The sequence below is a fragment of the Lutibacter citreus genome (genome assembly GCF_003260195.1).
Lineage (GTDB): Bacteria > Bacteroidota > Bacteroidia > Flavobacteriales > Flavobacteriaceae > Lutibacter > Lutibacter citreus.
Window position 1 is genome coordinate 576,715 of record NZ_QEIH01000003.1, and the last position, 115,343, is coordinate 692,057.

Sequence of the window (115,343 nt, forward strand, 5' to 3'; positions counted from 1 at the left end):
ACTCAGTGCTATTGTGAAGAAATACGCCACTTACTCCTTTTGGCAACTCAGGGTTTGGGGACACTTTAATGTCTTTATGATCATACATATCCCAATATTTTTTAGGAGCACAAAATGGTAAATGTGGCTTATAAAAACCAACTGCCATAAAAAAGGGTTTTTGCTTGTTAGCCAATTGCTCTAACTGATTGGTAGCTAAATTAGCTAAAATTCCATCTGGATAGCTCTCATCTTCAACATCCAATATCTCATAAGCGGGATTTGGTTTCGTGTTACGATTTCTTCCATTTGCATACGCATGCACAAGTTCCTGACCCTCCCATAAACTATTAGGATCTGTAACAAACTGATCCCAACTATATGGTAATTCTAGAACACTTTTATTTTTGAAATTAACATGTCCATTACCGCTATGGCTAATTTTCCCCATACCCACAGTAAAATAACCATTTCGCTTAAGGTGATGTACAAAAGTTTCAGGTGTTAGCGATTCAGGTTTACCCGCCAAACTTTTTTCTAAATGATGATGATTTATATCTTCAATTGCTTCAATATTTTTTCCTGTTAACATGCAAGCTCTAGATGGACCACAAGTTGGTACTTGAGCATAATGCCTAGTAAATGTTCTTCCTTCTGAAGCCAGTTTATCAAGATTAGGAGTAATCATTAGATTATTTCCATAAACTCCCAATTGAGGTCTCAAATCATCTATACAAATAAATAAAAAGTTGGGTTTAGCTGTGTTATCTTTTTTAACCTGTTGGGCATTGGCATTTATCACAAAAACCAACATTAAAATTAAATAAAGATATGTGTTTGTTTTTTTCATCTAATTTGTTCTTATTTTTAAAAATCGATTTTTCATGTTTGCAATTCTCACTTTATGTTCTAGACTAGATAGCAAATTATATTCTTCAGATTCCTCTTTATTATTTTTTAAATTGAATAAAGCAACGGTTTCAAGACTATTAAACTTATCTCTTCCTTTCGTTTTCATAATTAGTTTCCAATCACCTTCTCGGAAAGCATAATAAGCAACTTTGTTATGTATTGCCTGATGAATTAAGTAAGGATGAATTGCTTTAGTAGTGTTGCTTTTAAATATTGAAAGGAGGTTAGCCGTATCTATAACCTCTTTATTATTTATTGGAACTTTTGCTATAGCCGTAAGTGTTGGTACTATATCATTAGCTAAAATACTTACATCTGATTGACTTCCCGCTTTAATATTCCCGGGCCATACAGCGATAAATGGAACTCGATGGCCTCCCTCGTAAATATCTCCTTTTTTACCCCTCAAACCATTACTTGAATCGTGACCTAAAGATTGATCATATGCTTCACCTTCCAAACCGCCATTATCTGAAGTAAATACAATAAGCGTATTTTCATATAGTTTATTCTTTTTTAAAGCTTTTATTATTTTACCTACCTGAACATCTAGCTCCCATATCATATCACCATGCGAGCTCGCCGTTTTTCCTGCAATTTTTGTTTTACCTAGTTTTGCTGGTGGTGTATGAGGTTCGTGAACTGCAGGGGTACAATAATAAAGTAAAAATGGCTTATTGGAATTCTTTTGACTATTAATAAATTTCTCAGCTTTATCAGTTAAAATTGGTCCTGCCAATGCTGGATCCCAATTGGAATCTCCAACTCCTTCACGATGTCTGTTTCTCCACTCTTCTAGATATTTTGATTGTTCAAAACTAATCTCAACTAATTTAGACTCTGGCTTTAATTTTACCCATTTTCCATTTTCGAAATAGATATATGGATGATATTGAATACCATCTGGCATCATATGTGAATAGTCAAAACCATAATGTAATGGAGGTAAATCTAGTTTTTCATAACCAGAATAATCTTTGGGAGCTCCTTTCCACAAACCTCCTAGTCCCCATTTACCAAAAAAGGCTGTTGTATAACCTCCCTTTTTAGCTACACGACCAATGGTTGTATACTTAGCATCAATACCTGCATCAATAGCATCATCCCAAACTCCCCAAGGTGATTTTTTATTTCGAAAAGGATAATTTCCCGTCATCATTGAAAATCTACTTGGTGCACAAAGAGAAGCTGGAGAATGAGCATCAGTAAAATGCATTCCTCTTTTTGCTAACTTATCAATATTAGGCGTAGGTATAATTGATTTTTTTCCTGTTCTTAGTTTATGATAAAAGCCAATATCTCCTACACCAATATCATCGGCCATTATAATTACAACATTAGGTTTGCTTTTGGTTTGTTGCGCTAATACTACTGTTGATAGTATTGCAAACAATAACGAATAGAATAATTTCATAAATGTTATTTATATTTTATTTAATACTAGCATCAAACTCTTTCATTTTACGTTTCAACTCAGTAACTTTTTCAGGATATTTATCGAAAACATTGGCCCTTTCAATAACATCTTTATTTAGATTAAAAAGCATAGGCTTTATATCTCCAACTAATTTCGTTGGTTTTTCACCTTTATTATTTAATGTTGTAAACCTTGATCCTTTCTCTAGATATTTCCAATCACCAACACGAATACCTTCAATAGTTTTCCTATTAGCTGTATAAAAGTACACTTCCTTTCTAGGAGAAATTATTGTTTCCCCTCTGAATAAATCTGTAAGATTATAACCATCATAGATACGGTTCTGAGGTAGAGCAATACCTGTATAATGGGCTATTGTAGGTAAAATATCAAGTGTAGAAGTTATTTCATCTGATTCTGTATTTGGTTTAATGGTACCCGGCGCCCATACTATAGCAGGAACACGCTGTCCTCCTTCAAAAGTATCAAACTTTACTCCTCTCAATGGACCAGCAGAAGCCCATTCTGGATTATTATATCTATTCGCTGGCCCGTTATCAGAACAAAACAAGATAAACGTTTCTTTATCTAGCCCACTCTCTTTCAACGTTTTCACAATTTGTCCTACACTCCAATCAACTTCTTGAATGGCATCAGTATACACTCCGTTTCCACTACTACCATCAAAATCTTTAGAAACGTAAAGTGGATGATGTGGCATAGTGTGAGGTAAGTAAAGAAAGAATGGATTTTTCTTATTCCGTTTAATAAAACTTACAGCTTCTTGCGTATAACGCTTAGTCAGTTGACTTTGATCTACCGGATACTCAACTACTTCCTCATTCCGCATTAAAGGCATAATATTTTTGATAGACTTATCTTTTCGGTTTAACTCTGTTTGTTGTTGATCTGTCTTTAATTTGTTCAGCGTATAACCATTATTTAGTTTTATGTTTTTTGAAATCTGGAGCTCTTTAGCAATTGACATATCATTACTATAGGGTAATCCAAAATAATAGTCAAATCCTTGATTGGTTGGTAAAAATTGTTTTAGATGTCCCAAATGCCATTTGCCAATAACGGCTGTTTTATATCCTTTTGATTTCAATAATTCAGCAATAGTAATTTCTGTTTCAGGCAATCCTGTTTTAGAATTAGGAAACAATACTGCTGGCACACCAACTCTTTTAGGCATTCTTCCTGTTAACAAAGAAGCTCGAGAAGGAGAACAAACAGACGATGAAGTATAAAAACTAGTTAATTTCATTCCTTCCTTAGCTAATTTATCTATGTTAGGTGTATTCATTCGTTTTGAACCAAAACAACCCAAATCTTCATATCCCTGATCATCGGTCAGAATAACAATAAAATTTTTAGATTGGGAATTAGCCTGCATCATTATTAATAGTAAAAAAGGCAATATTGTACGTTTCAAAATCCTCATTATTTATTGTTTTTTAGTTACGTTAGTATATGGTGGACTATCAAAAGTACTTCCATCACCCATTACCCTAGGATCTTTTGTTTCTTTAAGTTCAGCCATTAATCTATTATGTAATTCCTCCTTTATTTTTCTGTATTTAGGATTCTGTGCAAGATTATTAATTTGGTGTGGATCATTCGAAATCTTATAAAGTTCTTCCTTTGGACGCATTCCAAAAGCATAATCAAAATATTTTTGATATTTAGGTGTCTCTCCATTCATAACAAGCCAAGCTTTTGATGGCCCCCATCCTAAATCACCAAAACAACGAATAGTCCCATTATTAATTTTTTCGAAAGTAACCTCCTTTTTTTGTTCAGCTGTTAATGCTTTCCCAACAGGTTGACGCTCTGGTTTAAAGTTATAAATGTATAAATAATCTTTAGTTCGTATTGCCCGTTTCGGATAAGGTAAATTCCCTTCTCTTGCATCAGGGTTATGTCGCTCTTGACCAGTAATTACATGGTCGCGATTTTTATCTACTACTCCAGACTTCTTCTTGCTATAAAAAACAGGTAATAAACTTTTAGCAGTCATTACTTCTGGAATTTCTACTCCCCCAAGTTCTAAAAAGGTAGGAGCTAAATCTGGTAAGCTCACAAAATCATCAACAATTCTATTGGGTTGAATAACACTAGGCCAACGAGCAGCCAAAACTACACTTGTTCCAAAATCATATAAATTTGATTTTGCATGTGCAAACCCAGGTACTCCGTGATCTCCACTAACTACAATTAAGGTATTATCTAATTCCCCTCGTTGTTCTAAAATTTGTAATACTTCACCCAACGCAGTATCAAAAGCTTGAATTTCGCCAAGGTAATCAGCAAAATCTTCTCGAATAACAGGTACATCAGGAATAAATGGTGGTAATACTCCTTTAATATCATCAGGATTAATACTCCATTGATTTTCACCAGAACCCATTTCATATGCACGATGTACATTTTTAGGCCCAAACCAATAACAAAATGGTTTATCATCTTTGTTAGTATCCAAAAAACTGGTGAAATTTTGCCTTACTTCCTCATATAAATTATCTTTTGCTTCATCTAATGATTTACCTTCTTTTACCAACTTAGCTGCATTCTGGCTAAAATTATTAAATCGCTTTCCAGCTTTTTCATACTTCGTCCTTCCTCCTCCATAACCTGCATTTGGATTTGTTCCTGGCATCCAAACTTTATAGGTATATCCGATATGATAACCTGCCTCTTCTAGTAACAAAGGGTAACTTGGAATATTCATATCCCATGTTCCCATTAAAATAGCCCCCAGTCCTGTTCTGTAAAAATGTTGCCCAGATAAAAGAGAACTTCTACAAGGCGTACAAGAAGGAGAGCTTACATAAGCATTATTAAACAAAACCCCTTCTCTTGCAATACGATCAACATTTGGAGTTTTCACTGTTTTTTGCCAAGGTTCACTTCCTTCTATTTTCGCATAACAACTTGCATATTTTCCCCAGTCATCAGCAAAAGCAAAAAGAATGTTGGGACGCTTATTTTTATTTTGAGCGTTACAAACAGTGACTGCTACAAACAATAATAAGGTTATATACTTTATTCTAATCATCTTGTGTATCTATTTTAGTTTCTTTTGAATTGTTTTCCCTTCAAATTGTATTTCAGACTTTATTCCAGTTCCTATAACTTCAACCTTAAACTTCATTTTATTCTTAGAAAAATCTAAATAGTTTCCAGCACCATTTTCAAGAGTAATAGTTTTCGTCAATTCTGAATACGATATATTTATTTCTGAATAAACACCTTTTTCATAATCGTATGATTCATTATCATCAAAATACAAGGTATATTCCGCATCTTTACCTGGATATATTTTTAAGGTTATAGGTTCATTTGTTTCTTCCGTAGCATATTGTCGTTTTGGTCCATAAGGAAGAATAGTTCCTTCTTTTACAAAAATAGGAAGAGTGTTTAAAGAAGCTGATGCAACTACCTTCTTTCCTCCTTTTGTTTTTATTCCTGTCCAGAAGTTATACCAATTTCCTTCTGGCAGATAGACTTTTCGCTCTCTTGCTTTATAAGTTGTTACCGGACAAATCATTAATGATTTACCAAAAAAGTATTGATCTTTAATCCCCCAAGTATTTTTATCATCTGGATACTGATATACCAAGGGACTCATAAGTGCCTTTCCTTTAGTAGTAACTTCCCAAGCTTCTGAATAAATGTAAGGCATTAATTGATAACGTAAATCGATGAATTTTCGAGCAACATCTTCAAATTCTTGTCCAAAATTCCAAATTTCAGTGTGAGTTCTGTATCCGTGAATTCTAAAAATAGGACTAAATGTTCCAAATTGAAACCAACGCGTAAGCAACTCTCTAAAATCTGGATCGGTATATTGATTATCATAAGCAGGGTTTCCCGAATTCTTATCACGAAAGAAACCTCCTATATCTGTTGTCCAATAAGGAAAACCTGTCATTGTGAAATTTAATCCGGCTGAAATTTGTTCAGAAAACTGCTCCCAAGTACCATTAACATCTCCAGACCATACTGCATTTCCATAACGTTGTTGACCTGCAAAAGCGGAGCGTGTTAAATTAAAAACTCTTTCGTTAGGAAATTCATTGCGTCGTCCTTCATACATTGCCTTGGTCATTAATAAAGAATAAGTGTTGGCTAACTCTTTAAATTTACCAGCAGGTGTTTGGTGTTCTGGATTGGGGGTAAATATTGGCTCACTACCATCTAACCAAATAGATTGAACTCCAATTTTAAACATATTATCGCTCAACATTTGATAGTACTTTTTATGTGTAGAACTATCATAAAAATCAATAAAGTCTGTACTTGTTAATTTTGAATTTTCTAGATCATACTTTTCACATAACTGAGGATGACTTACTGTAGGCCATACAGAAACCATTAGATTTAAATTCATTTTATCCAACTCATCTACCATTTTTTTTGGGTCTGGATATTGAGATTTATCCCATTCTGGACCTTTTACACCTTTTGGCCAATAATCCCAATCTTGAACAATATTATCAACTGGTATTTTTCTTTTACGGTATTGACGAGCACTTTCTAATAAACCTTCTTGTGTTTGATATGCTTCTCTACATTGCCAAAAACCATAAGAAGATTTAGGAAATAAAGGTGCCTTGCCTGTTAATCTACTGTATTCCGATAACACTTTAGTAGGATTTTCACCATGTATAAAGTAGTAATCAATGGCGTTGCCTTCTTTACTTGCAAAGGTAGTTTTGTTAAAATTAGGTTCGTTGTATAACAACCTACCTAACGTTTGCGCTTTTGTATCTTGAAATATAATTTCATATTCATTACCAGCTTCAAGCATAATTTCACCTGAAAAACTATCAGGATACCAATTGGTTGTATAATGGATTACTGTCTCTGAATTTACAGTGACAATTACGGGGCCTAAGCGTCTGTTTTTATTTTTTTTCTTTACACTATTAAAAGGCGTTTCACTTATTACAAAGAAATTGTAAACCCCTGATTTTTTTGGTGTAAAAACGGCCTTTCTAATATTTAATTCTTCATCAAGAGTTTCCGTAAACTGAATTTCATTTTTGGGAAGATTAAAATCTGTTACACTGTAATTATGCCAATAAATTCCATACGGTTTGGTTGAAATTAATACCGGATTTGCAATTTCTTGATTGAATTGCTGCAACCGAACAGGTACATTTTTCCAATTCATTCTACCGCTTTGAAATTGTCCCAAACCATATAGTCCTTCATCACCAGCCTTAAAAGCTTGAGATACTTTATGCGTTGCTGTTGAATCATCTTTTATATATGTACCTACTTTTAATTCACTAAGAATTTGTTCTCCTTCTTTTGAAAAATATTCAATTTCACCTTTTTTATTAATACTAATATTTAATTTAGGGGTTTCAATTATTAAATCATCTCCGTTTTCTAAGACTTTCCAATCAACCTTTTGAGTATTTAAAATGGTAACATAATCTGGTATTTTCTTAGCTGGTTTATTTTTAAGTTCTTTTTGAATATGTATAATTTCCTCATCAACAACAGTAATTTGTGTATTAATACTGTCTCCATATAAAATTACTGAATTCGCCATTTTTTTATAATTAAAATCAGACGTACACCCTATTACCAAAAATGCAATTGTATATAATAAAATTGAAAAAGTTAAGTTTTTTTTATTCATAATATTTTATAATTCTTTTTTATATAACTTCAAATATTAATTAAACTACTAGAGATGTAAATTTAAGGAAGTATATCTTTAAGCTTCAGTAAAAAAAGGGTTTAAACTGTGACGTAACTGTGAATTTCACAGTGAAATGATTAAAATTTGATTCAAAAAACAAAAGATATTTTGTAATTTTAACCCTTTATGGAAAACAAAATAGATTCGGATACAGTTAGAACTTTACTTCAAAAAATTTGTTCTTATGATGTATTTAAAAAATCGCCAAGATATACCCACTTTTTAACCTATTTAGTTGAACAAGCTCTTGTTGGAAATAACCTAAAGGAACAAACTATTGGTATAGAATTATTTGAACGAAATTATAATGAAGATAAGAATGATGGTATCGTTAGAGTTTATATGTATAATCTTCGGAAAAAATTAAAATCATATTATTCTAAAATAGGTAAAAATGATGCAATTATTTTCACCCTTGAAAAAGGTAGTTATGACCTTAAATTTATTGCTAATGAAAATATTAATGAAAGCAAAATTGAATTAAATAAATTCACAAATACAAAAAAGAAAACTTTACTAATTATAACTGGTTTATTGTTAATCTCAATTATAGCTAGTTACTATTTATTTTTCAATAAAACACTTTACTGTTGGGATGCTTTTATGAAAACAAATACAGAGAACACCTGTATTTTAGCCGACCAAGTAGTTTTAAATAAAGATAATGGTACTTCTGGAAATCTTAAGATTATTAAAGAAATAAATAGTTCTTCAGATTTTTTAGAATATGGAAAAAAGCATGCAATTGATTCTTTACAACTAGCCGATTATACATTTTTTACAAAATCAATACCATATTCTTTAATTGATTTAACTAAATGGTTTTATAGTCATAATCAAGATTTTAATCCTTTACCTGAAAGTGAATTTAGATATGAAGAAACAAAAAGAGGTAATATTATATATATAGGGCAATATAAAACAATGAGTGTTTCAAAAGAAATATTCCTTAAGAATAGTAAATCTTTTAAAGCCAATTATAACAGTTTTAACTTCTATAAAAATGGAGAAACAAAACAATATTCGGCTAGTTTTAAAGTAGGTATTAGAGATGAATACGCAATGGTTTCTTATATGCCTTTAGATAACGATCACAAGGCATTGTATTTTGTTTCAAACAACGATATTGGTACTATGGCTACAATACATAATTTTACAAAACTTGAATTTTTAAAAGAATTTTATAAAAATCTTCCTTCTACCGATTCATACTTTAATGCTTTATTTAAAGTTGAAGGAATTGGAAGAACAGAAACCAGTTGCACTTTAGTTGAACTTGAAATTATTGAATAAAAAAATCTACAACTAAAAAAAGACATTTTTTAATTGTAGATGATTTTAAAAATTAGTTTGATGAAATTAAAGAATATAATTTTATAATCTACTCAACAAATCTGCTTTTTTATTTTCAAACTCCTCTTTTGTTAGTATATCCTTAGCTTTTAAGGCTGCTAACTTTTCTATTTTAGCAAAAATATCTTCTTCATAATCACTTGTATTATTTAAATTAAATTGTGCTATTTCTTCAGCTACTGGTGAAAATTGATCTTCAACAATATTATTATTATTATTATTATTATTATTATTATTATTTGCTTGCTGTTGAGGTTTCGGAATATCCTCTCCTCCAGAAACAATAGGTAAAGTACTTAAATCTACCGTGCCATATTGACTAGTAAAAGATACAGAGTAATTACCACCTTGTTGTTGCCCAACTCCTCCTATTTGATTGTCAAGCGTATCAAATACTGTCACTTTGCCATTTTGCTGTATTGCTAAACGTCTAATATTTGAGAAAATAGCATAACTAGTATTATTTTGACTCCCAGTAGAATTCGGAAAACCTAAATCACCCCACCAATTACCGCCAGAACCCGACTGAAAACCTCCTTGGTTTTGTTGTTTAGGTAAAGGTTTGTATTGTATACCTCCTTGATTTATTAAATTTGATAATTCTACACAAAGTCCATCTACTGTAGATTTAAGCTGATTATTAAACATGTCTCCAACCATAGTCATCCCACCTTGCATCCATTGTCCTCCTCCTCCTAATTCAGGAATGTTAAATTGAGCCATAGTACCGTTACTTCTCATAAGGGCATTTGTTAAATCTGTAACAGCATTTACACTAATTCCATAACGATTGGCTATATTAGTCATGTTCTGAAAACTAGAATCTGTGAATATTGCATTCATAATATGTTCTTTTCTTAGTTAGTTTAAAAAAATGTTAGTATCACAATTTTCGGTCAAAGATAGTCTTTAGTACTATCCAATAAACTTTTTTTGTTGATAAGTTTATGTTAATCTTACTATTAGCATTTTTATTAAAAATTTTAATCACATAATTATTCAATACTTATTTTATCTATTTCCCAACTCCCCTCTTTAACTCCCAAGGCTGGAGTTATTCTCAAACGCTCTAATTGAACTTCCAATTCTGGATATTCCTCTAGATTAATCAGGTATTCTTTAAAATTAATATCATTAGCAGTTATTTCAATTTCAATATTAACTGCCTTTTCCCAATTTAAAGGTTTATTGTTTTTCCAAAATGCACCTTTAGAAGTGTAAGAAGCTAAAGAAACCATAGCTTTTGTAGCTGCACTTTTATTTTTTAAACGTAACACAAGTGTGTCATGCTTTTTTAAATCTGTTAATAACCATCTACTACTTTCAATAGTTGTATTTCCTAAGATTTCACCTTTAATGCTTTTATTTTTGTTCCATATCAGATTAGAGCCTTCAACCGAATGCCATCCCATTTCTGAAATATCAAAATCCCATTTTCTTCCGTTTGCGGGATAAGAAGTATCATCTCTTGGAATATTTAAAGTTCCATCTTCATTAAAATATAAGGGTTTTATAGATATTCCTCTATAAAATAAACTAATATCCTTGTTTTCTAGCAGTGCATAATATTGTCCTTCCCATTCAAACACATTACAATGCCCTTCTTTTAAAGAGGCTCCTTTAAATGTATATGGACCTCTTAAATTCTTTGACATTGCATATTTCTTTTCCCAAATTAAATAGTAAATATCATTACGTTTAAAAATACAAGGCTTATCTGCTGTCCACATATCTTTTCCATTTTCATCAAGTACAATAATAGATTTAGGCTTTTCAGCTAAAGAAATCATATTGTTGTTTAATGTTGCGGCAAAATAATATCCTGCTCCAAAGAAAATTGTATAAACCCCATTCTCTTCATAAATTTCAGGATCATACGGATGTAATTTCCCAATAATACCTTCAGGTAAAAGTGGTTTTCCAAGTGCATCTACAAAAGGTCCTTTTGGAGAATCGGCTACCATTACACCAGTATCTTTATTTTTGTTTGAAAAATACCAATAGTATTTTCCATCTCTTTCAATTATGTCACCTGCCCAACAATTTGGCTTATCTCCAATATAAGTGTCAGTAGGTAAAATTTCATTTTCTTTTTTCCAATTTATTAAATTATCTGTAGACCAAATTTCCCAACGATTCATTCTCCAAGTATCTTCTGTATCCCAAGATTCATCGTGTCCACAAAAAACATACAATCTACCATCTTTTATTATAGAATGAGCATCTACCAAACCTTTTTCAGGAAATACATTAAGGTTTAGTATTGCTGTGTGTTTACTTTCCTTTTTTAAAGTATTTTCTTTACAGCTAAGTAATAAAGCAGTTAGAAGTACTATTAAAATCTTTACTGTTTTCATTATTTATTCGTATTTCTAATCAAAATTGCATCAACAGAACGGTGAAAAGGATTTAAAATGTGCTTTCCTTCGTATTTAATTTCTTTTGAATATTCTCCTGTGTGGGTATTAAACCATTGATAAGTACCTTGTTTTAATCCAATTCCTTTATTGCTATATATTGAAAGTTGATAATTTTCTTTAGCCATATAATACAAGTAAATACCATCATCACTTTTTAAACAATGGCCAATGCGTCTTTCATCCCAAACTGGTTTAAATTTCTGATAATCGTATTTATCGAAAAATTCTTTTAAATACTTATAATATTCAAACTTAGGTTTTAAAAAATCATCCTCTTGCTCATATGGATTGTAAACCATTACATTCCAAGCTAATGCTTGCCAATAATAATTTGTGTAAACCCCAGCAAAATAACATTGATAATTTCGTTTTAAACATTCTTCAGCAATTATAAAATCACATGGAAATACCATATAACTAGATTCTGAATAACCAGCATTTTCAATATTTACAACAGGTTTATCATATTTTTTATATTCTTCAATCATTTTTGTGTAAAGTGTACTCCAACCACCTTGATAAGAAATAAAATCTATCGGTACTTCATCTGCTTTTCTAAAATCATGAATGGTTACCAAACGATTATAAGCATCCAACTTTTTAGCTCTCTCAATACGCTCACTCATATAAGGAATTGTTTGTCTAAATGCTTCTTTTGAAATATTCCAAACAACATTTGGAAAAGCTTGATAACGTTTCATTACATAATCGAAAAAACGATCATCTTCAAGTGAACCAGGCTTAGGCCATTTTACTTTTTTATTCCATACGTATATCATCAAATTAGCAACAATATTTTTATCGTGCATTAAACTTACAATTCTATCAAAACGTTTAAAAAAAGTTACATTTAATGAAGAATGATCTGGTTTACTATTACTACCTAAAAATGGAAAAATATCGTCTCTTGAACCAAATTCGTGTTCAGGATGTAATTTTAATCTATCATCTTTTTCCCATCTAACATCATAAGAATAAAGAGTTGTTACCACCTGATTAAATCCATTTTTAGATATCAGGTTTAACAAATGCTCTGTTTTTGGAGCTGCATTAGGGTTGTCATAATCTAAAGCAAATAACCAATCAATTTCAAAAGCTTGTAAAAAATAGGTGCTACCATCTTCATAAGCAAATTTCTTCGGATCATTTTTATTAATTACAACTGCTCCATGTTTACCCGGTTTTGCTTTTGAAACTGTAATTTTTCCTTTTTTATTATTAAGTATTTTTACTGATGAAAAAGTAGTATAATTCCAATCTCCTATTTCGTTCGCTGAAAAACGTAAAATCCATTCTCTACTATCATTGTAAAATCCTTGAACTGTTAATTCTGAACCATCTGGTTTTATGAATTTTGCTCCAAAATCTACCTCAAAAGGGCTTATAATTTGTTTTTTTGAATTAAATGAAATATCAAGTACTTCATACTTTTCCAGTTTAAATGTTTTGTTTTTATAAGACTCCTTTTTTGATTGAGAAAATGAAGTATTTGATATTAAAATATAAGCTAAAATTATTGCTAGTTGAGTTAAGCTGTTTTTCATTCTTTATAATTTGATAGAGTAATTAAGTATTTTATAAATTCCTGACGTGTTTATTTATTTTTTATTTGCATTATTGTTACACTAATTCATATTTCGTTTTTTAACAGCTTTAACTTGAGAATTTGTATTACAAGACAACCCCTTGCAAATTATACATAACCGATAAATTGAATTATTTTAAAATTGTTCTAAGAAAAACGCATTCATGAGGTAATAATTTTTTTGAATATTTTCTTTTGAAACTTCCTTCATTTTTATGTTCTACCAAATTTCTAAACTTCATTTTCCTATCTAATTTAAATTCTGAAAAATTTAACTTAATTGATGTTTGTTCTTCGTTTAAATTCAACAATAAAAAAACAAGAGAACCATCACTCATTGTTTTTCTCCAAATCTGACAACCATTTTCTTCTTTTACAATATAACCTTGTTCCAAATTATCCTGATTTACAGCTATCATTTCTTTGTTTAACAATAAATCAAGTTCTGATTTTTTCATCTTTCTTGGGTCATTCCCTAACATTAGTGGAGCACTCATAATATTCCATAAAGCAAAATGTGAAATTTCTTCAATTGGAGTTAAACCAATATCTCCAGTAACCAACATATCGGGATCATTCCAATAGCCGTTTCCGGCATATTTTGCTGATTTATTATTCAATTCAGCACATTCCATAACCGTAAAAAAATGAGGATTTTTGTCTTTTGTTTCAATAAAAACAGCGGTTTCTTTACCATTTAAAGAGGCTATGTCTCCAGTAGTTCTCGACATACTGCATACTTCTGGATTCCAGTTTCTAAATTCATAAGCACTTATACTTAACAATATTTTTCTTCTAGATTTAGCCAATAAATTAGCCCATTTTTTATATGTTTTTTCAATGCTCTCTTCAGTCCAACCTTCTCCTTTTTTACATTCGCCACAAAATTTACAACGATCTAATTTTATAAAGTCAACTCCCCAATCTGCAAACTGTTTAATTTGAATTTCTTCATTATGCATTCCTCCAACTGGATCACCACCACAATCATGAGTTCCTGGAACTGTATGCAATCCAAATTTTAATCCTTTTGAATGTGCATAATCTGCTAAAGCTTTCATTCCATTTGGAAATTTCGTTGGGTGTGCCAATAAACGTCCTGAATTATCAAGTTTTGCATCTCTCCATCCTCCATCAATTACAAAATAATTGTAACCAGCATCGCGAAGGCCGGATAAAACCATTGCATCCATTGCCTCTCGCATATTTTGCTCATTTACTTTTTTCTTTCCAAAAGTATTCCAACTATTCCAACCCATTGGAGGTGTTGGAGCAATAGATCTACTTTCTTGCGAAAATCCAATATTAGTAAATACTAAAAACAATACAATTAGAACGATTTCTTTATTCAATAATTTCTTCATTATATACTTAAAATTTAATTTTCATTTATTAACCTTATTCACAAACAACTGTTAACCAAACAGTCATTTCACTTTTAGCTCTATCACTCCAAGCGTAATAAGGTACAAAAGTAGTATTCATTGTGTACCACTTTGGGTTTCTTGATTTTTAATACAATCCTCTACTAAAATTAAATTTAATATTTTAAAAAACAAGGTATTAAATAAACAATTTTAATGCTACTTATTAAATTCATTTTACAAGTTCAATATTACTTAATAATCAACTATAAAACTACTTTTAAGCATTTAAATAAACTTTACATTTAACAATTAATACATTAACAAAAAATTCACACACCCTTATTCACTTCAACCTAAAAACACATTATAATATTCATTATCAGAATCTTAATATTTATCATTCTATAAAACGCCCCTTCAACTTTCATATTTAAAATTAAAAAATACCACGAAAAGGCTATTGATTTATTTAGTCTTAAAAATTATCCGCTATTACACCTAAATTTAATACCTTTATAGTATGAAATTATCAGAATTTTATAAATCTTTTCCAGATGAATCTACTTGCGCTCATATATTAAAATGTATTAGAGAAGCACAAGGTGTTATTTGTAAAAAGTGTGGAAACATTGAGCACTATTGGAAAAAAGATAAGAAGAGTTTTGAATGTAAAGAATGCAATTATAGAACATCATTAAAAAATGGGACTATAATTGAACACAGTAATTTACCATTAAAATATTGGTTGTCAACCATTGCTTATATAAATATTATTAATGAAAAAATATCAGCACTTCAACTTCAAAAAGAACTAGGTCATAATCGCTATGAACCAATTTGGCTTATGTTAAAAAAGATAAAAAATAGTTCAAAAACTGATAATTTACTTCATAAAATATCAGACTATATTCAAATAAATAAAACTGAAATAAGATATATAAATAAGAAGAATTTGTAACACATTAATTATTCTATTTCAAACAGTTACAAATTAAAAACAGAAAGACATTACATAACTAATAAGTCAAAAACAGTTAGGTTTTGAGTTCATATTTTATGAATTCCTTCAAAAGAATATTAAAAAAGACCTACTTTTTATAAATAAATGCCTTTCAATTAAACAGTTACTTTAAAACTTTTAAAATGGAAAAATTAAATAAAAACAGTGGAACTGGCAAAGGTAAAGGACTTGGAAATGGTGGTGGAAAAGGAAGAAATAAAGGTGGTGGATATTCTGTTAACGGATATTGTATTTGTGCTAAATGTGGCGCTAAAGTTCAACATCAACAAGGAATTAAGTGCACAACAATTAAATGTCCTAAGTGCGGACATACAATGATTAGAGAAGAATTATTGAACGATAAACGTTCTAAAGATTAACAAAATTTCACATCCTTCTATTCTAATGGTTAATTATTGTTTTCCCTTCTCATACCACTTTTCAAGTTGAAGATGATAAATGTATTACGACTAAATGCGAGAAAGGAAATATAAAATTGTAAGAATTAAACGAATTAATAGGGCTGACATCTTATTTGCATAAAGAAAAAAGCTGAAAATATCTTTGAAACCAATCATAAAATGAACCTAATTGAAAAACAAGAATCACTTGACTTTCTTAATTACCAGATTAGGACTTGTGAAAAATGCAATTTATCAGTTACCCGAAAACATGCACTTACTGGTGAAGGAAACATTGATGCCAAAGTTCTATTTGTAGCATTATCTCCAGGAGCAAAAGAAGATTTGGGCAATAAAATGTTTATTGGCCCTTCTGGTAAGGTCTTTGACAGGCTGCTACAAACAGCCGGAATTGATAGGAAATCGGTATATCTAACAAATTTAGTAAAATGCATATTACCAAAGAATCGTAAACCCACAATGGAAGAAATTGAATCATGCAGTCCTTTTTTGGATGATGAAATTTCAATTATTCAACCTCAGATCATTGTACCCTTAGGTTATTATGCAATGCATTCAATTATAACAAAATATCATGCTGATGCCTCAAGCCCAGAAATGAGTTTCAAAAATATAAATGGCAAATTATTGTTATTGGATGGAATGAAAATATTTCCGATTACACATCCATCGGCTCTATTATATAACACAACTTTTGAACCTGCAACAAGAGAAAAGTATATAAAACTTAAATCATTGTTGTAAAAAAGTACAAAAAAACCGAAATGAAATTAAATCATATCGCATTAAACATTCAGAATAAAAAAGAACTGATTGATTTTTATCAAAATATTTTTGGATTTCATCTTGAATATCAGTTTGATCTTAATCTTGATCTGGCAAAAAAAAATTTCAATATTGAAAAACAGCCAGAAGTTTACCTCTATAAAAACAACAATCTGGTTCTTGAATTATTTGTTTATCCCGAAAGCACAACACTTGGGTTTGCCCACATTTGTTTAGAGATGGTAGACCGAGAAAAAATAGCTAAAAAAGGTGAGCAGGCAGGATATCCTATAACAAGAATACAGCGAAATAACAAGCCCGATATTCTTTTTATAAAGGATAAAGCAGAAAATATTTTTGAATTAAAAAAAGTAAACTCATGAAATTACATCTTGATTGTATTCCGTGTTTTATGGAACAAGCGTTACGTGCAGGACGAATGGCTACTTCTGACGAAAAACAAATAAAACAAATTCTGGATAAAACAGGGGAAATGATAAAAACCGTTTCTATGCAATCTACAGCACCTGAAATAGGAAAAATAATTTATAGTATTGTCAGTAATGTTACTGGAAATCAAGACCCTTATAAAAGCATTAAGCAACGACATATTAAGGAAACAAAAGACATTTATCCCGAATTGGAAAAAATAGTAGCAAACTCTAAGGACAAACTACTAACTGCCATAAGAATAGCTATTGCTGGAAATGTTATTGATCTCGGAGTCAAAAAATCATTTGATATAGTAAAGGATGTGAAAAGTATTTTGAAACAGGAATTTGCTGTTTTGGATTACAGCATTTTTAAAAGCCAATTAGAAAAAACTGAAAGTATCCTTTATATTGGTGATAATGTTGGAGAATCAGTTTTTGATAAAATACTAATCAAAGAATTAAGAAAATCCGTGAAATATGCAGTCCGTTCAATTCCCATTATAAATGATGTAACCTGGGAAGATGCTATTGCTTCCGGATTGGACGAAGTTGCTGAATTAATTGACTCCGGATGTAAATCTCCTGGCGTTATTCTTGATCAAAGTACTCCTGAATTTCTTAAAATTTTCAACAAATCTGATCTTGTAATAAGCAAAGGGCAAGGAAATTTTGAAGGATTATCTGATTGTAACAGACAAGTTTTTTTCTTGTTAAAAGCAAAATGCCCAATTATCTCGAATCATCTTGAGGTAGCAGAGGGTTCTATTATTCTTAAAGAACATAAAAGTTAAAATATTAGTTATGTATAAACATCTTTTTGGTCCAGTACCATCGCGTAGATTGGGTATGTCATTGGGAATTGATTTAATACCGAAAAAAGTTTGCTCATTAAATTGTGTTTATTGCGAAGTAGGAAAAACTACTAATCTTACAACTGAAAGGTTAGAATATGTAAAATATGACAGTGTAATTGCTGAGTTAGAAAAATTCATGAGCAACAATCCTAAAATTGATTATTTCACTTTTTCAGGATCTGGAGAACCCACTTTAAATAGTAGAATTGGAGATGTCTTAAAATTTATCAAAGAAAAATACCCGAAAATTAAAACTGCTATTTTAACAAACGGAACATTGCTTTATGATAAAAACTTAAGAATGGAATTGATGGATGCCAATGTTATTCTGCCATCATTAGATGCTGCTAGTACGGATGTGTTTAGAAAAATTAACAGGCCTAGTAAAAAACTAAATATTGACTCACATATTCAAGGATTGGTAGATTTAAGAAAAGAATACAAAGGTGAAATTTGGCTTGAAATATTATTTTTAAAAGGTTATAATGATTCTAAAAAGGAACTTATTTTATTGAAGGAAGCAATTCTTAAAATTAAACCAGATAGTATACAATTAAACACCTTAGATCGTCCAGGAACAAGACAAGATTTAATTCCTTTAACTAAAATAGAATTGCACGCAATTATTGATTTTTGGAAGTTGCCAAATGCTGAAATAATAGCTTCTCCTGATAAACGATCAAATATTGAATCGTATAATGGCAATATTGAAACAGCAATTTTGGAAACAATTGCAAGACGTCCTTGTACCCTAGATGATTTACATACTTTTTTAGGCATACATATTAACGAAATAAATAAGTACTTAGCTGGATTGGAAGCTAAAAGTAAAATTAAAACTGTTAACCTTGAAAGAGGAGTATTTTATGAATTAAAACATAAATAAATTGACTTTAAAATTAGATATATAATTAAGATTCATATTAAATAATTTTATGGAAGTAATATATAAAATACTGTTACATTCTGTTATGATAACTGGGTTTGTTTTTGTCATGATGTTGGTTATTGAATATATAAATGTACAATCAAAAGGGCTGTGGCAAAAAAACCTTACTAAAAACAAATGGAGTCAATATTTAATTGCAGGTCTTTTGGGCGCAATTCCTGGTTGTCTTGGAGCATTTACAATGGTTGCAATGTTTTCTCACAGGTTGGTTTCTTTTGGAGCATTGGTTACAACAATGATTGCAACAAGTGGAGATGAAGCTTTTGTTATGTTTGCAATGTTTCCTAAAAAAGCAATATTATTAACCATAATTATTCTTGTAGTTGGAATATTAGCAGGTTATATTACAGACAAACTTTACCAACCAACAAAAGCACTTAATAAAATTTCATCTCACAAATTCCCTCTACATAACGAACCTGAATGTAAATGCTTTGAAAAAGATAAAATTTGGTTCAATTTATTTCATCCTACCTTTCACCGACTCACTATAGGAGTTATTATTCTAGTTCTTATTGCAGGTGTATCTACCGGAATGTTGGCTGGAGATTTAGAGATTTGGATGAAAGCATCAGTTTTATTGGCTTTTCTTTTTTCCTTATTTATAGTAATAACTGTTCCAAATCATTTTGTTAAGAAACATATATGGGCACATATTGTTAAAAAGCATCTTCCACGTATTTTTTTATGGGTATTTGGAACCCTTTTGTTGATGCATTTTTTAATGAATTATATTAATATTGAAGCATGGTTATCTACTAATATGTTTGTTGTATTACTTGTTGCTGTTTTAATCGGTGTCATTCCAGAATCGGGGCCTCATCTAATATTTGTAACACTTTTTGCTCAAGGAAGTATTCCTTTTAGTATTTTATTGGCAAGTTCAATATCACAAGATGGACACGGAATGTTACCTATGCTTGCAGAATCTAGAAGAACTTTTTTAGCCGTAAAAATTGTAAATATAATTTATGCTTTTATTGTAGGATTATCAACTTTTTTATTAGGTTTTTAATTTTAAAGTTAGTGTTTACTTACTCTTTTATAAATAATTAACTCTTCAATTTTTTTTCTATATTCATTTCTAGTATACCTCAAGGAAAATATGCTTTAGATTCTTCAACCTTATAATATATAGTGAGCATTCAGTAAAAATTTAATGAATTAATTTGACATTTAAATTGTACAACTCCTAACTTATATTTATATCCTATTTACTTATATTTACAAATATCATATGTGATACTTTAAAAATTACAGCATATTTATACCATAATTATATATGTGAATCTTAAAAACGGATAAATAAAAATTGATTTTAAAACAAACTATATGGAATTGTTAACTAAATTTTTAGAATTTGAAATATTAAGTATTGGGGAATATAGTTTAAAAGTTAGTGCTTTATTTTTGGCACTACTAATTGTAATTATAACAAAAGTTATTTTATGGTTAGTTAAGAAATCTTTATTTAGAAATAAGGGCTTAGAGGTCTTTAACCAAGGAAATACTTATTCTTTATACCAAATAATAAAGTACATAGTTTGGGTAATTGCAATTGGTTTTATTTTAGAATCTATTGGTATTAAGGTAACCATATTAATTGCAGGTTCAGCGGCCTTATTAGTTGGTGTTGGCCTTGGATTACAGCAAACATTTAACGATGTTATTTCTGGGGTTATTTTACTGTCTGAAAGATCAATTAGAATTGCTGATGTTTTAGAAATTGATGGAGATATTGTAAAAATTCAGGAAATTGGTTTAAGAACTTCTAAAGGATTAAATACAGATGATATTTCAATTATTATTCCCAACTCTTTAATTACAACAAATAAGGTAATTAATTGGAGTCATCAAACAAATTTAAACCGTTTTAGAATTGATGTTGGTGTTTCTTATGGAAGTGAAGTAGAAATGGTAATTAAAACTTTAGAAGAAAGCGCTAAAGAGCATCCAGAAGTTGATAATAACAAAGCAATAGAAGCTAGACTTGTTAATTTTGGAAACTCATCATTAGATTTTCAAGTTCTTTTTTATAGCAGTACAATCTTTGGTTCAGACAGAATGAAAAGTGATATTCGTAGAATAATAAACAAGAAATTTTTAGAAAAAAATATTACTATTCCTTTTCCTCAAATGGATGTACATATAAAACCCAATTTAAAAGAATAACTGTTTTAATAACTATACTCATTTAAATTTGATGGTTTTAATTTTAAATAAGTTTAATTTTACAAATACTTAACTTGTAATATGAAAAAAACCGAAGAAGGATTAATAAAAAATTCTTATGAATCAATTATTGGAGAATTACAAACAATAATATCAATTGGTTATATAACAACTGTTGCAATTGGGATGCTTTTTGCATACCAAAAGTACCACCATTTTGGAATAAATATTTTTAATTATGCTGATGTTTTTGACTTTTTAATCACTCCTTTTTCAGACTTTAAAGTATTAACTTTTTCAGTCGTATCTATTTTTATTTGTCTATCAATCATTCGTTTAGATATTTACTGGAAAAAGAAGAAACCCGAATCTTATTCAAGATTAAATTTGGGATGGGATAAGAAAGATTGGTTTGAAACCTATAGGTTTATATCATATTCTTTTTTACTTCTAGGGTATCTTTATTTATCTTCTGATTTATACGGTAAAATAGCTAAAAAACAAATTGAAAAACAAAATTTGATTGAAGTGAAATTTATAGATGGAGAAATAACCAAAGGTATAATGATTGGTAAAACTAGCGAAATACTATTTTTAAAAATAGATGAAAAAATTACCGCTATTCCAATAAAATCAGTAGTGAAAAAAATAGAAATAAAGTAATGTTGTAAATTTATAATGATAAAATTATTTCAAATTATAGTTCTTCTTTTTACTTTTATTTCTTGTAACAAAAATGATACAAACATAGTTGATCTCGAAAACAATAGTTCAACATTTATAACATCTGTAGATATTTCAAGTTATCCTGAAATACTTAAATCAAATCCTACATTTTTTAATTTAGAAGGAAATCCTAATGATTTTTTAAGCATTCTTAAACAAAACGGAATAAATACTGTTAGGTTAAGACTTTGGGTAAATCCCAATAATGAACATTCTGGATTTAATGAAGTTAAAGAGTTCTCTAAAACCTTAAAAACTAAAGGGTTTAAAACGTGGATAAGTCTACACTATTCTGATACTTGGGCAGATCCTGCTAAACAAGAAATTCCGAAAAAATGGCAAGGCTTAAATTTCACTGAACTAAAAGATAGTGTGAACCACTATACTGAAAAAGTTGTGAAAGAATTAGGTCCGGATTATATTCAAATTGGTAATGAAATAAATAATGGACTACTGCATCCTTATGGAAATATTTCAACTAATTTTCAGCAATTTAATGAGTTAATGAAAGTTGCAATTGCAGCTGTAAGAAAAAATTCAAACACTTCTAAAATAATTTTACATTTTGCAGGGATTGAAAATTCTGATTGGTTTTTTAATAAAGTAAGTGGTTTAGATTATGATATTATTGGACTATCATTTTATCCGTTATGGCACGGAAAATCTTTAATTAACCTTAAAGAAAAAATGAAACTATTAAGTAATACTTACCATAAAAAAATAGTAATTGCAGAAACAGCTTACCCATTTACGCTTCAATGGAATGATTGGACAAATAATATTGTTGGTTCAGAAGATCAATTGATATTACCTGATTACCCAGCAACAAAAGAAGGGCAGAAAAAATTCATTCGCCAAATAAAAACAATTACTAAAGATCTAGAAAATGGATTAGGCTTTTGTTATTGGGGTGCTGAACTAATTTCCTGGAAAGGAAATGAATCTATCAACGCTTCTCCATGGGAAAATCAAGCTTTATTTGACTTTAATAATACGGCCTTACCAGCCCTGAAAGAATTTGTAATTGAATAAAAACTATTACTTCGTTTTAATAAATATAGTTCTTTCAATAAATTACATTGAAATTTAAAGATGCAAAAAAGACAAATCTACTTATGCAAGGATTCGTTTTATTATTTATAGAAATCAATTATTTGCGTATATTAGTGATGGATTTTCTGGCATTAAATTATTGTAAAAAAATAAATGTATAATATAAATGAATAGCACCCTAAACCAAATCAAAATAGAAGTTTACGATAAATGTTTCTTTAAAATTTCAGACTTTAAATTAGAAATTGAAAGTAAAGATTATAATGCTTGCAATTTTAAATTAAATAATCAAATTATTATAAGCAGAAATGCCAAAATTACACCTAAAAAAGTAGGTCAATTTGTTACGTTTTGGAAACGAAATGAAAAAAGCCCAATTGAACCTTATAATGTAAATGATAAATTTGATTTTTACATTGTAAATCTACGTTTAGAAAATCGCTTAGGACAATTTGTTTTCCCTAAATCTGTTTTAATTAAAAAAGGGATAATTTCAACAGATTCTAAAGAAGGAAAAAGAGGATTTAGAGTATATCCTATTTGGGATATTACAAAAAGTAAACAAGCTATAAAAACCCAAAAATGGCAATTAAATTATTTTTATGAAATTAATAATTCTATTGATTTTAATAAAGTAAATCTATTATATAATATATAGTTTAATTTATTCATTTTTAAAAACAATTGAAAACATAAACACTATTAAATTACATTTTTACTATTTTAGTGGTTATGAATAAAATTGATATTAGAACAGTAGAAGTTGTTCAATATATACACCCTTTGCGTGAAGGAGGTTCACTACCTGCAATAGTAAAAGCTGACGATGGTTTTCTTTATGTGTTAAAATTTAGAGGTGCTGGCCAAGGAAAAAAAGCACTTATCGCTGAATTTATTGGAGGTGAACTTGCCAGAGCAATTGGTTTAAAAGTACCTGAATTAGTGTTTATGAATCTTGATGATTCATTTAGTAAAACTGAACCAGATGAAGAAATACAAGATCTCCTAAAATTTAGTGTTGGTTTAAACCTTGGATTACATTTTTTATCAAGTGCCATAACATATGATCCTTTAGTTTCAGATGTTGATGCTTTAACAGCTTCAAAAGTTGTTATTTTAGATAGCTTAATTAGTAATATAGACCGTACTGCAAAAAACACAAATTTGCTAAATTGGAATAATGAGCTTTGGGTTATAGATAACGGTGCTAGTTTTTATTTTCATCATAACTGGAAAAATTGGGAGAGTCATTTAACAAGAACTTTTCCGCTAATTAAAGACCATGTTCTCTTACAAAAAGCAACTAAATTAACAAAAGCTGCAGAAAAAATTAAACAGTTAATTACTAAGGAAAAAATTGATGAAATTATTTCAAAAATACCTGAAGACTGGTTAGAAAGTGAATCTGATGATTTTACCCCAAAAGAAATGAGAGATGCGTATATTAAATTTTTAAATACAAAAATCTTTATGATTGATTTATTAGTTAAAGAAGCTGACGATGCAAGATAAATATACATTTGAATATGCAATTATAAGAATTGTACCAAAAGTAGAGCGAGAAGAATTCTTTAATGTTGGAGTGATTTTATTTTCTAAAAGAAAAAAATTTCTTGGAATAAAATATCTAATTAATGAAATGAAATTAAAAGCTTTTGCACCTGAAATAGAACTAAACTTAATGAATGATTATTTAAATGCTTGGAAATTAGTTTGTGATGGTAACAACTCTGGAGGTGCTATAGGTAAATTAGAATTATCCGATAGATTTAGATGGTTAACAGCTTGCAGAAGTACTATTATACAAAGCTCAAAAACACATCCTGGATTAAGTAATAATCCTGAAAAAGAACTAAAAGATATTTTTGAAAAATATGTTTTATAACATTCCAATTAAACTAAAACTTCTAATTATTAATGGCTGAATTATTAAAAAATATATACAATAATAATTTTTTTGAAGAGTTTTCTAACGCCCTAAAATCAGTTGTTCCCCATTTTAATAAAGAATCTTTTATAAATCAAATTTTAGATAAAAATTGGAATGAAAAAGAGTTAAAACAACGAATGCGGCATATAACAATTGTTTTAAAACAACATTTGTATAATGATTTTAATAAAAATGTAAATGTTTTAACCGAAACAATTAACCATCTAAAAAGAAATGGAATTAATGGTGGTCTTGAATATATAATTATTCCTGATTTTATTGAAGTTTATGGACTTGATGATTACCCTACTTCAATAAAAGCAATTGAAGAAATTACTCAGTTTATAACTTGTGAATTTGCAATTAGACCTTTTATAATTAAGTATGAAAATGAACTTTTAAAACAAATGCTGCAATGGTCTAAACATAATAAAAGTGCTGTCAGACGTTTGGCTTCTGAAGGTTGCAGACCAAGATTACCTTGGGCTATGGCCTTACCTTCTTTAAAAGAAAACCCAAAACCTATTTTTCCTATTCTAGAAAACTTAAAAAATGATAATACAAAAACTGTAAGACTTAGTGTTGCCAATAACTTAAACGATATTTCTAAAGACAATCCACAAATTATAATTGATTTAGTAAAAAAATGGCTAGGAAAAACTAGTGAAACTGATTGGGTTTTAAAACACGCAAGTAGAACTTTACTTAAACAAGGAAACTTAGAAATAATGCAGTTATTTGGATTTAGCTCTATAGAAAATTTAAAGATTGAAAGTTTTAAAATCCTTACGCCTTCAGTAAAAATAGGAGAATATGTAGAGTTTTCTTTTAACCTTTTAAACACTGCTTCTTGTACTTCTAAATTACGTTTAGAATACGGACTGTATTACCAAAAAGCAAATGGATCTTTATCTAGGAAAGTCTTTAAAATTAGTGAAAAAGAATACCCTAAAAACTCTAAAACCTTAATTAAAAAAAAACAGTCTTTTAAAATAATTACCACAAGAAAATTTCATGTTGGAGAACATCAGGTTTCAATAATTTTAAATGGAGTAGAACTAGATAAAAGAAGTTTTACCTTAATTTAGTAAAAATGATTAATAAGTATTGTTTTAACAAACAATAACTTTTTCAACTTATTCTAGTATCTTCGCTCTATGATTAAAGTAGTTATACTTGGTGCAGGAAATTTAGCATTTCATTTAACTGAAAAATTGTTAAATAATAACTCCGTAGATCTGGTTCAAGTTTATAATAGAAGCATCTCTAAAATTCACTACTTAGAACATAAAACACTAATTACAAATAATTTAAATGAATTAAAAGAAGCCGATATTTATATAATTTCTGTTTCAGATAATGCAATTTCAGAGTTGTCTTCAAAGTTGAATTTAAATGATAAGTTAATAGTTCATACTTCTGGCGCAGCACATATAAACGAATTAAAATCTAATTCAAAAAAAGGTGTATTTTATCCTTTACAATCATTTTCAAAAGATAAAGAAATTGAGTTTTCTAATATTCCAATTTGTATTGAAGCAACTACCAAAAGTGATTTACTATTGTTAGGTAAATTAGCATCTTCAATTTCAACCAAATGTTATAAAATTAATTCTGAACAACGAAAAACACTTCATGTAGCAGCTGTTTTTGTTAATAATTTTGTAAACCATATGTATTTTATAGGAAATGAAATTTGCGATACAAACAACATTCCTTTTGAAATATTACATCCGTTAATTGAAGAAACAGCAAATAAAATTAAAAATTTATCGGCATTTGATGCTCAAACTGGACCAGCAATAAGAAATGACTCAAAAACAATTAAAAAACATATAGCCTCTTTAAATGAGGATCAACAAAATATTTATTCAACACTTACAAAATCAATTTTGAAAACTTATGGAGAAAAGTTATAAAGAAATAATGCCACAAATAACCACTTTTATGTTTGATGTAGATGGGGTATTAACCAATGGAATGATTCATATATCATCAACAGGCGAATTAACACGATTAATGAATACAAAAGATGGTTTCGCTATGAAAGCAGCATTAATAGCTGGTTACAATGTTTGTATAATATCAGGAGGAAATAATGAAGGTGTGCGTAAAAGGTTAGAAGGTTTAGGTATAAAAAATATTTATTTAGGCGCTCATGCCAAAATAGAATTATTTAATGATTATATTAGTAAAAATAATATAAAGCCCGAAGAAATTTTATATATGGGTGATGATCTCCCAGATTTTCCCGTTATGAAATTAGTTGCTTTGGCTACTTGTCCAAAAGATGCTGTTCCTGAAATTCAAGGTATATCTAATTATATATCTCAGAAAAAAGGCGGTTTAGGTTGTGTTAGAGATGTAATTGAGCAAGTTTTAAAAGTTCAAGGAAAATGGGGAGATAACTTTAATGCGTAAAACAATAAAATTATGATAAAACGATTAGTATTAAGTACAGCATTTATTTTTTTAATTACTTTATCAAGTAATGCACAATCTATTTTTGGTGAATGGAAAACTATCGATGATGAAACCGGAAATCCAAAATCTATAGTAGAAGTTTACGAACAAGACGGGAAAGTTTACGCAAAAGTTAAGCAATTACTTGAAAAAGGGAAAGAAGACAAACTTTGTGAAAATTGCAAAGGAAAAAACAAAAATAAACCTATTAAAGGTATGACTATTATTAATGGTTTAACTAAAGATGGGGATGAATGGAATGGTGCAAAAATATTAGATCCAAAAACGGGTAAAGAATATAAATGTTACATCACTCTTGTTGAAAATAATAAATTAAAAGTAAGAGGCTATGTTGGTTTTGCTTTAATTGGAAGAACTCAATATTGGTTAAAAAATTAAAAAGTTATCTCACATTTTAAAATAGAACATAAAAAAAGCTTGCAAATTGCAAGCTTTTTTTATGTTCTATTTTAAATAATATGATGCTATTTAGCACATCTAAATCCCATATTAAATAATGAAGTATCCTTAGAGTTTTGAGCTCTAAATGTTGTTGTATAACTATTTTCAAGTGCTTCATCAAACATAAACGATCCTCCTCTTGTAGATCTTACATTTGGATCTTGAGGCGCCAATTTATCATTAAAAGGGTAAGGTTTATGATAATTCTCACACCATTGCCAAACATTTCCTCCCATATCATACAAACCAGATTTTGAAGCTCCAAAAGTACCTACAGGAGACGTTAATAAAAAACCATCTTTAGCTTCACTATCCTGAATATTATCACCTTGCCAAACATTTGCCATATACTTTCCATTAATAACAGGTTCATTCCCCCAAGCATATTTATTAATTGAATTTTCTCCGTTTTTTGCTGCAAACTCCCATTCAAATTCTGTTGGTAATCTTTTTCCTTTCCAACCGGCATACGCTTTTGCATCATTCCAACTAACATGTGTAACAGGGTGATTATCTATAGCTTTTGGCTTATCTCTTCCTAATGGATATTCCCAATTAGCTCCTGGCATTAAACTCCAATTTCCTTGTTCAAATGAATACACTCCAGAATCTCCAAATTTATCTGCTTCGGTTACATAATTAGCTTCCAGTACAAACTCTCTAAATTCAGCAACTGTTACTAAGTTTTTATCTAAATAGAAAGGTGCTATTTCCATTTCAAAAACTGGCTTTTCATTTACTCCTCCTGTTTCTGAGCCTATTTTAATTGTACCTCCATCAAAATGAACCATATTACTTGTATCTACTTCATTTGAAGAAATTTTAGGCGTATTATTTGATAATTCAACTGATTCCTTTTCTTTATTAATTTTTGTTTCATCAATTTTCTTTGCCTCTTTGCACGAAATAACCAAAACGCAAACAAAAATAAGTAGTGTACTATATAATTTCATATAAATAAATTTTAAGCTACAAAGATTGTAAAACAAACTTAAATAAGCTAAGTTATTTTAAAAGAAAGTTAAGAATTAGTTGAACTTTTTTTAGAAGATTTGATTGTTCTTTTTTTGTCATATAGTAGTTCCAGTACCTTAATTTCTTTAGAGTTTCATTTTATAGTACTGGAATACAGTAAAATTAATTTTATTTATTGTCCGCAATTTTACATAATAGCTTTGTCACCCTGAACTTGTTTCAGTCTTAAATTAAATAAATAGCTGTAAATCAGATAGTAACGAAACAAGTTAAGCATGACCTTATGCTATATTATTACTAATTACCGATATACAATTTAATTTTTTTCCTTTAACATAGGTACAAACCTAAAATCGCCTAATTCTAATTTTTCGAAATCTTTTTCTCCTGTTCTTACAAAAAGAGTCATTGTTTGCACAGCATCACCTACAGGAATTACCAACCTTCCTCCTATTTTTAATTGACTTAATAACGGTTTTGGTACAAAAGGCGCACCGGCAGTAACAATAATACTATCAAATGGAGCATCTTCAGGCAATCCTTTATAACCATCTCCAAAAATAATTTTTTTCGGTTTGTAGTTTATTTTCGGGAAAAAAAGTTTTGTTTTTTTAAACAATTCTTTCTGGCGTTCAATGGTATATACTTTAGCTCCCATTTCAAGTAAAACTGCTGTTTGATAACCTGATCCGGTACCTATTTCTAAGACTTTACTTCCTTTTTTCACTTCTAACAATTCAGTTTGAAATGCCACAGTATATGGTTGCGAAATAGTTTGGTCTGCTGCTATTGGAAATGCTTTGTCTTGATACGCAAAATCTTCAAAACTAGAATCTATAAAAAGATGACGTGGAATATTTGAAATAGCCTTTAGTACTTCTTTGTCTTTTATTCCTTTATCAATTAATACTTTTACTAATTGATTTCTAAGTCCTTTATGTTTATTGGTATCCTTCACTAAAATAAAAATTTGAGTTGCTAAAAATAGGAATAAATGCATAAAGATTGCTATTTTTGTTAACACAATTTTAAACAAAAAACAATGCTTAAAGCGGGAGTATTAGGTGCAGGACACTTAGGAAAAATACATTTAAGACTATTAAATGAATCAAAAAAATACGAATTAGTTGGTTTTTACGACCCTATAAAAGAAAATGCAAAAAAAGTTGAAGAAGAATTTGGGTATAAATCCTTTGATACAATAGAAGAATTAATTGATGCAGTTGAAGTAATTGATATTGTTACTCCTACTCTTTCTCATTTTGATTGTGCCAAAGAAGCAATAAAAAAAGGAAAACATATTTTTATTGAAAAACCAATTACAAAAACAATTGAAGAAGCTGAAGAGATTATTGAGCTTTCACAAAAACACAATGTAAAAGGTCAAGTTGGTCATGTAGAACGTTTTAACCCTGCCTTTGCAGCTGTAAAAGATTCAATTAATAATCCTATGTTTATTGAAACACATAGACTCGCAGAATTTAACCCACGAGGAACAGATGTGCCTGTAGTTTTAGATTTAATGATTCATGATATAGATATTATATTAAGTGTTGTAAAATCTAAGGTAAAAAGCGTTCATGCAAGTGGAGTTTCAGTAATTAGTGATACTCCAGATATAGCAAATGCTCGTATAGAATTTGAAAATGGTTGCGTTGCTAATTTAACAGCAAGTAGAATTTCATTAAAAAACATGCGTAAATCAAGATTTTTCCAAAAAGATGCATATATAGCTGTAGATTTTTTCGAAAAAGCAACTGAAGTAGTAAGAATGCAAGATGCACCAAAAATTGCAGGAGATTTTGATATGATTCTTCAAAATGCTGAAGGTGTAAAAAAACAAATTTATTTTGAAAACCCTAATGTTGAAGCTAATAATGCTATTTTAGATGAATTAGAAACTTTTGCTGATGCTATTGTAAATAATACAACACCAGTTGTTAGTTTAAAACAAGGAACTGAAGCTTTAAAAGTTGCTCATATGATTATTAACGACTTTTAATTATGAATATTTTTCAGGTTGATGCTTTCACAAGTAAAATTTTTAAAGGAAATCCAGCGGCTGTTTGTCCGTTAGAAAAATGGATTTCTACTGAAATAATGCAAGCAATTGCTGAAGAAAATAATTTATCAGAAACTGTTTTCTTTGTTCAAAAAAAGCATCAATTTGAAATAAAATGGTTCACACCAACTTGTGAAATAGATTTATGTGGTCATGCAACTTTAGCTGCTGCTCATATAATTTTTTCAGAATTAAATTATAAAGAAGAGTTAATAGAATTTATATCAAATAGTGGGGTTTTAACTGTTTCTAAAAAGGATAGTTGGTATACTCTTAACTTTCCTTCTGAAGAAATTAAAAAAATTGAAACACCAAAAACTCTATTAAAAGCTTTAAATGTACTAATCATAAACACCTACCAAGGAAAATGGAAACTTTTAGTAGAATTAGAAGATGAAGAAACAATTAAAAATTTAGCTCCTAATTTTTCAAAATTATGTGAATTAGACTCTTTAGGGATTATTGTTACAGCAAAAGGAAATAAAGTAGATTTTGTTTCAAGATTTTTTGCCCCTAAAATTGGAATTAATGAGGATCCTGTTACAGGTTCTGCTCATACCCTTCTAATTCCCTTTTGGGCTCAAAAATTAAAAAAGAATAAATTGGAAGCGTCTCAACTTTCTAAAAGAACTGGATTCTTAAAATGTAAATATCTTAATAATCGAGTTGAAATGAGTGGGCAAGCCATAACCTTTTTAAAAGGGAAAGCAACTATTTAAATGAACGAGTATTTTCAATTTAGACACATTAGAAAATGACTAATTCTCAACTCTTTGTGTCTATTATTAATATAAAAATGTAGACAGATGAAAAATATAGCAGTTATAGGTGCTGGCACAATGGGTAACGGAATAGCACACATTTTCGCTCAACATAATTTTAAAGTAAATCTTATTGATATTTCAAAAGAAGCTAATGAAAAAGGAATCGCTACAATTACAAAAAACTTAGATAGATTAATTTCTAAAGAAAAAATAACTTTAGAAGTTAAAAAACAAACACTTGATAATATTACAACTTTTACTTCAATTTTGGAAGGTGTAAAAAATACAGATTTAGTAATTGAAGCAGCAACTGAAAATGAAGAGTTAAAACTTAAAATTTTTAAACAATTAGATGAGGAAGCTCCTAAAAACACCGTTTTAGCTACAAATACTTCTTCAATTTCTATAACAAAAATTGCAGCAGCAACAAACCGACCTGAAAAGGTTATTGGAATGCATTTTATGAATCCAGTTCCTATAATGAAACTTGTTGAAATTATAAATGGTTACAATACTTCTAGTGAAGTAACTAAATTAATAATGGAACTTTCTAAAAAACTTAGTAAAACACCTGTTGAAGTAAATGATTATCCTGGTTTTGTAGCTAATAGGATTTTAATGCCTATGCTAAATGAAGCCATAGAAACATTGTATAATGGAGTTGCGGGAGTTTATGAAATTGATACCGTAATGAAACTTGGTATGGCACATCCTATGGGACCTTTACAATTAGCTGATTTTATAGGATTAGATGTATGTTTATCAATTTTAAACGTATTGTATGATGGATTTAAAAACCCAAAATATGCTCCTTGCCCTTTACTTGTAAATATGGTTCAAGCAGGAAAGCTTGGAGTTAAATCTGGTGAAGGATTTTATGATTACTCAGAAAATAGAAAAGCTGAAGTAATTTCATCTCAATTCAAATAAAAATAGGCTGTTTAAAAAATATACTTAATACAAACATTTAAAATTTATCATTCTGAATGACTGAAAGAAAATGAAGAATCTCTGGGTTCTATTATTAAATTACAACATTCTCCTTCACTCATTTGAAATGCTTTTATTTCATCATTTTAAAGCTTTTAAAAAAACTTAATCAATCTGTTCTTACTAATAGGTGAGATTTTTACTATAATTCAAAATAACACATTTTTTCACTTTTTAAACAGCCTGTTTTTATTATAAATATTTCAAGAAGAAATCCATCATGGCTTCTTTTAATGCATAGTGCATTTTAACAAAAGTTTTCATTTCATCCTTCAACAACACTTGTTTTTCTAGAAATTTAGCTTCTGAATTGTTTTCGTATTTAGCCTGTTCAACTTCTCTTTTCTTCATTCTAATTCTGTGCCTTAAATGAAGGATTACCTCACGTTCCCTAATTATTTTATTTTGAAAACCTTCTACTTGCACCATAACATCTTTTCCAAGATTTCGAATCGCAACAAGTTCTAATTTTTCTTCAAAATAATCCATTTCACCTTCTTGAAATTTCAACTCTCTTTTCCACACTTCAAGATTGAAGCTTAAATCACTTAAAAATAACAACTGACTCTCCATATATTATTTGGCTTTTAAATTATATAATAAATTTCGAAATTTTTATTTAATTTTCATCTGATAAAAGTCATAAAAATTATATAAAACTTCATAAAATAAATACTTCTTCTATAAAGATAAAAAAAAAGCGTTTTAATTAAAATTAAAACACTTCTTTTATTTGATTATTTTTAACAGATAAACCTTATTCTTTATCCTCTTTGTCTTTATCTTTTTTTGAAGCTTTATTCCAAATTTTTATATCATCATCTAAAGAAACACCCGATAATATTTCAACATTAATTCCATCAGAAATTCCTAATTCAACATTTTGCTTTTTAAAATCTTGATCTCCCGTTCTAATTTCAACAAATGCACTATCTGTTTTCTTATCAAACTGCAATAATGCCTCTTTTATAGATAAAACGCTATCCTTTGATTCTAGAACTATATCAGCATTAGCACTATAACCTGCTCTTACAAAAAATTCATCATCTAAGGTAACATCTCCTTTAATCTTAAACTGTACAGCTCCATTTTCTTCAGTACCCTTAGGTGCTATAAAATTAAGTTTTGCTGGGTATTTTTTCTTTTCAATTGCCCCTAAAGAAACTTCCAAAACAGTTCCATTCTTTATTTTACCAACTTCTGCTTCATCTACTTTTCCTTCAAAAATCATTTTTGTCATATCTGCAATTGTTGCAATAGTAGTTCCTGCATTAAAGGTATTACTTTCAATTACCTGATTTCCTTTACGAACTGGAATTTCTAAAATTGTTCCTGAAATTTCTGCCTTCACATAAGTATTAGCCGTTTTCCCCATTCCAGCTGCTGATCCTTTCTTAATAATTTGTAAATTATTTTGTGCGTTTCTTAAATCTTGATTTGCGCTATTAAAACTCAATTCTGAATCCTCAAAATCTGATCTTGATTTTACACCTTTTTCATACAACCCTTTAATTCTATCATAATTAGTTTTGGCATTATCATATCGTAATTGAGCAGTTTTCACATTTCCTTGTGCACTATTTAAACTCTGCACATTTGGTACAACTCTAATTGTTGCTATTAAATCTCCAACTTCAACAATGGCACCTTCTTCAACATATATTTTTTCTATTATACCAGAAACTTTAGGCTTAATTTCAGCCTCCTCTAGAGGTACAACTTTTCCTGTTGCTACAGTTTTTCTAACAATATTTGTTTTAAATGGTTTTTCTGTTTCAAATTGAATTGGAGATTTGCTATTCTTTACTCCAAACCAAATTAAAACAGCTATTAGCGCCGCTGCAATTGATCCAAAAATTATTGTTTTTTTCATTAGTTATTGATTTTCTGTTTATTATATATGTTGAACTATTAAAACAAGATTCAACTCTTTTTCGTTTAAATTACTCTTCTCTTAATGCTTCAATAGGTCTAATACTTACTGCTGTTTGAGCAGGAATAAGGCCAATTAAAGTACCTAGTATAATTAATGTTGCCACTGCAATTAAGATAACAGGAATATCAACAGTTGGGTTAGCTAATACAGCATCTGGTCCCTGCCCTAATGTTAGATCGATTAACATTAATACTATTCCTCCAAAAATTATTCCTAATGCTCCTGCAATACTAGTTAAGAAAACCGATTCAAGAATAATTTGACGTTTAATTTCCCACGGTTTTGCTCCTAAAGCACGTCTTATACCTATTTCCTTAGTTCGTTCTTTTACAGTTATTAAAAGTATGTTTCCAATAGCAAAAACACCTGCAATTAATGTTGCAATACCAACAAACCAAGTTAAAAATTGCATCCCTGTTAAAAAGCCTGTTACTTGTGCTATTCTTTCTCCTAAATTAAAACTACCAAAAGCTCTTTCATCATTAGGATTAACTTTATGTAAGTTTTTAAGCAATAACTTAACATCTGCTTCAATTTGAGTAATATCAAATTCAGGTTTACCGGTAATCATCATCCATCCTATTTTATCTCCAATATTGTAAACTTGTTGAAATGTAGTGAACGGAATATGAATATTACCTTGTGGACCTCCAGAGCCAACTTGCCCTGATTTGTACATACCTATAACCTTATAATTAATATTGTTTACCTTAATGTATGTTCCTAATGGATTATCACCTTTATCAAATAATTGTTTATAAATTTCCTCTTCAAATACACAAACTTTTCTTTTCTTTAAGATATCTTCATGATTTATAAAACGCCCATAAACTAAATCTTTCTTTTGAACTTTATCTAATTCTGGATAATCTCCAAAAACTCCAAAAGTTCCGGTTTTAAATTTGTTCACTGCCAATGCTTGTCTTTGTAATCTTGGCACTACAAATTCTAACCCTTTTATTTCATTTTTAATGTTTTCCATGTCAGACATTTTAAGGCTTAATTGTCTTCCTTCTTGAAAACCTTTAAATGGTTCTGCTGTGCTCTGAGCCCATATAAACACACTGTTAGTTGCGAAATTTCCAAATAATTTATTAAAATTATTTTCCATACCTCTTGCTGCACCTAACAATACAACTAATAAAAATATACCCCACATTACACCAATAATGGTAATCCCTGTCCGAACTTTATTTTTCCGAATACTACTGTATATTTCTTGCCAAGTATCTTTATCTAATAAGAAATTTTTCATAATTATTCATCATTTAATGCTACAATTGGTTTGATACTCGACGCTCTTTTTGCTGGAATATAACCAGCAACTGTTCCCGCTATAATTAAAACTATTGTGGCTCCAACCACAACGTAAGTCTCAACACTTGGGTTTAAAATAAAATAATCCTCTAAACTGTCACCTAAAGACTTTAATGCAAATACTCCTAAAAGTAATCCTACATATCCCGATATAGCAGTAACAAAAATAGATTCGAGCATTATCATTCCAACTATTGATTTTGGAGTAGCTCCTAAAGCTTTTCTTATTCCAATTTCTTTGGTACGTTCTTTTACAATAAATACCATTATATTGCTGATACCAATTATCCCAGCTATTAAAGTTCCAATACCTATAAATAAAATAATAATATTTAAAACCCCCATAAACTGTTCAACGTTTTTAGTGCCTTCCGCATAATTTTGAATACGAATTGCACCTTGATCTCTAGGTTCAACACTATGTTTTTCCTTTAATAATTTTGTTAATGTATTTGTAAATGAAATTGCTTGATCAACCGATAATTCAGGATTAAAAGTAAACCCCATATAATCTAATTCATCATTTGGTTTATACATCCCTTGAAAAGTTGTAAAAGGAGCGTAAATAAAGCGTTCATCATTATCTCCTCCTGGATCACTAAAAACACCAACAACTTTGTATGAAATTCCTTCAATATTTATATTTTTACCTAAAGCGTATTTATTTCCAAATAAATCTTTTTCAACCAATCTTCCTATCGCAACTACTTTAGATTTTCTTTCAACATCCAAATAAGTTAAAAACCGACCATCTTGAATCACTGTAGACTCTAATGGTTGATAATCTGGATATACACCTCTTACGTTATATCTGTTTTGCTCACTTTTATAAATTACCTGCATATTACGTTGAATATTAGGGCTGAAAAATTGAATTTTATCTTCAAATTTTTCATTTATAAATTTCATATCATCATTTCTATACTGAATTTTTCGGCCACTTTGTAACCCTTTATATGGTTTTGTAGTTCTCCCCGACCTAACGTAAACAGAATTTGTAGCATCACCAGCAAATTGTTTTTCAAAAGTATGTTTTAATCCATTTCCTACTCCAAATAAAAGGGTAAACAACAAGATTGCAAAGGCAATAGTAAATCCTGATAAAGCCGTTCTAAGTTTATTTTTTGATAACGTTTGGAAAATTTCTTGCCACCTATCTAAATCAAACATAACTTACACTGTTGCTTTATTATTTGTTAACTCATCACTTATTATTACACCATCTTTTAAACGTACAATTCTGTCTGTTTGTTCTGCAATATCTTCTTCGTGAGTAATTACAAAAACGGTCATTCCTTCTCTATTAATTTCTTTTAGCATTTCCATAACAGCTTCAGATGTTGTTGAATCTAATGCTCCTGTTGGTTCATCTGCTAATACTACTTTTGGTTTTGTTACTAAAGCACGTGCAATGGCAACACGTTGTTTTTGCCCTCCAGACATTTCACTAGGTAAATGATTGGCCCAATCCTCTAATCCTACTTTTCTTAAATATTGCATTGCAATATCATGTCGTTCCTTTCTTCCTATACCCTGATAGTATAATGGAAGCGCAACATTTTCTACTGCTGTTTTATAATTAATTAAATTAAATGATTGAAAAACAAAACCTAAAAATTTATTTCGTAGAATTGCTGCTTTCTTTTCATCTAACTTTTCAATTAATTGTCCGTTTAAATAATAATTTCCTGAATCATGTTCGTCTAATAAACCAACAATGTTTAATAAGGTAGATTTCCCAGAACCTGAAGACCCCATAATTGCAACAAACTCGCCCTCTTTTATATGTAAATCTAATCCTTTTAAAACGTGAAGAGAATCTTTTCCTATTGGGTAAGATTTATGAAGTTTTTCAATCTTTATCATTTAGTTGTTATTTAAAACGAATTTATTAATTGCCTATGAATATTGTTACTAAATTTTTGTTAAAACAGTTCTTTTATTATTATTAACTTTACAATATGAACAATATAAAAAATAAATCAATTATTCTCTTTGATGGCGTTTGCAACCTTTGCAATTCATCGGTTAATTTTATAATTAAAAATGATGAAAAGGCGTATTTCTTATTTGCTTCTTTACAATCTGACGTTGCAAAGGAAATTTTGTTACATCATAATTCAAATAAAATAAATTTTGATACTATTATTCTTGTTGAAAATAATAAAATATTTTATAAATCTACTGCTGCTTTAAGAATTATAAAAAGATTAGATGGCCCTATTAAAATACTTTACTTTTTAATTATTGTTCCTCCTTTTATAAGGGATTCTGTTTATAACTTTATTGCCAAGAACAGATATAAATGGTATGGTAAAAAAGAAAGTTGTGTTATTCCAACTGATAATTATAAAAAAAGATTTTTAGATTTAATTTAAAAAAATCAATTACAAAGAATATATTTATTTCTTGTGATAATTGTCATCCCATTCCTTAACTTTAGGTTTATGTAATTTATTTAAAGTTTTTGCCACTATCATAGATACTGATGCATCTCCTGTTACATTTACGGTGGTTCTGCACATATCTAAAGGTCTGTCAATTGCAAAAATTAAGGCCAATCCTGCTTCTGGAATTCCTGCTTGTCCTAAAACAATCACTAACATTACCATTCCCGCCCCTGGAACAGCTGCTGAACCAATACTTGCTAAAGTTGCAGTTACAATTATACCTAATTGAACTCCTAAACTTAAATCCATACCAAATGCCTGGGCTATAAAAACAGCTGCAACGGCTTGGTACAAACTTGTACCATCCATATTAATTGTGGCACCAATTGGTAACACAAAACTACTAACTTCTTCATCTACTCCTAAATGTTCCGTTACTCTTTCCATAGTAACTGGTAAAGTTGCAGCACTACTACTTGTAGAAAATGCTAATAATTGAGCAGGTGAAATACCTTTAAAAAATGTTGAAGGATTTTTTTTAGTTACTACCCAAACTAAGAGATTATAAAAACCAATCATTAATAGTAATCCTAAAACCACTGTAAAAGCATACCAAATTAATGCTTTAAACAAATCTAAACTTGGAGACTCTACAACTAACGCTGCCAATAATGCAAACACACCATAAGGTGCTGCTAACATTATTAAATCAATCATTTTAAGGATAACTTCATTAAACCCATCAAAGAATTTTTTTACTGGTTTAGAATCTTTTTCAGGAATTAAAATTAAACCAATTCCAAAAAAGATAGCAAAAAAGATTATTTGCAACATGTTTTTATTTTCTGAAGCTGCTCCAAAAATATTATCTGGAACAATATCAACCAATGCTTGCAAAGGACCTGTTTCTTTTTGTTTTAAAGCTTCATTAGAATATTTTGCGGCATCTCCACTATAATTATTTACTAACTCTTGTCTAGTTTCTTCAGAAATAGAATTTCCCGGTTTAATAATATTTACCAATAACAAACCTATTGAAACAGCTACAACGGTTGTTACTAAATATAAACCAATGGTTCTACTTCCCATTTTTGAAAGTTTTGAAATATCTTTTAAATCTGATACTCCTTTAATTAAGGATGCCAGAATTAATGGGACAGCAATTAATTTTAATGAATTTATAAATATCTTTCCAAATGGTTTTATCCAATCTTGTACAATTTCCTTACCGTTATCAAACTGTGTCATTAATACTCCAACCAGAATTCCCAATATCATTCCAATAATAATTTGCCAGTGCAACGCTAATTTCTTCATCCATTAATTTTAATATTCGCGGAAAGATAAAAAAACAAGATAACATTGTTCAATTTAAGCCATAAAAAAAAGCACTTAAAGTGCTTTTTTTTATTATATAATTAGTTTATTAGAATTGATACCTAAGAGATAATGCTATATCTAAATCTGTATCATTTCCATAATCACCTAAAATTCCTATTTCAGGTCTAAAATCTAGAGAGATTAAAAGTGGTACTCTAAAATCGTATTCAATTCCTATATTACCATCAGCATTTAAAAACAATCCATCATCATCATGATTAATAACTTCATTATTGTAACTCCAAGAGCCTACTCCTGCTCCAAACCCAGCATACCAATTTAAACCATTATCAATATTCCAAACCCATTGATAAATACCTGATAATTTAAATGCATCATAATTTTTATGATTTCTATATCCCAAATCGATTTCAAACCTGTTATTTTCAATTAATTTTTTCTGATATGATATTTCTCCTCCAAATCCATCATTATCTCCAAATCTTATACCAATTGAATTTTCTGAAATATCTTGAGCAGAAACAAGATTCACTATACAAAACACAAACAAAATAAATAACAGTCCTTTTTTCATAATAAATATATTTTAAATATGGAGTATTAGATAACAAATCTTATACCAATATGCACAAAACGGTAAGCTTATTTTTTTATTTTATGTGACCTAATAATTTTTTAAGTGTCATAGTTTATAGAATTTTAATTATATTAGAGTATAAATTAATAAAAACATAAAAATGGCAGGAATATTAGATTTATTAAACAGTGACCTTGGAAAAACATTAATTAGTGGAGCAAGTAAACAATTTGGACAAGATGAAGGAAAAACAGCTAACGCCTTAGGCGCTGCACTCCCTTTAATTCTTGGAGCTATGAAAAACAACGCTTCTTCACCTGAAGGTGCTGCAGGTTTACTTAGCGCTTTAGGAAATGATAAACATAGTGGTGGAATATTAGACAACCTAGGAAGTATTTTAGGTGGTGGTGGTGTTGATGATGATGTATTAAAAGATGGTGCTGGAATTTTAGGCCATGTTTTTGGAGGTCGCGAACAAAACGTTGCGCAGGCAGTTAGTAAATCTAGTGGTATAGATTTAGCAAGTGCTATGAATATATTAAAAGTTGCTGGACCTTTAGTTATGGGAGCTATAGGAAAAGAATCACGACAAAAAGGAGTAGCTGATCAAAATGGTATTGGTGACTTGTTAGGTGGTATGTTAGGTGGAGCTTCTAATGAACAACAAAGTTTAGTATCTAAATTACTAGATGCTGATGGTGATGGAAGTATGATTGATGATGTTGCAGGAATGTTACTTGGAGGTAATAAAAAAAGTGGTGGTATTGGAAGCCTTTTAGGTGGTTTATTCGGAAAATAAATTCAATAATTCAAATATAATGTCAAAAGGCTTAGCAAATTGTTAAGCCTTTTTTCATGAAAAATTTTATTTCTGAAATATAAATGTACTTTTGCATCGAAATTAAGGTAAATGGAAAAATTAAAACAACGTTGGGGAATATCCTCTAATTTTCAAATTATACTAATCATTTTAGCTTTTTCGGTTAATGGTTCTTTTGCAGCTTGGATAGCAAAACCTTTAACTGAATTTATAGGTTTGGATTATGAAACTACAAACCCTTGGCTATTTTGGCCTGTTAGAATCTTTTTGATTTTTATTATTTATCAAATAACATTACCTCTAGTTGGTTTTTGTTTTGGACAGTTTAAATTCTTTTGGAATTTTTTTACTGTAAAAATGTTAAAAAGAATGGGATTTAAAAATCTTTAAAATAACCTATACTAGTTCTTCTTATCACGTTTTATTAAATATTTGTAAACCCATGTTAAAGTAAACGTAGGTAAAAAATCTGTTCCAAAAAATCCAGCTTCTTCTACAAAAGAAACTAACCCTCCTATTTTCCCTTCGGTTCCTTTATACATTTTAAAAAGTATAAAAGCTGATGCAGGTGCCCAAATAACATCAGAAAACTCTCCTATTGCAGGTATTACAAATGATAACATTCCTATCCCATCAAAGAGTAAACCAGCTAATAATAATTTGTATTTTTTTTTCATAAATCTTATACTTTCTTAAAATATAGCAATTTAAATGCCAAGATTATTTTCATTTAAATAATATATCCAACTTTAAAAAAAAATTACCTAAATATATAATCTATCATATTAAATTAAAACAGATTAAGACTATTCATGTAAAGTTTTAATTTAATGTGAATTTAACACTTAATAAGGTCTTATTTTAAACCTAAAGAGAATACTTTTTATAATTGATTAATATTTACTGTATCAAATCTTTCTTTAAAAATATTAATATACTCATTTTAAATATCCCTTATTAAGAGTTCTAAACAAATCATATTCCTAAATTCAATTAAGTTTTATAATAAAATAACCATCTAAAAAAAACACTTAGATTTCTTTTAAATACAATTAAACCCACAATTAGGAATAATTGTAGGTTTAAAATTAGTTACTTTTATATTCTAACTACTAAATATTATTTTTTTAATTTGGACTTAAAATTCTTTATAAATTTTTCCAATTTAGGGTTAATAACAGCAGTACAATAACCTTGAGTTTTATTATTGTTATAATAGTTTTGGTGATAATCTTCTGCCGAATAAAAAATATCTAATTTGGATACTTCTGTAACAATTGGTTTATTAAAAACATTTGCTTTAGTCAGTTCATCTATAAAATTTTCCGCAATATTCTTTTCTTCAATACTATTATAAAAAATTGCTGATCTATATTGTGAACCAACATCATAGCCTTGTTTATTTAATGTTGTCGGGTCATGAGTACTAAAAAAAACTTCCAACAATTCTTGATAACTTATAATATTAGAATCATATGTTATTTTAATTGCTTCTGCATGTCCTGTTTTACCAGTACATATCTCTTTATAAGTTGGGTTCTTTAACTTCCCTCCTGTGTAACCTGAAGAAACACTTTCAACTCCTTCTAACAGTTGAAATATAGCTTCTGTACACCAAAAACATCCATTTGCAAAAATTGCAGTTTCTATTTTATTTTCAGACATAGTATTTTTTTTATCAATATTAGATTTTGCAAAACTATTTGCAGATATTATAATTATAAATAGGATTAAAACTCTTTTCATTTTAAATAATTTATAATTATAGTCGATCAACAATAAAAAACTTTACACTACAACGTCTTTTTTAAATGTTCTTTAATGTAAATACTACACGTTCTAGCATTTCTTCGGTAAAATCTAAATGAGTTACAATTCTCAATTTTCCCTGTCCCATTGATATTAAATCAATATGTGCATCCCTTAACCGACTAATAAAATCTTCTTCATTTATAGTATCAACTACATTAAAAATAACTATATTAGTTTCAATTGGTTCCACTTTTTTAACCAATGAACATTTATTAAGTGCGTTTCCTATAATTTGAGCACGAGAATGGTCTTTAGCAAGTCTTTCTATATTATTATCTAAAGCATAAATCCCAGCAGCAGCCAAATAACCAGCTTGTCTCATAGCACCTCCAAATAATTTTCTAACTCTTAAAGCTTTCTCTATATGCTCTTTTGAACCCAATAAAACAGAGCCAATTGGAGCTCCTAAACCTTTAGACAAACAAATAGAAATGGTATCAAACAATTTTCCATATTGTTCAGGAGTTTCATTTTTAGCAATCAAGGCATTAAATAATCTTGCACCATCTAAATGAAAAGCCAAATCATTTTTTGAACAAATTTTTCTAATTTTTAAAAGTTCTTCAAAATCCCAACAAGTTCCACCTCCTTTATTAGTTGTATTCTCTATTGCTACAAGTTTTGAAAATGGAACGTGAATATCAGATCTACCACTTGTTACTGCTTCTTCTAACTGTTTTGCTGTAAATGTTCCTCTTTCTCCATCAATTAAATGAGATGTAACTCCAGAATTAAAAGCTGCTCCTCCTCCTTCATAATTATAAACATGTGCCCATTTATCGCAATACATTTTATCTCCTGGTTGTGTTAAAATCTTTATTGCTGTTTGATTGGCCATTGTACCAGAAGGAAAAAACAATGCATCTTCCATACCAAACATTTCTGAAATTTTTTGTTGTAATTTAGTAACTGTAGGGTCACTTTTAAAAACATCATCTCCTACTTCGGCACTCATCATTGCCTTTAACATTTCTTTTGAAGGTTTTGTAACCGTGTCACTTATTAAATCTATTCGCATTCTATATAATTGATTTTAGATGTTTTACAATTTATATTACATTATAAATTAAAAAAACATCACCTTTAATAACTCTTTTTATTCTTAAATATAAATGTAGTTACTTATTTTATTTTAAGGTTTAAAAATGAAAGTTTATTTTTGTAATTCTTAATCCACCAAATGATATCAAACGACCAATTAAATAAATTGCAAGAGCGCATTAATAACTTGAAAGTGTATCTTGATATTGATAAAAAAATAATTGAAATTTCTAACGAAGAAGAAAAAACTGTAAATCCAGATTTTTGGAATAATCCAAGGGAAGCTGAAGTTATAATGAAATTACTAAGATCCAAGAAAAAGTGGGTTGAAGATTTTAATTCTATCTGTTCTTATTATGAAGATACTTCTGTACTCCTAGATTTTTATTCTGAAGGAGAATCTACAGAAGAAGAAGTTGAGATCTCTTACAATAAAGCTATTGAAATATTAGAAAGTTTAGAATTTAAAAATATGCTTTCTGAAGAAGGTGATAATCTTAGTGCTGTTATACAAATTACAGCTGGCGCTGGTGGTACAGAAAGTTGTGATTGGGCAATAATGCTAATGCGTATGTACTTAATGTGGGCCGAAAAGCAGAATTTTAAAATTAGAGAATTAAATTACCAAGCTGGTGATGTAACGGGTATTAAAACTGTTACACTTGAAATTGAAGGAGAATATGCTTTCGGATATTTAAAAGGAGAAAACGGTGTACATCGTTTGGTAAGAATCTCTCCTTTTGATAGCAACGCTAAAAGACATACAAGTTTTGCATCCGTTTATGTGTATCCTTTAGTTGATGATAGTATTGAAATAACCATAAATCCAGCAGATATTGAAATAATAACTTCTAGATCAAGTGGTGCTGGAGGGCAAAATGTTAATAAAGTTGAAACAAAAGTTCAATTAAATCACAAACCAAGTGGTATTCAAATATCTTGTTCAGAAACTCGCTCACAGCACGAAAACAGAGATAGAGCTATGCAAATGTTAAAATCTCAATTGTACGAAATTGAACTTAGAAAACAACAAGAAGCTAGAAGTGATATTGAAGCTGGAAAAATGAAAATTGATTTTGGCTCTCAAATAAGAAATTATGTTATGCATCCATATAAATTAGTGAAAGATGTAAGAACGGCATTTGAAACAGGGAACGTAGATGCGGTTATGAACGGTGAAATTGATGGATTTATTAAAGCATATTTAATGCAACAAGGACAAAAAGATACTTCAAACGAATTATAATTATGAAAAAAATTGATACAATAATTTTTGATTTAGGTGGAGTTTTAGTAGACTGGAACCCTGAAAATCTTTATAAAAATGTATTTAAAGGTGATACGGATAAAATGAATTGGTTTTTAACCAACGTTTGTACTCCCGAATGGAATATTGAGCAAGATGCTGGAAGAACTATTGAAGAAGGCGAAAATATAAAAATTGCAGAATATCCCGAATATGCCGATTTAATTAAGCTTTTTTATAAGGACTGGGAATATATGTTTGCTGGCCCAATTAAAGAAAATGTTGAGTTGTTTAAACAATTTAAAGCTTCCAATAATTATAAAGTATATGCACTAACAAATTGGAGTGCAGAAAAATGGACCAAAGCATTGGAGTTATTTCCTTTTTTTAAAGAATTTGATGGTGTTGTAGTTTCCGGACAAGAAAAATGTAGAAAACCATTCCCTCAAATTTATAATATAATATTAAATAGATATAATATTACTTCTGAAAACGCTGTTTTTATTGATGATAATTTAGAAAATATAAAAGCTGCACAATCATTAAAATTAAATGCTATCCATTATTCTAAAAGTGTAAATTTATCATCTGAGTTAAAAAAATTAAAAATATCAATTTAATTTTACAATTTACGGATTGTCGTAATAGTAATACAAATAGTCATTTATTATCAATAAAATGTTATTTATTAGTTATATTTAGTATTTTTACAATTGAAAAAGTTGTAATTAATACTTTAAGACTATGAAAATTTAAATGTTAGTAAATGAGAAGTATATTTTTGTTTTTAATAATACTAACCCCGCTATTAAATTTTAGCCAAAATTCTAATGATGATTATTTCACTATAAAAGGTAAAATAATTGATTCAGAAACAAAAAATCCGATATCAGATGCTTCAATAGTTTTTAAAAATAATGATTCTAGTTTAATAAAATATGGAGCATTATCTAATTCTAAAGGTAACTTTAACTTAAGTATTAAAAGAGATATTTATAATGCTTACATAAGTTTTATTGGATACAAAACTAAACAACTTAATATATCTGATGTTTCTGGAAATTTAAACATTGGTACTATACAATTAGAAATTGATGATAATTTTTTTGATGAGATAGAAATTGTTGCCAAAAAAAGAGCAATTGAGTTTAAATCTAATATAATAGTATATAATGTAGAAAAAGATTTATCATCTAATGGTAGTTCTGTTTCGCAAATATTAAATAACATTCCTTCAGTATCGGTTGATTCAAATGGAGCTATAACAGTTCAAGGACAAGGAAATGTACAGGTAATGATTAACGGAAAAACATCTGCACTTTCCAATATGAGTGTTTTAAATACTTTACCTGCTGGCTCTGTAAAAAAAATAGATGTAATTACAAATCCTGGTTCAAAATATAACGCATCTGCATTAAGCATAATTAATATTGAATTAAAAAAAGGTAAAGATGAAGGCCTAAATGCCTCTACAACCCTTACTGGTGGTTATAATGATTACTATGGAGGTTTAATTAACTTTAATTATAAAACAAAAGGTATTAATTTTTTTACAAATACTTCCTACGCTCATAGCAATCCCATTGAAACTTCTGTTTCTAACACACAATACTTTGAAAACGGAATTAACTCATCCTATTTAAAAGAAAATAGTGAATTTAACAGTAAAAACAATACCTTTTATACTACTATTGGTAGTGAATTTAATTTATCAAAGAGTAGCACTTTAACAACAAGTTTTAACTATCAAAATGCCAATCACAAAAGCTCTACGCTAACAAATTCAAATATATTTAACGTTAATAATATACCTATATCGGAAAATAACCGAAACAATTCAGGAGATTTTGAAAATGAAATACTTGAATTTGTTGTTGATTTTGAACATAATTTTAAAAAAGAAGGTCAAAATCTTACTTCATACGCTTCTTACTCTTCAGATAATGATTTATTTAATACTAATATTATTAACTCCAATAACAATTTTACAAATGAAGAGTTTATAGAAGATAATAAATTAACAAATTCAATTTTTGACTTAACATTTACCAACCCGCTTGGGGAATACTCAACCTTAACAATGGGATATTATGGTGAATTTGAAAAAACCCCTTTTAAACGAATGGGAACAGAAAATAATAATGAAATTAATTATAAAGAAAACATCCACGCAGCATCTATTGAATATGAATTTCAAAACAATAAATTATATGCCAGAGCTGGGTTAAGGGGAGAGTTTTCTGAAACTGATGTTAACTATTTAAGTTTAGGCACTTTACAAAACAATCATTTTAATGATGTTCTTCCTTCCTTTTCTTTTGAATATAACCTAACAGAAAAATCAAACATTAATTTAAGTTATGGAAAATTAATTTTAAGACCTAATTATCAAAGCTTACAACCATTTGAACAAAAATATAGTGAAACATCATCTTATATTGGAAACCCTAACTTAGTACCTATCTATATGGATAATTCAAGTTTATCCTACTCTTACTTTGGAAACAAAATTACCATTGTTCCTACATTAAAATTTCAGAGATATAAAAATTATTGGCAAGATGTTACTTATGAAACCGGAGAAAAACTAGATGGAGTAAATAAAATTATTACAACTCCTGTTGGTCTTGGAAAAGTTGATTACTATGGTATTAGCACAAATATTGTTTATAAACCTAACCCTAATTTAAGTTTAACAGGAAATATTTTATTGATAAATTTCGACCAAACAGGAACATTTAAAACGGTAAACTCAGCTAATGAAACTATTGTTTTAGATTACAATCAAGCTAATTTAAATGGATCTGCAAGTTTATTAACCCAATTAAAAATTCCGAATGTTTTCAATGTTCAATTAAATACAAAACATTTTTTAAAATCTAAAGGTCCATATTCTACAAGAAAAGCATATACCTATGCTAGTGCAGCAATAAATAAAGATTTATTTAATAAAGAAGCTTCAATTAGTTTAACAATTGATGATCTATTTTTATCAAATAAAACGGATAGAGACAGATTTGATACAAACTATTTTTCAACAAGTTTGATTAAAAATAAATATAGAAAAATACTACTTTCATTTACTTATAGATTCAACCAAAGTAAAAAGGATAGAAATATTGATTTCAATAAAAAAGATATTAAACCGAATTACTAATTTTTATTACTTTTAATTATTGCTCTTATTATTTATCATTATTTTTGATAAAATTTAAGAAATGAAAATATATCACAATCCACGTTGTAGTAAAAGTAGACAAGGCTTAGCTATTTTAGAAGAAAGCAAACTTAATTTTGAAACTATCAAATATTTAGAAACTCCAGTTTCTAAAGAAGAATTAACCGAAATAATCACTCTTTTAAAAATCTCTCCTATTGATTTAGTTAGAAAAAACGAAGCTATTTGGAAAGAAAACTTCAAAGGTAAAGAATTGTCAGATGATGAAGTTATAAATGCAATGGTAGAAAACCCTAAGTTAATAGAAAGACCTATAGTTATTAATAATGGAAAAGCGGTAATTGGCCGTCCGCCAGAAATTATTAAAACAATTTTGTAGTAGTTTTAAATTATTAAAATTATTATTCCCTAAAACAAATTACTACTTCAATTAAATAAAAATATTAACAACACTTTTAAATACTGAAAAGCATCTAGAAAAAATACTTAAATACAATCTATAAAAAAAGGCAACTAATTAGCTGCCTTTTTTATTATATATATGTTGTCTATTATTCTTTTTTTGCTGGTTCACCACCTTTTCTAAATTTCCAAGCTTCTCTTGCTGCCCCAATTAACCAATAAGGAATAATAAAGCTAACCAAAAAAATCAATAACCAAAATCCCATTGTGAATATTGTTAGGAAAACTAAAAATCCTGAAAATTGAGATAAATCCATAGTACTTTTATTTATTTTTTATAATATGTTACAAAAATAATATTTATTTTGAATTAAGTGTACAAAATTTAAATTTTTTAATGATAATTCTCATATAATATTTCAAAAAAAAGACACTTGATGAACAATGTTCACAAGTGCCTTTAATTTTTAACTATTTTTTCTTCTAATTATTTAAATTCAGCAAAGAAATCATTCCCTTTATCATCTACTAATAAAAATGCTGGAAAGTCTTCTATTGTAATTTTACGAACAGCTTCCATACCTAATTCTGGAAAATCAAGAACTTCTACAGATTTAATACTATTTTTTGCTAAAATTGCAGCAGGTCCACCAATAGAACCCAGGTAAAAACCTCCGTTAGCTTTACAAGCGTCTGTTACTTGTTGCGAACGATTCCCTTTTGCTACCATTACCATACTACCACCTACTTTTTGAAAAGGATCTACATAAGGATCCATACGCCCGGCAGTTGTTGGTCCAAAACTACCTGAAGCCATTCCTTTAGGTGTTTTTGCAGGTCCTGCGTAATAAACTGGATGATCTTTAAAGTACTGAGGCATTTCTTCTCCATTAGCTAACATTTCGCTAATTCTTGCGTGTGCCATATCACGAGCAACAATTAATGTTCCTCTTAAACTGAAACGTGTTTTTACTGGATATTTTGAAAGTTCTTCACGAATTTTCTCCATTGGTTGATCTAAATCTAACTCAACAGCATCCTTTAAATGTGGTGCTTCTTTTGGTAAAAATTGCGCAGGATTTTTTTCTAACTGTTCAAGAAAAATACCTTCTTCTGTAATTTTCCCTTTTACATTACGGTCTGCACTACAACTAACTCCTAATCCTACCGGACAAGATGCTGCGTGACGTGGTAAACGAATTACACGAACATCGTGTACAAAATACTTACCTCCAAATTGAGCTCCCACTCCACTTTCTTGACAAATTTTTGTGATTTTCTCTTCCCATTCAAGATCACGAAAAGCTTGTCCGCCATCATTTCCTTCAGTTGGTAAGTGATCTAAATAACCTGCAGATGCCTTTTTTACAGTAGCTAAATTAGCTTCTGCAGAAGTACCACCAACCACAAATGCTAAGTGATAAGGAGGACAAGCAGAAGTTCCTAAATCCATAATATGTTGCTTAACAAAAGCAGTTAAGTTTTCTTCCGTTAACAAAGACTTAGTCATTTGATACAGGTAAGTTTTATTAGCTGAACCACCACCTTTAGTTATAAACAAAAATTCATATTTATTTCCTTTTTCAGCATAAATATCAATCTGCGCAGGAAGATTATTCCCCGAGTTTTTTTCTTTTAACATTGTTTGAGGAACAATTTGAGAAAAACGTAAATTATCTGTTTGGTACGTATTATAAACACCTTTTGAAATATATTCAGCATCATTAACTCCCGTGTAAACATCCTCACCTTTTTTAGCTACACAAATTGCAGTTCCAGTATCCTGACAGGTAGGTAACTCACCTTCTGCTGTTACCATTTGGTTTAGTAGCATTGTATACGCAACAAAACGATCATTATCTGTAGCTTCTGGATCTTTAAGAATACTCTCTAATTTTTTTAAATGAGCAGCACGTAAATAGAAAGACACATCATGGTATGCAGCTTGTGAAAGCAACTCAAGACCTTCTGGTGCAACTTTTAATATTTTACGTCCATCAAACTCAACCATAGAAATATGGTCTTTAGTTAATAAACGATACTCAGTAGTATCCTTTGTAATAGGAAATGGCTTTTGGTATTTAAATTCAGACATCTTATATAATTTTATTGAAATTCAATTTTTACTCTTGCAAATATACAAAATGGAAGCAAAAAATAGTTGACAAATAAAAGGTTTATTTATCCTTTTTTATTCTAGTAAACATTTTAAATATATTAGTCTTTTTAAGCTTTTTTAAACCCTTTTTTTTAATATAAATACTAGAATATTAAATTTTAGCTCTACATCTTATTTTTTTAACATATTCAATATTAATAAATTAACATCTATTTTTATTTTGTAAATTAATCAATATCTTCAAACTATTAATAGATAAAACCAATATTATGAAATATAGAATTGAAAAAGACACCATGGGAAATGTTAAAGTACCTGCAGCCAAGTATTGGGGAGCACAAACGGAACGATCACGAAACAATTTTAAAATTGGCCCTACAGCTTCAATGCCTATTGAAATAATTTATGGTTTTGTTTATCTAAAAAAGGCAGCTGCACATACAAATTGTGAGTTAGGTGTTTTATCTATAGAAAAAAGAGATTTAATTTCAAATGTTTGTAATGAAATTTTAGATGGGAAATTAGATAATCAATTTCCTCTTGTAATTTGGCAAACAGGTTCTGGCACACAAAGTAATATGAATGTAAATGAAGTAATTGCAAATAGAGCACACGAAATTGCAGGAAATATTATAGGTGAAGGAGAAAAAACGATACAGCCAAATGACGATGTAAATAAATCACAATCTAGTAACGACACCTTCCCTACTGGAATGCATATTGCATGTTATAAAATGATTATTGAAACAACAATTCCTGGTATTAAAAAATTAAGAGATACATTAAAAGCAAAATCTGAAGAATTTAAAAACGTTGTGAAAATTGGACGTACGCATTTAATGGATGCTACTCCTTTAACAATTGGACAAGAATTCTCTGGTTATGTTTCTCAATTAAATCATGGCTTAAAAGCTTTAAAAAATACATTACCTCATTTATCTGAATTAGCTTTAGGAGGAACTGCGGTCGGAACTGGATTAAATACACCTAAAGGCTATGACGTTATAGTTGCTAAAAAAATTGCTGAATTTACAGACTTACCTTTTATTACTGCTAAAAATAAGTTTGAAGCTTTAGCTTCACACGATGCTATTGTTGAAAGCCACGGAGCATTAAAACAATTAGCTGTTTCATTAAATAAAATAGCTAATGATATTAGAATGATGGCTTCTGGTCCTCGATCAGGCATTGGAGAGTTAATAATTCCAGCTAATGAACCTGGGAGTTCAATTATGCCTGGAAAAGTAAACCCTACGCAATGTGAAGCTCTAACTATGGTATGTGCACAAATTATGGGTAATGATGTTACTATTACATTTAGTGGCGCACAAGGTCATTATGAATTAAATGTATTTAAACCCCTTATGGCTGCAAACTTTTTACAATCGGCCCGTTTAATTGGTGATGCTTGTGCTAGTTTTAATAAGTATTGTGCAATTGGAATTGAACCAAATTATAAGCGTATTAATGAATTAGTAAATAATTCGTTAATGTTAGTTACTGCGTTAAATACCAAAATTGGATATTATAAAGCAGCTGAAATTGCAAATACCGCTCATAAAAATGGAACTACTTTAAAAGAAGAAGCTGTACGTTTAGGACATGTTACGGCAAAAGAATATGATAATTGGGTAAAACCAAAAGATATGATTGGTTCTTTAAAGTAAATAATAAAATTAAATAAAAATACTATTTTATCTTTTTATTAAAATACTATTTGCACTATAAAACACGCATTTTATTAATAAAAAATTACCATTTGTTTAAAATAATGTAATAACACTATTAATATAATTTAACTTTTTTTTAAGCTAAATTATTGATTTATATGACGTTAAAAAAAATATTTTTTAAAATAAAAGACTAATTAGTTTTTTTTATGAAATATATATCCCTACTTTTGTAGGGTATAACCCCATACCGATTAAAATTTTGACAAAAACCCCACATAATAAGATTATTCTTTTAATAAAATTATTTGCTTGTCTTAAAATTTACACTACAAATTTTTTAAATACTCGTAATTTTTACAACCTAATATTTATTGATTATCTAAATTTTAAATCATTATTAAATAATGATTTAAAACTAATTGATACAATAATTACATCTCGTTTTAATCATAAAAAAATAATAGCATTCAATAAATTATTACCAATTAAATCAACCCTAAAAAAAATAAATCAACCCAAAGCAAAAAATTAACCTAAAAACAAAAAATCAACCCAAAGCAAAAAACTTTTAATTATGAAAAAACAATTACTAACCCTAGCTACTATCGGAATGATAGCATTATTTTCAAACAGTGTAATGGCGCAAGCAACAGCCACAGCAACGGCAACAGCAACAATTGTGGCACCTATTTCAATTTTAAAAACTGCTGACATGAATTTTGGTAACGTTGCCGTAGCAGGAACTCTAGGTACTGTAGTTTTAACTCCTGCAGGAGCAAGATCTGTAACAGGAGGCACAACCTTACCCACTACAACTGGTCCGGTTGGAGCTGCTACATTTGAAGTTGATGGACAAGGTACTTATACCTATGCTATTACATTACCATCTTCTGCTCATACAATTAGCAATGGAGCTAATAATATGACTGTAGATAATTTTACTTGTAATACAGGTGCGGGAACACTTACAGCTGGTGAACAAACTTTTACAGTTGGGGCCACCTTAAATGTGGCAGCATCCCAAGTTTCTGGTACTTATACCAGCGGATCCGCCTTTGATGTAACTGTAAACTACAACTAACATTCCAAACAATTAAAAAAGTGCTGCAAAACACAGCACTTTCTTTTTTATTATTAAGTAACCCCCAATAACCTTATGGATATTGACTTAAAAAAAGAAAATTGCTCTGTAAACATAAATTTGTTTAGATGGCTTTTTTTTATGGTAATTAGCATATCCTTTATCAATAGCTCACTAGCACAAGGTGATTTAGTTATATTCCCAAAACGTATTGTTTTTGATGGTAAGAAAAAAGTTGAGCAATTAAATTTAGCCAATATAGGAAAAGATTCTGCTGTATATAATGTTTCATTTATTGAATACCGAATGAATGAACTTGGAGAATTTGAAGTTATAACTGAACCTGATCCAGGTCAACATTTTGCAACACCAAATTTAAGGATATATCCACGTCAGGTAACTTTAGCTCCTAATGAATCCCAAACTATAAAAATACAAGTAACCAATACCAATAATTTAGAAGATGGAGAATACCGTTCTCATCTTTATTTTAGAGCAATAAAAAACAACACCCCTCTTGGTCAAGAAAATAAAACAATTGATTCTTTGGCCATCTCTATAAAGTTGAAAGTAGTATATGGTATTTCTATAGCAACCATTATAAATAAAGGTATATCCAATACAGTAACTTCAATTTCAGGTTTAGCATATGAGAAGGATATAAATTCAAGAAGTTTTTTAAATTTTGAAATAAACCGTAAAGGAAACATGTCAGTTTATGGGGACATTACCATAAATTATATTTCCAAGGAAAACATCTTGTATGAAGTTGGAAAAGTGAGAGGTTTAGCTGTATATGCACCAGGAACAATAAGGAAAATTAAAATGCCGTTACAAAATCCAGTAGGAGTAAATTTTAGTGATGGGAAATATGTGGTTATTTATACTTTAAACAAAACTGAAAAGGTTATTGCAGAAGCAGAATTAGAAATATAAGATTTAGGTGCTATCATTCGCCCCATTTTAAGTTCAATTTTAAAATTATGAAAAAACTGAATTCAAATTTAACTTTAAAATTATTGTTTTTAACAACAATTTTATTTTCTTGTTTGAATTCTTCTTACGCACAACCTTCATTACCGCAAAGAACAATCTCAGTATTACCAACACAGCCTATAGATTTTGGCACTTTTTATGTTACAAGTGCTGGAACGATTACCGTAGATTACCAAGGAAATATTTCTACAACGGGAGGCGTAGTTATAGTATCTAGCATCAATGCAAAACCTGCTATTTTTGATGTTAAATTATGTCAAGGACGTAATGTAATAATAACTTACAGCCCTACCACAACTTTAACCAATGGAGCTCCCTCTTTAACATTAAATGTAGGAGATACTGAAAAAGGCCCCAGTGGCTCAACTTTTCCCGTAGAAAATAACTGCAACTTTATAACAACATTAAGGGTTGGAGGTACGCTCATAGTTCCTGGAGGTTCTCCATCTGGAACTTATACAGGTAGTTTTCCAATTACTTTTACCCAAGAATAATGGATATTAACAAATCATATAAACAAAAGTTTATAAGAGGTTTGTTTACATATCCTATTAAATCTATATTGTTATTAATATTAATTTTCCTATTTGCATCATTCAAATCATTTGCGGCAGAGCCAGTTAAAGAAATTAAAATAAAACCAATTATTTCGTTTGATGAAGTTCCTATTGAAATTCTTGTAAGTGGATACCTACGCTTTGAAACAGATGTTATTATTACCGATGCCAAAAGAGTTTATATAAACATAGAAGGTTTATTTAAAAACTTAGGTATTTCTTGCCAATCTTCTAATAATGGTAATATTTTATCAGGTTTTATTGAAAAAGAAAGTAGAAAATATAGTATAGATTTTAATTCGTATGAAATAAAGCTTAATCAAAATTCTATTCAATCAAAAAATGGAATTATTAAAGAATTAGGTAATATTTATATTGAATCAACCATAATTACAGAAGCCTTTGGGTTAAATATTATATTTAATTACAGGTCTCTTTCTATTAAACTAGAAGCTGATTTTGAATTGCCATTAATAAAACAAATGCGGTTGGAAAAAATGCGTAAAAACATCTCAAAATTACAAAATAAAACAACAGAGGTAGATTCAATATTAAAAAGAGACTATCATTTATTTAAAGGTGGAATGGCAGATTGGTCACTTGCCTCCTATCAAACTGAAAATGAAAAAACAAATAACCGTATTGGTTTAGGTTTAGGAGCCGAACTTTTATATGGACAGGCAAATATTTCAGCAAACTATAACGATCTATATACATTTAATAATAGGCAATTGTACTATAACTGGAGATGGGTTGATGATACTAAACAATATATAAAACAAGCTGAACTTGGTAAAATTTACAGTAATAGTATTTCTTTTTTAAGTGCTCCGCTAGTTGGTGCTAGCTTTAATAATACGCCCAATACAGTAAGAAAAGCCTCTGGTTTTCATACAATACAAGAATATACCGAGCCTAATTGGACTGTTGAATTGTATATTAATGACAACTTAGTAGATTACACGCAATCTGATGCTTCTGGATTGTACGTATTTGAAATTCCTATTGTTTATGGATATACTACTTTAAAATTGAAATTTTATGGCCCTTTAGGAGAAGAACGCATTGAAGAACGTACTATGAGCGTCCCATTCACATTTATGCCTGCCAAAGTTTTAGAGTATAAAGTTTCAGGTGGTATTATTGAAGATGGTGAACACAGTAAATATGGTCATGGAGAACTAAATTATGGTGTTAATAGTTTTATTACTATTGGCGCGGGAGCAGAATACTTATCTAGCATCCCTGATAAACCACTTATTCCCTTTGCTAAACTTTCTATTCAACCTTTTAGCAAAATGATTTTAAACTTTGAATATGCACATGATGTTCGCCTAAAAGGTTTGTTAAATTATAATTTTGGTAAAAGTGCCTATTTAGAAATTGATTACACAAATTATGTTGATGGTCAATTAGCCACAAGATTTAACGCCAATGAAGAACGAAAAATTAAAGTAACCATTCCCTTTAAAATGAATAAAATTTCAGGGTATGCTAAAATAAATTACAATCAATATTTATATAATTCATTCAATTACAATCAGTTTGATGCTGTTTTCTCTATATATTACAAAAATTATAGCGCAAATATTTCTACACTTCTAAATTGGATTGGAGATAACTCTACATTTGCATCCACCAACTTATCACTTTCATATAGAATGAGAAATGGACTGGTTTTTCGCCCATCAATAGAATCTAATATAAGTGATCATAAATTAATAAGGTATGGAGCAGAAATAGAAAAAAGAGTTTCAAAAATGTATTTTTCAGCCTCTTTTGAAAGAAATGAATTATCTAACAGTAACAATGCTTTTTTAAGCTTTAGATACGATTTACCATTTGCTCGTTTGGGTTTAAACTCTTCAAGAAGCAATAAGAAATTTTCATTCTCTGAAAATATGCAAGGTAGTTTAGCTTTTGGAGCTGATAATGGTATGGTTAAAACAAATTATAATTCAGCTTTAGCAAAAGGTGGTATTTTATGTTATCCTTTTCTTGATCTAAACCAAAATGGAAAAAGAGATAAAGGAGAACAACTTGTTTTACTTTCTAATGTTAAAGTCTCTGGTGGTAATGCTGTTATTAGTAAAAAAGATTCTATTGTTCGTATTTCAGATTTAAATGCATTTATTAATTATAATATAACATTTTCTAATGATGATTTAGATAATATTGCTTGGAAATTTAAGCATAAAACCTATCAAGTATTAGTAGACCCTAACCAATACAAAAAAGTTTTTGTTCCCGTTTTATCTTTGGGTGAAGTTAGTGGAATGGTTTATCTACAAAAAGAAAATAATACTATTGGACAAGCCCGTATTACTGTACAAATAATAGATGAAAAAGGAAATAAAGTAGCAGAAACTTTAACAGAACATGATGGGTATTTTAGTTATCTAGGATTAAAACCAGGAAAATATACCATTAAAATAGATGAAAAACAGTTAAAAAAATTGGGATATGAATCTACTCCTAATTCACAAAGCATTAAAGTAAAAACTTTAATAGATGGAGATATAATTGATGGTATTGATTTTATAATTAAGAAATTTGAAAACTCCCTAACAACTAAAATTAAAGCTGTAAAATCAACTCCAATTAAAGTAACTAAAGCCACAATAAAAGAAATAAAAAATAAAATTACAGAAACAATTGTAAAAACTACTTTAGTTAAAACACTAAACTTATTAAAGAAAGAAAATAATAGTGTAAAAAATGAATTGGAAAATAAAAAGTTACCTTTTAAAGATAAAACTTTAAAACCAAAAACCAATTATTACAGTATTGAATTGGGTGTATTTAAAAACGGTTCAATTCCTAAAAAACTTTTAAGGTTAAATCCAGTATTTACTGAGCAATTACCAAATAACTCAACAAGATATACTTATGGAATATTTTCAAATAGTTTAGATGCTAAAAATAAAAAAAATGGTTTGCTACTTAAAGGAATTAAAGGCACTAAGGTTGTTTTTTATAAACAACAAACTTCATCTAATTATACGAACTCACCATTTAAAAAGTTAACAGAAATTAAAGAACCTTTTTATAGTGTGCAAATTGGTGTATTTAAAAACCAAGTAACACCAACACAATTATTAAACCTTTCTCCAATTTTTTATGAAGAGCTACCAAATAAAACATCTAGGTATATATCAGGAAAATATAATTTAAAAAGTGAAGCCATAAATGCTAAAAACAAAATAATAAAATTAGGTATAAAAGATGCATTTGTAGTGGCATATTTAAATGGAACAAAAATTAAGGTTGAAACACTTGATCTATTAATTAAAAATTCTACCTCACCTCCTATTAAACAAGTAAAATGAAAACAGGTATAACATATAAACCGTTTAAAAACTTTAAATTATTAACTTTTATTATTATAATAGTTTTTTTGTCTAAGGTTGGATCAGCTCAACCTTTTACGGTTGACCTAGACATAAATTCACAAGCAACCGGATTATCTGCTGTTACAGCATGTGGATCAGATTGGACATTTTCATTTACACAAAGCGCGTATAACTTTTCAATTATAGAGGTATACGACAATGGCATTGGTATTACTGACACATGGGGAACAAATACGGGTTGTGTATACACGAACTGGGGTGCCGGAATTATGATAAGTCTTCTTGGAACTTATGCAGTGGATACAAAGATATATGCTACTATTACTACTTCTCCTTCAAAAACATTAACATTTTCACTCACTCCACCTACATGTACCACGCCTTTAATTACTGCTAGCACCTCAGCTTTAACTGGATTTAATTATAGTGAAGGATCTGGACCTTCTGCATCACAAAATTTCACTATCAGTGGCTCAGATTTAACGGGTACAGGGAATATTACTGTTACAGGATCAACTAATTATGAGGTGTCAACAGATAACACAACCTTTAGTTCATCTGCAGCCTATCCATATGCAAGTGGAATTATTACTGGACAACCTGCAACCGTTTATGTTAGACTAAAAAGCGGATTAACAGCAAATGATTATAACGGCGAAACAATTACATTTTCCGGAGGCGGACTAACAGCACCACCAACAGTGAGTAATAGCGGAGCAGTAACTATAAATATTACTAATCCATGTACCAATACAATCCTCGATCAGTTCAATGCGCAGGCCTTCAATCTAAACAATGGTAATGTTAATTGGGAAACAAATTGGAGTGAACTGGGAGAAAGTGATGGTGCAACACTGGGAAATGTTTTTATAGATACAGGCTCTTCATTTCTAAAATTCTACGATGCCGGATTTGGTGCATCCAGGGAAGCCAATTTAATTTCTACTTGTACAGCCACCCTTACTTTCGATTTTGAATCTGTTGACAATGGAAATGATTATTTTATAGTTGAAGCTTCATCAAATGGCGGTACAAATTATACCCAATTGGAAGAAATTCAGCCCGTGGGATCAACAGGAAATGAAACATTTAGACAAGTATCAAAATCATACCTATTAGAAAATTTCATATCTCTTACCTCAGATGTAGTAGTCCGTTTTCGCATTTCTGCTGGATATGCAAATGCAGTGGGTCAATACGCCTCCGTTGACAATGTACAAATACAATATTGTGAAAACCCAACCATTACTGATGACGCACCGTCACAAATCTGTCAAAATACTATACAGATGGTTACCCCAACAGTAAGCGGGGGAAGCGGCAATTATTCTTATTTATGGGAGGTAATAACAGCAGGCGCTTCAAGTCTCTTTGTTCCCGGATCTACAACAAATGATGTTATTTGGCTGACCAGTTATCCACTCGCGGCTGGCACTTACGAATACCAGTTAACGGTTACCGATATCGATTGGGGTTGCCAGACAGTTAAGAGTTATTCTGTTACCATTTTAAACGGATCAATCTGGACGGGAGACGTGAGTACGGACTGGAATGATTCAGGTAATTGGTTCTGTGGTTTTATTCCTGATTTATCACTTGATATTCAGATACCTAATGTAGCAAATAAACCGATTCTCAGCAGTGGATCAATTGGTGCTGCTAAAAATATTGAAATTGATAATGGATCCTCCTTGTCGGTAATTGGAAATACGATTCAGATTGCAGGGACGATCACCAATAATGGAACCTTCACAGCATCAGCGGGAACAGTTGAAATGAAGGGGTCTGCAGCACAGTCAATTGAGGCTAATACATTTGTCGGGAATACAATAAATGGTTTGATTATTAATAACCCTGCAGGCGTAACATTGCAGGGAGCACTAAACATTTCCGGATCTACAACAATCAGCGAAGGGATACTTACTTTAGGTGCTTCCGAAGTTATAGCTGACAATAGTGCAATCACTTTAAACGGTGGCACTTTCAGTACCGGCACCACAACAGGATTTAATGAAACGGTTGGCACACTTACTTTAAGCGAAAATTCTACTATTGCCTTAGGAACAGGAGCACATACATTAACGTTTGCAGCCAGCAACGGAGTTAGCTGGACATCCGACAAAAGAATAACCATTTCCGGATGGGCCGGCCCTTACGATGGAACAAGTGGAACAGCGGGGCAATTATTTATAGGAACTTCTGCCACTGGTTTAACAACAACTCAACTGGCGCAAATGCGATTTTACGATGGAACTTACTATTATCCTGCAAAAATTCTTGCTACAGGCGAAGTAGTTGCTGGGGGAATAATTACCTCTGTTCGTTCAAGTAGATGGAATAGGAAACAAACCTGGGACTGTAGATGCGTACCAGGACCAGACGACTATGTTGTTATTGCAGGCCATACAGTTACCCTAGTTGAAGATGAGGAAATCACGGATATTAATATTACCAGCGAGGGAATATTAACCGGCAATAAAAAATTAACCATCACAAGTAACCTAACAATTAATGGTGCAATAACTGATAAAGTTAAAATAGATATGATTGGGGTCAATACTATTTCAGGTAATGGTATTATCAACGGAGGGGATGTTACACTAATAGGAGGTGATAAAACAATTACAACTGGAACCAAAATAGATAATTCAGCGGCAGCATCATTAAGTACTATTTCCATTGAATCCGGAGTTACTGTATTCAATAATGGATCCTGGATATCTGGAGCTAAAATTAAAGGGGAAGATGCTACCAGTAAATGGGTACAGGGTATCAACTCTACTTTAAAAGCTGGTAATGATTTACTTTCTACGGGAAAATTATATGCTTCTGCATCAGGAAATACAATTGATTATTTTGAGGATGGAAAAGGAAAAATAAAAACAGCAGAAGGGGCTTATTATAATTTATCTATTTCGGGAGCTGATGAAAAAGAACTTGAAGCAGATATTGATATCAATGGAAACTTAAATATTAGTAGTGGAACTTTAGATCCAAAGGGACATACCATTAACATTGCAGGAGACTGGATAAATAATAGTAGTTTTACAAAAGATAATAGTACTGTTATTTTTGATGGAAGTGAAGAACAAACAATAACTGCTGTTGTAGGAGAAACATTTTATAATTTAGAATCAAATAATTCCGGATCAGGAATAGTTTCTACAGATGATATCCTTGTTACTAATGCGCTTACGTTGACTTCCGGTATTATAAATATGGGAGCATCCAGAATTACGCTTGGTACAAGCGCAACGGAAAAAGGCACATTAACTCATACTGCCGGTTATGTAATAGGAGAATTTGAGCGTTGGCTCAATGCAGGAGTGGATGTATATGAATTTCCGGTAGGAAGTACCCTGTATGATAGGTCAGCTTTTTTTACAAATGACGGCACAGCTTTCGGATCTTTAATAATTAAATTTGTTGAAGAGTATCCAGAAAATATTACAACACCTCCTTTGGTTGATGGCTCCGTAAATCTATACAATCTATTTTCTGAGGGCTATTGGGATGTACAACCCTCAAATGGTCTTGCAACCGGGACTTTAGGAACTTCTCTTTTTTTAACCGGTAACGGATTTACTTCTCATACCATCGGTGCTCAAACCAGATCTGTTTACAGATCAAACTCCAGTGCTAATTGGGCTGTTAAAGGTTCAACCGCCGGAAATATGGGGAATGAAATCCGTCGTTCAGGCATTCCAAGTACAAGCCAATCGGGACAGTGGGCACTCGCCGATAATACAAATTGTACGGCACCAATAGCACCGGTTATTTCCGGTAGTAATGTAGTTTGCAACAATACTTCAGGGGAAACTTATTCTGTTACTGATAATAGCGATATCTATACTTGGACCGTTACGGGTGGTGCAATTATGGCCGGGCAGGGAACAAACTCCATTACAATTAACTGGGGTGCCACGGGTATGTTAGGAAGTGTTGAAGTTGTTGCAAGCAATGTTTGTACAAGCACACCATCTGTCCTCTTTCCTGTAACTATTGGTCCTTTGCCAACCTCTATAATTACAGGAAAAACTGCTGTTCCAGATTATACTACCGGAGAACCTTATTCTGTTGTAAATGAAACAGGATATACGTATACCTGGACTATAACTGGAGGTACTATTGCCAGTGGTCAGGGAACTAACTCTATTACTGTTAATTGGGACGCAGCAGGCAATGGTAATTTAAGTGTGGTTGGCTCAAATGGCTGCGGTACTTCTACAGCAATGGATATTGATATTATTATCTATTATTTCATCGAATCAAGACGATCAGGAAATTATGATACGAGGTGGACTTGGATTACCAGATCTGTCCCAGACCCTGCGGATGCTATCCGCATTATGTCAACGCATACGGTAACATTACGAGATGACGAGTCAATTGCTATGCTTGAGATAAGACCTCCCGGTACATTGAATTTAAATAGTAACAATTTTACCGTTACTGGAGATGTAAACATAGATGGAACTGCAACTGGTACCGGAGATCTGATTCTTTCGGGTAACAATATAGAAATTGATGGGGTTGGATCTATTGAAAATATAGGGGACCTTATTATCACGTTTGGAGAAAATACGATATTATCATCTGCAGCTCTTAGCAAATCCAATGGTGATGTAAAAATAGAAAGTGACTTGACCTTGACAAATAACGGAGTTTTAATACTAGATGGTTCACTTATTGGCGGAAACGATGATTCGAGATTTATAAATGCAGACTATGCAACACTTAATATATCGGGAACTCTTCTAAACAAGGGAATTCTAGTTTCATCCGCCAATTCGAATACTGTAAATTATACAGGTCTTTTAGATCAAGATATTTTTCCTACAGCCTACTATCATCTTGGAGCATCTGGTAATGGTATTAAATCACTAAGTGCAAACGTTTATATAAACGGAGAACTGCATATTTCAGATACTGCCAGCCTGGATGTAACAGCTTTAGATTATACAATCAATATAGCCGGAAACTGGACAAATACCAGTATTCATACCGACCCATTCGTAGAGCATACTTCCTCCGTTACTTTTGATGGAACAGAATTACAAACCTTAACCGCCACCAGCGTTGAAACCTTTTATAATCTAATAATAAATAACACAAGTGCTGAAGGAGTTATTTTAGCGAGCCCAGTAACTGTAAACAATCAGTTTACCTTAACGCAGGGTATAGTTACCTTAGGTGCTGATAATCTTATTGGGGATATTAGCCCAATCGTTTTAAACGGAGGTACACTCAGTACTGGCTCAATAATAGGTTATTCGGATAATGTAGGTACCCTAAACCTAACTGAAAACTCCACTATTGCCTTAGGCACAGGTGATCATTCATTAACATTTACCGCTAGCGATGCATTAACTTGGACATCTGGTAAAGGTATTACCATAACTGGCTGGACAGGAAATTATGACGGTACAAGCGGAACAGCTGGGCAAATCTTTGTTGGAAATTCAGCAACCGATTTAACAGCTGCCCAGCTAGATCAAATTCAGTTTTACGATGGCACTTCCTATTATAAAGCAAGTATTCTTGCTACAGGAGAAGTAGTTCCAATTGGAATGTTAAGAATAATCAACACCAATGCCATATCTAGCTCTTCATTTTGTTCAGGTACTGCCGTTTCAATTCCTTATTCTATTTCAGGAATCTTTAACGCAGGAAACATATTCACGGCCCAATTATCTGATGCCAGTGGTAGCTTTGCTACACCTGTATCCATAGGGACTTTGTCATCAACCACTGGAGGAACCATTTCTGGAACTATTCCATTAACCACATCCATTGGAACAGCTTACCGGATTAGGGTGGTTAGTAGTGATCCTGTAATTACAGGAGCAAAAAACGCAATTGATATATCCATAAATGCGATTCCAATAATTACTGATGACGCTCCAGTAAAACTCTGCAAGAATAGTATACAACATATTAATACAACTGTATGTGGAGGAAGTGGCAATTATTCTTATTTATGGGAGGTAATAACAGCAGGCGCTTCGAGTCTCTTTATTCCCGGATCTACAACAAATGATTATATATGGCTAGACGGTTATTATCTTGATGTTGGCACTTACGATTACAAGTTAACCGTTACTGATATAGACTTGGGCAATGAGACAATAAAAAATTACTCTGTAACCATTAAACCCGCACCAACAATTACCGGGACAACACCCGGATTAAGAATAGGAACAGGAACAGTTGTACTTGGTGCTACAGCATCTAGTGGTACTATTAACTGGTATGCCGCATTAACAGGTGGAAGTTCATTGGGGACAGGCACAAGCTTCACAACGCCATATATTTCATCAACTACAATATATTACGTGGACGTTACTGATAATGATTGTACTACACAAAGAACTTCAGTTACCGCAACCATTAAATCTTCAAACTACTGTGATGCAGGGTCTAGCCACCCCTCTTATGAACATATATCTCAGGTTCAGGTAGGTTCAATTGATAATAGCTCTGGTGTTGATGCAAGTGGATATTCAGATTATACCAGTATTTCTACCAATATGACCATTGGTACAGGATATTCAATCACAGTCACAAATGAAAATTCATATCCAGGAGACCAATGTGGAATTTGGGTGGATTGGAATAAGGATGGGGATTTTTCAGATGCCAATGAAACAATTACATCTTTAGGAGGCCCAGCTTCATTTACCTCAACCATAACTCCTCCAGCAGGGGCCTCATTAGGAACAACCCGATTGAGAATTCGGATAATTTTTGATGAAACATTGAGTTCATGTGATGACTCGTATTACGGTGAAGTGGAAGATTATAGCATAAATGTAATACCAGCAACGTCTATCACTACAGGAACAATTTCTCCAATAACGTATTGTTCAGGGGCATCAGTTAGTGTACCATTTACCATTACAGGAACCTTTACGGCAGGGAATGTTTTTACGGCTCAACTGTCAGATGCCAGTGGTAGCTTTGCATCGCCTGTGGCTATTGGAACTTTAACAACAACTACAGATGGCATTCCAATTTCAGCAACCCTTCCGATAGGCACATCAATAGGAGCAGGTTACCGCATTCGTGTGGTGAGCAGTACTCCTGTAGCATCAGGAACTGATAACGGAAGTGATATTTCGATTATTACAACTCCAACAATTACAGTAGGTGTGTTGAGTGGCTTCGGATATCAGGCACTTAACACAACTTCATCCGAAAAGAGCTACACTATTACCGGAAGTAATTTAACAACGAACATAGTAATTTCACCCCCTCCCGGATTTGAGATTTCAACCATTTCAGGTTCAGGATATAGTTCAACACCAATCAGTTTAACACCAAGTTCCGGAAATATAAATCAGACCATATATGTTGTTTTTCATCCTACAGTAACTCAGGCATATTCCGGAAATATTATAAATTCTCATACAAACTCTTGTGAGACAATACAAAATGTAGCCATTTCGGGCAAATCTGTAGTTGTTGCTTACTGCACACCTACAGTTAATACTGGTGCTGCTGGTTCAATAACAAATGTGAATTTCCAATCAATTGACAGAACATCTGCACAAGAAACCTGGGGAGATTATTCAGCTACATATTTTACCAATGTAACAGCTGAAAGCTCTTACCCTTTAACTTTAGATGTATCAATTACTAATAGTTTTAATCATAATGTTTATGTCTGGTTCGATTGGAATCAGGATAGTGTTTTTGTTATTGGAGAAAGGATTTCCTTGGGATCATACAATTCAAACAGTACCTTATCTCAGTCTATTTCGGTTCCGGCAGGAGCTACATTAGGTGCAATCAAGATGAGAGTAGCAATATCAGCTAATACTGATCCGGATCCATGTGGTCCTTTTGGTTATGGTGAAGTTGAAGATTATGGGCTTAATATTTTATCTCCTTGCGGTAGTCCAATTCCAACAATAATAGGAACCACGCCAGGTTCAAGGCCAGAAACCGGAACGGTTGTACTTGGTGCCACTGCATCGGCGGGTACTATTAACTGGTACGCGAACTCTACCGGAGGAAGTTCATTGGGAACGGGTACGAGCTTTACAACACCATCTATTTCAACAACTACAACCTATTATGTTGATGCTACTGGTGTGTGTGGTACAACAGCTTCGCGTACGGTAATTACTGCTACAATAGGCTCACCTTGTATCGGAAATGCAATAGCTGTTACTTCTCAAACTGGAATTACGAATTCAGACTATGCACTTGATGCTTCCGATGGTAATGGTGCTGAACTTTGGGATTTAAACGACCAATTGGTTCTTGATTTAACGGGCAGTGATTTAATATCCTCTGGCGAAACCCTAGATATAATATGGCGAAGAGCTGCAGGCACCACGGATAATCCTGCGATCCGTGTAGAGATATCAAATGATAATTCGAATTGGACAACTGTTAATACGTATACTGTTACAAGTTTAACATTTACCACACAAAGTATAATACTAAGCATAAATACACGCTATATCAGGTTCACCGACACCAACGTATATAATCTCGATTTAGATGCCGTTACTTTTACAACAATGGCATCTCTATTAAGCATTACATGTCCTCCGGCTATAAGTGGATTCACGAATCCTGCAAGCGGATTGATAACAGAATATCCTTTTAACGAAACTTCGGGAACAAGTGCTATGGATGTTATTGGAGGGCAAAATGGTACCCTTACCAATGGCCCGTCATGGAATACCGGAAATTATGATAATGCTGTTCATTTTGATGGGTTCAATGATTATGTATCACTCCCCAACGGTATTGTTAGTTCTTTATCAGGAGATTATTCAATTTCCACATGGGTAAATCTGGACAGCTCGGCCGATGAATGGCCACGTATTTTTGATTTTGGGACAGGTACCACTAATTACATGTTTTTAACACCCCGAAATGGAACTACTGATGTAATCAGGTTTGCAATCACAACCCCCAGTAGTGGTGGTGAGCAAATAATAGACGGAAATGCATTTTTATCTTCAGGAATTTGGCACCAGGTTGTAGTAACTTTTAGTGGAAACACCGGAACACTTTATGTTGACGGAGCAAGTGTAGGTACTAATAACGCAATTACTTTAAAACCCTCTGATTTAGGAAATACAGATCAAAACTATATTGGAGAATCACAATGGCCGGATCCAGCCTTAGATGGTAGAATTGATGAATTTAGAATTTATAATAAAGCTTTAACAAGTGGTGAAGTTTCAACTTTATATACTGCCACCGAATGTGAAATTTCTGCAGATCTTGGTTCAGGTACGATCGGAACTCCAACGGTTTCTGGTGGATGTGGTGCGGTAACACTAACAAACAATGCAAGTTATCCACTGCCTTTGGGTGTAAATACAATAACCTGGACTGCCACTGATGGTGCCGGCACTGTTGCCACTTGTGATCAGTCTGTTACAGTAGTGGCATCTGGCACAACCGAGTTTACGGGTACGCTTGTAAATCAATGTTTAATCAATACAACTTATACATTAACCGGTGGTTCGCCCGCAGGTGGAACGTACAGCGGAACCGGAGTTTCAGGAACAAATTTTGATGCTTCTGTTGCAGGAAATGGTACGCATACAATCACTTATACATATACCTATACTTATGCTGATGGAAATAGTTGTTCCGTTTCAGCAACAAATAATATAACAGTTGGAGTTTGTGTAAACAAATGGAAAGGAACGATTAGTAATGACTGGAATACAAGTGGTAACTGGACAAATAATATAGTACCGGCTACAAATGCTAATATAATATTTGATGACGCTCCAACAAACCATTGTCTATTGGATCAGGACCGATCGGTAACCGACATTACAAACAATCAGGCAACATACCGAATGGTAACCAATGGTTTTAAACTCACTGTGAAAGGAAATTTGAATTTTTCAAACGGAGCACAGATTGATGCTTCGGTTGCAAACTCATCACTTGAATTTACAGGTTCTTCAGTTCAATCTATTCCGGCAGGAACTTTTTATAATAACGAAGTTTATAATTTGTTTGTGAATAATGTATATAATGTAGAATTAAATGGTAGCTTAAATTTATTAAATACTCTAACAGTGACTTCCGGTTTATTAGATGCAGTAAGCAATTCACCTACATTTATATATGGTGGATCTGTTTTGCAATCAATAGAAAACAATCAGTTTTTAAATGAATCTATTTATAATTTAACAGTTGACAATACAATTGGCGCTAGTTTAAATACAAATTTTAGTATTAGTAATTCACTTTTAATTAATACAGGTAAACAGTTCTTAATTAATCCTACAATAGAGTTAACTGTAAACGGATCTATTGTAAACAGCGCAGGAAACAGCGGCTTGATATTAAAATCATCTGATATAGGAACAGCTTCCCTAATTCATAATACAAATAATGTAACTGCCACTGTTGAAAGATATATAAGCGGAGCTGCGGAGGATTGGCATTTCTTGTCATCTCCAATTTCAAATCAAACTATAGCAAGTTCAAATTGGGTACCTAATGGAACTTATGGAAATGGAATGGGTTATGATATGTATGTTTGGGATGAGCCAACACCTTGTTGGGTGTATCATGATGGATCATCAACACCTAGTTGGGCCCTAATACATCCACAAACTGATTTTATTCCTGGTAGAGGTTATTTGTATTCTGTACAAGCAATAAATCCAACCAAGGAGTTTAAAGGCGATTTAAATAATGGTATTATTAGTTATCCCATTACAGCAAATAATATTGTAGACACATCATTAACTGGGTTTAATTTAATTGGTAACCCATACCCTACTTCAATTGATTGGACAGCTAGTTCTGGATGGACACGTTCTAATTTAATCAATTCAGGAGCCATTGATGCGTTTGATATGTGGATATGGAATCCCAGTGTTAGTAATTATGGAGTTTTTAATTCTGATGGTACAACAGGTACAAATTCAGTAACTCAGTATATTGCTCCTATGCAAGGCTTTTTTGTTAGAGCTGTTAGTAACTCTAATATTGTAATGACAAATGAAATTAGAGTACATAATGGAGCAAATAAATGGTTGAAACCAACTAATAGTAGATCTAAAAGGATTAAAGTTAAAATAGCTTCTAATTCGAAATTTGGTTCTGATGAAATTTTATTGTTATTTGGGAGTTCATCAAATCAATCAGGAGCAGCTAAACTTTATAGTACCATTAAAACCGCTCCTTCTGCATATATAAAAAATGGAAATGAAGAGTTATCGGTAGAATATTTAACAAATACTATTGACAATCCATTTGTTCCTGTTTTCTTTAAACCAGGTCATGAAGGTGATTACGAATTTGAAATTGATTTAGATTATAGCTATTTTGACTACGTATACTTAGAGGATAAAAAAACAAAGACTTTTCATAATTTAATTGAAAACCCTATATATAAATTTAACGCATCAGAAGATGATAATTTTAGTAGGTTTATATTACATTTCACACCTCTAGAATCAACTCTTAAAGAAAACATTACTCCTTATATTTATTATGATGGTGTTAATATTATTGTAGATTTAACTCTAGTAAAGAAAAAAACAGATATTTCTATTTATGATATGCTTGGTAAGCTATTATTACAAACTAAAGTTTCTGGAGGAGAGATTCACAAACTTTCGGTAAGTAAAACAAATCAAGTTTTAATTGTTAAAGCAAAAAATGTTCAAAATTCAATAAATAAAAAAATAGTTATTTATTAAAGTCTAATTTTAAACTGTAGCTTCGTGTAAATCAATTTGAATCTTTAATATTACGTGAGAAATTTAGCTTTTAATATCTAAATTTATAAAGTTTTAATATTTGGTGCTTTAAGCTATAAGTCTTCTTATTGTTAAATAAGAATATTATTTTAATAATGTTAACTGATTTACAGTTTAAAACATAAAAAAAGCCTTTCAAAATTTGAAAGGCTTTTTTTATGTTTTAAAATTTAATCTAATTTATTAAGTTAAAAGACTGATTTGCAATCTCTAACTCTTCATTAGTTGGAATTACTAATATTTTAACTTTAGAATTTTCAGCTTGTACTTCTACTAATTCTTTTGCTTTAACATCATTTTTTTCATCATCTAAAACAATTCCAAAAAAGTCTAAATCATCACAAACCTTTTTTCTTAAAGTTCCTGAATTTTCACCAACACCAGCTGTAAATACAATTGTATCTATACCTTTTAAAGTAGCAATATAACTTCCTAAATATTGTTTAATTCTGTAAGTTGCCATATCTAAAGCTAACTTACATTTTTCATCACCTTTTATTGCTTCAGCTTCAATATCTCTGTAATCAGATAATCCATCAGTTAAACCAATCATTCCACTTTTATGTTGTAATAAGCTATTTACGTCATCTAAATTATAGCCTAAATTATTTACTAAATGAAATATAATAGAATGATCAATATCTCCACTTCTACTTCCCATAATTAAACCAGCATTTGGTCCAAATCCTAAAGAAGTATCAATACTTTTACCATCTTTAACTGCTGTCATACTGCATCCACCACCTAAATGAATAGTAATAATTTTAGAACTATTTTCTTTTCCTAAATGCTTTATAGCTGTTTCAGCAACATATTTATGACTAGTACCGTGAAAACCATACTTACGAATATTATGTTCTTCTAAAAACACATTTGGAATAGCATATTTATAAGCTTCAACAGGCATTGTTTGATGATATGCTGTATCAAAAACTGCAATTTGTTTTGCTTCTGGAAAAATTTCTTCAGCAACAACAATACCTTCGTAATTAGCTGGATTGTGCAAAGGAGCTAAAGAAAATAACTCTTTAATTTCTGTTTTAACCTTCTCATCAATAACAACTGTTTTAGAAAAAGTACTTCCACCATGAACTACTCTATGTCCCACTGCTGAAATTTCAGAAGTAGATTTTATAACTCCTGTTTCTTCATCTAATAAAAATTTAACCACTTTTTCTAAACCAACTTTATGGTCTGAAATTCTACATACTCTATCAACTTTATGATCATTTGATTTATAATGTATTTCTGGGTTATTTAATCCTATTCGTTCTACTAATCCTGAACAAATTACTTCTTTTGAAGGCATATTAAATAATTGATATTTAATAGATGAACTTCCTGAATTTATAACTAAAATTTTCATTATTCTCCTTGTGCTTGTATTGCTGTTAAAATTACTGTGTTAAAAATATCGTCTATAGTACAACCCCTACTTAAATCGTTAACAGGTTTGTTTAAACCTTGTAACATTGGCCCTATTGCTAAAGCTCCAGTTTCACGTTGTACTGCTTTATAAGTATTATTTCCTGTATTTAAATCTGGAAAAATTAGAACGTTTGCTTGTCCTGCAACTTCAGAATCAGGCATTTTACTTTTTCCTACTTTTGGATCTACTGCTGCATCATATTGTATAGGTCCTTCAACTTTTAAATCAGGTCGTTTTTCTTTTACAATTTTTGTTGCTTCTCTTACAATATCTACATCAGCTCCTTTTCCTGAAGCTCCTGATGAGTATGAAAGCATTGCTATTTTTGGTTCAATACCAAAATTAATACTACTTTCTGCTGAAGAAATTGCAATTTCTGCTAATTGTTCTGCATTTGGGTTTGGATTTATTGCACAATCTCCAAATACTGAAACTCTATCTTCTAAACACATAAAGAATACGGATGATACTACAGATACTCCTGGTTTTGTTTTTACAAATTGTAATGCAGGTAATATTGTGTGTCCTGTTGTATGTGCTGCTCCAGAAACCATTCCATCTGCTAAACCTTTGTGTACCATCATAGTACCAAAGTAAGAAACATCTCCCATTAAATCTTCAGCCATTGCTAAAGTTAGTCCTTTATGTTTACGCAATTCATACAATGTATTTGCAAAATCTTTGAAATACTCAGATTCTATTGGATTGATAATGTTTAATTTTTCAACATCAACTATTAACCCTAATCTTGAAATAGCACTTTCAATTGTTACGCGATCTCCTAAAATAGTTAGATCCACAATATCTGTATCTATTAAACGTACTGCCGCTGTTATAATTCTATCATCAGAACCTTCTGGTAAAACAATATGTTTTCGTTCATTTTTAGCTCTAGTTATCAAATTATACTGAAACATTCTAGGTGTAATTCCTTCATTTTCAAAAGTGACTAACTTTTCTGTTAGTTTATCTACTTCAATATACTTTTCAAAGGTATTTAATGATGTAGTAATTTTTTGAATATTATCAGCATATATTTGAGATTTTACAGACCCTATTTTATTAGCTGTTCCAAAAGTTCCTTCTTTTACAGATAAAATTGGCATTATTTGAGCTAAACCATCAATTAATTTAATAATAGACTCTTCTGGAACCAAACCACCAGTTAATACCATTCCTGAAACTGTTGGATAATTAGAAGATATATTTGCTTGTAATGCACCTAAAATAATATCAGCTCTATCTCCGGGAGTTATAATTAAATTATTATCTTTTAAATGAGTTAAATAGTTACGTAATTGCATTGCCCCTACACTAAAACTTGCCGTTTGGTTATTTATATTTTCTTCACCAAATAAAATTTTAGCATTTATTGCTTCTGCAATTTCTTTAACTGTAGGATTTTTTAAAGAATCAATTATTGGAATAACTCCTACATATACATCTTTAGGTAAACTATCTTTTAATCCTTTTTCTGCAATTTTTATATTAGCTTCTTGTACCTTATTTGCTACTACAGCAAGTACTTCAACTTCTTTTTCTTTAAATGAATCGTAAGCTAAATGCAAACCTTCAACAAACTCGTCTAAAGTTTTACCTACCCCACTTGAAACAATTATTGATGGTATTCCTAAATTTTTAGCAATTTCAATATTCCAATCTAATTCAATAGCACTACCTTCTCCTGAAAAATCTGTACCTTCAACTAGAACAAAATCATTTTTTTCTTCTATTGCCTTATACTTTTTTATAATTGTATCAAAAATTTCACCTTCTTTTCCCTTATTTCTTTTACTAATAAACTGCTTCCTGGTAAAAGCATAAGAATCATTTGGGTCAATATCTAATTCGAAATGAGAAATTACTGTGTTGATATGATTATCGTTCTCACCTTCTTTCACATCATTAATTATTGGTCTAAAGTATCCAACTTTGGCTGTTTTACCTAATAGAATACTCATTAAACCAAGAGCAACAATTGATTTACCACTATTGGCTTCGCTTGTTGCAATATAAACGGCTTTATTCATTATTTAAATTTTTTTCAAAGATACTTTTTATGTATAAAATTCCATACTAAATACTCTTTTATTTTAAAACTGGTTAACCAATATACTCTTTTATTCTGAATTGGTTAACCAATTTATTCTTTTTTAACGTAAATTGATATTTTGTTAAATATCGGTATCTTTGATTTACAATTTTATATCATTATGATTACACTATTTAAAAACATAAAAACTTTAGTACAAGTTGAAGAAATTTCCAAGCAATTTGTTTCAGGAAAAGAAATGAAAAATCTCCCAGTTATAAAAAATGCTTTTCTAATTATTAAAGATGAATTTATTCTTGATTTTGGTAAAATGAAAGATTTAAAACCTTTAAATTTCGATGTTATTATTGATGTTTCTGGTAAAATAATTTTACCTACTTGGTGCGATAGTCATACCCATTTAGTTTATTCAGGAAATAGAGAACAAGAATTTGTAGATCGTATTAATGGTTTGTCTTATGAAGAAATTGCCAACAATGGTGGTGGAATATTAAATTCTGCCAAAAAATTACAGCAAATCTCTGAAGCAGAATTATATAAACAATCTTCAAAACGTTTAGAAGAAGTAATAAAACTTGGTACTGGTGCAATTGAAATTAAATCTGGCTATGGTTTAACCAAAGAAGCAGAATTAAAAATGCTGCGAGTTATTAAAAAATTAAATGAAAATTACCCAATTACAATTAAAGCAACTTTTTTAGGCGCTCATGCGCTCCCTTTAGAATATAAAAACAACAAAAGTGGCTATTTAGACCTTGTTATTAATGAAATTTTACCTGAAATTTCAAATGAAAATTTAGCCGAATTTTTTGATGTTTTTTGTGAAACAGGTTATTTTGATATTAACGACACCATCCGATTATTAAAAGCAGCTAAAAAGTATAACTTGAAACCTAAAATTCATGTAAATCAATTTAACGCTATTGGTGGTATACAAGCTGGTGTAGAATTTAAAGCGCTATCAGTAGATCATTTGGAAGAAATGAGAGATGAAGACATTGTAGCTTTAAAAGACACTAAAACAATGCCTGTGGCTCTTCCTAGTTGTTCTTACTTTTTAAGTATTCCTTATACTCCTGCTCGTAAAATGATAGATGCTGGATTACCTTTAGCATTAGCTACAGATTACAATCCTGGTTCAACACCTTCTGGAAATATGAATTTTGTAGTTTCTACAGCTTGTATAAAAATGAAAATGACACCTGAAGAAGCTATTAATGCTGCAACAAAAAATGGAGCTTACGCAATGGGTATTGAAAAAACTCATGGCTCTATTTGTAAAGGTAAAAAAGCTAATTTTATAATAACAAAAGAAATACCTAGTTATTCATTTATTCCATATTCTTTTGGAAGCCCGCAAATATTAAAAGTATTTTTAGAAGGAAAAGAAATAATATTTTAAATAGTTTTTTATTTTTATTTTCTACTAATTTCGCATTTTAATAAATTATTTATGTGGTTTAAGATTAAATCTTACTTACTATTTCTATTGAAATCAACAAATAAACATGGTATTCACTCCCCTTTTGTTTATAATTTAGTTACCAAATGTTTTAATACAAAAACCAACAAACTAAAAATAAATTTATTCAAAAAAATTGTACGTTACTTCAAAAGAAATGATAGAAAAGTTTCTCAAATAGCTAAAATTACAGGAATAAGTAAACGAAAAGCTAGTTTATTAATAAGGTTAGTAGAATATTTTAATTCTGTTTCAATTTTAGAATTAGGATCTTCATTAAGTTTAAGTGCTGCTGTTTTAAGCATTGCTAATCCTAAAGCAACTATAACTGCATTAGAAAATTCTGAAAACACTGCTGTTGAAGCTAGTAAAATATTTCGTTCTTTTAATTTTAACAATATAAATATTGTAACCGGTAATTTAAAAAACACCTTAAACCCTATTCTTGATAAAACTACATTCGATTTAATCTATTTTAATGGCAATTATAAAAAAGATGCTACCTTAATTTATTTTGAACAATGTATTAAAAGTATTCACAACAACTCGATATTTATTTTTGATGATATTAATTCATCAAAAGAAATGAAAGATATTTGGGGGAAAATTAAAAATCATTCAAAGGTAAAAGTTACTATTGATGTATATTTTTGGGGAATAGTATTTTTTAGAGAAGAACAGGAAAAACAGCATTTTACTATAAGAACATGAAATTTTAATAATTATTAATTTTAAATTTGTTAAATGAAAATTTACACTAAAACAGGAGATAAAGGAAAAACCTCATTATTTGGAGGCACAAGAGTTCCAAAATATAATTTAAGAATTGAAGCTTACGGAACTGTAGATGAATTAAATTCTTATTTGGGATTAATTAGAGATCAAAAAATTGATCAAAATTCTATCGAAACAATAATAAAAATTCAAAATGAACTTTTTGCTCTTGGGGCTATGTTAGCTACTTCTCCTGAGAAAGAGTTCTTGAAAAATGGAAAAGAACGATTAAAAATTTATAAAACAGACAATACCTCTGTTGAATTATTAGAAAGTGAAATTGATAAAATGAATGAGAATTTGCCTCCTATGACTAATTTTGTACTACCAGGAGGACACACAACCGTGTCATTTTGTCATATTTCAAGATGTATTTGTAGAAGAGCTGAAAGAATTACCACTCAACTAGCTGATGAGAGCACTATAGACACACAAATATTGGTATATTTAAACAGACTTTCTGACTACCTTTTTGTACTGGCACGAAAATTGACTATTGATAACAAAGCTCAAGAAATCCCATGGATACCTGAGAAAAAGCAATAAGTTCTTTTAAATATAAAAAAAAAGCGAGAAATGTCTTGCATTTTTGCGTAAAAAAATTATTTTTGCACCAAATTAAAAAAATACAACAAAACATGTATTGGACACTAGAACTAGCATCTTATTTATCAGATGCACCTTGGCCGGCAACAAAAGATGAATTGATTGATTATGCAATTAGAACAGGAGCACCTTTAGAGGTTGTTGAAAACCTTCAAGAAATTGAGGACGCTGATGAGAACTTTGAAACAATTCTTGAGATTTGGCCAGATTATCCTTCCGAAGATGATTATCTCTGGAATGAGGATGAATATTAAAATATTATAATCGAAAAAAAGTCTCTGTGGAGGCTTTTTTTTTTTGCTTTTAACTGAAAATTTATAACATAATTTTAAGTTTTTTAAAATTTAAATATTTTAAATTCGCTTACGATTATAAATTCAAAAAACCCAGTACCTTTTTAAGGTGCTATTTATAAAATAAAACATTAAAGATGAACATATTAAACTCCGTTCTTAAAGTATTTGTTGGAGATAAGAAAAAAAGCGATTTAAAGCTATTACAACCAGTTGTTAAAATGGTTGCTGAATTTGAAAATGAAATCTCTAATCTTTCAAATGATGAATTAAGGGCAAAAACTACTTATTTTAAAGAAAAAATAGCAGAAGCTACTAAAGATTTAACTTCTACAATTAATAAATTAAAAGAAGAAGCAGTTGAGGCTAATGTTGATAGAAAAGAAGAAATTTATACTGAAATTGATGAATTAGAAGATACTACTTATGAAGTTTCAGAAGCTGTTTTAACTGAAATAATGCCAGAGGCATTTGCAGTTATAAAAGAAACAGCAAAAAGGTTTACTGAAAATGAAAGTATCACAGTTACTGCATCTCCTTTTGATAGAGAACTTTCTGCAGCAAAAGAAAATGTAAAACTAGATAATGACAAAGCAATATGGTCAAATACCTGGGATGCGCAAGGTAAACTTGTTACTTGGGACATGGTTCATTATGATGTTCAGTTAATTGGTGGATCTGTTTTACACCAAGGTAAAATTGCTGAAATGATGACTGGGGAAGGTAAAACACTAGTTTCTACATTACCCGTTTATTTAAATGCTTTAACAGGAAAAGGTGTTCACGTTGTAACGGTTAATGATTATTTAGCAAAACGTGATGCTGCTTGGATGGCTCCTATTTTTGAATTTCACGGATTAAGTGTTGATTGTGTTGATCATCATCAACCAAATTCAGATGCACGTAGAAAAGCCTACAACTCAGATATTACTTACGGAACAAATAATGAATTTGGTTTTGATTATTTGCGTGATAATATGGCGCATTCTCCAAATGAATTAGTACAACGCCCTCATAATTATGCAATTGTGGATGAGGTGGATTCAGTTTTAGTTGATGATGCTCGTACTCCACTTATTATTTCTGGAGCTACTGCAAATGCTGATAGACATGAGTTTAATGAATTAAAACCAAATGTAGATAAAATAGTTTCTATTCAAAGAAACTACTTAACAGGTGTATTAGCAGAAGTTAAAAAACTAATTAAAGAAGGAAACACAAAAGAAGGTGGTTTTTTATTGTTAAGAGTTTTTAGAGGTTTACCAAAAAGTAAAGCTTTAATTAAGTTTTTAAGTCAGGAAGGAATTAGACAATTACTTCAAAAAACTGAAAACACTTACATGCAGGACAACAATCGTGAAATGCCTAAGATAGATGAGGAATTATATTTTGTGATTGATGAAAAAAATAACTCTATTGAATTAACAGATAAAGGTATTTCATACTTATCTGGTGATGGTGGTGATGAGAACTTCTTTATTTTACCTGATTTAAGTACTGAAATTGGTAACATTGAAAAAGAAGATATTTCACCTGAAGAACGTCTTTCAAAAAAAGAAGAATTATACAGGGACTTTAGTATAAAAAGTGAGCGAATTCATACAATGAATCAACTATTAAAAGCATATACTCTTTTTGAAAAAGATGTTGAATATGTTATAATGGAAGACAAAATTAAAATCGTTGATGAACAAACTGGCCGTATCATGGATGGTCGTAGATATTCAGACGGTCTTCACCAAGCAATTGAAGCTAAAGAAAATGTAAAAATTGAAGCTGCTACACAAACTTACGCTACTGTTACTCTTCAAAATTACTTTAGAATGTACCGCAAGCTTTCTGGTATGACAGGTACTGCTATTACAGAAGCTGGTGAATTTTGGGACATTTATAAATTAGATGTTATTGAAATCCCAACAAATGTTCCATTATTAAGAATAGATAGAGAAGATTTAGTTTTTAAAACTAAACGTGAAAAATACAATGCGGTAATTAATGAAATTGAAAAATTAGTTAAAAATGGGCAACCAGTTTTAGTTGGTACAACTTCGGTTGAAATTTCAGAATTATTAGGTAGAATGCTTTCTATTAGAAATATTAAGCATAATGTATTAAATGCTAAATTACATAAAAAAGAAGCCGATATTGTAGCGCAAGCAGGTAACTCTGGTATTGTTACAATAGCAACAAATATGGCTGGTCGTGGTACGGATATTAAATTATCAGATGAAGTTAAAGCGGCTGGTGGTTTAGCAATTATTGGTACGGAACGTCATGACTCTCGTCGTGTAGATAGACAGTTACGTGGTCGTGCAGGTAGACAGGGAGATCCAGGATCTTCACAATTTTATGTTTCATTAGAAGATAACTTAATGCGTCTTTTTGGTTCTGAAAGAATTGCCAAAATGATGGATAGAATGGGATTAAAAGAAGGAGAAGTTATTCAACATTCAATGATTACCAAATCAATTGAAAGAGCTCAAAGCAAGGTTGAAGAAAATAACTTTGGAGTACGTAAAAGATTACTTGAATATGATGATGTAATGAACTCACAACGTGAAGTCGTTTACAAACGTCGTCGTCACGCATTATATGGTGAGCGTTTACAAGTTGATATTGTAAATATGGTATTTGATACTTGTAGTTTATTAATTAGAGAGAACAAGCCTACAAATGATTTTCAGAATTTTGAATTTGAATTAATTCGTTTTTCTTCTACAACTTCACCTTTTACGGAAGAAGAATTTAAAACTTTAAGCGAACAAGAACTTACTGATCAATTATTTGATATTGTTTATAAACATTATAAAGCAAAATTAGAAAGAAGTGCTAGTGCTGCATACCCTGTAATTAAAGATGTTTATGAAAATCAAGGAGATAAATATGAAAGAATTGTTGTTCCGTTTACTGATGGAACTAAAGAACTAAAAGTTGTTACAAACCTTAAAGAGGCATATGAAACTCAAGGTAAAGGTTTAGTTACAGATTTTGAAAAGAACATTACTTTAGCCATTATTGATGATACATGGAAAGATCATTTACGTCAAATGGATGAATTAAAACAATCTGTTCAAAATGCAACATATGAACAAAAAGATCCTTTGTTAATTTATAAATTTGAATCTTTTGAGTTGTTTAATGGTATGCTTGATAAAGTAAATAAAGAAGTTTTATCTTTCTTATTTAAAGGTGAATTACCATCTCAAGATGCTAATCAAGTTTCTCAGGCTAGAGAGCAAAAACGTGAAAAAGTTCAATTAAGTAAAGAAGATTACAAAAACTCTTCTGAACAAAGTCAACAAACCAACCAAACTCAAGAACCTCAAATTGTGGAAACAATTGTACGTACTGAGCGTAAAATTGGTAGAAATGAAAAAGTAACACTTAAAAATGTTATGACTGGAGAAAATAAATCAATGAAATATAAACAAGCAATTCCTTTAATTGGTAAAGGTGATTGGGTTATTGTTGAAGAATAATTAACGTTAATTATTCTTTATTTAAATCATTTAAAACTAAACGCAAATCGGTGTAAGAATACTTTGCATCGATTTGATGTTTTAAATCCGACAAGTTTTCAAAAGTCATTTTAGGAATTAATTCTTTTAATTCTTTATAATATGTTACGAAAATTAAATCGGTTATTTTCACTTCCTTAGATGGAATAAAAGAGGCTAAATGTTCTATGATTGTTCCTGTAGTAAGATCTCTTTCTTCTGCAATGTCTTCAATACTTTTTCCTGATTTAAACAATTTTAAAGAAACTTTTTTTGTAGTTCCTTTCTCTTGTTTAGTTTTTTTTTCTTCAAATATTTCTGGATGTTTTAAAATATCAATATCATTTTCATTACAATACTCTGTAATAAGTTTTATAATTGCATTTCCATATTTATCAACTCGTATTTTACCAAAACCATTTATTTTTAAAAGTCCACTTTTTGTAGTTGGTAAGGTTTCACAAATTTGATACATTGCATTTTGAGTAAATATCTGATAGTGAATTAAATCATTCTCATCTGCAATAGAATCTCTTAAATCACGTAAACGCTCAAAAAGTTGCGGATTACTCGCGTTATCAATAATGGTTGCTCTTGTTTTTTTTGGTTTTTCTTTAATTAAGAAAACCGTTTTAGCTCGTAAATCTAAAAATTTATGAGTGTTAAAACCTTCAGTTAAACCTTTAAAATAACATAATTTAGTTTCTAAAAACTCTTCAAATACATCTAATTGTTTATTAATATCCTTTTCAATAGCCTTATTATCAGTTGTATATTTAAATTTCTTAAAAGGTTCGCTAATGTTTAAAGTAGTTTGATTATTAAAATATTGAAGCGCTTTAATAAAACGTTCTTGAATTTTTTCATTTTGTTCTGGTGTTTTATCTGGTTCAGATAAATTATGTAATTGTATTTTAAAGCTATTCCCTATTTTTAATAGGTTTGTAATTGAATCTTTTATGGTAATAAAACTTGTTTCTAAATTTCCGTCTATAATTGTTCTATTTTTATAAAAAATATCTAAAACACGATTAACTGGATTTAGAAAGCTGAAAAAATCAAACAATTCAGCAATTAAATTTAACTGAAATTCTGCTTTTGAGTCTTGTAATATACGTTCATCTGGTTGATTTTCTGCTGCATTCTTATTGAATGTAATAACATTGTTATCACTAATAATTTGACTTGAATCTATGCTACTTTTTAGCACCAGCCCTTCTAAAGATTTACATCTACTTAAGGCTACATATGTTTGCCCGTGGGCAAATGCTGCCTGTGCATCAATAATTGCTTTTTCAAAAGTTAAACCCTGACTTTTATGAATAGTAATTGCCCAAGCCAATCTCAAAGGAATTTGTTTATAAGACCCAATGCTATTTTCTGTTATTACATTTGTTTCTGCATTTACAGTATAATTTATGTTTTCCCAAATTTCAGGTGTTACAATAATATTAGCGGAATCATTGGGACATTTTACAATAACTTCTTCTCTATCTAAAGAAATAATTTTTCCTATTTTACCATTAAAGTAACGTTTTTCAATAGAGCTATCATTCTTAATAAACATTACTTGAGCACCTACTTTTAGTTTTAACTCTTCTTTATTAGGATACGAAAATTCTGGAAACTTACCTTCAATATTAGCCGTATAAATTCGAGCTTTAGATTTTAATTTATCTAACTCTAAAATATTCGTTTTTTCGGCTCTACTATTATGAGTAGTTAAATCTATATAGCCATCATTTTCATTAGGGACAAAATCTGGTAAAAAACGCTTATTTAATTCATTGGCTGAAGATTGTGATAACGTGTTGTTTCTAATTTCATTTAAAATTTCAATAAACTTTAAATTATCCTGTCTATAAACATGATTTAATTCAACAGTAATAGCATTACATTTTTGGTATGAATAACTACTAAAGAAAAAGCCATTATTGTAATAAGGTTTTAATAATTGCCATTCGTTTTCCTTAATTACTGGAGATAATTGTTGTAAATCACCAATCATTAATAATTGAACACCTCCAAAAACTTTGTTTCTATTTTTAAACCGTCTTAATGTTTTGTCTATTCCATCCAATAAATCTGCACGTACCATGCTTATTTCATCAATTACTAATAAATCCATAGATTTAATAATATTGATTTTTGTTTTACTAAATTTTCTATTAAAACTAGAAGATTTATTTTCTTCAGAATCTGGTAAAATGGGACCAAATGGCATTTGAAAAAAGGAATGAATTGTCATTCCTTTAGCATTAATAGCAGCAACTCCAGTTGGAGCAACTACAACCATTCGCTTTAAAGATTCATTTTTTAATTTATGTAAAAAAGTAGTTTTACCGGTACCCGCTTTACCTGTTAAAAATACATTTCTATCTGTATTATTCACAAAGTTCCACACCAATTCTAATTCTTTATTTGTTTTCATTAAGCAATTTTTGATTTAAGCAAACATAAAGAAGAAAATAGCAGTTAGATTAGTTGCTTATATTTTAAATTTCAAGGTCTTTATCGTAAGGAATACTTTTTAAAATATGATTAATAGCGTTTACTCTAGCAATTGTTTTTCTGTTAGCTCTAATAATTTTCCAAGAAGAATTTTGTACGTTTGTTTTTTCAAACATTTTATTCTTATAATTGGTATAAATATCCCATAAATCCTGAGCTTTCTCATCTACACTAGTCATCTTCCATTGCTTTAACGGATTGCTTTTAATGTCTTCAAAACGTTTTGCTTGTTCTTTTTTGGAAATAGACATATAGATTTTAACCAAACGAATTCCAGATTCGGTAATCATTCGTTCAAAATCATTTACCTGGTTCATAAAAATATTATACTCCTCATTAGTACAAAATCCATTTACAGGTTCAACCACTGCTCTATTATACCAACTTCTATCAAAGAAAACTAATTCACCAGCTTTGGGGAATTTTTCAACATATCTTTGAAAATACCATTGAGTTTGTTCATCTTCAGTAGGTTTTGGTAATGCTTCTATTCTAAAATGCCTTGGATTTATACGTTCTGTAATTCTTCTAATTGCGCCCCCTTTTCCTGCTCCATCTCTTCCTTCAAATATTATAATAATTCGTTCTTTTTCTTGAATTGCCCAAGTTTGCATACGAATTAATTCAACTTGTAATTTTTTTAAACGACGCTCATATTTAACATATCTTACTGCTTTTTCTAAATTATAAGGTTCTCTAGATAAAAGAGATGTTAATCCTTTATTAGAATTTAAAACTTCTACATTTTCTTCTGTTAATTTAAATTCAGTCATAACTAATCAATTTGTTTAGATGAACGATAGTATCGCATAATTATATTAGGATCTGGTAATAATGTTGTTAGAGCTTCGTCCTTTCCTTCATAATCAAATTGTGATAAAACATAGCGTATACATTCTAAACGAGCTACTTTTTTATCATTTGCTTTAACAATTACCCAAGGACTATAACTTGTATGAGTTCTACCAAACATTTGTTCTTTATAATAAGAATACTTTTCCCAAAGTTCTTGTCCTTTTTTATCTACAGGACTAAATTTCCAGCGTTTTAAAGGAGTTTCTAAACGTGCGTTAAATCTAGATAATTGCTCATCTTTAGAAATGGATATCCAAAACTTAATTAAAATTAATCCATCTTCGTATAACATATGTTCAAATTCAGGTAATTGTACCATAAATTTGTGATATTGAGCATCTGTACAAAACCCCATTACAGGTTCAACTACTGCTCTATTATACCAGCTTCTATCAAAGAATACCATTTCACCCGGATTGGGTAAATTTCTAATATATCGTCTAAAATACCACTGTCCTTTCTCTTCTTCTGTAGGTTTAGTTAAAGCTACTAACCTTGAAGACCTAGGATTTAAATGTTCCATAAAACGTCTTATATTCCCTCCTTTTCCAGCTGCATCTCTTCCTTCAAAAATAATTGCAACAGATTTTTTATTCTTAGAAATCCATTGTTGAAGTTTTACTAATTCAATTTGTAGAGCTCGTAGTTCTTTTTCGTAAAATATTCTTTTATGAACCTTAGTTATAGTAATTCCTTTTTTATTTATAATATCAAAAAGCTCTTGGTTAGAAGACGCTTTTTCAAAATCTTCTTTAGTCAATCCAGGAGTTTCATTCATAATTATTCTATCTTTTCAATGGTTATACAATTAGCTGGATTATTTGAAATCTGTAATTTCGCATTTGAAGGAGAAATATAAGGAATTCCCAATCCTAGCCCACGCAATATAAATAATAATCCAATTACCACTACAAAAATTGGTATGGCTTTTTGAATTTTATTTCTTAAAGATAAATTTACAAAATTTCCTAAAAATACAGCACTAGTCATTAATGGAATTGTACCCAATCCAAAAACTGCCATGTATAACAATCCATCTAAAACATTACCGGTTGATATTGAACCTAATAAAGCCATATATACAAGTCCACAAGGTAAAAAACCATTAAAAAAGCCAATATAAAAAATAGCTTTACTTGATTTTTTATTTAAATACACCCCTAATTTTTGTTTTACTTTACTTATAATCTTATATAAGGGTTTAGAAAAGTTGTATTTATTAAAGATTGAAGCTGGAATTAAAACTATGGCAATCATTACAACTCCCATTAAAATAGATAAGCGTTGTTGAAAACCTGCTAAATATAATCCTTTACCTATAAAACCGAAAAGAATTCCAATTAATGAATAACTGAGTAATCTTCCAAAATGATATAAAAAAGTTTGAAAAATTAATTTGGATTTAGATGATCTATCAACTGGCAGCACAAATGCAATTGGACCGCACATTCCTATGCAGTGAAAGCTCCCTGCCAAACCTAAAATTAAAGCAGTCCATAACATAATTAATACATTAATTTCTCTTTAAATAAATAGGTGTTTTTATTAGCTGTCCATTCAATAATTACATCCCATCTTCCTTCAAGTAAATCCTCTTTTTTAATTAAAAATTCTTTTGAATTTAATTCAATAGGAAGTTTAAAATCTATTTTATCATTAGATAATCTTTTAAAATAAATTTCACCGGTTATATCATTCGGTTCAAATTCTTTCGGAAAAATAATTAACAAACCTTCTTTTGTTTTCTTTATTGAAACATTTTCTTTTAAATCCAACCCTTTAGTTTGCATATCAATTTCTTTTTGATAATTCAACTCATCCTTATAATATTCTTCAGATACTAAATGATGGTCATATTCAGGCAAAAATGTTACTTTATAAACAAAAGATAATATAAACACCATAAAGGCTACTATTGAAAATATAATTGCTGCTGGCCAAGTTATTCTTAATTTCATTTATTTTATTTTTAAGGGACCTGTAAAATTAGTTGTTGTTGTTTCTATTAATTTTCCTTTTGAATAAATCCCGATTTTTAATTTCTCTTTTGACGAATTTAAGTCTTTTTTATCTATTTCAATAAATAAAGTACCTCCTTGCAATGCTTGTTTTGCAATATTTAGGTGCCCTCCTACTAAATCTACTTTTCCTTCATGTGAAATAAGTTTAATATCTACATCCTCAATATCTTCCGTAGTTTTATTAATTAATTTTATTGTATAAACATTTTTTATAGTAGTTGCAGTACTTTGAAACGTTTGCCCTGGCAATCTTAAAACAGTAGCTTCTACATCATTACGTAAAAACAGCATGGTTATTAACACCCCAATTAAAATAGTTAAAATTGCAGAATATGCGATTAGTCTTGCATTAAATTTAAATATTTCCTTCTTTTCTATATTGTCTTCAGAAGCATATCTTATTAAACCTTTATCAAACCCAGATTTATCCATTATTTCGTCACAAGCATCAATACAAGCAGTACAATTAATACACTCTAATTGGGTTCCGTTTCTAATATCAATTCCTGTAGGACAAACCTGAACACATTGTTTACAATCTATACAATCTCCGTTTCCTAGTTCTTCTCTATTTTCGTTTTTTCTTAATTTTTTCCGTCCATTTTCTCCTTCTCCACGAACATGGTCATACGCAACATTTATAGATTTATTATCTAATAAAACTCCTTGCAATCTTCCATAAGGACAAACAATTATACAAACTTGTTCTCTAAACCAAGCGAATATAAAATAGAAAACGCCTGTAAATGCTAATAAATATATTAGTGTACTTACATGTTTTGCAGGACTATCTGTTATGTAGCCTAATACTCTATCGGAACCAATTATATAAGCTAAAAATACATTTGAAATTATAAATGAAATTATAAAGAATACAAACCATTTTAAAACTCTTTTTCTAATTTTCTCAGCATTCCATTTTTGTTTGTCAAGTTTTATTTGTTTTGATCTATCTCCTTCAATTAAATATTCTACTTTTCTAAAAACCATTTCCATAAAAATGGTTTGTGGACACATCCATCCACAAAAAATCCTTCCAAATACCACTGTAAATAATATAACAAAAACTACACTTACAAGCATTGAGATAACTAATAAATGAAAATCTTGAGGCCAAAAAGGAAAACCGAAAATGTGAAATTTACGTTCTATAACATTAAAAAGTAAAAACTGGTTTCCTTTTATTTTAATAAATGGGGCTCCAATTAAAAAAGCTAGCAAGATCCAACTTACAAATGTTCTATAATTATAAAATCTTCCATTTGGTTTTTTAGGAAAAATAAAGTTTCTTTTTCCACTTTCATCAATTGTTCCAATTGAATCTCTAAATCTTTCTTTGGTTTCTTTTTCCATATTTAATTATATAGACTTCTAAAATTTATGACACAAATTTATAGTTAATAAGTATACTTTTATGAAACAAAAGTGACAAAAAATGGGGAAAAAGAAGTTGATTTAATTTTAAATAATATAAATCTACTTCTTTGCTCCCCCAAATTTGCTAATAACTATAAAAATTAAAAATATACCCCAAAAGTATGAGGTATATTTTTTATATATTATTGAGCTGGCCAGATAATATCACCCTCAGCTGCTTTTGGTGCTGCTGGTGCAGAACCTTGCATAGAGATAATATAACTTGCTAATTGAATTCTCTCTTCTCTAGTAATTGTAGTTTCCCAAGCAATCATTCCTTTCCCTGGTCTACCTCCATTAGAAATGGTATTGTAAATATTTTTTACTCCTCCACCTAATACCCAATGATTATCGGTTAAATTAGGTCCAATACTACCACCTAAATCAGCTAAATGACAAGCAAAACATGTTTTAGATGTAAACAATTCTTTTCCTTTTGCAATATTTGCTTCATCTGTAAAAGCTACAATATTACTATCATCAAATAATTGAGGATTTGCCGCCTTATAAGCTTCCACTTCAGCTTTACCTTCAGCAACTTCTGTTGCATATTCATTAGATTGGCTATAATTTTCTGGATTATAAAATACTTGAAAAATATAGAATATACTCATTGCAATGGTAATATAAAAACCATATAACCACCAAGGCGGTAATACATTGTCTAGTTCTCTAATACCATCATAATCATGGTCTAACATTATATCTTCCTCTGTCCCTAATTCATGGGCTTTGGTCAAAGATTTCATAAACTTTTTCCAACCCGATATATTTTCTGAATTTTTATTCATGTTTAATTTCTTTGTCGTTAATGTAGTTATCTAATGGTAATTGGCTTATTTCATCAATATTTTTCTTAGGTAATTTATAAACAAAAATAATCATTGTTATAAAAACCGTAAAAAATAATAGTAGTGAAATTATTGGATAAATTTCAACTCCATCAATACTTTCTAAATTGTATTTAATAAATTTTAGCATAATTCAATTATTTTAAAGCTGTTTTATTTGCTTTAATATCAGTACCTAAACGCTGTAAGTACGAAATTAAAGCTACAATCTCTTTATTTTGAATATTACTTGAACCGTAATTTTTAACAAACTCAGGATCTTGTCTTAAACTAGTTTCAATTTCTTTAGCTTGAGCAAGTAAATTTGCTTTCGCTCCGCTAATCTCTTCATCAGAATAAGGAACACCTAAAGATACTAATCCTTTCATTTTACTTTCTAAATTAGAAGCATTCATATCATTCTTAATTAACCAAACATAACGAGGCATAATAGAACCTGGAGAAGTAGAACGTGGATCCATCATATGATTAAAATGCCAATTATTGTTATATTTCCCTCCTATTCTATGAACATCTGGTCCAGTTCTACGAGAACCCCATAAGAATGGGAAATCATAAACAAACTCTCCTGCTTTAGAATACTCACCATAACGTTCAACCTCAGAACGGAAAGGACGAATCATTTGCGAGTGACAGTTATTACAACCTTCTCTTATATAAATATCTCTACCTTCTAATTCAAGGGGTGTATATGGTTTTACACTTGCAATTGTTGGTATATTAGATTTAACCAATATTAACGGCACAATTTCTACTAAACCTCCAATTAAAATTGCTACAGTTGTTAATATTGTGAATAAAACTGTTTTTCTTTCTAACCAAGTATGTAATCCTTCTCCTGCTATTCTTCTACCGCTAATTTTCTTTAATGGAGAAGCTTCTGCTAATTCATCTTCAACAGTACTACCTGCCCTTGCTGTTTTAATAACATTAATTGCTAATAAAATAAAACCAGTTAAGTATAATGAACCTCCAATTGCACGCATTGCATACATTGGTATTACTTGAGTTACAGTTTCAAGAAAATTCCCGTAAACTAAAGTTCCATCAGGATTAAATTGTTTCCACATAAATGCTTGTGTAAACCCTGCTACGTATAATGGAATTGCATAAAATAAAATACCTAAAGTTCCTAACCAAAAATGTGTATTTGCTAATTTTCTAGAGTATAATGGGGTTTTCCAAAGTTTTTCTGCTAACCAATAAACAATACCAGCAATCATAAATCCATTCCAAGCTAATGCTCCTATATGAACGTGACCTACAATCCAATCTGTATAGTGACCAATTGCATTTAAGTTTTTAAATGATAACATTGGCCCTTCAAATGTTGCCATACCATAACCAGTAATTGCAACTACAAAGAATTTTAATACTGGGTTTTCACGAACTTTATCCCAAGCACCTCGTAATGTAAGCAACCCGTTAATCATACCACCCCAAGAAGGGAAAATTAACATAATTGAAAATACAGTTCCTAAATTTTGAGCCCATTCTGGTAAAGCAGTATATAATAAATGGTGAGGTCCAGCCCAAATGTATAAGAATATTAATGTCCAAAAGTGAATAATAGAAAGTCTATAAGAATAAACAGGTCTATTAGCTACTTTAGGAACAAAATAATACATTAAACCAAGTATTGGTGTTGTAAGGAAAAAAGCTACCGCATTATGTCCATACCACCATTGTACTAAGGCATCTTGTACCCCTGAATATACTGAGTAACTTTTAAATGCACTTACAGGCATCTCTAAGTTATTAAATATGTATAAAACAGCTATTGTTACAAGCGTTGCAATATAAAACCAAATGGCTACATAAATATGTCTTTGTCTACGTTTTAAAATTGTACCTATAAGATTAATTCCAAAAATTACCCATATTAAAACGACAGCAATATCAATTGGCCATTCTAATTCTGCATATTCTTTAGACGAATTTAGTCCTAAAGGCAACGTAATTGCAGCGGCAACAATAATTGCTTGCCATCCCCAAAAATGAATTCTACTTAAAACATCATTAAACATTCTTGCTTTTAACAATCTTTGAGTTGAATAATAAACTCCTAAAAAGATTCCATTACCCACAAAAGCAAAAATTACGGCATTTGTGTGAAGTGGTCGTAAACGACCAAAACTTAACCACGAAATAGCGTTATCAGCTCCTGCAAATTCTAATAATCCTGGGAATACAAATAATAGCGCTACTAAAAGCCCTACTAACATACCTACAACTCCCCAAAGAATTGTAGCCCAAAGAAACATTTTAACGATTTTATTATCGTAATAAAACTGTTCTTTCTCCATACTTGTTTGATTAAATTAATTGATTATATATTAAATTTGTTGATTTTCACCTTTAGGTTTATCTTTTGAAACTAACTCATCATCAAATAACATCCTAACAGACGGCGTATAAGTATCCTCATACTGTCCGGATTTTACTGATTTAATAAATACTATGAAAAAAAATATGGCAACAATTATACTTACACCTATTGTTATATAAACTACCTCCATTTTTTATAAAATTAGCTGATTTTTAGTTTTCAAAAACAAAAGTAAAATTTTTATTTAAAAAATAGATGATAATTATCATCTATTTAAATCCCTTGATAAAATTAAAGTTTTCTTGCAACCAAATTTGTAAGAACTGTAACAAATACTACAATAGATATTGAACTTAAAGGCATTAAAATTGCAGCAACTACAGGTGTAAGTAAACCATTTAAAGCAAAGTACATACCTATTATATTATACCCCAATGATAAAATAAAACTTGCTTTTATAATTTTAATTGTTTTATTTGACAGACTTAAAAATTTTGGTAATGAATTAAACAGTTTAGCATCTAAAATAGCATCACAAGCCGGGGAAAACACATTTACATCTTCCGAAATAGCAATACCAACATTACTTTGCGCTAATGCACCCGCATCGTTTAATCCATCTCCAATCATCATTACCTTATCACCAGATTCTTGTAATTTTTTAATAAAACTAAGTTTATCCTCTGGTTTTTGATTAAAATTTAGGCTTGAATTTTTTGGTAATAATAGTTCCAAAGAATCTTTTTCACCATCATTATCACCTGATAAAATTACTAGTTTGTAGTTTTTAGATAATTCATTAAAAACCTCTTTAGCTTCTTCTCTATAAGTATTTTTAAAAATATATCCTCCTTTAAATTTACCATCTATCTGAATATAAATAGCTGTTTCATTTATTTTAGTTACTTCTATACCTATAAAATTTGCTGAACCTAATTTGTAGCTAACATTGTTTATTGAAGCTTCAATTCCTTTACCTAAAACCTCATTAAACATTGATGGATCTTCATTTAAAGATAATTCATTCAAAAAATTATATAACGATCTACTTAACGGATGGTTTGAAGCTCTTAAAACATTTTTCAATCCCTTTTTTTCTTCAATAGTTAGTGTTTCACCTTTATAACTTATTTGAGTTTTATCATTTGAAGTAATAGTTCCTGTTTTATCAAAAATAATAGTATTTACTTTTGAAATACTTTCTATTGTTTCAGCATTTTTTAAATAAAACTTTTTATAACCAAAAATTCGTAACATATTACCTAAAGCAAAAGGAGCCGATAACGCCAATGCACAAGGACAAGCTATAATTAATACTGAAGTTACAACGTTAAATGCCATTGAAGGGTTAAAATTGTACCAAAATATCCCTGCAATTACAGCAATACTAAGTATAGCAATTGTAAAATACTTACTAATACGATCTGTAATATTTTTTATGGTTAAACCAGAACTATCATTAAACACATCATTACTCCATAATTGAGTTAAATAACTTTGAGAAATACTACTTATTACTTCCATCTCTATTGCCCCAGAAGTTTGCTTACCTCCAGCAAACAATTTATCTCCAGATTTCTTAGAAACAGGTATAGATTCTCCGGTTACAAAGCTATAATCAATTGCTGCATTTCCGTTTATTAAAATTCCATCTACAGGTATTAACTCTTCGTTTCTAATTAATAATCTATCTCCTTTTTTTACTTCTTTAACAGGAATAGTACTTTCTTTTTCATTATTTATAATTGTAACAGCAATAGGAAAATAAGATTTATAATCACGTTCAAATGATAAAAAATTATATGTTTTTTGTTGAAAATATCTCCCAAGTAATAAAAAGAAAACCAAACCTGTTAAACTATCAAAAAAGCCTGATCCTAAATCAAAAATAATTTCATAAGAACTTCTTAAAAATAACACCGAAATCCCTAATGCAATAGGCACATCAATATTTAACATTTTATGCTTCAAACCTTTATATGCTGATATAAAATAATCCTTTGCAGAATAAATCACAACAGGTACCGCCATTATAAACATTAACCACCTGAATAAATACTTATATTTTTCTAGCCAAAACTCATCCGCCTCAAAATATTCTGGAAATGAAAGCAACATAATATTACCAAAACAAAAAGCAGCAATTGACAATTGATAAATTAACGTTTTATCTACTTTTTGTCTTTTAGAATCGGCATCATCCAAACTTATATATGGCTCATACCCTATTGAAGTGATAAGTTCAACTATATTTTTAAGGTTTGTTCGCTCATTTTTAAAGGTTATTCGTAGTGATTTTTCAGGGAAATTAACCATAGACATGGTAACACCATCGTTTAATTTACTTAAATTTTCTAATACCCAAATACATGAACTACAGTGTATATTAGGTATATACAACTCAATTACAGACGTTTCACCATCAGAAAACTCAAGAAGTTTTTCAATTATTTCAATATTTTCTAAATAATTATATTTTCCTTTTATATCTTTTGGAATGGTCCCTGGAGTAGACTCTAAATCATAATAGCAATTTAATTCATTTGCGTTCAAAATTTCATAAACAGTTTTGCAACCGTTACAACAAAATATTTTATCATTAAATTTTATTGGTTTCTTACTTGAATCGGCACCACAATGATAACAATTATTTAAACTCATCTTAAATCAATTTCGCTACAAAACTATTGATTTATTCCACGTAAAATATGATAAAAATCATTTTATTTTGTACATTTGTTTCATTACGACTCAAACACCACTGAATAACTATGTCCAAATGCAGACAATGTATTATTAAAAGATTTAATGCTCTTAAAACATTGACAAATGAAGAATTAGAATGTATTTCAGAACATAAAACTTCACTTCTAATAAAAAAAGGAGAAAATCTTATCACTGAAGGCAATACAATTAATGGACTTTATTGTATTAAAGATGGAAAAGGTAAATTAACAAAGCTTAACACTAACGGTAAAGAACAAATAATTAAATTTATTAAAGGCGGCGATATTTTAGGTCATAGATCTATTTTAAGTGAAGAATTAGTTGGTTTAAATGCAATTGCGCTTGAAGATATGCATGTTTGCTTTATACCAAAAGGAGATATTTTGGATACAATTAAGGAAAATAATTTATTTTCTTTAGGTTTAATGAAGAATATTTCACAGCAATTAAACGACGCTAATACTTCTATATCTCAAATGGCACAAAAACCTGTTAAAGACCGATTGGCTGAAACACTGTTACATTTGGAAGATACTTTTGGCTCTGATAGTGACGGCTGTATTGATATAATTTTAACTAGAGAGGAAATTGCCAATACAATTGGAACGGCCACTGAATCTGCTATTAGATTATTATCTAACCTAAAGAAAGATGGTGTTATAGATTTAATTGGTAAGAGAATTAAAATTTCAAATAAAAATACTTTAAAAAATATATCTGAGGGATATTAAAACAAAACCTCAATAAAATAAAAAAACCTTTTAGATTTAATTCTAAAAGGTTTTTTTATGTTTAAAAATTATAAACTATTTCACCATTGAAGCTGCAATACGTTTATAAATTCCTTTTTCAAGTTTTTCTCTAATTGCAGAAAAAGATTTAATAGTTACTTCTACATCTTCTAAAGTATGAGTAGCAGTAGGAATTAACCTTAAAATAATTAATCCTTTAGGAATTACTGGATATACTACTATTGAACAAAATATTCCATAGTTTTCACGTAAATCATTTACCATAGCCATTGCTTCAGGAATATCACCTTCTAAAAATACTGGAGTAACACAAGTATTTGTATTTCCAATATTAAATCCGTTATCCTTTAAACCATTTTGTAATGCATTTACATTTTCCCAAAGTTTACCTTTTAACTCTGGCATAGTACGTATCATATCCAAACGTTTTAATGCTCCTTTAACCATTGCCATAGGCAAAGATTTAGCAAACATTTGAGAACGCATATTATACTGTAAATATTGAATTATATCTTTATCAGCTGCAAAAAAAGCTCCAATACCAGCCATAGATTTTGCGAAAGTTGCAAAATATACATCTATATCATCTTGAACTCCTTGTTCAAATCCTGTTCCTCTACCATTTTCTCCTAGCGTTCCAAATCCATGTGCATCATCAACTAATAGTCTGAAGTTAAATTTTTTCTTTAATTCAACTATTTCTTTCAGTTTACCTTGCTCTCCTCTCATTCCAAAAACACCTTCTGAAATAACAAGAATTCCCCCATTAGTTTCATTAGCTATTTTGGTAGCACGTTTTAACATTATCTCTAAACTCTCAATATTGTTATGTTGAAACGTAAAACGTTTTCCAGGATGTAAACGAACACCATCTATAATACAGGCATGTGCATCCATATCATAAACAATAACATCGTTTTTACTAACTAAAGCGTCAATTGCAGATACCATTCCTTGATAACCAAAATTCACTAAATATGCTGCATCTTTATCTACAAACTCTGCACATTCTTTCTCTAATTGTTCGTGAAAAACTGTATGACCAGACATCATTCTAGCTCCCATAGGATAAGCCATCCCATATTCAGCAGCTGCATCAGCATCTGCCTTTCTTACATCAGGATGATTAGATAAGCCTAAATAATCATTTATACTCCAGGTAATTACCTTTTTTCCGTTAAACTTCATTCTATTAGAAATTTCACCCTCTAACTTTGGAAACACATAGTATCCTTCTGCTTGTTTAGCCCATTTTCCTAATGGACCTTTATCTTTAACGATTCTTTCAAATAAATCTTTCATATATAAAAATTTGCAAAAAAAATAATAAAACTATTATTTTTTCAATGCTGCAAAGAACGGCATTTTTTTTGTGGTTTTCAAATCTAAATAGTACAAAAAAAAGAGGTTATGAATATATTCATAACCTCTTTTTTTATTTTTTAGTATTTATTCTATTTGATAAACTCAACTTCTTCGTGTGCTTGTTTTTTTGCATCAAAAAAACCTTGTTCTTTCATCCAATCATCACTATATATTTTCTCCATATATCTTGAACCATGATCAGGTAAAATTAATACTACTTTAGAATTTTCATCAAACATTCCTTTTTCAGCATATTGAATTGCCGCCTGAATTATTGCCCCACTAGTATAACCTGTAAACAACCCTTCAGTTACTGCCAACTCTCTAGCTCTATGAGCCGCTGATTCATCAGTTACTTTTTCAAAAACATCAATTACACTAAAATCAGTTGCTGTAGGAATTAAATTTTTCCCTAAACCTTCAATTCTATATGGGTAAATCTCATTTTTATCAAATTCACCTGTTTCATGAAATTTCTTTAAAATAGACCCAAAAGCATCTACTCCTAAAGTTTTAATATTTGGATTTTGTTCTTTTAAATATTTTGAAACGCCTGATATTGTTCCTCCGGTTCCACTTGCTGCAATTAAATGAGTTAGTTCACCATTTGTTTGCTTCCAAATTTCTGGCCCAGTTGAATTATAATGGGCTTCAGCATTTAATTTATTAAAATATTGATTAATATACAAAGAGTTTGCTGTTTCAGTATGAAGCCTTTTTGCTACTTCATAATATGATCTTGGGTCATCTGCTTTCACATGCGCTGGACAAACGTAAACCTTTGCTCCCATTGCTTTAAGCATGTTAATTTTCCCTATAGATGCTTTTGAAGAAACTGCTAATATACATTTGTAACCTTTAATAATACTTACCATTGCCATACTAAACCCAGTATTACCAGATGTAGTTTCAATAACAGTACTCCCCTCTTTAAGCAACCCTTGCCTCTCGGCTTCTTCAATTATATGCAATGCAATTCTATCTTTCATAGAATGCCCTGGGTTAAACCCTTCATACTTTGCGTAAAAATTACCAGGAAGCTTTTTTGTAATTTTATTTAATTTAATTAAAGGTGTATTACCAATAAGATCTAAAATATTATTACTTATTCCAGTATTATATGTCATTTTTTAGAGTTTAATTCAAAAAATCAAAATAAAATATTTTGAACTATTATTAATTATCTAACATGCAAATTTAATATTTTTTTTTAAATAGACTTTATACCTTCTAAATCTAGTATAAAACTATAATCTCTTGCAACCTCTTTTAGCGAGTCAAATCTTCCTGAAGCCCCGCCATGGCCAGCTTCCATATCTGTATGCATCACTAATATATTTTTATCTGTTTTTAATTCTCGCAATTTTGCTACCCATTTAGCTGGTTCAAAATATTGTACTTGTGAATCATGAAGACCAGTTGTTACTAACATGTTAGGATAATCTTGTTCTTTAACATTATCATAAGGTGAATAAGATTTCATATAATTATAATATTCTTTTTCATTTGGATTTCCCCATTCATCGTACTCACCAGTTGTTAAAGGAATTGTATCATCTAACATTGTAGTTACAACATCTACAAAAGGTACAGAAGCTAAAATCCCATTATACAATTCTGGATTCATATTAATTATGGCTCCCATTAACAAACCTCCTGCCGAACCACCGCTTGCATAAAGATGTTTATTTGAAGTGTATTTATGCTCTATTAAGAATTTAGAACAATCAATAAAATCATAAAAAGTATTTAATTTATTTAATAATTTTCCATTTTCGTACCAATTTCTACCTAAATATTCACTCCCTCTTACATGAGCAATTGCAAAAACAAAACCTCTATCTAATAAACTTAATCTAGAAGAACTAAATCCCGCATCTAATGTATGTCCATAAGATCCATAGCCATATAATAATAACGGAGTATTTTTAGAAATCACTGTTGTTTTTTTGCAAACTAATGAAATAGGAATTTTAACACCATCACGCGCTGTTGCCCATAATCGCTTACTTTTATAGTTTTCCTTATTAAATTTACCACCTAAAACTTGCTGCTCTTTTTTTATTTCTTTGGATTTATCATCCACGTTAAAATCGATTACTGAACTTGGAGTAGTCATAGAATTATATCCGTAACGAATTACATTTGTATCAAATTCCGGATTAAAATATACTCCAGCAGAATATGTTTCTTCTTCAAATGGAAGGTAATAATCTTCAGATTTATCCCATTTAATTATTCTAATTTTATTCAGTCCATTATTTCTTTCTTCAACTATTAAAAAATCTTTAAAAATAGAAATATCTTCTAATAATACATCTTCTCTATGAGGAATTACATCAACCCAATTTTCTTTTAATGTTTCACTACTAGAAGTTTTCATTAATTTGAAATTAGTAGCATTATCCTTATTTGTTAAAATATAAAAATAACCATTATAATGAGCAATACTGTATTCTAAGTCTCTTTCTCTTGGTTGAAAAATTTTAAAATCTCCTAAAGGTTTATCTGCGTCTAAAAATCTGTACTCTGTTGAAACCGTGCTGTAAGAACCTATAACAATATATTTATCTGATTTGGTGCGGTAAACATGAGTATTAAATGATTCTTCATTTTCATGATAAACTTCAACATCCTCTGATGGATCTGTACCTAATATATGTCTAAATATTTTTTCACTACGCAATGTAGTTGGGTTCTTTTGAGTGTAAAAAACTGTTTTATTATCTGGGGACCAAGTAGCTCCTCCTGTTGTATTTTCAATTTTTTCAGGAAACAATTCACCTGTTTCTAAATTTTTAAATTGTAAAGTATATTGCCTTCTACTAACAGTATCAACTCCATAAGCCACATATTTATTATTTAAACTAATTGAAAGCCCCGCTAAATTATAATAACTATAACCTTTAGCCATTTCATTAACATTAAACAATATTTCTTCTTCTGCTTTTAAAGATTTCTTTTTTCTTGTATAAATAGGATACTGATTTCCTAATTCATAACGAGTTATATAAAAATAACCATTCTTTTTATATGGAACAGACTCATCATCCTCTTTAATTCTAGATTTAATCTCTTCAAATAAATCTTCCTGAAATTGATTTGTATGTCCTGTTATTTTATTATAGTACTCATTTTCAGCATTTAAATAATCAATAACTTCTGGATTTTCTTTTTCATTTAGCCAATAATAATTATCAATTCTAACATCTCCATGAATATCTAATTCCTTTTTAATTTTCTTGGCAATTGGTTTATCTATTTTTATCTCTGACATTCTATATTATTTTCAATTGGCAAAAATACTATATTTGCAATTGCAACATGTTAAAATAGATAAAAATGTTTGGAGACTTAACAGGAATGATGGGAAAGCTTAAAGAAGCTCAACAAAAAATTGAAGAAACAAAAACTAGATTAAATACCGTTTTAATTGATGGTGAGGCTGGTAATGGCAAAGTAAAAGTAACAGTAACGGCAAATAGAAGTATCAAAAATATTTCAATATCTAATGAACTTTCTAACAATGAAGAGATTGAAGATTATTTAATAATTGCTCTTAACAAAGCTCTTTCTAAAGCAAATGAGGTTAATGAACATGAATTGGCTGTAGCGGCAAAAGATGGAATGCCTAATATTCCTGGTATGGATATGTTTAAATAGGATTGTTCTTACTTTATTTTTTTTATAATTGTTAATCTAGTTTACAAAATAGAGTTAAAAAAAATGCTTTTTTAATTTAAAATTGTAAATTAGTTATTCAATTGCATAATTTCTTGCAATATTTCACGCTATAAATTAAAAATGTTACGTTATCATGAATCAGATATATTTACCCCCAGGTAACATTACCTCTTTAAAAAGTCATTTAATTAATTTGGAAAATGACAAAACTGTAAAATCCATTTTATTTTTTATGGCTGACGCCCATCAATATAATGAAAAAGATCTTACTCCAATACTTAAAAACACTATAAAACCTATTATTGGGGGTGTTTTTCCTGAATTAATTTTTAACGGAAAAAGAAAAAAAACGGGTATTTTATTAATTCCTTTACAGTTTGAATTAAATACTCAAATTATTAAATTATCTGACTCTAGCGAAACTGTTTTTGAACAATTAGAAACTATTCAAAAAAACTCTATAAACCCATTAAGCTCTCTATTTGTTTTTTATGATGCCTTAAGCAAAAATAAAACAGTTTTAACTGAAACATTGTTCAATTTTTTTGGAGTAAATCTTATATATATTGGTGGTGGTGCTGGCTCTTTAAATTTTAATTCATTCCCTTGTATTTTAAATAATGATGGTTTATATGAAAATGCTGCCGTAATTGGCTGGGCCAATGAGAAAATAGCTATTGGTGCTGCACATGGTTGGGAATCTATTTCATCTCCATTAAAAGTTACAAAAACAATAAAAAATAAAATAGTTAGTATTAATTGGAAACCTGCTTTTGAAGCATATAAAGAAGTGGTTGAGCCACATTCAAAAAAAACCTTTAATGAAGATAACTTTTTTGAAATTGCAAAATCTTATCCTTTAGGAATTTCAAAAATTGATGCAGAAAAAGTTGTTAGAGACCCTTTTAAAACTATTAATGACAGTATTCATTTAATCGATAAAATTCACGAAGGTGAATATATTGAAATATTAAATGGCAATAAAGAATCACTAATAGAAAGTGCAAAAACCGCTACGGAACAAGCTTTTTCAAATAGTAAAAAAACTGAAATAAAAACTACTTTTTGTTTAGATTGTATTTCTAGAGCCCTTTATATGGATGATAATTTTGATATGGAACTTGCAGCTGTAGAACAAAAATCAGCAACCATAGGAATCTTAAGTATTGGAGAAATTGCCAATTCAGGAGAGTCAGTTTTAGAAATTTTCAATAAAACTATTGTAATTGGTATATGGTAAAATATAACTTACAAACAGAAATGTTGTTAGAACTTGTTTTTAGTTCCTACAATGATAGCAATGAGCTCACAATATTAAAAAAAAGTATTCCTCTATACCTTAGGAAATTAAATTGTTTTTCTGCCGGAGTTTTAAAATATAATAATCTGCTATATGAAGAAACTTTACTTATTCCATACGTTTATAAAAAATCAAAAGATTGGGAACAGGTTAAAGCATATTTTATAAGCATACCGCAATCTGCCCATGAACCATGTTCAGAGTTTAAATTAGAAAATACAATTTATTACGCTTACAATTTAACAAATTATGGAATTTTAATATTAGGCAGAAAAAAGCCGTTTAATATTAATTTAGCAAATGAGTTGAAGCCTATTATAAATCATTTAGGTATAAAATTATCGCAAGCACACGAAAAAAAACAACGTGAAATAGCTGAAAAATCATTGATAGAAAATGAAAAATGCTTGCGTACATTATTAAACACAACAGCAGCAAGTATACTTATATACCACAATAATAGTATTATATATGCTAATAATTCAGCAGAACAATTTACCGGTTATAATTTTAGGGAATTAGTTGATTTAAAAATTTATAAACTAATTCACCCAGACTTTAAAACATTCTGTAATAAACTAAATACAAGTTATTTAAAAGAGAATAAAACTCTTAATTCTGAACTTAAAATTTTAAAGAAAGATAAGACTGAAAGCTGGATAAATGTTAATATAGATCTTATTAATTGGAAGGGATTAGATGCAATAATTATATCTGCATTTGATATAACACAGTTAAAATTAACTGAACAAAACTTAATAAACGCTAAAGAAGAAGCTGAAAAAAGTGAACGTTTAAAAACTGCCTTTCTAGCAAATATTAGTCACGAAATACGAACACCTATGAGTGGTATTCTTGGATTTACAGAATTATTAAAAACACCACACTTAACTAGTGAAAAAAGAGAAAAATATATAGAAATTATTGAAAAAAGTGGAGATAGAATGCTTAACTTAATTAATAATATTATTGATATTTCAAAAATTGAAGCAAGTTTAATGCTCACTTCTTATTCTGATTTTAATATAAATGAACAAATTAATAATCTTTTTAATTTTTTTACTGTTGAAGCTGAAAATAAAAACCTTAAACTAATAATTTACAAACCTTTACCTAATAATTTAGCTGTAGTTAATACTGATTATGAAAAGTTTTACGCAATATTTACTAATCTTATTAAAAACTCAATAAAATATACTGAAGAAGGTTTAATAGAATTTGGTTATGATGTAAAAGATGATAATAGTTCAATAGTCTTTTATGTTAAAGATTCAGGAATGGGTATAGCTAGTAATAGACAAGATGCAATTTTTGAACGTTTTATTCAAGCTGATATTGAAGATACAAATACCACACAAGGCGCAGGTTTAGGACTTTCAATTAGTAAAGCTTTTGTAGAAATGTTAGGAGGTGAAATTTGGGTTAAAAGTGTTCAAAATGTAGGTTCTACTTTTTTCTTTTCATTACCTTATAACAACAAATTTATTCAATAAAAAAATCATCCTTAAACCCTATTAAATATAGTTTTTCTTGTGCTCTTGTTAACGCTGTATACAACCATCTTAAATACTCAACACTCTGTCCTTCTGGTAAATAAGGTTGTTCTATAAAAACTGTTTTCCATTGACCACCTTGTGATTTATGACAAGTTACAGCATATGAAAACTTCACTTGTAATGCATTAAAATATTTACTCTTTTTAATAGCTAATAATTGTTTATACTTTGATTTTTCGTGAGCAAAATCCTTCCCTACTTCTTGATATAGTTTATTAGATTCTTCATAAGATAAAGATGGCGATTCTGAAGTTAAAGTATCCAGTATCAAAACAGTTTCAAAAGGTTTTTCATTAGGATAATCAATCATTCTAATCTGAACTTCAGCAAATCTAAATCCATATAAATCTTTGATACTGAAGATTTGAAGAATTTCACAAATATCACCATTAGCAATAAAACCAGCTTCACTAGATTCTTTCAACCAAAAATAATTATTTTTTACAACCATTACAAAATCTCCAGTTGATATTTCATTTTCCTGGCCTCTAATTTTACTCCTAATTTGCTGATTATATTGGTTAGCTCTTTTATTAGACCTAACAATAAAGGCAGTATCTTCAACCCCAATATTATCATATGCTGAATTTATTGCATCTTCAATATCATAACCATCTGTTAATCTTATTAAATCAGGATAACCCAGTTCAAATTTAAAAGTCTCATAGCCATTATTCCCTATTTTTAAGCGTAAATCAGTAGCGTTAATTAAAATTCCAGAATTTGCGTGCTGCCTCATAACTTCATCCAGCTCCAGCTCTGTAACATCTTTATTATAATTCAATGCTAATTTATCTCCATCCAAAGCTGGGCTTAAATCTAATTTAACAGGTGGTAATTGCGCAGTGTCTCCAATAAAAATAATTTTACAATGTGCTCCGGAATATACATAAGACATTAAATCGTCCAATAGAGAGCCTTTTTCGAAGAGTTTAGCATTACTTGGACTATCAGGTATCATGGATGCCTCATCTACAAAGAAAATAGTGTTTGTGTGCTTATTAGTCTGTAAAGTGAAGTCAACTCCTCCTCCTTTATTTTTTTTCGGAAAATATATTTTTTTATGAATTGTAAATGCCTGTCTTTTTGAATAACCTGAAATAACCTTTGCAGCTCTACCGGTTGGAGCTAACAAAACAGCTTTTTTCCCAACTTTCCATAAATTATTCACAACTGTACTAATTGTTGTCGTTTTTCCCGTACCAGCATACCCTTTTAATAAAAATAAAGATTCTTTATTATTACTAAAAATAAATTTAGATAAACTCTCCAATAATAAATCTTGTGAATTAGTTGGTTCAAAAGGAAATTTTTTGATTAATTCGCTATAAAATTCTGTTGCTGTCTTTGTCATTTTAAAATAAATTTCAAATATACAAATTGATTTTGCCAGAAAAGTTTTTCTCATTAAAAAAAAATTGTAGATTTGCGTACACACATTTAAAAAGAAGAAACAAATGACAACAATTTTGATTATCCTAGCGGGTATCCTAGTTACAGGCTTATTAGCTTTTGCAATAGTTAATTATATTCCAAGAAAATTACATTGGATAGTTTCAATAATATTAATTGGTCTCGCAGCATTGCTAGTGTATAATATCAATTTTGAAATTAGAAAGCCTATTAAATTCAATAAAGAGAAAAAAGTTCGTTATGCTAAAGTAATTGAAAACTTAAAAATTATTCGTGATGCCGAGGTTGCTTATAAAAAAGTAACAGGTAATTACACAGCTAATGGAGATAATCTTATTAAATTTATTGACACTGCTAAATTTGCAATTACACAAACTAGAAACGTTCCTAAAACAATTCATGTTGGTGGAGGTATTACTAAAGAAATTGAAGAAAGAGTTGTTGATACAGTTGGACATGAAGATGTTAAGCTATCATTTGCAGGTAAAAATTATAAAGACATGATGTCTATTCCTGGTACAAATGAAAAATTTAAAATTGAAGTTGGGGTTATTGAAAAAATCCAAGGTTTAAAAGCTCCTGTTTTTGAAGTTCAAGTTGATAAAGCTTTAATTTTAAAAGGAATGGATTACAACTTAATTAAACAAGAAAAAGAAGCTATTGGTGGTGAAGAAATTAGAGGTGAAGCTATTACAATTGGTTCTTTAGGTGAAGTTAGCGAAGACGGAAACTGGCCTCCATTTTATGATAAAGCAGATAAAGAGGATAAATAATAATTTAGATTTTAACAATCTAAAAGATAATCAATTATCCATCCAACTTAGTTTGGATGGATTTTCTTTTTGCATCTATAATTCAACAGAAAATGTAATTAATACTTTTGTGCAATACGCATTAAGTAATGTTACTACTCCTTATAAACATTTGGAATTAGTTGAAAAAATATTTTCAGAAGATAAACTACTTCAAAATAAATTTGAAAATATAAAAGTTATCCATTTAAACAATCTTGTAACTCAAGTTCCTCTACCCTTTTTCAATAAAGAAAAACTAGCTGATTATCTTAAATATACTGTTAAGGTTCTTGAAAACGATTATATTACTTTTGATGAACTTTCTAACTCTGAAATAGCTAATGTTTATATTCCTTTTGTAAATATTAATAATTTTTTATTAGACAAGTTTGGTTCTTTTAACTTTAAGCATTCCTCAACGGTTTTAATAGAATCACTTATAAATAGATATAAAAATATTGATGAAGAATTAATGTTTGTAAATGTTTCCAACTTAAATTTTGAAATTGTTGTACTAAAACACCATAAACTTAAGCTTTACAACTATTTTTCATTTAACACAAAGGAAGATTTTATTTACTATATACTTTTTACTGCAGAGCAATTAGCTATGAATCCAGAAGAATTACAACTTATTTTAATGGGTGATATTGAAAAAGATTCTGAATTATATAATATCTTGTTTCAATATATTAGAAATATAAAATTTTATACATCAAATAAAAAATATAATTTAGAAGGAATATCTCCGCATTCACACTATACACTATTAAATCAATTTTAATGAGAATTATTTCAGGTAAGCACAAATCTAAACGTATACATGCACCAAATAAATTACCAGTACGTCCAACAACTGATATGGCCAAAGAAGCCTTATTTAATATCTTAAATAATTTATATTATATAAATGATCTTAGTGTATTAGATTTATTTTCTGGTACCGGAAACATTAGTTATGAATTTGCTTCTAGAGGAACTACAAATATTGTAGCCGTAGATGCTCACTATGGCTGTATTCGTTTTATTAATGAAACTTCCAAAGAATTGGAAGCTGATATAAATACTATTAAAAGTGATGTTTACAAATTTTTAGAAAACTCTAAAGCAACTTACGATGTGATCTTTGCTGATCCGCCTTATGGGTTTGAAACCGAGAAATTTGAAAAAATTATTGATTTAGTTTTTGAAAATAATCTCTTAAATGATGATGGTATATTAATTATTGAGCATTCTAAGCATACTTCTCTTGAAAATGACACTAGGTTAAGTTATCAAAAAAAGTATGGTGGAAATATGTTTAGTTTTTTCGAATTACCAAGTAAAGAATTAGAATAACGATTCAATTATATCTTTTTCTGAAATACCTTCGGCTTCTGCCTTGTAATTCCTAACTATTCTATGTTTTAAAATTGAATAAGCTACAGCTTGTACATCTTCAATATCTGGAGAGTACTTACCATTAATCGCTGCATTTGCCTTAGCTCCTAAAATTAAATTTTGAGAAGCTCTAGGACCTGCACCCCAATCTATAAAATTATTTACAATTTCTGGTGAATAATCCGAATTTGGTCTAGTTTTAGAAACTAACTTTACCGCATATTCAATAACATTATCTGGCACAGGAATTCGTCTAATTAAATGTTGAAATGTTATAATTTCTTCAGCTTGTAAAATAGTATTTAAAACTGGTGTTTCATCATTGGTTGTACTTTTAACAACTTCAACTTCTTCCTCAAAACTCGGATAATTTAATTCAATTGAAAACATAAACCTATCCAATTGGGCTTCTGGTAACGGATACGTTCCTTCTTGTTCTATAGGGTTTTGAGTTGCTAAAACAAAAAATGGTTTTGCAAGTTTATGATGATGGCCAGCCACAGTAACAGTGCGCTCTTGCATTGCCTCTAGCAATGCAGCTTGTGTTTTAGGTGGAGTACGGTTTATTTCATCTGCTAGTACAATATTACTAAAAATAGGGCCTTTTAAAAACTTAAAACGACTTGTTTCATCTAAGATTTCACTTCCTAAAATGTCTGAAGGCATTAAATCTGGCGTAAACTGTATCCTTTTAAAATCTAATCCTAAAGTTTCTGATATTGTTTGTACAATTAAAGTTTTTGCTAATCCAGGAACTCCTATTAATAATGAATGCCCTCCACTTAAAACAGAAAGTAAAATATGATCAATTGCTTCATTCTGCCCAATTATTACTTTTGCGATTTCTTTTTTAAGTAACGCATGTTTTTTTACCAATTCCTTTAAGATATCTACATCAGACATAATTATTCCTTTTTCCAATTATTTTTGAAGCTACACTTTTTATGATCTTTATTTATTTTTATATAAGTATCTTGTATTTTATCCTTAGACCATTTTTCAATTGTTTCTTCTTGCCTTTTTTGCAAAGTTAACTGTTGAATTTTTTCATAATCTTCAGTAAAATTAGCAGTATGCGTTTCAGTTTTACTTTTTAGTAAAATAATTTTATGCATTTTCGATTCACCTCTAATTTCATCGTAAAAAGGTTCAGTAATTTCACCAGCCTTTAAACTACTAACTCTTTTGTATAAATTAGGATCCATACGAGTTAAATCAAACTTGGTATCATTTGTTTGGGGGTTTAAAATTAAACCTTGATTATTTTTAGTTTCAACATCGTCTGAATATTTTATAACAGCATCTTCAAAAGTAATATCTCCCTTTAAAATATCTTCTCTAATTTTAGCCAACTCATCTTTAGAAGCTTTTAATTCTTCATCAGATATTTTTGGTTGAATTAAAATATGACGTACGTCTCTTTCTTGACCTTTTATTTTTTCAACCTGAATTATATGAATTCCAAATCCAGACTCAAATGGTTCAGAAATTTCACCTTCATCTAAACTAAACGCAACCTCTTTAAACTCTTTAATAAAATTAGCATCACGAGTTATAGTGTATTTCCCTCCAGCTCCAGGTCCGTTTCCAGATACTGCAGGATCATCTGAATTAATTATGGCTTTTAATCTAAAGCTATACCCTTCTTCAATATCCTTTTTAATACCATTTAATTTATCATATACCCTTGTTGTTTCTTCTTCAGTAGGCTTTAATAATTTAACTATTTGAGCCAACTCAATTTCTGCACTAAATTCGGGTAAATTATCGTTCTTTTCTAAATTTTTAAAGTAGGTTCTAACTTCTTCTGGAGTTACATCAATATCTTCCGTTAAACTAGCTCGTTCTCTTCTAATTAATAATTGCTCTTTTTGGATACCGTATAATTCTTTTCTTAAATCTTCCTCATCAGTAAAACCATAATAGTCTACAACTTTATCTAGTGAACCTAATTGTTGAGCAAAATAGGATATATTTCTATCAACTTCTGAGTTAACTTCAGCTTCTGAAATTTCAACACTATCAACAACAGCATGATGTGCTAATAATTTTTGATTCATAATTTCTTCAAGAATTTCACAATCAGAAATTTCAAGCTTACCTTCCATTCTTTGCTGTAATTCCTTCTTAAACTTGTCAATGTCAGAATCCAATACTATGTTTTTCCCTACTACCACTGCTACTCCATCAACCTTAATTCTTTCCTGGGCGTTCATATTCACTCCTAAAAAAATTAATAATAAGGCTATAAATACACTATTTTTCTTCATTTTAATATGTTTCAATTTGTTGTTTTTTTCTTGCGTCATCAATTATTGTTTCTTCAATACTTCTTAATAATGATAATTTACGTTGGTGTAAAATCATTTGTTTAATTGTTGGTGTTATATAACTTTTTGGAGCTAAACTATTTCTTTTTAGCACATCTTTTATGGTGACCAAATATAAGCTTAATGAGTCTTCTTTTTGAATAAAATAATCTTTTTTTAATAGAAGTTTTTTATCAATTTCTTTTACAATTGGAATCTTATTTAGAATGTCATTATACTTAATCCAAATAGAATCATTTAAGTGAAAAGAATTTAAAGATAATTTCATTTTTTGCAAACTATCTAAATCTTGTTTTTTTGAAGATTTAAATAATTTTACAAGCTCTTTTTTCTCATAAGCATCCTTACCTAGTTTAATATATTTAAGCTTTACTAATTCTTCATTAAGTTTAAAATTTTGAGTGTTTTTTTCATAAAACTCATCAATATCTTTATTTGTTATTAAAGTATCCAAATACTGCTTAACAACAGCCTCTTTATATGAATTAATAAATAAGTCCTCTCTATATTTTTTAACTAAATCTTCATACTGCGAAGATTTATCACCTAAATTTAACTGAGCTTTAGACAATAATAACTGCTGTTTAATCCAATTATTAATAAAATTATTAACTATTAATATACTGTCATTTTTAGAAAGATTATTATTTAAAATAGTTTTCAAATCTTTCTTATACAAATAAGTTTCATTAACTCTCGCAACAGCCTCACGTTCATCATTTTTAATAGTGAAATAATCACATGATTGTAACCCTATAATTAGAAATATGTAGAAATAAAATTGTTTCAAATTTTGCTATTGTTAAATTTTAATATTTTTCTTTTTTCTGATTTATTAATCTTTACTTTATACCTTTTATGTAGTTCTTCAACCCATAATCTTTCAAGGTAATTTTGATAATCATTAATAACAGTACCTTTTATATTATTTAATTCTTTATCCTTATATTTTTGTTCTTTAAATTTGATGAAATAATTTGAAATACCAACACTATCTTTAGATTTATTCCAAACTCTTTTTTCTAACAAATCAAAAAGTAATAACCCCTCTTTAAAATCTTTAAAAGTTGATGCAAACTCAGAATTTGTAAATTCTAAATTATCCTTATAATAATTAATTATACATCCTTCTTTAAATTGATTGAAAGCTTCAATTAACCCATTGTATTTATTTGATTTTAAATAACCTATAAAATCTTTTTGATAATAATCTTTAGACTCAACAGTTAGTAGAATTTTAGTGTAATTTTTAGTATTACTCTTCCATTCATTACTGTTAAATTGCTTAAGCGCATTATCATTTATTACAATTTTATATTCATTTATTAATTTATTAACTACAGATTTTCCAATTAATTCTGAACGGTTATCTTTTTCTACTTTTTTTGTTAAACTAGCTCTTTCTTTTACAAAAGAATCAATCGGATATTTTTTTAATAATTTTACAATATGCCATCCATATTGAGTTTGAAAAGGTTTAGAATATTCATTCTCATTTTTTAAACTAAAGGCAACATTTGCAAAATCTTCAAGCATTTGACCAAAGCTAAATTTATCTAATTTACCACCATTAATTGCACTTGCTCTATCATCAGAAGTTTTCTTTGCTAACTCTTCAAAACTTTCATTTTTATTAATAATTAAATTGTAAATAGAGTCTATCTTAATTTTTGCATTCTCATTTTTATTATTCACCATAATATGAGCTACTTCCACTTGTCCTTTAGCCTTTCTAACATCATTAACTTGGAGAATATGATAACCAAATTTTGTTCTAAATGGTTTAGAAACATCATTTACTTTAGTGGAATAGGCTGCATTTTCAAAAGGATATACCATTTGAAAAACAGTAAAATAACCTAAATTACCTCCATTTTGTTTTGCCGAAGGATCTTCTGAAAACTCTTTAGCAACTTCATTAAAAGCCTTTCCTCCTATAATAAGATCTCTAGCTTTAATTATTTTATTAAACGCCAATAACGTATCTTTTGGAGAAGATTGAGGTTTTAAAAACACCAATATATGGCTAGCGCTAACTTCATTTTGCATTCTACCATAAGCTTCTTTCACTAATTTATCTGTAACTTCTTTATCTCTTAAATATGGTGCAGATAATCTTTCTTTATAATCTTTTAGCTCTTCAATATACTTTGAAAAAGTATCTAACTTTATATCCTTAGCCTCTTTAATTTTTAACTTGTAGTTAATAAATAACTTTAAATAAGAACCTATATCATCCAAAGAATCAACAGCTTGATGTCTATTTTTTTTAAAATTATTTAAAAAATCATTTGAGTAAACAGGACTATCATTTATTGAAAATAATTCCTTTTGCTTTTTTTGAGAAAAACTAGAAAAACTTAAAAACAATAACAGAATGAATGAATATTTTAATTTCATAAAACTATAAATACTTCTTAAAAAACACTTTTGTAAATTAAAAACGGTGCAATTTATTTTATATTTTTTATATTACTTGTTAAAGGAATCACAAAGAAATAATTCCTTCTATTTTTTCGGCTTGTTGGTATTTTAAAATTATATCATCAGCTTTTTTCATTACAACATGAATTGATACACTTGTGTACTTTCCTGTTTTAGAAGCTGTTTTATTTATTACTGCACCTGTAAAATTAAACAAGTTTTCAATTTGTAAAATTTTATCTTCACTTGTTGGAACAATAAATTTAAAAAGATATTTTGCAGGAAAACTTGTATCTTTTTTTAATTTTTTCTTTAATTTCTTGTAAAATTGTGTTCTATTATCCATATTATTCTTTTAATCTTAACAATACAACTATAGTACCAAAGCAAAATGTTAATATTTTACTGACAAAATTACATTAATATTTTTAGTATAAATTAGTGAATACCTTATTTTTGTTTAATGCAAACTAAAATTGTGATAACAGGAGGTCCTGGAACTGGAAAATCTACTGTAATTAATAAACTTAATGAAGATGGATACTCTTGCATGCCAGAAATTTCAAGGGAAGTTACTTTAAACGCACGAAAAAATGGAGTTGACCAACTTTTTTTAACGAAACCATTATTATTTAGCGAATTATTACTTGAAGGTAGAATTAATCAATATATGGAGGCTGAAAAGAAAAATGCTGAATTAGTATTTTTTGATAGAGGAATACCAGATGTACATGCTTATATGAATTATATAAGCATTGATTATCCTTCCTCTTACGTTGTTAAAAGTAATTTATACCGCTATAATTATATATTTTTAATGCCTCCTTGGGAAGAAATTTATATTTCCGATAATGAACGTTATGAAAACTTTGAGCAAGCATTAGCTATTCACAATCACTTAAAACGTACATATAAAGAGCTAAATTACTCAATTATTGAAGTTCCTTTTGGGACTGTAGAAAAAAGAACTAATTTTATTTTAGACTATATAAACTCTTGATAAATCCTTTAGAAATATTAAAAACATACTGGAATTTTAGTGATTTTAGAGAACCACAAGAACAAATAATAAATTCTATTTTAGACGGTAATAACAATGTTGTTTTATTACCTACTGGTGGTGGAAAATCTATTTGTTTTCAAGTTCCGGCTTTAGTTTTAGATGGTGTATGTATTGTAATTTCTCCTTTAATCGCTTTAATTAAAGATCAAGTTGACAGTCTACTTAAAAAAAATATTAAGGCCATAGCTTTAACTTCTCAATTAAATGAAGAAGAAATTATTATTGCCTTTGACAATCTGCAATTTGGGGGCTATAAATTTTTATACCTTTCTCCCGAAAAATTACAATCAAAACTAATTCAAGAAAAAATTAAACAACTAAAGGTTTCATTTGTAGCAATAGATGAAGCACATTGTATTTCTGAATGGGGACATGATTTTAGACCAGCTTATTTAAAACTTCCTATTTTAAAAGAATTACAACCTAATGTAAAATTTATAGCATTAACAGCTACAGCAACTGAAAAAGTTCTTTTAGATATAATTGAAAATTTAAATATTGAAGATGCTAAAATTTTTAAAAAATCATTCAATAGAAAAAACTTAACGTATCATGTTTTATATATTGAAAATTATTACGAAAAACTTGTTCAAATTTTAAAAAGAATTAAAGAACCCGTTATTATTTACACTAATAATAGAAAACAAACAAAAGACGTTTCTAATGCTTTAAATCAGAATAAATTTAAAAGTACATTTTACCATGGTGGATTAAGTTTTCAAGAAAAAAATGATGCTTATAATTCTTGGTTTTCAGATGAAAAACCTATTATGGTAGCTACAAACGCCTTTGGAATGGGTATTGACAAGCCTAACGTAAGAGCTGTTATTCATTTAAACACTCCAAATAGTTTAGAAAATTATATTCAAGAAGCAGGAAGAGCTGGTAGAGATGGTGAGAATTCATATTCATTAATTTTAACTAACAATAACGATTTACAAAACACAAAAACTAAATTTATATCTAATACACCAACTTTAAAATATATTAAACAGATTTATTTTAACTTAAATCAATTTTATAGTATTTCATATGGCGAACAAACATTAGAGTCTTACAATTTTTCTATACATGAATTTTGTTCACGTTACAAATTAAATTTATTGCAAACATTTAATGCAATTAAAGTATTAGAAAGAGAAGGTATTATTGTGCTAGATGAAAATTTTAGAAAACTATCTACATTAAAATTTACTATAAGTAACCAACAATTATTTGCTTACTTAGATAGACATCCTTCAAAAACAGATTTTATAAAACTTATATTAAGAAGTTATGGTGGTGTTTTTGATCACTATATAAATATTAACGAATATAAATTATCAAAAAAACTTGGAATCTCAAAAGATGAATTTAAGCTTACTTTAAATGATTTAATGAAAGATGGAATTTTAAATTATTCAGATGGAAATTCAAATTCTAAATTAAGTTTTTTAATGGTTAGAGAAGATGACTATACCATAAATAGTATTTCTAAAAATATTGAAAAACAAAACAAATTAAAATTTGAAAAATTAAAATCTGTAATTTCATTTATTGAAAATAAAACAACTTGCAGAAATACTGAACTACTCGCCTATTTTAATGAAGAAAGTAAAATACCTTGTGGACAATGTGATGTATGTAAATCTAAAAATAACAAAACAGAATCATTAGCTAATACATCAAATAAAATTATTGAACATTTATCGCTAAAAAATATGTCTTCAAATGAATTGTTAGAATTAATAAACTGTAGTGATAAACACCTATTATTTTCTCTAAAAATTCTATTAGAAAAAAATAAAATAACAATAACTTCGCAAAATAAATATAAACTAAATATTTAATGAGAGATTTAAGAATTGTTTTTATGGGAACACCAGAGTTTGCGGTAGCAACTTTAGACCAACTTGTAAAATCAAAATTTAATGTAGTTGGTGTAATTACTGCGCCAGACAAACCTGCAGGTCGTGGAAGAAAATTAAATGAATCAGCTGTAAAAAAATACGCCTTAGAAAACAATCTAAATATTTTACAACCAACTAATTTAAAAAGTGATGATTTTATAACTCAATTAAAAGATTTAAAGGCCAATTTACAAATTGTGGTAGCTTTTAGAATGTTACCAAAAATTGTTTGGCAAATGCCAGAATTTGGCACATTTAATTTACATGCATCATTACTTCCTAATTATAGAGGAGCGGCACCAATAAACTGGGCTATTATTAATGGTGAAGAAAAAACTGGAGTTTCAACGTTTTTTATTGATGAAAAAATTGATACTGGTAATATTATTCAGCAAGAAGAAGTTACAATTAATAAAGATGAAATTTTAGGTGAATTATATGAAAAATTAATGACCGTTGGGAGTCATTTAGTTGTTGAAACAGTAAAAAAAATAAAAGAAGGTAACGTTGAAACATTTAAACAACCAGAAATTGAAGAAAAACCTGCTCCAAAAATATATCCTGAAACTTGTAAAATAGATTGGAATAGTGCAACGACAAAAATTTACAATTTAATTAGAGGGCTTAATCCATACCCAGCAGCTTGGACCACTTTAATTAATAATAATGAAAACATAAAGGTGAAAGTTTTTAATTGTAAACCAGAAATTGAAAATCACTCTTTAAAACCAGGATCTATTGTCACTTCAAAAAATGAAATTAAAGTTTCAACCAGTGATGGTTTTATAATTATTGAAAGTTTACAATTAGCAGGTAAAAGAAGAATGGATTCTAAAAATTTATTAAATGGTTTTAGTTTTCAATTAAATGCTCATATGAAATAGCCCCATTTTATAGGGCTTCCGACATATTTACCAATAAAAACATACATGTTATTAACATTTACAAGCATTTATTAACAAAACGTTCAATTTTAATGGTAAAAACTTGCATAAACCCTTATTCCATATAACTTTGTTAAGCTTATTGTAAGCAAAATTATGTTTAACCAATTAATTTAAAATTAAAACTATGAACAAATCAGATTTAATTGATGCTATGGCAGCTGATGCTGGCATCTCAAAAGCAGCAGCAAAAGCAGCATTAGAATCATTAACAGAAAATGTAACAAACACACTTAAAAAAGGTGATAAAGTTGCATTAGTTGGATGGGGAACTTGGTCTATTTCAAAAAGAGCAGCAAGAACAGGTAGAAATCCACAAACTGGAAAATCTATTGAAATTGCAGCTAAAAACGTTGTGAAATTTAAAGCAGGTGCTGGATTTAGTGATGCAGTAAACTAGTTTTTTAGAAAACACAAATTATAAATTAAACTCTTCAAAATTTGAAGAGTTTTTTTTTATTCTTTATTTTTATTACATTTAGAAAGTTAACTAAAAATTTATGATAGAGAAAAATCCAACAAAAGGAAATTTATTAATTGCAGAACCTTCTATTTTAAGTGATAAAGAATTTAATAGATCTGTAATCTACTTAACTGAACATAATGATGATGGATGTATTGGATTTATATTAAATAAACCTACAGAATTTGTTTTAAAAGACCTTATTCCTGAAATTAATTGTGAATTTATAGTTTATAATGGAGGCCCTGTAGAACAAGAAAACTTATACTTTATACATAAAGTTCCGGATTTAATACCTGATAGTATTCCTATTGATAGTAAATTCTATTGGGGGGGAGATTTTAAAATTTTATCTAAATTATTAAATGAGAATCTTATAGATTTTGATGATATTCGTTTTTTCTTAGGATATTCTGGTTGGTCTCTTGATCAATTAAATGAAGAATTAAATGAGTCTACATGGAAAATTGTTAAAAATAAATATCCTAATTTACTAAATATAAAAAGTGATGATATTTGGAAAAATCAATTAATGGGCTTTGGAGGCGAATATCAAATTTGGGCAAATGCACCTGAAAATCCTTCGCTAAACTAATTTAGTTAATTTTTCAATTAATTCTTTTGTTATATCTGTTTTAAAATTACTTTTTCTATAAGATGTAACTGGCTGAATTCCTATAATTGCATTTGTAATAAATACTTCATCAGCTTTTTGAAGTTCAAAAGAGGAAATAGGAGTTTCTTCAATTGAATATACCTTGTCATTTTCTATAATTTCAATTAATTTCTTT

At 29.6% G+C, this 115,343-nt stretch carries 97 protein-coding genes and 1 pseudogene (2 of these 98 only partly in view); 51 read left to right on the plus strand and 47 right to left on the minus strand.

The features are described 5' to 3' along the window. The 5 genes in view from DAD81_RS08540 to DAD81_RS08560 are tightly spaced (at most 16 nt apart) and all read right to left on the minus strand, a layout consistent with a single transcriptional unit that may run on beyond the window. Positions 1-829 carry the 5' portion of a sulfatase gene (locus tag DAD81_RS08540; protein WP_111707830.1) on the minus strand. It extends 650 nt beyond the left edge of the window, so 829 of the gene's 1,479 nt are visible here — the first part of the coding sequence; it begins with the start codon at positions 827-829; its stop codon lies beyond the left edge, outside the window. Further along, positions 830-2,305, minus strand: coding sequence for a sulfatase family protein (locus DAD81_RS08545; RefSeq protein WP_111707831.1), 1,476 nt, complete (start codon positions 2,303-2,305; stop codon positions 830-832). Positions 2,306-2,321: 16 nt separating this feature from the next. Continuing rightward, positions 2,322-3,743: a sulfatase family protein gene (locus tag DAD81_RS08550; RefSeq protein ID WP_218939686.1), complete on the minus strand. Its 1,422-nt coding sequence runs from the start codon at positions 3,741-3,743 to the stop codon at positions 2,322-2,324. 12 nt (positions 3,744-3,755) lie between these two features. After that, on the minus strand, positions 3,756-5,366 hold the full coding sequence (locus DAD81_RS08555; RefSeq protein WP_111707832.1) for a sulfatase family protein: 1,611 nt from the start codon (positions 5,364-5,366) through the stop codon (positions 3,756-3,758). A gap of 9 nt (positions 5,367-5,375) precedes the next feature. Further along, a complete protein-coding gene (locus tag DAD81_RS08560) occupies positions 5,376-7,874 on the minus strand; it encodes a glycoside hydrolase family 31 protein (RefSeq protein WP_179950039.1) in 2,499 nt (832 codons plus the stop codon). Between the two features lie 279 nt (positions 7,875-8,153). Between DAD81_RS08560 and DAD81_RS08565 the strand changes: the two genes are divergently transcribed. Continuing rightward, a complete protein-coding gene (locus DAD81_RS08565) occupies positions 8,154-9,320 on the plus strand; it encodes a helix-turn-helix domain-containing protein (protein ID WP_111707834.1) in 1,167 nt (388 codons plus the stop codon). Between the two features lie 81 nt (positions 9,321-9,401). Here DAD81_RS08565 and DAD81_RS08570 read toward each other — a convergent pair whose 3' ends face one another. The 5 genes from DAD81_RS08570 to DAD81_RS21245 all read right to left on the minus strand — a co-directional run bounded on the left by DAD81_RS08570 (position 9,402) and on the right by DAD81_RS21245 (position 14,870). Beyond that, a complete protein-coding gene (locus tag DAD81_RS08570) occupies positions 9,402-10,223 on the minus strand; it encodes an SHOCT domain-containing protein (RefSeq protein ID WP_111707835.1) in 822 nt (273 codons plus the stop codon). A gap of 152 nt (positions 10,224-10,375) precedes the next feature. After that, the gene (locus DAD81_RS08575; RefSeq protein WP_111707836.1) at positions 10,376-11,737 is read right to left on the minus strand and encodes a family 43 glycosylhydrolase; all 1,362 of its coding nucleotides are present in this window, start codon (positions 11,735-11,737) and stop codon (positions 10,376-10,378) included. Next, positions 11,737-13,344: a DUF5060 domain-containing protein gene (locus tag DAD81_RS08580; protein ID WP_111707837.1), complete on the minus strand. Its 1,608-nt coding sequence runs from the start codon at positions 13,342-13,344 to the stop codon at positions 11,737-11,739. Before DAD81_RS08580 ends, DAD81_RS08575 begins: the two co-directional genes overlap by 1 nt. A 172-nt stretch (positions 13,345-13,516) precedes the next feature. After that, positions 13,517-14,749 carry a glycoside hydrolase family 27 protein gene (locus DAD81_RS08585; RefSeq protein WP_111707838.1) on the minus strand — a complete coding sequence of 411 codons (1,233 nt, stop codon included), beginning with the start codon at positions 14,747-14,749 and terminating at the stop codon, positions 13,517-13,519. A 34-nt stretch (positions 14,750-14,783) separates the two neighbouring features. Further along, a complete protein-coding gene (locus DAD81_RS21245; RefSeq protein ID WP_394340160.1) occupies positions 14,784-14,870 on the minus strand; it encodes a hypothetical protein in 87 nt (28 codons plus the stop codon). Positions 14,871-15,359: 489 nt separating this feature from the next. On the opposite strand from DAD81_RS21245, the pseudogene DAD81_RS21250 reads away from it, so the two are divergent. The 17 genes and pseudogenes from DAD81_RS21250 to DAD81_RS08670 all read left to right on the plus strand — a co-directional run. Beyond that, positions 15,360-15,483, plus strand: a pseudogene (locus DAD81_RS21250) (IS1595 family transposase); the annotation flags it as partial. A gap of 412 nt (positions 15,484-15,895) precedes the next feature. After that, complete coding sequence (locus DAD81_RS08595) at positions 15,896-16,132, plus strand: hypothetical protein (RefSeq protein ID WP_111707840.1); 237 nt, start codon at positions 15,896-15,898, stop codon at positions 16,130-16,132. Between the two features lie 201 nt (positions 16,133-16,333). Continuing rightward, positions 16,334-16,918 (plus strand): uracil-DNA glycosylase, encoded by a 585-nt coding sequence (locus tag DAD81_RS08600; RefSeq protein ID WP_111707841.1) that lies wholly within the window; start codon positions 16,334-16,336, stop codon positions 16,916-16,918. Positions 16,919-16,938: 20 nt separating this feature from the next. Then, positions 16,939-17,322, plus strand: a complete 384-nt coding sequence (locus DAD81_RS08605; protein ID WP_111707842.1) for a VOC family protein — start codon at positions 16,939-16,941, stop codon at positions 17,320-17,322. After that, on the plus strand, positions 17,319-18,164 hold the full coding sequence (locus tag DAD81_RS08610) for a damage-control phosphatase ARMT1 family protein (protein ID WP_111707843.1): 846 nt from the start codon (positions 17,319-17,321) through the stop codon (positions 18,162-18,164). Before DAD81_RS08605 ends, DAD81_RS08610 begins: the two co-directional genes overlap by 4 nt. A 10-nt stretch (positions 18,165-18,174) precedes the next feature. Next, positions 18,175-19,113: a radical SAM protein gene (locus DAD81_RS08615; RefSeq protein WP_111707844.1), complete on the plus strand. Its 939-nt coding sequence runs from the start codon at positions 18,175-18,177 to the stop codon at positions 19,111-19,113. Positions 19,114-19,162: 49 nt separating this feature from the next. After that, entirely contained in the window at positions 19,163-20,191 is a 1,029-nt protein-coding gene (locus DAD81_RS08620) for a putative manganese transporter (protein WP_111707845.1), read from the plus strand. Between the two features lie 317 nt (positions 20,192-20,508). Further along, a complete protein-coding gene (locus DAD81_RS08625; RefSeq protein ID WP_111707846.1) occupies positions 20,509-21,348 on the plus strand; it encodes a mechanosensitive ion channel family protein in 840 nt (279 codons plus the stop codon). Positions 21,349-21,429: 81 nt separating this feature from the next. Beyond that, positions 21,430-22,011 carry a hypothetical protein gene (locus DAD81_RS20815; protein ID WP_179950040.1) on the plus strand — a complete coding sequence of 194 codons (582 nt, stop codon included), beginning with the start codon at positions 21,430-21,432 and terminating at the stop codon, positions 22,009-22,011. 15 nt (positions 22,012-22,026) lie between these two features. Next, positions 22,027-23,106 (plus strand): glycoside hydrolase family 53 protein, encoded by a 1,080-nt coding sequence (locus DAD81_RS08635; protein ID WP_111707847.1) that lies wholly within the window; start codon positions 22,027-22,029, stop codon positions 23,104-23,106. A gap of 187 nt (positions 23,107-23,293) precedes the next feature. Continuing rightward, positions 23,294-23,785: a MepB family protein gene (locus tag DAD81_RS08640; RefSeq protein ID WP_111707848.1), complete on the plus strand. Its 492-nt coding sequence runs from the start codon at positions 23,294-23,296 to the stop codon at positions 23,783-23,785. Between the two features lie 74 nt (positions 23,786-23,859). Next, positions 23,860-24,639 (plus strand): HipA family kinase, encoded by a 780-nt coding sequence (locus DAD81_RS08645; protein ID WP_111707849.1) that lies wholly within the window; start codon positions 23,860-23,862, stop codon positions 24,637-24,639. Then, the gene (locus DAD81_RS08650) at positions 24,629-25,012 is read left to right on the plus strand and encodes a DUF3037 domain-containing protein (RefSeq protein WP_111707850.1); all 384 of its coding nucleotides are present in this window, start codon (positions 24,629-24,631) and stop codon (positions 25,010-25,012) included. The genes DAD81_RS08645 and DAD81_RS08650 overlap by 11 nt, the downstream gene beginning before the upstream one ends. Before the next feature lie 32 nt (positions 25,013-25,044). Continuing rightward, the gene (locus DAD81_RS08655) at positions 25,045-26,145 is read left to right on the plus strand and encodes a DNA alkylation repair protein (protein ID WP_111707851.1); all 1,101 of its coding nucleotides are present in this window, start codon (positions 25,045-25,047) and stop codon (positions 26,143-26,145) included. 69 nt (positions 26,146-26,214) lie between these two features. Continuing rightward, the gene (locus tag DAD81_RS08660) at positions 26,215-26,976 is read left to right on the plus strand and encodes a Rossmann-like and DUF2520 domain-containing protein (protein WP_111707852.1); all 762 of its coding nucleotides are present in this window, start codon (positions 26,215-26,217) and stop codon (positions 26,974-26,976) included. Continuing rightward, positions 26,960-27,478, plus strand: coding sequence for a KdsC family phosphatase (locus DAD81_RS08665; protein ID WP_111707853.1), 519 nt, complete (start codon positions 26,960-26,962; stop codon positions 27,476-27,478). The genes DAD81_RS08660 and DAD81_RS08665 overlap by 17 nt, the downstream gene beginning before the upstream one ends. 12 nt (positions 27,479-27,490) lie before the next feature. After that, positions 27,491-27,919 (plus strand): DUF2147 domain-containing protein, encoded by a 429-nt coding sequence (locus DAD81_RS08670; RefSeq protein ID WP_111707854.1) that lies wholly within the window; start codon positions 27,491-27,493, stop codon positions 27,917-27,919. An 86-nt stretch (positions 27,920-28,005) separates the two neighbouring features. On the opposite strand, the gene DAD81_RS08675 is transcribed toward DAD81_RS08670, so the two are convergent. Together DAD81_RS08675 and DAD81_RS08680 are read right to left on the minus strand one after the other, a co-directional pair. Next, positions 28,006-28,935 carry a formylglycine-generating enzyme family protein gene (locus tag DAD81_RS08675; RefSeq protein ID WP_111707855.1) on the minus strand — a complete coding sequence of 310 codons (930 nt, stop codon included), beginning with the start codon at positions 28,933-28,935 and terminating at the stop codon, positions 28,006-28,008. A 338-nt stretch (positions 28,936-29,273) separates the two neighbouring features. Further along, positions 29,274-29,915: a protein-L-isoaspartate(D-aspartate) O-methyltransferase gene (locus tag DAD81_RS08680; protein WP_111707940.1), complete on the minus strand. Its 642-nt coding sequence runs from the start codon at positions 29,913-29,915 to the stop codon at positions 29,274-29,276. A gap of 84 nt (positions 29,916-29,999) precedes the next feature. Between DAD81_RS08680 and DAD81_RS08685 the strand changes: the two genes are divergently transcribed. The 3 genes from DAD81_RS08685 to DAD81_RS08695 all read left to right on the plus strand — a co-directional run bounded on the left by DAD81_RS08685 (position 30,000) and on the right by DAD81_RS08695 (position 32,713). Beyond that, positions 30,000-30,959, plus strand: a complete 960-nt coding sequence (locus DAD81_RS08685) for a Gfo/Idh/MocA family protein (RefSeq protein WP_111707856.1) — start codon at positions 30,000-30,002, stop codon at positions 30,957-30,959. A gap of 2 nt (positions 30,960-30,961) precedes the next feature. After that, positions 30,962-31,738 carry a PhzF family phenazine biosynthesis protein gene (locus DAD81_RS08690; RefSeq protein WP_111707857.1) on the plus strand — a complete coding sequence of 259 codons (777 nt, stop codon included), beginning with the start codon at positions 30,962-30,964 and terminating at the stop codon, positions 31,736-31,738. A gap of 87 nt (positions 31,739-31,825) precedes the next feature. Further along, positions 31,826-32,713 carry a 3-hydroxyacyl-CoA dehydrogenase family protein gene (locus DAD81_RS08695; protein ID WP_111707858.1) on the plus strand — a complete coding sequence of 296 codons (888 nt, stop codon included), beginning with the start codon at positions 31,826-31,828 and terminating at the stop codon, positions 32,711-32,713. 252 nt (positions 32,714-32,965) lie between these two features. On the opposite strand, the gene DAD81_RS08700 is transcribed toward DAD81_RS08695, so the two are convergent. From DAD81_RS08700 to DAD81_RS08720, 5 genes are all read right to left on the minus strand, one after another. Continuing rightward, on the minus strand, positions 32,966-33,346 hold the full coding sequence (locus DAD81_RS08700; RefSeq protein WP_111707859.1) for a hypothetical protein: 381 nt from the start codon (positions 33,344-33,346) through the stop codon (positions 32,966-32,968). Positions 33,347-33,530: 184 nt separating this feature from the next. Beyond that, entirely contained in the window at positions 33,531-34,646 is a 1,116-nt protein-coding gene (locus DAD81_RS08705) for an efflux RND transporter periplasmic adaptor subunit (RefSeq protein ID WP_111707860.1), read from the minus strand. 70 nt (positions 34,647-34,716) lie between these two features. Then, a complete protein-coding gene (locus tag DAD81_RS08710) occupies positions 34,717-35,964 on the minus strand; it encodes an ABC transporter permease (protein ID WP_111707861.1) in 1,248 nt (415 codons plus the stop codon). A gap of 2 nt (positions 35,965-35,966) precedes the next feature. After that, positions 35,967-37,196 carry an ABC transporter permease gene (locus DAD81_RS08715; protein ID WP_111707862.1) on the minus strand — a complete coding sequence of 410 codons (1,230 nt, stop codon included), beginning with the start codon at positions 37,194-37,196 and terminating at the stop codon, positions 35,967-35,969. Positions 37,197-37,199: 3 nt separating this feature from the next. Continuing rightward, positions 37,200-37,892, minus strand: a complete 693-nt coding sequence (locus tag DAD81_RS08720; protein ID WP_111707863.1) for an ABC transporter ATP-binding protein — start codon at positions 37,890-37,892, stop codon at positions 37,200-37,202. 95 nt (positions 37,893-37,987) lie between these two features. Here DAD81_RS08720 and DAD81_RS08725 point away from each other — a divergent pair, with 95 nt between their 5' ends. Beyond that, positions 37,988-38,404 (plus strand): thiol-disulfide oxidoreductase DCC family protein, encoded by a 417-nt coding sequence (locus DAD81_RS08725; protein WP_111707864.1) that lies wholly within the window; start codon positions 37,988-37,990, stop codon positions 38,402-38,404. A gap of 24 nt (positions 38,405-38,428) precedes the next feature. On the opposite strand, the gene DAD81_RS08730 is transcribed toward DAD81_RS08725, so the two are convergent. Beyond that, positions 38,429-39,733 (minus strand): dicarboxylate/amino acid:cation symporter, encoded by a 1,305-nt coding sequence (locus DAD81_RS08730; protein WP_111707865.1) that lies wholly within the window; start codon positions 39,731-39,733, stop codon positions 38,429-38,431. A gap of 109 nt (positions 39,734-39,842) precedes the next feature. Continuing rightward, positions 39,843-40,331 (minus strand): hypothetical protein, encoded by a 489-nt coding sequence (locus DAD81_RS08735; protein WP_111707866.1) that lies wholly within the window; start codon positions 40,329-40,331, stop codon positions 39,843-39,845. A gap of 163 nt (positions 40,332-40,494) precedes the next feature. Between DAD81_RS08735 and DAD81_RS08740 the strand changes: the two genes are divergently transcribed. Next, positions 40,495-41,133: a DUF937 domain-containing protein gene (locus DAD81_RS08740; protein ID WP_111707867.1), complete on the plus strand. Its 639-nt coding sequence runs from the start codon at positions 40,495-40,497 to the stop codon at positions 41,131-41,133. 111 nt (positions 41,134-41,244) lie between these two features. After that, positions 41,245-41,544, plus strand: coding sequence for a DUF6787 family protein (locus DAD81_RS08745; protein ID WP_111707868.1), 300 nt, complete (start codon positions 41,245-41,247; stop codon positions 41,542-41,544). An 11-nt stretch (positions 41,545-41,555) separates the two neighbouring features. Here the strand turns inward: DAD81_RS08745 and DAD81_RS08750 are convergent, their stop codons facing one another. The 3 genes from DAD81_RS08750 to DAD81_RS08760 form a co-directional block, all read right to left on the minus strand. After that, the gene (locus DAD81_RS08750) at positions 41,556-41,831 is read right to left on the minus strand and encodes a hypothetical protein (RefSeq protein WP_111707869.1); all 276 of its coding nucleotides are present in this window, start codon (positions 41,829-41,831) and stop codon (positions 41,556-41,558) included. Positions 41,832-42,273: 442 nt separating this feature from the next. Then, the gene (gene msrA, locus DAD81_RS08755) at positions 42,274-42,900 is read right to left on the minus strand and encodes a peptide-methionine (S)-S-oxide reductase MsrA (RefSeq protein ID WP_111707870.1); all 627 of its coding nucleotides are present in this window, start codon (positions 42,898-42,900) and stop codon (positions 42,274-42,276) included. Positions 42,901-42,961: 61 nt separating this feature from the next. Next, positions 42,962-43,984, minus strand: coding sequence for a threonine aldolase family protein (locus DAD81_RS08760; protein WP_111707871.1), 1,023 nt, complete (start codon positions 43,982-43,984; stop codon positions 42,962-42,964). Positions 43,985-44,146: 162 nt separating this feature from the next. Here DAD81_RS08760 and prfB point away from each other — a divergent pair, with 162 nt between their 5' ends. From prfB to arsC, 4 genes are all read left to right on the plus strand, one after another. Beyond that, on the plus strand, positions 44,147-45,253 hold the full coding sequence (gene prfB / locus DAD81_RS08765; protein ID WP_111707872.1) for a peptide chain release factor 2: 1,107 nt from the start codon (positions 44,147-44,149) through the stop codon (positions 45,251-45,253). 2 nt (positions 45,254-45,255) lie between these two features. Beyond that, on the plus strand, positions 45,256-45,873 hold the full coding sequence (locus DAD81_RS08770) for an HAD family hydrolase (protein WP_111707873.1): 618 nt from the start codon (positions 45,256-45,258) through the stop codon (positions 45,871-45,873). 146 nt (positions 45,874-46,019) lie between these two features. Continuing rightward, the gene (locus DAD81_RS08775; protein WP_111707874.1) at positions 46,020-48,410 is read left to right on the plus strand and encodes a TonB-dependent receptor domain-containing protein; all 2,391 of its coding nucleotides are present in this window, start codon (positions 46,020-46,022) and stop codon (positions 48,408-48,410) included. Positions 48,411-48,471: 61 nt separating this feature from the next. Next, a complete protein-coding gene (gene arsC, locus DAD81_RS08780; protein WP_111707875.1) occupies positions 48,472-48,810 on the plus strand; it encodes an arsenate reductase (glutaredoxin) in 339 nt (112 codons plus the stop codon). A gap of 172 nt (positions 48,811-48,982) precedes the next feature. On the opposite strand, the gene DAD81_RS20820 is transcribed toward arsC, so the two are convergent. After that, positions 48,983-49,150, minus strand: coding sequence for a hypothetical protein (locus DAD81_RS20820; RefSeq protein WP_179950041.1), 168 nt, complete (start codon positions 49,148-49,150; stop codon positions 48,983-48,985). Between the two features lie 170 nt (positions 49,151-49,320). Then, positions 49,321-50,928: a fumarate hydratase gene (locus tag DAD81_RS08785; RefSeq protein ID WP_111707876.1), complete on the minus strand. Its 1,608-nt coding sequence runs from the start codon at positions 50,926-50,928 to the stop codon at positions 49,321-49,323. A 293-nt stretch (positions 50,929-51,221) separates the two neighbouring features. Between DAD81_RS08785 and fumC the strand changes: the two genes are divergently transcribed. From fumC to DAD81_RS08820, 6 genes are all read left to right on the plus strand, one after another. Then, positions 51,222-52,619, plus strand: coding sequence for a class II fumarate hydratase (gene fumC / locus DAD81_RS08790; RefSeq protein ID WP_111707877.1), 1,398 nt, complete (start codon positions 51,222-51,224; stop codon positions 52,617-52,619). Positions 52,620-53,199: 580 nt separating this feature from the next. Next, the gene (locus tag DAD81_RS08800) at positions 53,200-53,706 is read left to right on the plus strand and encodes a DUF4402 domain-containing protein (RefSeq protein WP_111707879.1); all 507 of its coding nucleotides are present in this window, start codon (positions 53,200-53,202) and stop codon (positions 53,704-53,706) included. A gap of 75 nt (positions 53,707-53,781) precedes the next feature. Continuing rightward, the gene (locus DAD81_RS08805; protein ID WP_111707880.1) at positions 53,782-54,642 is read left to right on the plus strand and encodes a fimbrial biogenesis chaperone; all 861 of its coding nucleotides are present in this window, start codon (positions 53,782-53,784) and stop codon (positions 54,640-54,642) included. A 47-nt stretch (positions 54,643-54,689) separates the two neighbouring features. After that, on the plus strand, positions 54,690-55,196 hold the full coding sequence (locus DAD81_RS08810; RefSeq protein ID WP_111707881.1) for a DUF4402 domain-containing protein: 507 nt from the start codon (positions 54,690-54,692) through the stop codon (positions 55,194-55,196). After that, positions 55,196-58,588 (plus strand): MSCRAMM family protein, encoded by a 3,393-nt coding sequence (locus tag DAD81_RS08815; protein ID WP_111707882.1) that lies wholly within the window; start codon positions 55,196-55,198, stop codon positions 58,586-58,588. Before DAD81_RS08810 ends, DAD81_RS08815 begins: the two co-directional genes overlap by 1 nt. Next, positions 58,585-70,311: a GEVED domain-containing protein gene (locus DAD81_RS08820; protein WP_111707883.1), complete on the plus strand. Its 11,727-nt coding sequence runs from the start codon at positions 58,585-58,587 to the stop codon at positions 70,309-70,311. Before DAD81_RS08815 ends, DAD81_RS08820 begins: the two co-directional genes overlap by 4 nt. Before the next feature lie 235 nt (positions 70,312-70,546). Here DAD81_RS08820 and DAD81_RS08825 read toward each other — a convergent pair whose 3' ends face one another. After that, a complete protein-coding gene (locus tag DAD81_RS08825; RefSeq protein WP_111707884.1) occupies positions 70,547-71,737 on the minus strand; it encodes an acetate/propionate family kinase in 1,191 nt (396 codons plus the stop codon). Beyond that, positions 71,737-73,830 (minus strand): phosphate acetyltransferase, encoded by a 2,094-nt coding sequence (gene pta / locus DAD81_RS08830; RefSeq protein ID WP_111707885.1) that lies wholly within the window; start codon positions 73,828-73,830, stop codon positions 71,737-71,739. Before pta ends, DAD81_RS08825 begins: the two co-directional genes overlap by 1 nt. A 183-nt stretch (positions 73,831-74,013) precedes the next feature. On the opposite strand from pta, the gene hutI reads away from it, so the two are divergent. From hutI to secA, 5 genes are all read left to right on the plus strand, one after another. Next, complete coding sequence (hutI, locus tag DAD81_RS08835) at positions 74,014-75,255, plus strand: imidazolonepropionase (protein ID WP_111707886.1); 1,242 nt, start codon at positions 74,014-74,016, stop codon at positions 75,253-75,255. Between the two features lie 51 nt (positions 75,256-75,306). Next, positions 75,307-76,026, plus strand: a complete 720-nt coding sequence (locus tag DAD81_RS08840; RefSeq protein ID WP_111707887.1) for a class I SAM-dependent methyltransferase — start codon at positions 75,307-75,309, stop codon at positions 76,024-76,026. Positions 76,027-76,059: 33 nt separating this feature from the next. Continuing rightward, positions 76,060-76,635, plus strand: coding sequence for a cob(I)yrinic acid a,c-diamide adenosyltransferase (locus tag DAD81_RS08845; RefSeq protein ID WP_111707888.1), 576 nt, complete (start codon positions 76,060-76,062; stop codon positions 76,633-76,635). 92 nt (positions 76,636-76,727) lie between these two features. Then, a complete protein-coding gene (locus DAD81_RS08850; RefSeq protein WP_111707889.1) occupies positions 76,728-76,949 on the plus strand; it encodes a DUF2795 domain-containing protein in 222 nt (73 codons plus the stop codon). Between the two features lie 176 nt (positions 76,950-77,125). After that, the gene (secA, locus tag DAD81_RS08855; protein WP_111707890.1) at positions 77,126-80,467 is read left to right on the plus strand and encodes a preprotein translocase subunit SecA; all 3,342 of its coding nucleotides are present in this window, start codon (positions 77,126-77,128) and stop codon (positions 80,465-80,467) included. 10 nt (positions 80,468-80,477) lie between these two features. On the opposite strand, the gene DAD81_RS08860 is transcribed toward secA, so the two are convergent. The 11 genes from DAD81_RS08860 to DAD81_RS08910 all read right to left on the minus strand — a co-directional run bounded on the left by DAD81_RS08860 (position 80,478) and on the right by DAD81_RS08910 (position 93,129). Further along, positions 80,478-82,916 carry a helix-turn-helix domain-containing protein gene (locus tag DAD81_RS08860; protein ID WP_111707891.1) on the minus strand — a complete coding sequence of 813 codons (2,439 nt, stop codon included), beginning with the start codon at positions 82,914-82,916 and terminating at the stop codon, positions 80,478-80,480. 64 nt (positions 82,917-82,980) lie between these two features. Then, positions 82,981-83,769, minus strand: coding sequence for a polyphosphate kinase 2 (ppk2, locus tag DAD81_RS08865; protein WP_111707892.1), 789 nt, complete (start codon positions 83,767-83,769; stop codon positions 82,981-82,983). Between the two features lie 2 nt (positions 83,770-83,771). Next, positions 83,772-84,629, minus strand: coding sequence for a polyphosphate kinase 2 (gene ppk2, locus DAD81_RS08870; protein ID WP_111707893.1), 858 nt, complete (start codon positions 84,627-84,629; stop codon positions 83,772-83,774). Positions 84,630-84,631: 2 nt separating this feature from the next. Then, complete coding sequence (locus tag DAD81_RS08875) at positions 84,632-85,354, minus strand: sulfite exporter TauE/SafE family protein (protein ID WP_111707894.1); 723 nt, start codon at positions 85,352-85,354, stop codon at positions 84,632-84,634. 2 nt (positions 85,355-85,356) lie between these two features. Then, positions 85,357-85,809 (minus strand): FixH family protein, encoded by a 453-nt coding sequence (locus DAD81_RS08880; RefSeq protein ID WP_111707895.1) that lies wholly within the window; start codon positions 85,807-85,809, stop codon positions 85,357-85,359. After that, the gene (ccoG, locus tag DAD81_RS08885; protein WP_111707896.1) at positions 85,810-87,225 is read right to left on the minus strand and encodes a cytochrome c oxidase accessory protein CcoG; all 1,416 of its coding nucleotides are present in this window, start codon (positions 87,223-87,225) and stop codon (positions 85,810-85,812) included. It lies immediately after the preceding gene. A 206-nt stretch (positions 87,226-87,431) separates the two neighbouring features. Then, a complete protein-coding gene (locus tag DAD81_RS08890; RefSeq protein ID WP_111707897.1) occupies positions 87,432-88,079 on the minus strand; it encodes a cbb3-type cytochrome c oxidase N-terminal domain-containing protein in 648 nt (215 codons plus the stop codon). Then, entirely contained in the window at positions 88,072-88,269 is a 198-nt protein-coding gene (locus DAD81_RS08895; protein WP_111707898.1) for a CcoQ/FixQ family Cbb3-type cytochrome c oxidase assembly chaperone, read from the minus strand. Before DAD81_RS08895 ends, DAD81_RS08890 begins: the two co-directional genes overlap by 8 nt. A 7-nt stretch (positions 88,270-88,276) precedes the next feature. After that, positions 88,277-90,445 carry a cytochrome-c oxidase, cbb3-type subunit I gene (gene ccoN, locus DAD81_RS08900; protein ID WP_111707899.1) on the minus strand — a complete coding sequence of 723 codons (2,169 nt, stop codon included), beginning with the start codon at positions 90,443-90,445 and terminating at the stop codon, positions 88,277-88,279. A gap of 30 nt (positions 90,446-90,475) precedes the next feature. Further along, the gene (ccoS, locus tag DAD81_RS08905) at positions 90,476-90,658 is read right to left on the minus strand and encodes a cbb3-type cytochrome oxidase assembly protein CcoS (RefSeq protein ID WP_111707900.1); all 183 of its coding nucleotides are present in this window, start codon (positions 90,656-90,658) and stop codon (positions 90,476-90,478) included. Between the two features lie 101 nt (positions 90,659-90,759). Next, positions 90,760-93,129, minus strand: a complete 2,370-nt coding sequence (locus tag DAD81_RS08910; protein ID WP_111707901.1) for a heavy metal translocating P-type ATPase — start codon at positions 93,127-93,129, stop codon at positions 90,760-90,762. A gap of 110 nt (positions 93,130-93,239) precedes the next feature. Here DAD81_RS08910 and DAD81_RS08915 point away from each other — a divergent pair, with 110 nt between their 5' ends. Continuing rightward, positions 93,240-93,926 carry a Crp/Fnr family transcriptional regulator gene (locus DAD81_RS08915; protein ID WP_111707902.1) on the plus strand — a complete coding sequence of 229 codons (687 nt, stop codon included), beginning with the start codon at positions 93,240-93,242 and terminating at the stop codon, positions 93,924-93,926. A 75-nt stretch (positions 93,927-94,001) separates the two neighbouring features. On the opposite strand, the gene DAD81_RS08920 is transcribed toward DAD81_RS08915, so the two are convergent. The 3 genes from DAD81_RS08920 to DAD81_RS08930 form a co-directional block, all read right to left on the minus strand. Then, entirely contained in the window at positions 94,002-95,249 is a 1,248-nt protein-coding gene (locus tag DAD81_RS08920) for an aminotransferase class I/II-fold pyridoxal phosphate-dependent enzyme (RefSeq protein ID WP_111707903.1), read from the minus strand. Between the two features lie 152 nt (positions 95,250-95,401). Continuing rightward, complete coding sequence (locus tag DAD81_RS08925) at positions 95,402-96,439, minus strand: PLP-dependent cysteine synthase family protein (RefSeq protein ID WP_111707904.1); 1,038 nt, start codon at positions 96,437-96,439, stop codon at positions 95,402-95,404. An 83-nt stretch (positions 96,440-96,522) separates the two neighbouring features. Further along, positions 96,523-98,589 (minus strand): S9 family peptidase, encoded by a 2,067-nt coding sequence (locus DAD81_RS08930; protein WP_111707905.1) that lies wholly within the window; start codon positions 98,587-98,589, stop codon positions 96,523-96,525. A gap of 65 nt (positions 98,590-98,654) precedes the next feature. On the opposite strand from DAD81_RS08930, the gene DAD81_RS08935 reads away from it, so the two are divergent. The 3 genes from DAD81_RS08935 to DAD81_RS08945 all read left to right on the plus strand — a co-directional run bounded on the left by DAD81_RS08935 (position 98,655) and on the right by DAD81_RS08945 (position 101,789). Next, on the plus strand, positions 98,655-98,975 hold the full coding sequence (locus tag DAD81_RS08935; RefSeq protein ID WP_111707906.1) for a YbaB/EbfC family nucleoid-associated protein: 321 nt from the start codon (positions 98,655-98,657) through the stop codon (positions 98,973-98,975). Between the two features lie 154 nt (positions 98,976-99,129). After that, positions 99,130-100,236 carry an FIST signal transduction protein gene (locus DAD81_RS08940; RefSeq protein ID WP_111707907.1) on the plus strand — a complete coding sequence of 369 codons (1,107 nt, stop codon included), beginning with the start codon at positions 99,130-99,132 and terminating at the stop codon, positions 100,234-100,236. Continuing rightward, on the plus strand, positions 100,230-101,789 hold the full coding sequence (locus tag DAD81_RS08945; RefSeq protein WP_111707908.1) for a PAS domain-containing sensor histidine kinase: 1,560 nt from the start codon (positions 100,230-100,232) through the stop codon (positions 101,787-101,789). Before DAD81_RS08940 ends, DAD81_RS08945 begins: the two co-directional genes overlap by 7 nt. On the opposite strand, the gene DAD81_RS08950 is transcribed toward DAD81_RS08945, so the two are convergent. Then, the gene (locus DAD81_RS08950; RefSeq protein WP_111707941.1) at positions 101,779-103,206 is read right to left on the minus strand and encodes an ATP-dependent DNA helicase; all 1,428 of its coding nucleotides are present in this window, start codon (positions 103,204-103,206) and stop codon (positions 101,779-101,781) included. The genes DAD81_RS08945 and DAD81_RS08950 overlap by 11 nt on opposite strands. Before the next feature lie 103 nt (positions 103,207-103,309). On the opposite strand from DAD81_RS08950, the gene DAD81_RS08955 reads away from it, so the two are divergent. The 3 genes from DAD81_RS08955 to rsmD are packed head-to-tail and all read left to right on the plus strand — an operon-like array spanning position 103,310 to position 105,397. Next, the gene (locus DAD81_RS08955) at positions 103,310-104,038 is read left to right on the plus strand and encodes a hypothetical protein (RefSeq protein WP_111707909.1); all 729 of its coding nucleotides are present in this window, start codon (positions 103,310-103,312) and stop codon (positions 104,036-104,038) included. Continuing rightward, on the plus strand, positions 104,010-104,843 hold the full coding sequence (locus tag DAD81_RS08960) for a DUF3822 family protein (protein ID WP_111707910.1): 834 nt from the start codon (positions 104,010-104,012) through the stop codon (positions 104,841-104,843). Before DAD81_RS08955 ends, DAD81_RS08960 begins: the two co-directional genes overlap by 29 nt. Beyond that, complete coding sequence (gene rsmD, locus DAD81_RS08965; protein WP_111707911.1) at positions 104,843-105,397, plus strand: 16S rRNA (guanine(966)-N(2))-methyltransferase RsmD; 555 nt, start codon at positions 104,843-104,845, stop codon at positions 105,395-105,397. The genes DAD81_RS08960 and rsmD overlap by 1 nt, the downstream gene beginning before the upstream one ends. On the opposite strand, the gene DAD81_RS08970 is transcribed toward rsmD, so the two are convergent. From DAD81_RS08970 to DAD81_RS08990, 5 genes are all read right to left on the minus strand, one after another. Beyond that, positions 105,389-106,342, minus strand: coding sequence for an AAA family ATPase (locus DAD81_RS08970; RefSeq protein WP_111707942.1), 954 nt, complete (start codon positions 106,340-106,342; stop codon positions 105,389-105,391). The genes rsmD and DAD81_RS08970 overlap by 9 nt on opposite strands. A gap of 2 nt (positions 106,343-106,344) precedes the next feature. After that, positions 106,345-107,709 (minus strand): peptidylprolyl isomerase, encoded by a 1,365-nt coding sequence (locus DAD81_RS08975; RefSeq protein WP_111707943.1) that lies wholly within the window; start codon positions 107,707-107,709, stop codon positions 106,345-106,347. A gap of 1 nt (position 107,710) precedes the next feature. Next, positions 107,711-108,559, minus strand: a complete 849-nt coding sequence (locus DAD81_RS08980; RefSeq protein ID WP_111707912.1) for a peptidyl-prolyl cis-trans isomerase — start codon at positions 108,557-108,559, stop codon at positions 107,711-107,713. Then, positions 108,556-110,169: a peptidylprolyl isomerase gene (locus tag DAD81_RS08985; RefSeq protein WP_111707913.1), complete on the minus strand. Its 1,614-nt coding sequence runs from the start codon at positions 110,167-110,169 to the stop codon at positions 108,556-108,558. The genes DAD81_RS08980 and DAD81_RS08985 overlap by 4 nt, the downstream gene beginning before the upstream one ends. A gap of 88 nt (positions 110,170-110,257) precedes the next feature. Next, positions 110,258-110,539, minus strand: a complete 282-nt coding sequence (locus DAD81_RS08990) for a DUF493 family protein (protein ID WP_111707914.1) — start codon at positions 110,537-110,539, stop codon at positions 110,258-110,260. A gap of 117 nt (positions 110,540-110,656) precedes the next feature. Between DAD81_RS08990 and DAD81_RS08995 the strand changes: the two genes are divergently transcribed. The 5 genes from DAD81_RS08995 to DAD81_RS09015 all read left to right on the plus strand — a co-directional run bounded on the left by DAD81_RS08995 (position 110,657) and on the right by DAD81_RS09015 (position 115,147). Then, positions 110,657-111,193 carry an AAA family ATPase gene (locus DAD81_RS08995; protein ID WP_111707915.1) on the plus strand — a complete coding sequence of 179 codons (537 nt, stop codon included), beginning with the start codon at positions 110,657-110,659 and terminating at the stop codon, positions 111,191-111,193. Further along, positions 111,190-113,085 (plus strand): RecQ family ATP-dependent DNA helicase, encoded by a 1,896-nt coding sequence (locus DAD81_RS09000; protein ID WP_111707916.1) that lies wholly within the window; start codon positions 111,190-111,192, stop codon positions 113,083-113,085. The genes DAD81_RS08995 and DAD81_RS09000 overlap by 4 nt, the downstream gene beginning before the upstream one ends. Beyond that, positions 113,085-114,029 (plus strand): methionyl-tRNA formyltransferase, encoded by a 945-nt coding sequence (fmt, locus tag DAD81_RS09005; RefSeq protein ID WP_179950042.1) that lies wholly within the window; start codon positions 113,085-113,087, stop codon positions 114,027-114,029. The genes DAD81_RS09000 and fmt overlap by 1 nt, the downstream gene beginning before the upstream one ends. Before the next feature lie 187 nt (positions 114,030-114,216). Further along, positions 114,217-114,489, plus strand: coding sequence for an HU family DNA-binding protein (locus DAD81_RS09010; protein WP_111707917.1), 273 nt, complete (start codon positions 114,217-114,219; stop codon positions 114,487-114,489). Positions 114,490-114,589: 100 nt separating this feature from the next. Further along, positions 114,590-115,147: a YqgE/AlgH family protein gene (locus DAD81_RS09015; protein ID WP_111707918.1), complete on the plus strand. Its 558-nt coding sequence runs from the start codon at positions 114,590-114,592 to the stop codon at positions 115,145-115,147. Here the strand turns inward: DAD81_RS09015 and DAD81_RS09020 are convergent. After that, positions 115,139-115,343, minus strand: the end of a protein-coding gene (locus DAD81_RS09020) for an aminotransferase class IV (RefSeq protein WP_111707919.1). Its footprint extends 614 nt past the window's final position; only the last 205 of its 819 coding nucleotides appear in the window; its start codon lies off the right edge, out of view — the gene reads right to left on this strand; the stop codon is at positions 115,139-115,141. The genes DAD81_RS09015 and DAD81_RS09020 overlap by 9 nt on opposite strands.

What these genes read in the sequence shown, in the direction of transcription:
- DAD81_RS08745 (WP_111707868.1), top strand. Translation starts at nt 41,245, where the DNA reads ATGGAAAAATTAAAACAACGTTGGGGAATATCCTCTAATTTTCAAATT.
- DAD81_RS09015 (WP_111707918.1), top strand. Translation starts at nt 114,590, where the DNA reads ATGATAGAGAAAAATCCAACAAAAGGAAATTTATTAATTGCAGAACCT.
- DAD81_RS08615 (WP_111707844.1), top strand. Translation starts at nt 18,175, where the DNA reads ATGTATAAACATCTTTTTGGTCCAGTACCATCGCGTAGATTGGGTATG.
- DAD81_RS08915 (WP_111707902.1), top strand. Translation starts at nt 93,240, where the DNA reads ATGTCCAAATGCAGACAATGTATTATTAAAAGATTTAATGCTCTTAAA.
- DAD81_RS08695 (WP_111707858.1), top strand. Translation starts at nt 31,826, where the DNA reads ATGAAAAATATAGCAGTTATAGGTGCTGGCACAATGGGTAACGGAATA.
- DAD81_RS08975 (WP_111707943.1), bottom strand. Translation starts at nt 107,709, where the DNA reads ATGAAGAAAAATAGTGTATTTATAGCCTTATTATTAATTTTTTTAGGA.
- rsmD (WP_111707911.1), top strand. Translation starts at nt 104,843, where the DNA reads ATGAGAATTATTTCAGGTAAGCACAAATCTAAACGTATACATGCACCA.
- DAD81_RS21245 (WP_394340160.1), bottom strand. Translation starts at nt 14,870, where the DNA reads ATGAATACTACTTTTGTACCTTATTACGCTTGGAGTGATAGAGCTAAA.
- DAD81_RS08770 (WP_111707873.1), top strand. Translation starts at nt 45,256, where the DNA reads ATGAAAAAAATTGATACAATAATTTTTGATTTAGGTGGAGTTTTAGTA.
- pta (WP_111707885.1), bottom strand. Translation starts at nt 73,830, where the DNA reads ATGAATAAAGCCGTTTATATTGCAACAAGCGAAGCCAATAGTGGTAAA.
- ppk2 (WP_111707893.1), bottom strand. Translation starts at nt 84,629, where the DNA reads ATGAATGAAACTCCTGGATTGACTAAAGAAGATTTTGAAAAAGCGTCT.
- DAD81_RS08735 (WP_111707866.1), bottom strand. Translation starts at nt 40,331, where the DNA reads ATGAAAAAAGGACTGTTATTTATTTTGTTTGTGTTTTGTATAGTGAAT.
- DAD81_RS08545 (WP_111707831.1), bottom strand. Translation starts at nt 2,305, where the DNA reads ATGAAATTATTCTATTCGTTATTGTTTGCAATACTATCAACAGTAGTA.
- DAD81_RS08930 (WP_111707905.1), bottom strand. Translation starts at nt 98,589, where the DNA reads ATGTCAGAGATAAAAATAGATAAACCAATTGCCAAGAAAATTAAAAAG.
- DAD81_RS08760 (WP_111707871.1), bottom strand. Translation starts at nt 43,984, where the DNA reads ATGCGAATAGATTTAATAAGTGACACGGTTACAAAACCTTCAAAAGAA.
- DAD81_RS08570 (WP_111707835.1), bottom strand. Translation starts at nt 10,223, where the DNA reads ATGAATGCAATATTCACAGATTCTAGTTTTCAGAACATGACTAATATA.
- DAD81_RS08730 (WP_111707865.1), bottom strand. Translation starts at nt 39,733, where the DNA reads ATGAAGAAATTAGCGTTGCACTGGCAAATTATTATTGGAATGATATTG.
- DAD81_RS08910 (WP_111707901.1), bottom strand. Translation starts at nt 93,129, where the DNA reads ATGAGTTTAAATAATTGTTATCATTGTGGTGCCGATTCAAGTAAGAAA.
- hutI (WP_111707886.1), top strand. Translation starts at nt 74,014, where the DNA reads ATGATTACACTATTTAAAAACATAAAAACTTTAGTACAAGTTGAAGAA.
- DAD81_RS09010 (WP_111707917.1), top strand. Translation starts at nt 114,217, where the DNA reads ATGAACAAATCAGATTTAATTGATGCTATGGCAGCTGATGCTGGCATC.
- secA (WP_111707890.1), top strand. Translation starts at nt 77,126, where the DNA reads ATGAACATATTAAACTCCGTTCTTAAAGTATTTGTTGGAGATAAGAAA.
- DAD81_RS08935 (WP_111707906.1), top strand. Translation starts at nt 98,655, where the DNA reads ATGTTTGGAGACTTAACAGGAATGATGGGAAAGCTTAAAGAAGCTCAA.
- DAD81_RS08895 (WP_111707898.1), bottom strand. Translation starts at nt 88,269, where the DNA reads ATGCTAAAATTTATTAAATACAATTTAGAAAGTATTGATGGAGTTGAA.
- DAD81_RS20820 (WP_179950041.1), bottom strand. Translation starts at nt 49,150, where the DNA reads ATGGATTTATCTCAATTTTCAGGATTTTTAGTTTTCCTAACAATATTC.
- DAD81_RS08990 (WP_111707914.1), bottom strand. Translation starts at nt 110,539, where the DNA reads ATGGATAATAGAACACAATTTTACAAGAAATTAAAGAAAAAATTAAAA.
- DAD81_RS08720 (WP_111707863.1), bottom strand. Translation starts at nt 37,892, where the DNA reads ATGATAAAGATTGAAAAACTTCATAAATCTTACCCAATAGGAAAAGAT.
- DAD81_RS08985 (WP_111707913.1), bottom strand. Translation starts at nt 110,169, where the DNA reads ATGAAATTAAAATATTCATTCATTCTGTTATTGTTTTTAAGTTTTTCT.
- DAD81_RS08970 (WP_111707942.1), bottom strand. Translation starts at nt 106,342, where the DNA reads ATGTCTGATGTAGATATCTTAAAGGAATTGGTAAAAAAACATGCGTTA.
- DAD81_RS08880 (WP_111707895.1), bottom strand. Translation starts at nt 85,809, where the DNA reads ATGAAATTAAGAATAACTTGGCCAGCAGCAATTATATTTTCAATAGTA.
- DAD81_RS08635 (WP_111707847.1), top strand. Translation starts at nt 22,027, where the DNA reads ATGATAAAATTATTTCAAATTATAGTTCTTCTTTTTACTTTTATTTCT.
- fumC (WP_111707877.1), top strand. Translation starts at nt 51,222, where the DNA reads ATGAAATATAGAATTGAAAAAGACACCATGGGAAATGTTAAAGTACCT.
- DAD81_RS08625 (WP_111707846.1), top strand. Translation starts at nt 20,509, where the DNA reads ATGGAATTGTTAACTAAATTTTTAGAATTTGAAATATTAAGTATTGGG.
- DAD81_RS08955 (WP_111707909.1), top strand. Translation starts at nt 103,310, where the DNA reads ATGACAACAATTTTGATTATCCTAGCGGGTATCCTAGTTACAGGCTTA.
- DAD81_RS20815 (WP_179950040.1), top strand. Translation starts at nt 21,430, where the DNA reads ATGAAAAAAACCGAAGAAGGATTAATAAAAAATTCTTATGAATCAATT.
- DAD81_RS08560 (WP_179950039.1), bottom strand. Translation starts at nt 7,874, where the DNA reads ATGGCGAATTCAGTAATTTTATATGGAGACAGTATTAATACACAAATT.
- DAD81_RS08600 (WP_111707841.1), top strand. Translation starts at nt 16,334, where the DNA reads ATGAACCTAATTGAAAAACAAGAATCACTTGACTTTCTTAATTACCAG.
- DAD81_RS08750 (WP_111707869.1), bottom strand. Translation starts at nt 41,831, where the DNA reads ATGAAAAAAAAATACAAATTATTATTAGCTGGTTTACTCTTTGATGGG.
- DAD81_RS08665 (WP_111707853.1), top strand. Translation starts at nt 26,960, where the DNA reads ATGGAGAAAAGTTATAAAGAAATAATGCCACAAATAACCACTTTTATG.
- DAD81_RS08775 (WP_111707874.1), top strand. Translation starts at nt 46,020, where the DNA reads ATGAGAAGTATATTTTTGTTTTTAATAATACTAACCCCGCTATTAAAT.
- DAD81_RS08555 (WP_111707832.1), bottom strand. Translation starts at nt 5,366, where the DNA reads ATGATTAGAATAAAGTATATAACCTTATTATTGTTTGTAGCAGTCACT.
- fmt (WP_179950042.1), top strand. Translation starts at nt 113,085, where the DNA reads ATGAGAGATTTAAGAATTGTTTTTATGGGAACACCAGAGTTTGCGGTA.
- DAD81_RS08785 (WP_111707876.1), bottom strand. Translation starts at nt 50,928, where the DNA reads ATGTCTGAATTTAAATACCAAAAGCCATTTCCTATTACAAAGGATACT.
- DAD81_RS08575 (WP_111707836.1), bottom strand. Translation starts at nt 11,737, where the DNA reads ATGAAAACAGTAAAGATTTTAATAGTACTTCTAACTGCTTTATTACTT.
- DAD81_RS08890 (WP_111707897.1), bottom strand. Translation starts at nt 88,079, where the DNA reads ATGAATAAAAATTCAGAAAATATATCGGGTTGGAAAAAGTTTATGAAA.
- DAD81_RS08685 (WP_111707856.1), top strand. Translation starts at nt 30,000, where the DNA reads ATGCTTAAAGCGGGAGTATTAGGTGCAGGACACTTAGGAAAAATACAT.
- ppk2 (WP_111707892.1), bottom strand. Translation starts at nt 83,769, where the DNA reads ATGACTGAATTTAAATTAACAGAAGAAAATGTAGAAGTTTTAAATTCT.
- DAD81_RS08950 (WP_111707941.1), bottom strand. Translation starts at nt 103,206, where the DNA reads ATGACAAAGACAGCAACAGAATTTTATAGCGAATTAATCAAAAAATTT.
- DAD81_RS08700 (WP_111707859.1), bottom strand. Translation starts at nt 33,346, where the DNA reads ATGGAGAGTCAGTTGTTATTTTTAAGTGATTTAAGCTTCAATCTTGAA.
- DAD81_RS08940 (WP_111707907.1), top strand. Translation starts at nt 99,130, where the DNA reads ATGAATCAGATATATTTACCCCCAGGTAACATTACCTCTTTAAAAAGT.
- DAD81_RS08875 (WP_111707894.1), bottom strand. Translation starts at nt 85,354, where the DNA reads ATGTTATGGACTGCTTTAATTTTAGGTTTGGCAGGGAGCTTTCACTGC.
- DAD81_RS08710 (WP_111707861.1), bottom strand. Translation starts at nt 35,964, where the DNA reads ATGAAAAATTTCTTATTAGATAAAGATACTTGGCAAGAAATATACAGT.
- DAD81_RS08820 (WP_111707883.1), top strand. Translation starts at nt 58,585, where the DNA reads ATGAAAACAGGTATAACATATAAACCGTTTAAAAACTTTAAATTATTA.
- msrA (WP_111707870.1), bottom strand. Translation starts at nt 42,900, where the DNA reads ATGAAAAGAGTTTTAATCCTATTTATAATTATAATATCTGCAAATAGT.
- DAD81_RS08805 (WP_111707880.1), top strand. Translation starts at nt 53,782, where the DNA reads ATGGATATTGACTTAAAAAAAGAAAATTGCTCTGTAAACATAAATTTG.
- DAD81_RS08650 (WP_111707850.1), top strand. Translation starts at nt 24,629, where the DNA reads ATGCAAGATAAATATACATTTGAATATGCAATTATAAGAATTGTACCA.
- DAD81_RS08675 (WP_111707855.1), bottom strand. Translation starts at nt 28,935, where the DNA reads ATGAAATTATATAGTACACTACTTATTTTTGTTTGCGTTTTGGTTATT.
- DAD81_RS08920 (WP_111707903.1), bottom strand. Translation starts at nt 95,249, where the DNA reads ATGAAAGATTTATTTGAAAGAATCGTTAAAGATAAAGGTCCATTAGGA.
- ccoN (WP_111707899.1), bottom strand. Translation starts at nt 90,445, where the DNA reads ATGGAGAAAGAACAGTTTTATTACGATAATAAAATCGTTAAAATGTTT.
- DAD81_RS08945 (WP_111707908.1), top strand. Translation starts at nt 100,230, where the DNA reads ATGGTAAAATATAACTTACAAACAGAAATGTTGTTAGAACTTGTTTTT.
- DAD81_RS08705 (WP_111707860.1), bottom strand. Translation starts at nt 34,646, where the DNA reads ATGAAAAAAACAATAATTTTTGGATCAATTGCAGCGGCGCTAATAGCT.
- DAD81_RS08655 (WP_111707851.1), top strand. Translation starts at nt 25,045, where the DNA reads ATGGCTGAATTATTAAAAAATATATACAATAATAATTTTTTTGAAGAG.
- DAD81_RS08800 (WP_111707879.1), top strand. Translation starts at nt 53,200, where the DNA reads ATGAAAAAACAATTACTAACCCTAGCTACTATCGGAATGATAGCATTA.
- prfB (WP_111707872.1), top strand. Translation starts at nt 44,147, where the DNA reads ATGATATCAAACGACCAATTAAATAAATTGCAAGAGCGCATTAATAAC.
- DAD81_RS08825 (WP_111707884.1), bottom strand. Translation starts at nt 71,737, where the DNA reads ATGAAAATTTTAGTTATAAATTCAGGAAGTTCATCTATTAAATATCAA.
- DAD81_RS08585 (WP_111707838.1), bottom strand. Translation starts at nt 14,749, where the DNA reads ATGAAGAAATTATTGAATAAAGAAATCGTTCTAATTGTATTGTTTTTA.
- DAD81_RS08845 (WP_111707888.1), top strand. Translation starts at nt 76,060, where the DNA reads ATGAAAATTTACACTAAAACAGGAGATAAAGGAAAAACCTCATTATTT.
- DAD81_RS08610 (WP_111707843.1), top strand. Translation starts at nt 17,319, where the DNA reads ATGAAATTACATCTTGATTGTATTCCGTGTTTTATGGAACAAGCGTTA.
- DAD81_RS08850 (WP_111707889.1), top strand. Translation starts at nt 76,728, where the DNA reads ATGTATTGGACACTAGAACTAGCATCTTATTTATCAGATGCACCTTGG.
- DAD81_RS08860 (WP_111707891.1), bottom strand. Translation starts at nt 82,916, where the DNA reads ATGAAAACAAATAAAGAATTAGAATTGGTGTGGAACTTTGTGAATAAT.
- DAD81_RS08960 (WP_111707910.1), top strand. Translation starts at nt 104,010, where the DNA reads ATGATAAAGCAGATAAAGAGGATAAATAATAATTTAGATTTTAACAAT.
- DAD81_RS08690 (WP_111707857.1), top strand. Translation starts at nt 30,962, where the DNA reads ATGAATATTTTTCAGGTTGATGCTTTCACAAGTAAAATTTTTAAAGGA.
- DAD81_RS08565 (WP_111707834.1), top strand. Translation starts at nt 8,154, where the DNA reads ATGGAAAACAAAATAGATTCGGATACAGTTAGAACTTTACTTCAAAAA.
- arsC (WP_111707875.1), top strand. Translation starts at nt 48,472, where the DNA reads ATGAAAATATATCACAATCCACGTTGTAGTAAAAGTAGACAAGGCTTA.
- DAD81_RS08815 (WP_111707882.1), top strand. Translation starts at nt 55,196, where the DNA reads ATGGATATTAACAAATCATATAAACAAAAGTTTATAAGAGGTTTGTTT.
- DAD81_RS08740 (WP_111707867.1), top strand. Translation starts at nt 40,495, where the DNA reads ATGGCAGGAATATTAGATTTATTAAACAGTGACCTTGGAAAAACATTA.
- DAD81_RS08840 (WP_111707887.1), top strand. Translation starts at nt 75,307, where the DNA reads ATGTGGTTTAAGATTAAATCTTACTTACTATTTCTATTGAAATCAACA.
- DAD81_RS08670 (WP_111707854.1), top strand. Translation starts at nt 27,491, where the DNA reads ATGATAAAACGATTAGTATTAAGTACAGCATTTATTTTTTTAATTACT.
- DAD81_RS08660 (WP_111707852.1), top strand. Translation starts at nt 26,215, where the DNA reads ATGATTAAAGTAGTTATACTTGGTGCAGGAAATTTAGCATTTCATTTA.
- DAD81_RS08605 (WP_111707842.1), top strand. Translation starts at nt 16,939, where the DNA reads ATGAAATTAAATCATATCGCATTAAACATTCAGAATAAAAAAGAACTG.
- ccoS (WP_111707900.1), bottom strand. Translation starts at nt 90,658, where the DNA reads ATGGAGGTAGTTTATATAACAATAGGTGTAAGTATAATTGTTGCCATA.
- ccoG (WP_111707896.1), bottom strand. Translation starts at nt 87,225, where the DNA reads ATGGAAAAAGAAACCAAAGAAAGATTTAGAGATTCAATTGGAACAATT.
- DAD81_RS08925 (WP_111707904.1), bottom strand. Translation starts at nt 96,439, where the DNA reads ATGACATATAATACTGGAATAAGTAATAATATTTTAGATCTTATTGGT.
- DAD81_RS08620 (WP_111707845.1), top strand. Translation starts at nt 19,163, where the DNA reads ATGGAAGTAATATATAAAATACTGTTACATTCTGTTATGATAACTGGG.
- DAD81_RS08595 (WP_111707840.1), top strand. Translation starts at nt 15,896, where the DNA reads ATGGAAAAATTAAATAAAAACAGTGGAACTGGCAAAGGTAAAGGACTT.
- DAD81_RS08810 (WP_111707881.1), top strand. Translation starts at nt 54,690, where the DNA reads ATGAAAAAACTGAATTCAAATTTAACTTTAAAATTATTGTTTTTAACA.
- DAD81_RS08995 (WP_111707915.1), top strand. Translation starts at nt 110,657, where the DNA reads ATGCAAACTAAAATTGTGATAACAGGAGGTCCTGGAACTGGAAAATCT.
- DAD81_RS08640 (WP_111707848.1), top strand. Translation starts at nt 23,294, where the DNA reads ATGAATAGCACCCTAAACCAAATCAAAATAGAAGTTTACGATAAATGT.
- DAD81_RS08715 (WP_111707862.1), bottom strand. Translation starts at nt 37,196, where the DNA reads ATGTTTGATTTAGATAGGTGGCAAGAAATTTTCCAAACGTTATCAAAA.
- DAD81_RS08645 (WP_111707849.1), top strand. Translation starts at nt 23,860, where the DNA reads ATGAATAAAATTGATATTAGAACAGTAGAAGTTGTTCAATATATACAC.
- DAD81_RS08580 (WP_111707837.1), bottom strand. Translation starts at nt 13,344, where the DNA reads ATGAAAAACAGCTTAACTCAACTAGCAATAATTTTAGCTTATATTTTA.
- DAD81_RS08725 (WP_111707864.1), top strand. Translation starts at nt 37,988, where the DNA reads ATGAACAATATAAAAAATAAATCAATTATTCTCTTTGATGGCGTTTGC.